This window comes from Leifsonia sp. Root227, assembly GCF_001428745.1.
Classification (GTDB): domain Bacteria; phylum Actinomycetota; class Actinomycetes; order Actinomycetales; family Microbacteriaceae; genus Leifsonia.
Map to the genome: position 1 here is coordinate 502372 of NZ_LMIO01000004.1, position 113252 is coordinate 615623.

Annotated in this window: 114 protein-coding genes, 1 tRNA gene and 1 pseudogene (2 of these 116 only partly in view); 69 read left to right on the plus strand and 47 right to left on the minus strand. The window is 68.6% G+C overall.

The window, feature by feature from the left end; all coding sequences use genetic code 11:
- Positions 1-182 carry the 3' portion of a carbohydrate ABC transporter permease gene (locus ASE16_RS17160; RefSeq protein ID WP_082581544.1) on the plus strand. 742 nt of this gene lie to the left of the window's left edge, so only the last 182 of its 924 coding nucleotides appear in the window; the start codon falls outside the window, past its left edge; it ends in the stop codon at positions 180-182.
- The gene (locus tag ASE16_RS17165; protein WP_055897932.1) at positions 179-1000 is read left to right on the plus strand and encodes a carbohydrate ABC transporter permease; all 822 of its coding nucleotides are present in this window, start codon (positions 179-181) and stop codon (positions 998-1000) included. Before ASE16_RS17160 ends, ASE16_RS17165 begins: the two co-directional genes overlap by 4 nt.
- A 50-nt stretch (positions 1001-1050) precedes the next feature.
- Here the strand turns inward: ASE16_RS17165 and ASE16_RS17170 are convergent, their stop codons facing one another.
- Positions 1051-1707 carry a GntR family transcriptional regulator gene (locus ASE16_RS17170; protein WP_235500562.1) on the minus strand — a complete coding sequence of 219 codons (657 nt, stop codon included), beginning with the start codon at positions 1705-1707 and terminating at the stop codon, positions 1051-1053.
- Positions 1708-1925: 218 nt separating this feature from the next.
- Between ASE16_RS17170 and ASE16_RS17175 the strand changes: the two genes are divergently transcribed.
- Genes ASE16_RS17175 through ASE16_RS17195 form a run of 5 tightly spaced genes read left to right on the plus strand, consistent with a single transcriptional unit; the run spans position 1926 to position 9086 of the window.
- Positions 1926-4034, plus strand: a complete 2109-nt coding sequence (locus ASE16_RS17175) for a beta-galactosidase (RefSeq protein ID WP_235500563.1) — start codon at positions 1926-1928, stop codon at positions 4032-4034.
- Positions 4031-5497, plus strand: a complete 1467-nt coding sequence (gcvPA, locus tag ASE16_RS17180) for an aminomethyl-transferring glycine dehydrogenase subunit GcvPA (RefSeq protein ID WP_235500565.1) — start codon at positions 4031-4033, stop codon at positions 5495-5497. Before ASE16_RS17175 ends, gcvPA begins: the two co-directional genes overlap by 4 nt.
- A complete protein-coding gene (gene gcvPB, locus ASE16_RS17185; RefSeq protein ID WP_082581545.1) occupies positions 5494-7155 on the plus strand; it encodes an aminomethyl-transferring glycine dehydrogenase subunit GcvPB in 1662 nt (553 codons plus the stop codon). Before gcvPA ends, gcvPB begins: the two co-directional genes overlap by 4 nt.
- Entirely contained in the window at positions 7156-8337 is a 1182-nt protein-coding gene (locus ASE16_RS17190) for an ATP-NAD kinase family protein (RefSeq protein ID WP_082581546.1), read from the plus strand.
- A complete protein-coding gene (locus tag ASE16_RS17195) occupies positions 8328-9086 on the plus strand; it encodes an SDR family NAD(P)-dependent oxidoreductase (RefSeq protein ID WP_055897936.1) in 759 nt (252 codons plus the stop codon). Before ASE16_RS17190 ends, ASE16_RS17195 begins: the two co-directional genes overlap by 10 nt.
- Before the next feature lie 44 nt (positions 9087-9130).
- On the opposite strand, the gene ASE16_RS17200 is transcribed toward ASE16_RS17195, so the two are convergent.
- Positions 9131-9364, minus strand: a complete 234-nt coding sequence (locus tag ASE16_RS17200; RefSeq protein WP_414843038.1) for a CDGSH iron-sulfur domain-containing protein — start codon at positions 9362-9364, stop codon at positions 9131-9133.
- Positions 9365-9387: 23 nt separating this feature from the next.
- Positions 9388-10425 carry an iron-containing redox enzyme family protein gene (locus ASE16_RS17205; RefSeq protein WP_157480437.1) on the minus strand — a complete coding sequence of 346 codons (1038 nt, stop codon included), beginning with the start codon at positions 10423-10425 and terminating at the stop codon, positions 9388-9390.
- Positions 10426-10517: 92 nt separating this feature from the next.
- Between ASE16_RS17205 and ASE16_RS17210 the strand changes: the two genes are divergently transcribed.
- Entirely contained in the window at positions 10518-11612 is a 1095-nt protein-coding gene (locus ASE16_RS17210; RefSeq protein WP_162255988.1) for a glutamate--cysteine ligase, read from the plus strand.
- A gap of 100 nt (positions 11613-11712) precedes the next feature.
- On the opposite strand, the gene ASE16_RS17215 is transcribed toward ASE16_RS17210, so the two are convergent.
- Both ASE16_RS17215 and ASE16_RS17220 read right to left on the minus strand, forming a co-directional pair.
- The gene (locus ASE16_RS17215) at positions 11713-12432 is read right to left on the minus strand and encodes an SDR family oxidoreductase (RefSeq protein ID WP_055897945.1); all 720 of its coding nucleotides are present in this window, start codon (positions 12430-12432) and stop codon (positions 11713-11715) included.
- Positions 12422-13276, minus strand: coding sequence for a class II fructose-bisphosphate aldolase (locus ASE16_RS17220; protein ID WP_055897947.1), 855 nt, complete (start codon positions 13274-13276; stop codon positions 12422-12424). The genes ASE16_RS17215 and ASE16_RS17220 overlap by 11 nt, the downstream gene beginning before the upstream one ends.
- A gap of 27 nt (positions 13277-13303) precedes the next feature.
- Between ASE16_RS17220 and ASE16_RS17225 the strand changes: the two genes are divergently transcribed.
- The 13 genes from ASE16_RS17225 to ASE16_RS17285 all read left to right on the plus strand — a co-directional run bounded on the left by ASE16_RS17225 (position 13304) and on the right by ASE16_RS17285 (position 28258).
- Positions 13304-14764: an FGGY-family carbohydrate kinase gene (locus tag ASE16_RS17225; protein WP_235500566.1), complete on the plus strand. Its 1461-nt coding sequence runs from the start codon at positions 13304-13306 to the stop codon at positions 14762-14764.
- Between the two features lie 17 nt (positions 14765-14781).
- The gene (locus ASE16_RS17230) at positions 14782-15552 is read left to right on the plus strand and encodes a DeoR/GlpR family DNA-binding transcription regulator (protein ID WP_055898973.1); all 771 of its coding nucleotides are present in this window, start codon (positions 14782-14784) and stop codon (positions 15550-15552) included.
- Positions 15549-16511 (plus strand): 1-phosphofructokinase family hexose kinase, encoded by a 963-nt coding sequence (locus ASE16_RS17235; RefSeq protein ID WP_055897953.1) that lies wholly within the window; start codon positions 15549-15551, stop codon positions 16509-16511. Before ASE16_RS17230 ends, ASE16_RS17235 begins: the two co-directional genes overlap by 4 nt.
- Positions 16512-16574: 63 nt before the next feature.
- Positions 16575-17648 carry a sugar ABC transporter substrate-binding protein gene (locus ASE16_RS17240; protein WP_055897956.1) on the plus strand — a complete coding sequence of 358 codons (1074 nt, stop codon included), beginning with the start codon at positions 16575-16577 and terminating at the stop codon, positions 17646-17648.
- Positions 17649-17667: 19 nt separating this feature from the next.
- On the plus strand, positions 17668-19218 hold the full coding sequence (locus ASE16_RS17245) for a sugar ABC transporter ATP-binding protein (protein ID WP_055897959.1): 1551 nt from the start codon (positions 17668-17670) through the stop codon (positions 19216-19218).
- 160 nt (positions 19219-19378) lie between these two features.
- On the plus strand, positions 19379-20332 hold the full coding sequence (locus tag ASE16_RS17250; protein ID WP_235500567.1) for an ABC transporter permease: 954 nt from the start codon (positions 19379-19381) through the stop codon (positions 20330-20332).
- Positions 20329-20871, plus strand: a complete 543-nt coding sequence (locus tag ASE16_RS17255) for a gluconate 2-dehydrogenase subunit 3 family protein (RefSeq protein ID WP_055897965.1) — start codon at positions 20329-20331, stop codon at positions 20869-20871. Before ASE16_RS17250 ends, ASE16_RS17255 begins: the two co-directional genes overlap by 4 nt.
- Complete coding sequence (locus tag ASE16_RS17260; protein ID WP_055897967.1) at positions 20864-22561, plus strand: GMC family oxidoreductase; 1698 nt, start codon at positions 20864-20866, stop codon at positions 22559-22561. Before ASE16_RS17255 ends, ASE16_RS17260 begins: the two co-directional genes overlap by 8 nt.
- Before the next feature lie 99 nt (positions 22562-22660).
- Entirely contained in the window at positions 22661-23746 is a 1086-nt protein-coding gene (locus ASE16_RS17265) for a nitrilase-related carbon-nitrogen hydrolase (RefSeq protein WP_055897970.1), read from the plus strand.
- 111 nt (positions 23747-23857) lie between these two features.
- On the plus strand, positions 23858-24961 hold the full coding sequence (locus tag ASE16_RS17270) for a Gfo/Idh/MocA family protein (RefSeq protein WP_162255990.1): 1104 nt from the start codon (positions 23858-23860) through the stop codon (positions 24959-24961).
- 51 nt (positions 24962-25012) lie between these two features.
- Complete coding sequence (locus ASE16_RS17275) at positions 25013-25954, plus strand: aldo/keto reductase (RefSeq protein ID WP_414843042.1); 942 nt, start codon at positions 25013-25015, stop codon at positions 25952-25954.
- A 206-nt stretch (positions 25955-26160) separates the two neighbouring features.
- Positions 26161-27300, plus strand: coding sequence for an alanine racemase (gene alr / locus ASE16_RS17280; RefSeq protein ID WP_082581551.1), 1140 nt, complete (start codon positions 26161-26163; stop codon positions 27298-27300).
- Positions 27293-28258 (plus strand): ATP-grasp domain-containing protein, encoded by a 966-nt coding sequence (locus tag ASE16_RS17285; RefSeq protein WP_235500568.1) that lies wholly within the window; start codon positions 27293-27295, stop codon positions 28256-28258. The genes alr and ASE16_RS17285 overlap by 8 nt, the downstream gene beginning before the upstream one ends.
- Here ASE16_RS17285 and ASE16_RS17290 read toward each other — a convergent pair.
- Positions 28255-28566, minus strand: a complete 312-nt coding sequence (locus tag ASE16_RS17290; RefSeq protein WP_055897980.1) for a MerR family transcriptional regulator — start codon at positions 28564-28566, stop codon at positions 28255-28257. The genes ASE16_RS17285 and ASE16_RS17290 overlap by 4 nt on opposite strands.
- 151 nt (positions 28567-28717) lie before the next feature.
- Between ASE16_RS17290 and ASE16_RS17295 the strand changes: the two genes are divergently transcribed.
- Positions 28718-29146 carry an Hsp20/alpha crystallin family protein gene (locus ASE16_RS17295; RefSeq protein ID WP_055897982.1) on the plus strand — a complete coding sequence of 143 codons (429 nt, stop codon included), beginning with the start codon at positions 28718-28720 and terminating at the stop codon, positions 29144-29146.
- 127 nt (positions 29147-29273) lie between these two features.
- Here the strand turns inward: ASE16_RS17295 and ASE16_RS17300 are convergent, their stop codons facing one another.
- On the minus strand, positions 29274-30449 hold the full coding sequence (locus tag ASE16_RS17300) for an alcohol dehydrogenase catalytic domain-containing protein (RefSeq protein WP_055897984.1): 1176 nt from the start codon (positions 30447-30449) through the stop codon (positions 29274-29276).
- 201 nt (positions 30450-30650) lie between these two features.
- On the opposite strand from ASE16_RS17300, the gene ASE16_RS17305 reads away from it, so the two are divergent.
- Positions 30651-31607: a manganese catalase family protein gene (locus tag ASE16_RS17305; RefSeq protein WP_055897986.1), complete on the plus strand. Its 957-nt coding sequence runs from the start codon at positions 30651-30653 to the stop codon at positions 31605-31607.
- A gap of 348 nt (positions 31608-31955) precedes the next feature.
- Here the strand turns inward: ASE16_RS17305 and ASE16_RS17310 are convergent.
- The 3 genes from ASE16_RS17310 to ASE16_RS17320 all read right to left on the minus strand — a co-directional run bounded on the left by ASE16_RS17310 (position 31956) and on the right by ASE16_RS17320 (position 33160).
- A tRNA-Gly gene (locus ASE16_RS17310) sits at positions 31956-32026 on the minus strand.
- 44 nt (positions 32027-32070) lie between these two features.
- The gene (locus ASE16_RS17315) at positions 32071-32610 is read right to left on the minus strand and encodes a DUF6611 family protein (RefSeq protein WP_055898980.1); all 540 of its coding nucleotides are present in this window, start codon (positions 32608-32610) and stop codon (positions 32071-32073) included.
- Between the two features lie 133 nt (positions 32611-32743).
- Positions 32744-33160: a hypothetical protein gene (locus tag ASE16_RS17320; RefSeq protein ID WP_055897988.1), complete on the minus strand. Its 417-nt coding sequence runs from the start codon at positions 33158-33160 to the stop codon at positions 32744-32746.
- A gap of 102 nt (positions 33161-33262) precedes the next feature.
- On the opposite strand from ASE16_RS17320, the gene dcd reads away from it, so the two are divergent.
- The 3 genes from dcd to ASE16_RS17335 are packed head-to-tail and all read left to right on the plus strand — an operon-like array spanning position 33263 to position 35484.
- Positions 33263-33868, plus strand: a complete 606-nt coding sequence (dcd, locus tag ASE16_RS17325; protein WP_055897992.1) for a dCTP deaminase — start codon at positions 33263-33265, stop codon at positions 33866-33868.
- Between the two features lie 39 nt (positions 33869-33907).
- Entirely contained in the window at positions 33908-34435 is a 528-nt protein-coding gene (locus ASE16_RS17330) for a hypothetical protein (protein WP_055897995.1), read from the plus strand.
- A gap of 5 nt (positions 34436-34440) precedes the next feature.
- The gene (locus ASE16_RS17335) at positions 34441-35484 is read left to right on the plus strand and encodes an alpha/beta hydrolase (protein WP_082581552.1); all 1044 of its coding nucleotides are present in this window, start codon (positions 34441-34443) and stop codon (positions 35482-35484) included.
- Positions 35485-35584: 100 nt separating this feature from the next.
- On the opposite strand, the gene idi is transcribed toward ASE16_RS17335, so the two are convergent.
- Positions 35585-36136 (minus strand): isopentenyl-diphosphate Delta-isomerase, encoded by a 552-nt coding sequence (gene idi, locus ASE16_RS17340; RefSeq protein ID WP_055897999.1) that lies wholly within the window; start codon positions 36134-36136, stop codon positions 35585-35587.
- An 86-nt stretch (positions 36137-36222) separates the two neighbouring features.
- On the opposite strand from idi, the gene ASE16_RS17345 reads away from it, so the two are divergent.
- Positions 36223-36669, plus strand: a complete 447-nt coding sequence (locus ASE16_RS17345) for an SRPBCC family protein (RefSeq protein WP_055898001.1) — start codon at positions 36223-36225, stop codon at positions 36667-36669.
- 67 nt (positions 36670-36736) lie between these two features.
- Here ASE16_RS17345 and ASE16_RS17350 read toward each other — a convergent pair whose 3' ends face one another.
- Positions 36737-37675: a hypothetical protein gene (locus ASE16_RS17350; RefSeq protein ID WP_055898004.1), complete on the minus strand. Its 939-nt coding sequence runs from the start codon at positions 37673-37675 to the stop codon at positions 36737-36739.
- 60 nt (positions 37676-37735) lie between these two features.
- On the opposite strand from ASE16_RS17350, the gene ASE16_RS17355 reads away from it, so the two are divergent.
- The 4 genes from ASE16_RS17355 to ASE16_RS17370 all read left to right on the plus strand — a co-directional run bounded on the left by ASE16_RS17355 (position 37736) and on the right by ASE16_RS17370 (position 40765).
- Positions 37736-38482: a MarR family winged helix-turn-helix transcriptional regulator gene (locus ASE16_RS17355; RefSeq protein ID WP_055898007.1), complete on the plus strand. Its 747-nt coding sequence runs from the start codon at positions 37736-37738 to the stop codon at positions 38480-38482.
- Positions 38483-38624: 142 nt separating this feature from the next.
- Entirely contained in the window at positions 38625-39044 is a 420-nt protein-coding gene (locus ASE16_RS17360; protein WP_055898010.1) for a YciI family protein, read from the plus strand.
- Positions 39045-39108: 64 nt separating this feature from the next.
- A complete protein-coding gene (locus ASE16_RS17365) occupies positions 39109-40317 on the plus strand; it encodes an RNA polymerase sigma factor (RefSeq protein WP_055898986.1) in 1209 nt (402 codons plus the stop codon).
- Between the two features lie 34 nt (positions 40318-40351).
- Complete coding sequence (locus ASE16_RS17370; RefSeq protein WP_055898013.1) at positions 40352-40765, plus strand: NUDIX hydrolase; 414 nt, start codon at positions 40352-40354, stop codon at positions 40763-40765.
- An 87-nt stretch (positions 40766-40852) separates the two neighbouring features.
- Here the strand turns inward: ASE16_RS17370 and ASE16_RS17375 are convergent, their stop codons facing one another.
- A complete protein-coding gene (locus ASE16_RS17375) occupies positions 40853-42355 on the minus strand; it encodes an MFS transporter (RefSeq protein ID WP_082581599.1) in 1503 nt (500 codons plus the stop codon).
- 177 nt (positions 42356-42532) lie between these two features.
- Here ASE16_RS17375 and ASE16_RS17380 point away from each other — a divergent pair, with 177 nt between their 5' ends.
- Positions 42533-43441, plus strand: a complete 909-nt coding sequence (locus ASE16_RS17380; protein WP_055898016.1) for a hypothetical protein — start codon at positions 42533-42535, stop codon at positions 43439-43441.
- A gap of 81 nt (positions 43442-43522) precedes the next feature.
- Here the strand turns inward: ASE16_RS17380 and ASE16_RS17385 are convergent, their stop codons facing one another.
- The 3 genes from ASE16_RS17385 to ASE16_RS17390 form a co-directional block, all read right to left on the minus strand.
- On the minus strand, positions 43523-44359 hold the full coding sequence (locus ASE16_RS17385) for a MerR family transcriptional regulator (protein ID WP_235500569.1): 837 nt from the start codon (positions 44357-44359) through the stop codon (positions 43523-43525).
- 125 nt (positions 44360-44484) lie between these two features.
- A complete protein-coding gene (locus ASE16_RS19830) occupies positions 44485-44628 on the minus strand; it encodes a hypothetical protein (protein ID WP_157480441.1) in 144 nt (47 codons plus the stop codon).
- 106 nt (positions 44629-44734) lie between these two features.
- The gene (locus ASE16_RS17390) at positions 44735-45475 is read right to left on the minus strand and encodes a GTP pyrophosphokinase family protein (RefSeq protein ID WP_055898994.1); all 741 of its coding nucleotides are present in this window, start codon (positions 45473-45475) and stop codon (positions 44735-44737) included.
- A 36-nt stretch (positions 45476-45511) separates the two neighbouring features.
- Between ASE16_RS17390 and ASE16_RS17395 the strand changes: the two genes are divergently transcribed.
- The 7 genes from ASE16_RS17395 (at position 45512) to ASE16_RS17425 (ending at position 52912) form a co-directional block, all read left to right on the plus strand.
- Positions 45512-46144 carry a hypothetical protein gene (locus ASE16_RS17395; RefSeq protein ID WP_055898019.1) on the plus strand — a complete coding sequence of 211 codons (633 nt, stop codon included), beginning with the start codon at positions 45512-45514 and terminating at the stop codon, positions 46142-46144.
- A 234-nt stretch (positions 46145-46378) separates the two neighbouring features.
- Positions 46379-48241, plus strand: a complete 1863-nt coding sequence (gene dnaK, locus ASE16_RS17400; RefSeq protein WP_055898022.1) for a molecular chaperone DnaK — start codon at positions 46379-46381, stop codon at positions 48239-48241.
- A gap of 2 nt (positions 48242-48243) precedes the next feature.
- Complete coding sequence (locus ASE16_RS17405) at positions 48244-48957, plus strand: nucleotide exchange factor GrpE (RefSeq protein ID WP_055898025.1); 714 nt, start codon at positions 48244-48246, stop codon at positions 48955-48957.
- 125 nt (positions 48958-49082) lie between these two features.
- Positions 49083-50072, plus strand: coding sequence for a DnaJ C-terminal domain-containing protein (locus ASE16_RS17410; protein ID WP_055898028.1), 990 nt, complete (start codon positions 49083-49085; stop codon positions 50070-50072).
- A 2-nt stretch (positions 50073-50074) separates the two neighbouring features.
- Positions 50075-50491 (plus strand): heat shock protein transcriptional repressor HspR, encoded by a 417-nt coding sequence (locus ASE16_RS17415; protein WP_055898030.1) that lies wholly within the window; start codon positions 50075-50077, stop codon positions 50489-50491.
- Positions 50492-50684: 193 nt separating this feature from the next.
- Complete coding sequence (gene tdh, locus ASE16_RS17420) at positions 50685-51728, plus strand: L-threonine 3-dehydrogenase (protein ID WP_055898033.1); 1044 nt, start codon at positions 50685-50687, stop codon at positions 51726-51728.
- Positions 51728-52912, plus strand: a complete 1185-nt coding sequence (locus ASE16_RS17425) for a glycine C-acetyltransferase (RefSeq protein WP_055898036.1) — start codon at positions 51728-51730, stop codon at positions 52910-52912. The genes tdh and ASE16_RS17425 overlap by 1 nt, the downstream gene beginning before the upstream one ends.
- A 70-nt stretch (positions 52913-52982) precedes the next feature.
- Here ASE16_RS17425 and ASE16_RS17430 read toward each other — a convergent pair whose 3' ends face one another.
- Both ASE16_RS17430 and ASE16_RS17435 read right to left on the minus strand, forming a co-directional pair.
- Positions 52983-53711 carry a hypothetical protein gene (locus ASE16_RS17430; RefSeq protein WP_055898039.1) on the minus strand — a complete coding sequence of 243 codons (729 nt, stop codon included), beginning with the start codon at positions 53709-53711 and terminating at the stop codon, positions 52983-52985.
- Positions 53712-53836: 125 nt separating this feature from the next.
- On the minus strand, positions 53837-54859 hold the full coding sequence (locus ASE16_RS17435; RefSeq protein WP_055898044.1) for a LacI family DNA-binding transcriptional regulator: 1023 nt from the start codon (positions 54857-54859) through the stop codon (positions 53837-53839).
- Between the two features lie 140 nt (positions 54860-54999).
- Here ASE16_RS17435 and ASE16_RS17440 point away from each other — a divergent pair, with 140 nt between their 5' ends.
- The 6 genes from ASE16_RS17440 (at position 55000) to ASE16_RS20020 (ending at position 62401) form a co-directional block, all read left to right on the plus strand.
- On the plus strand, positions 55000-56403 hold the full coding sequence (locus ASE16_RS17440) for an MFS transporter (RefSeq protein ID WP_157480443.1): 1404 nt from the start codon (positions 55000-55002) through the stop codon (positions 56401-56403).
- A 38-nt stretch (positions 56404-56441) separates the two neighbouring features.
- Complete coding sequence (locus tag ASE16_RS17445) at positions 56442-58934, plus strand: beta-glucosidase H (RefSeq protein WP_055898049.1); 2493 nt, start codon at positions 56442-56444, stop codon at positions 58932-58934.
- A 126-nt stretch (positions 58935-59060) separates the two neighbouring features.
- Positions 59061-60032, plus strand: coding sequence for a magnesium/cobalt transporter CorA (gene corA, locus ASE16_RS17450; protein ID WP_055898052.1), 972 nt, complete (start codon positions 59061-59063; stop codon positions 60030-60032).
- 21 nt (positions 60033-60053) lie between these two features.
- Positions 60054-61184, plus strand: coding sequence for a class I SAM-dependent methyltransferase (locus tag ASE16_RS17455; protein WP_200949684.1), 1131 nt, complete (start codon positions 60054-60056; stop codon positions 61182-61184).
- A gap of 40 nt (positions 61185-61224) precedes the next feature.
- Positions 61225-61530, plus strand: a complete 306-nt coding sequence (locus ASE16_RS17460; protein ID WP_200949685.1) for a hypothetical protein — start codon at positions 61225-61227, stop codon at positions 61528-61530.
- Positions 61531-61558: 28 nt separating this feature from the next.
- Positions 61559-62401, plus strand: coding sequence for an AraC family transcriptional regulator (locus ASE16_RS20020; protein WP_235500570.1), 843 nt, complete (start codon positions 61559-61561; stop codon positions 62399-62401).
- Between the two features lie 12 nt (positions 62402-62413).
- On the opposite strand, the gene ASE16_RS17470 is transcribed toward ASE16_RS20020, so the two are convergent.
- The 4 genes from ASE16_RS17470 to ASE16_RS17485 form a co-directional block, all read right to left on the minus strand.
- Entirely contained in the window at positions 62414-63628 is a 1215-nt protein-coding gene (locus ASE16_RS17470; RefSeq protein ID WP_055898057.1) for an MFS transporter, read from the minus strand.
- Positions 63629-63728: 100 nt separating this feature from the next.
- The gene (locus ASE16_RS17475) at positions 63729-64250 is read right to left on the minus strand and encodes a GNAT family N-acetyltransferase (protein WP_235500571.1); all 522 of its coding nucleotides are present in this window, start codon (positions 64248-64250) and stop codon (positions 63729-63731) included.
- Between the two features lie 37 nt (positions 64251-64287).
- Positions 64288-65004 carry a LysE family translocator gene (locus ASE16_RS17480; RefSeq protein WP_055898060.1) on the minus strand — a complete coding sequence of 239 codons (717 nt, stop codon included), beginning with the start codon at positions 65002-65004 and terminating at the stop codon, positions 64288-64290.
- Between the two features lie 26 nt (positions 65005-65030).
- On the minus strand, positions 65031-65300 hold the full coding sequence (locus ASE16_RS17485; RefSeq protein WP_055898065.1) for a hypothetical protein: 270 nt from the start codon (positions 65298-65300) through the stop codon (positions 65031-65033).
- A 208-nt stretch (positions 65301-65508) separates the two neighbouring features.
- Here ASE16_RS17485 and ASE16_RS17490 point away from each other — a divergent pair, with 208 nt between their 5' ends.
- Positions 65509-65898, plus strand: coding sequence for a tautomerase family protein (locus ASE16_RS17490; RefSeq protein ID WP_055898068.1), 390 nt, complete (start codon positions 65509-65511; stop codon positions 65896-65898).
- Between the two features lie 107 nt (positions 65899-66005).
- Here the strand turns inward: ASE16_RS17490 and ASE16_RS17495 are convergent, their stop codons facing one another.
- The 6 genes from ASE16_RS17495 to ASE16_RS17520 form a co-directional block, all read right to left on the minus strand.
- The gene (locus ASE16_RS17495; RefSeq protein ID WP_321164265.1) at positions 66006-66443 is read right to left on the minus strand and encodes a DUF2834 domain-containing protein; all 438 of its coding nucleotides are present in this window, start codon (positions 66441-66443) and stop codon (positions 66006-66008) included.
- Positions 66440-67390: a hypothetical protein gene (locus ASE16_RS17500; RefSeq protein ID WP_055898071.1), complete on the minus strand. Its 951-nt coding sequence runs from the start codon at positions 67388-67390 to the stop codon at positions 66440-66442. The genes ASE16_RS17495 and ASE16_RS17500 overlap by 4 nt, the downstream gene beginning before the upstream one ends.
- On the minus strand, positions 67387-68013 hold the full coding sequence (locus ASE16_RS17505; protein ID WP_055898074.1) for a MerR family transcriptional regulator: 627 nt from the start codon (positions 68011-68013) through the stop codon (positions 67387-67389). Before ASE16_RS17505 ends, ASE16_RS17500 begins: the two co-directional genes overlap by 4 nt.
- 76 nt (positions 68014-68089) lie before the next feature.
- Positions 68090-68458: a hypothetical protein gene (locus ASE16_RS17510; protein WP_235500573.1), complete on the minus strand. Its 369-nt coding sequence runs from the start codon at positions 68456-68458 to the stop codon at positions 68090-68092.
- 127 nt (positions 68459-68585) lie between these two features.
- Positions 68586-69278 carry an IclR family transcriptional regulator gene (locus ASE16_RS17515; protein ID WP_055898080.1) on the minus strand — a complete coding sequence of 231 codons (693 nt, stop codon included), beginning with the start codon at positions 69276-69278 and terminating at the stop codon, positions 68586-68588.
- Positions 69278-70453, minus strand: a complete 1176-nt coding sequence (locus ASE16_RS17520) for an adenosylhomocysteinase (RefSeq protein WP_082581554.1) — start codon at positions 70451-70453, stop codon at positions 69278-69280. The genes ASE16_RS17515 and ASE16_RS17520 overlap by 1 nt, the downstream gene beginning before the upstream one ends.
- Before the next feature lie 189 nt (positions 70454-70642).
- Here ASE16_RS17520 and glsA point away from each other — a divergent pair, with 189 nt between their 5' ends.
- Positions 70643-71656, plus strand: coding sequence for a glutaminase A (glsA, locus tag ASE16_RS17525; RefSeq protein WP_055898083.1), 1014 nt, complete (start codon positions 70643-70645; stop codon positions 71654-71656).
- On the plus strand, positions 71653-73308 hold the full coding sequence (locus tag ASE16_RS17530; RefSeq protein WP_055898086.1) for an MFS transporter: 1656 nt from the start codon (positions 71653-71655) through the stop codon (positions 73306-73308). The genes glsA and ASE16_RS17530 overlap by 4 nt, the downstream gene beginning before the upstream one ends.
- A 79-nt stretch (positions 73309-73387) precedes the next feature.
- On the opposite strand, the gene ASE16_RS17535 is transcribed toward ASE16_RS17530, so the two are convergent.
- From ASE16_RS17535 to ASE16_RS17550, 4 genes are read right to left on the minus strand one after another with little or no spacing between them, the layout of a single operon-like run.
- Positions 73388-74152, minus strand: a complete 765-nt coding sequence (locus ASE16_RS17535; RefSeq protein WP_055898088.1) for an ABC transporter permease — start codon at positions 74150-74152, stop codon at positions 73388-73390.
- Positions 74149-74976 carry an ABC transporter ATP-binding protein gene (locus ASE16_RS17540; protein WP_200949686.1) on the minus strand — a complete coding sequence of 276 codons (828 nt, stop codon included), beginning with the start codon at positions 74974-74976 and terminating at the stop codon, positions 74149-74151. The genes ASE16_RS17535 and ASE16_RS17540 overlap by 4 nt, the downstream gene beginning before the upstream one ends.
- Entirely contained in the window at positions 74973-75365 is a 393-nt protein-coding gene (locus ASE16_RS17545) for a DUF1048 domain-containing protein (RefSeq protein ID WP_055898090.1), read from the minus strand. Before ASE16_RS17545 ends, ASE16_RS17540 begins: the two co-directional genes overlap by 4 nt.
- A gap of 2 nt (positions 75366-75367) precedes the next feature.
- The gene (locus ASE16_RS17550; RefSeq protein ID WP_055898092.1) at positions 75368-75751 is read right to left on the minus strand and encodes a PadR family transcriptional regulator; all 384 of its coding nucleotides are present in this window, start codon (positions 75749-75751) and stop codon (positions 75368-75370) included.
- Between the two features lie 138 nt (positions 75752-75889).
- Between ASE16_RS17550 and ASE16_RS17555 the strand changes: the two genes are divergently transcribed.
- Positions 75890-76780 carry a hypothetical protein gene (locus ASE16_RS17555; RefSeq protein ID WP_055898094.1) on the plus strand — a complete coding sequence of 297 codons (891 nt, stop codon included), beginning with the start codon at positions 75890-75892 and terminating at the stop codon, positions 76778-76780.
- A 130-nt stretch (positions 76781-76910) separates the two neighbouring features.
- On the plus strand, positions 76911-79070 hold the full coding sequence (locus ASE16_RS17560) for an ATP-dependent Clp protease ATP-binding subunit (protein WP_082581555.1): 2160 nt from the start codon (positions 76911-76913) through the stop codon (positions 79068-79070).
- Between the two features lie 94 nt (positions 79071-79164).
- Here the strand turns inward: ASE16_RS17560 and ASE16_RS17565 are convergent, their stop codons facing one another.
- From ASE16_RS17565 to ASE16_RS17575, 4 genes and pseudogenes are all read right to left on the minus strand, one after another.
- On the minus strand, positions 79165-80841 hold the full coding sequence (locus ASE16_RS17565; RefSeq protein ID WP_055898097.1) for a phospholipase C: 1677 nt from the start codon (positions 80839-80841) through the stop codon (positions 79165-79167).
- 62 nt (positions 80842-80903) lie between these two features.
- Positions 80904-81545: a Dyp-type peroxidase gene (locus ASE16_RS20180; RefSeq protein ID WP_235500575.1), complete on the minus strand. Its 642-nt coding sequence runs from the start codon at positions 81543-81545 to the stop codon at positions 80904-80906.
- A gap of 62 nt (positions 81546-81607) precedes the next feature.
- A pseudogene (locus tag ASE16_RS20185) lies at positions 81608-82144 on the minus strand (Dyp-type peroxidase); the annotation flags it as partial.
- On the minus strand, positions 82141-83358 hold the full coding sequence (locus ASE16_RS17575; RefSeq protein ID WP_055898100.1) for an EfeM/EfeO family lipoprotein: 1218 nt from the start codon (positions 83356-83358) through the stop codon (positions 82141-82143). The pseudogene ASE16_RS20185 and the gene ASE16_RS17575, both read right to left, overlap by 4 nt.
- 192 nt (positions 83359-83550) lie before the next feature.
- On the opposite strand from ASE16_RS17575, the gene ASE16_RS17580 reads away from it, so the two are divergent.
- The gene (locus ASE16_RS17580) at positions 83551-84600 is read left to right on the plus strand and encodes a zinc-dependent alcohol dehydrogenase family protein (RefSeq protein WP_055898103.1); all 1050 of its coding nucleotides are present in this window, start codon (positions 83551-83553) and stop codon (positions 84598-84600) included.
- A 33-nt stretch (positions 84601-84633) separates the two neighbouring features.
- On the opposite strand, the gene arr is transcribed toward ASE16_RS17580, so the two are convergent.
- A complete protein-coding gene (gene arr / locus ASE16_RS17585; protein ID WP_055898106.1) occupies positions 84634-85056 on the minus strand; it encodes an NAD(+)--rifampin ADP-ribosyltransferase in 423 nt (140 codons plus the stop codon).
- 56 nt (positions 85057-85112) lie between these two features.
- On the opposite strand from arr, the gene pip reads away from it, so the two are divergent.
- Positions 85113-86057 carry a prolyl aminopeptidase gene (gene pip, locus ASE16_RS17590; protein WP_055898109.1) on the plus strand — a complete coding sequence of 315 codons (945 nt, stop codon included), beginning with the start codon at positions 85113-85115 and terminating at the stop codon, positions 86055-86057.
- Positions 86058-86204: 147 nt separating this feature from the next.
- Here pip and ASE16_RS17595 read toward each other — a convergent pair whose 3' ends face one another.
- Together ASE16_RS17595 and ASE16_RS17600 are read right to left on the minus strand one after the other, a co-directional pair.
- Positions 86205-87602 carry an APC family permease gene (locus tag ASE16_RS17595; RefSeq protein ID WP_200949688.1) on the minus strand — a complete coding sequence of 466 codons (1398 nt, stop codon included), beginning with the start codon at positions 87600-87602 and terminating at the stop codon, positions 86205-86207.
- Between the two features lie 182 nt (positions 87603-87784).
- Entirely contained in the window at positions 87785-88375 is a 591-nt protein-coding gene (locus ASE16_RS17600; protein ID WP_055898112.1) for a nitroreductase family protein, read from the minus strand.
- 481 nt (positions 88376-88856) lie between these two features.
- On the opposite strand from ASE16_RS17600, the gene ASE16_RS17605 reads away from it, so the two are divergent.
- The 5 genes from ASE16_RS17605 to ASE16_RS17625 all read left to right on the plus strand — a co-directional run bounded on the left by ASE16_RS17605 (position 88857) and on the right by ASE16_RS17625 (position 95830).
- Positions 88857-90431: a glycosyltransferase gene (locus ASE16_RS17605; protein WP_055898115.1), complete on the plus strand. Its 1575-nt coding sequence runs from the start codon at positions 88857-88859 to the stop codon at positions 90429-90431.
- Positions 90424-91941: a glycoside hydrolase family 26 protein gene (locus tag ASE16_RS17610; RefSeq protein ID WP_055898117.1), complete on the plus strand. Its 1518-nt coding sequence runs from the start codon at positions 90424-90426 to the stop codon at positions 91939-91941. Before ASE16_RS17605 ends, ASE16_RS17610 begins: the two co-directional genes overlap by 8 nt.
- Before the next feature lie 35 nt (positions 91942-91976).
- Positions 91977-93377, plus strand: coding sequence for a UDP-glucose dehydrogenase family protein (locus ASE16_RS17615; RefSeq protein ID WP_055898120.1), 1401 nt, complete (start codon positions 91977-91979; stop codon positions 93375-93377).
- Between the two features lie 69 nt (positions 93378-93446).
- A complete protein-coding gene (galU, locus tag ASE16_RS17620; RefSeq protein ID WP_082581557.1) occupies positions 93447-94496 on the plus strand; it encodes a UTP--glucose-1-phosphate uridylyltransferase GalU in 1050 nt (349 codons plus the stop codon).
- A 104-nt stretch (positions 94497-94600) separates the two neighbouring features.
- The gene (locus ASE16_RS17625; RefSeq protein WP_055898123.1) at positions 94601-95830 is read left to right on the plus strand and encodes an Ig-like domain-containing protein; all 1230 of its coding nucleotides are present in this window, start codon (positions 94601-94603) and stop codon (positions 95828-95830) included.
- 5 nt (positions 95831-95835) lie between these two features.
- Here ASE16_RS17625 and ASE16_RS17630 read toward each other — a convergent pair whose 3' ends face one another.
- Positions 95836-96129 carry a hypothetical protein gene (locus tag ASE16_RS17630; RefSeq protein ID WP_235500577.1) on the minus strand — a complete coding sequence of 98 codons (294 nt, stop codon included), beginning with the start codon at positions 96127-96129 and terminating at the stop codon, positions 95836-95838.
- Positions 96130-96477: 348 nt separating this feature from the next.
- Here ASE16_RS17630 and erm point away from each other — a divergent pair, with 348 nt between their 5' ends.
- Positions 96478-97320, plus strand: a complete 843-nt coding sequence (gene erm / locus ASE16_RS17635) for a 23S ribosomal RNA methyltransferase Erm (protein WP_055898129.1) — start codon at positions 96478-96480, stop codon at positions 97318-97320.
- A 10-nt stretch (positions 97321-97330) separates the two neighbouring features.
- Positions 97331-98080: a GNAT family N-acetyltransferase gene (locus ASE16_RS17640; RefSeq protein ID WP_235500586.1), complete on the plus strand. Its 750-nt coding sequence runs from the start codon at positions 97331-97333 to the stop codon at positions 98078-98080.
- Positions 98081-98336: 256 nt separating this feature from the next.
- Here ASE16_RS17640 and ASE16_RS17645 read toward each other — a convergent pair whose 3' ends face one another.
- Genes ASE16_RS17645 through ASE16_RS17655 form a run of 3 tightly spaced genes read right to left on the minus strand, consistent with a single transcriptional unit; the run spans position 98337 to position 101557 of the window.
- The gene (locus ASE16_RS17645; RefSeq protein WP_055898132.1) at positions 98337-99407 is read right to left on the minus strand and encodes a threonine aldolase family protein; all 1071 of its coding nucleotides are present in this window, start codon (positions 99405-99407) and stop codon (positions 98337-98339) included.
- Positions 99408-99434: 27 nt separating this feature from the next.
- On the minus strand, positions 99435-100115 hold the full coding sequence (locus tag ASE16_RS17650) for an SDR family NAD(P)-dependent oxidoreductase (protein ID WP_055898135.1): 681 nt from the start codon (positions 100113-100115) through the stop codon (positions 99435-99437).
- Positions 100112-101557: a DUF6421 family protein gene (locus tag ASE16_RS17655; protein ID WP_055899024.1), complete on the minus strand. Its 1446-nt coding sequence runs from the start codon at positions 101555-101557 to the stop codon at positions 100112-100114. Before ASE16_RS17655 ends, ASE16_RS17650 begins: the two co-directional genes overlap by 4 nt.
- 169 nt (positions 101558-101726) lie before the next feature.
- On the opposite strand from ASE16_RS17655, the gene ASE16_RS17660 reads away from it, so the two are divergent.
- The 3 genes from ASE16_RS17660 to ASE16_RS17670 all read left to right on the plus strand — a co-directional run bounded on the left by ASE16_RS17660 (position 101727) and on the right by ASE16_RS17670 (position 104935).
- Positions 101727-102455, plus strand: a complete 729-nt coding sequence (locus tag ASE16_RS17660) for a DNA alkylation repair protein (protein WP_200949689.1) — start codon at positions 101727-101729, stop codon at positions 102453-102455.
- A gap of 54 nt (positions 102456-102509) precedes the next feature.
- Positions 102510-103409 carry an SDR family NAD(P)-dependent oxidoreductase gene (locus tag ASE16_RS17665; RefSeq protein ID WP_055898141.1) on the plus strand — a complete coding sequence of 300 codons (900 nt, stop codon included), beginning with the start codon at positions 102510-102512 and terminating at the stop codon, positions 103407-103409.
- Between the two features lie 128 nt (positions 103410-103537).
- Positions 103538-104935, plus strand: coding sequence for an APC family permease (locus ASE16_RS17670; RefSeq protein WP_055898144.1), 1398 nt, complete (start codon positions 103538-103540; stop codon positions 104933-104935).
- 18 nt (positions 104936-104953) lie between these two features.
- On the opposite strand, the gene ASE16_RS17675 is transcribed toward ASE16_RS17670, so the two are convergent.
- The 3 genes from ASE16_RS17675 to ASE16_RS17685 form a co-directional block, all read right to left on the minus strand.
- The gene (locus tag ASE16_RS17675) at positions 104954-105856 is read right to left on the minus strand and encodes an ABC transporter permease (RefSeq protein WP_235500588.1); all 903 of its coding nucleotides are present in this window, start codon (positions 105854-105856) and stop codon (positions 104954-104956) included.
- 7 nt (positions 105857-105863) lie between these two features.
- Complete coding sequence (locus ASE16_RS17680) at positions 105864-106904, minus strand: aliphatic sulfonate ABC transporter substrate-binding protein (protein WP_055898147.1); 1041 nt, start codon at positions 106902-106904, stop codon at positions 105864-105866.
- A 127-nt stretch (positions 106905-107031) separates the two neighbouring features.
- A complete protein-coding gene (locus ASE16_RS17685; protein ID WP_055898150.1) occupies positions 107032-107889 on the minus strand; it encodes an ABC transporter ATP-binding protein in 858 nt (285 codons plus the stop codon).
- A 327-nt stretch (positions 107890-108216) separates the two neighbouring features.
- On the opposite strand from ASE16_RS17685, the gene ASE16_RS17690 reads away from it, so the two are divergent.
- The 5 genes from ASE16_RS17690 (at position 108217) to ASE16_RS17705 (ending at position 111177) form a co-directional block, all read left to right on the plus strand.
- Positions 108217-108993, plus strand: a complete 777-nt coding sequence (locus ASE16_RS17690) for a DUF5819 family protein (protein WP_055898153.1) — start codon at positions 108217-108219, stop codon at positions 108991-108993.
- Positions 108990-110186, plus strand: coding sequence for an HTTM domain-containing protein (locus ASE16_RS17695; RefSeq protein ID WP_055898156.1), 1197 nt, complete (start codon positions 108990-108992; stop codon positions 110184-110186). Before ASE16_RS17690 ends, ASE16_RS17695 begins: the two co-directional genes overlap by 4 nt.
- A gap of 40 nt (positions 110187-110226) precedes the next feature.
- The gene (locus tag ASE16_RS17700) at positions 110227-110400 is read left to right on the plus strand and encodes a hypothetical protein (RefSeq protein ID WP_157480446.1); all 174 of its coding nucleotides are present in this window, start codon (positions 110227-110229) and stop codon (positions 110398-110400) included.
- Complete coding sequence (locus tag ASE16_RS19835; protein ID WP_157480448.1) at positions 110400-110558, plus strand: hypothetical protein; 159 nt, start codon at positions 110400-110402, stop codon at positions 110556-110558. The genes ASE16_RS17700 and ASE16_RS19835 overlap by 1 nt, the downstream gene beginning before the upstream one ends.
- A 127-nt stretch (positions 110559-110685) precedes the next feature.
- On the plus strand, positions 110686-111177 hold the full coding sequence (locus ASE16_RS17705; RefSeq protein ID WP_055899029.1) for a DUF1990 family protein: 492 nt from the start codon (positions 110686-110688) through the stop codon (positions 111175-111177).
- 15 nt (positions 111178-111192) lie between these two features.
- On the opposite strand, the gene ASE16_RS17710 is transcribed toward ASE16_RS17705, so the two are convergent.
- Complete coding sequence (locus tag ASE16_RS17710) at positions 111193-112038, minus strand: exodeoxyribonuclease III (protein WP_055898162.1); 846 nt, start codon at positions 112036-112038, stop codon at positions 111193-111195.
- Between the two features lie 122 nt (positions 112039-112160).
- Between ASE16_RS17710 and pyrE the strand changes: the two genes are divergently transcribed.
- Positions 112161-112709 carry an orotate phosphoribosyltransferase gene (gene pyrE / locus ASE16_RS17715; protein WP_055898165.1) on the plus strand — a complete coding sequence of 183 codons (549 nt, stop codon included), beginning with the start codon at positions 112161-112163 and terminating at the stop codon, positions 112707-112709.
- On the plus strand, positions 112709-113252 hold the start of the coding sequence (locus ASE16_RS17720) for a hypothetical protein (protein ID WP_055898168.1). 2078 nt of this gene lie beyond the right edge of the window; only the first 544 of its 2622 coding nucleotides appear in the window; the start codon lies at positions 112709-112711; its stop codon lies off the right edge, out of view. The genes pyrE and ASE16_RS17720 overlap by 1 nt, the downstream gene beginning before the upstream one ends.

The window sequence follows — 113252 nt, forward strand, 5'->3', positions numbered from 1 at the left end:
AGAACGTGATCCTCACCGGCGGCGGACCCAACAACGCCACCCTGACCCCGGTGCTCTACCTCTACAAGGTCGGCTTCCAGCAGTTCGACCCAGGGTATGCGTCGGCCATCGCGTGGCTGCTCGTGCTGCTCACCGGCATCATCTCGATCGTGCAGTTCCGTCTTCTGAGGGAGAAGAAATGATCCGCGCCCTGCGGCACTCACCGGTCTACCTGCTCCTCGCGGCCGGGGCCGTGCTCAGCGTCATCCCGTTCCTGTGGATGGTCGTGGCATCGACCCACACCACGTCGTCGCTGTTCGCCACGCCCCTGCCCGTGCTGCCGGGCGGCGAGCTGCTCGCCAACCTGGCGCGGCTGCAGGCGGAGACGAACTTCGGCCTCGTGCTCGCCAACAGCCTCGGGATCGCCGTGGTCTACACGGTGTTCAGCTCGGCCGTGAGCGTGATGGCGGGCTACGGGCTGGCGAAGTTCCGGTTCCGCGGGCGCGGAGTGCTGATGGGCGTCGTGCTGGTGACCATGATGATCCCGATGCAGGTGCTGCTCGTGCCGCTGTTCCAGATGATGGCGAGCATCGGCTGGATCGACACGTATCAGGCGATCATCGTGCCGTTCCTCGCCAACGCGTTCGGCATCTTCCTGATGCGTCAGGCGTTCCTCGACTTCCCCGACACGATCATCGAGGCGGCGCGCATCGACGGCGCAGGCGAGCTGCGCACGTTCTACCGGGTGGTGCTCCCGATCGCGCGCCCTCAGCTCGCGGCGCTCGTCATCTACACGTTCGTGAGCCAGTGGAACGCGTTCATCTGGCCGCTGCTGATGCTCAACACCGAGGACAAGTACACGGTGCCTGTCGCCCTCAACACGATGATCGGCCTCTCCCGCGTCGACTACTCCGGCCTGATGCTCGGCTCGCTGCTGGCGACCATCCCGCTGCTGATCGTGTTCCTGCTGTTCCAGCGGCAGTTCGTGGCGGGGCTGCTGGGCGGTGCGGTGAAGGGGTGAGCGTCAGAGCGGGGGCGGCGCGGGCGGTGGAACCGGTGGGACCGGCGGGGTCAGCCCAGCCGCTCCCACGAGATGCCGGCGTCGGCGAGCAGGCGGCGCATGCCGTTGGTCCAGTTGGCGGCCAGGGCCTGCTTCGCCGCGTCCAGGTCGCCCTCGACGAGGTGGCGGGCGATGTCGGCGTGCTCGATCGCGCTGCGCTCGACCATCACGTCGTCGGAGACCAGCAGCGACTCGTAGCGGTGGATGGCGCGGCGCACGCCGGCGATCTCGTCGAGGAGGCGCTGGTTGGGGCAGGCGCTCAGCATCAGGTTGTGCCACTCGTCGTCGCGGCGGTTCACCAGGGCGTGCTGGGCGACGTCGTCGTTGAACTCGGCGGCGAGGGCGGCGAGCTGTTCGCCGATCCCAGCCAGCTCGTCCGCCGGGCTGAGGTCGATGGCCAGGCTCTCCAGGGCCACGATGATCGGGCAGAGTTCCTCGAACTCGCGGGCGCTGAGCGGCACGAAGCGGAAGCCCTTGCCGTTCTCCGACTCGATCTGGCCCTCGCTCTCGAGCGCGATCAGCGCTTCGCGGAGCGGGGTGCGGGAGACGCCGAGCTCGGCGGCGAGCTGCACCTCGTTGATGCTCTCGCCCGGGCGCACATTGCCGGCCCGCATCCTCGCGATGAGTTCTTCGCGCACCTGGGATCGCAGGTTCTTGCGCTCGATCACTGTGACCTCCTGGTCGGTTCGTGCGTGGCCTCGCGGCCGGCCGGCGTCGCCAGCTTAGGGCTTGACCCCTCGCGGGAATCGCTTTAGCGTTACTGTATACAGAATACAGTCGACGGTTGCCCGGTGTAAAGCACCGCAGCCGTGAACTGTCCGTTCGACCCCGCACCATCCAGCTCGACCCGCACACCAGCTCGACCCGCACCCTCGCAAGGAGACCAGTGACGACCACCTCGCCGCGGAGCATCCGCCTCGACGCCCTCGCCTATGGCGGCGACTACAACCCCGACCAGTGGCCGGAGAGCGTCTGGGCCGAGGATGCGCGCCTCATGGTCGAGGCCGGCGTCAACCTCGTCACCCTCCCCGTCTTCTCCTGGCCGCTGCTCGAACCGCGTCCGGGCGAGTACGACTTCGCCGGGCTGGACCGCGTCATCGACCTGCTCTGGGAGCACGGCATCCGCATCGACCTGGCCACCGCGACCGCGACCCCTCCCGCGTGGCTGGTGCGCGAGCATCCAGAGGTGCTGCCGTGGAATGCGGACGGCGTGCGGCTGGAGTTCGGGTCGCGGCAGTCGTACTGCCCCAGCTCGCCGATCTTCCGGGAGGCGGCGCTCCGGCTCACCCGCACGCTCGCCGAGCGCTACGGCGCGCATCCCGCCCTGGCGCTCTGGCACGTCTCCAACGAGTACGGCGATCACGTCTCGCGCTGCTGGTGCCCGGAGTCTGCGCGGCATTTCCGCCGCTGGCTGCAGAACAGGTACCAGACGATCGACGGCCTGAACGCGGCGTGGGGCACGAGCTGCTGGGGCCAGCACTACCTCGACTTCGAGCAGATCGAGCCACCGCGCACCGCGACAGGACCGATCAACCCGGCGGAGCTGGTGGATTTCGAGCGGTTCTCCTCGGACGCGCTGCTCGAACTGTTCCAGGCCGAGATCGACGTGCTGCGCGAGGTCACTCCCGACATCGCCGTCACCACCAACTTCATGAGCATGTTCCGCGAGCTCGACTACTGGGACTTCGCCGACGCCGAGGACCTCGTCACCGACGACGCGTACCCCGACCCCTCCGATCAGGATGCGCACATCGCGGCCGCCCTCAACTACGGCCTGATGCGCTCCCTCAAAGACGGCCGCCCGTGGTTGCTGCTCGAACAGGCGCCGAGCGCGGTGAGCTGGCGCGAGGTCAACGTGCCCAAGGCGCCAGGCCAGATGCGCGTCGGCAGCATGCAGGCGCTGGCGCACGGGTCGGACGGCGTGCTGTTCTTCCAGTGGCGGCAGGCGAAGTTCGGCCCGGAGAAGTTCCACTCCGCGATGCTCGGCCACCGCGGGGAGCGCAGCCGCACCTTCCAGGAGACCAAAGCGCTCGGGGCCGAGCTGAAGACGCTCGCGCCGATCACGGGAACCAGGGTGCGCGCATCCGTCGCCCTCGTCGCCGACTGGGACTCCTGGTGGGGCGTCAGCGAACCGGAGTCTCTGCCCTCTGTGCGCCTCGACTGGCTCAGGGAGGCGCGCGCCTGGCACGCCGCGGCGTACGCGCTCGGCCAGCCGGTCGACGTGGCCCGCGCCGCAGGCCCGTACGGCGAGCACCGCGTGCTGCTCGTCCCGAACCTCTACGCCACCACGACGGAGCAGGCGGCTGCGCTGACAGCGTTCGTCGAGGCGGGCGGTCAGCTCGTCGTCGGCCCGTTCTCCGGCGTGGTCGATCACCGCGAGCAGATCCACGACGGCGGCGCCCCCGGCCCGCTGCGCGACTTGCTCGGCGTCGAGGTGGACGAGTGGTGGCCGCTGGCGGACGGGCAGATCCGCAGTGTCGCGTTCGACACGTCGTTCGCCACTCCCGGCGAGACCCACGGCGTGCGCGTCTGGAGCGAGTGGATCGAGGTAGCGCCCCGCACCGAGGTGCTCGCGACGTACGCGGACGGCGACCTCGCGGGGCGTCCGGCCGTCACGCGCCGCGCATCCGGTGCCGGAGCAGCCTGGTACCTCAGCGCCGGCCTCGACAGCGATGGGATGCGCGCGGTGCTCGCCCAGGTGTTCGCCGCGGCAGACGTGCCGGTCGCCGCATCCATCGACACCGACCTCGAGGTCGTCACCCGCACCGACGGGACCACGGACTACACCTTCGTCCTCAACCACGGCAGGGCGGACCGCTCAGCACCGCCCATCCCCGGCGGCCGCGACCTCCTCACCGGCGCCCCCTCCGACTCCGCCATCGCCCTCCCCGCCTTCGGCGTCGCGGTCATCGCCCACCCCGCCCCTGCCGATCCCGCCCCCGCCCGAACAATCGAGTCCGAACTTCTTCAGCCGACACGCCGCGAGCGTCCGTGAACAACTTCGGACTCGATCGCGACGCCGACCATCCCGACCACCCCACCACCGACCGCGAGGCCACCATGACCCAACCTTTCGTCCACCCGTACGTGCCGAACACGGCGCCGGCATCCCGTCAGGCGATGCTCGACGCCGTCGGGGCGGCATCCGTCGAGGAGTTCTACGCCGACGTCCCGGCCGACCTCCGTCTCGGCCGCGCCCTCGACCTGCCGGAGCCGCTCGTCGCCGAGCAGGACCTGGTGCGTCACGTCGGCGGTCTGCTGCGCCGCAACCGCTCCGTCGAGCCCGGCCGCCTCTTCCTCGGCGCAGGCACCTACCAGCACGCCGTCCCCGCCGTCGTGGACGAGGTCATCAACCGCAGCGAGTTCCTCACCGCATACGCCGGCGAGCCGTACGAGGACCACGGCCGCTTCCAGGCGCTGTTCCAGTACCAGTCGCTGATGAGCGAACTGCTCAACCAGGATGTGGTCAACGTCCCCACCTACGACGGCTTCCAGGCCGCCGCCACCTCGCTGGCGATGGCGGGCCGCATCACCGGCCGCCGCACCGTCCTGCTGGTCAGCGACGCGCATCCGGACAAGCTGTCGAAGGTCCGCGACTACATCGCGCCCACCATCGACCTCGTGCTCGTCCCCACGGTCGACGGCACCGCCGACCTCGCCGCCGTGACCGGGATGCTCGACGAGAGCACCGCCGCGATCTGGATCGAGACCCCCAGTTACACCGGAGCGCTGGAGACCGCCGTCGCCGAGCTCTCCGCCGCCGCGCACACTGTCGGAGCCGTCGTCGTCGTCGGCACGGACCCGATCGGGCTCGGCGTGCTCACCCCGCCTGCCGACCTCGGCGCCGACATCGTCCACGGCGACATCCAGTCGCTCGGGCTGCACCCCTGGTTCGGCGGCGCGCACGCCGGGTTCATCGCCGTGCACGACGACACCCGGTTCGTGATGGAGCTCCCGTCGCGGCTGTTCGGCCTCGCCTCCACCGACGTCGAAGGCGAGTACGGCTTCGGCGACGTGGCGTACGACCGCACATCGTTCGCCCTCCGCGAGGAAGGGAAGGAGTGGGTCGGCACCGCAGCGGCCCTCTGGGGCATCGCCGCAGGCGTCTACCTCTCGCTGATGGGGCCGCAGGGCATGGCGGAGGTCGGCGAGACCGTCCTCGCCCGCACCGCGTACGCCTCCCGCGTGCTCGCCGCCCTCCCCGGCGTCGCGCTCGCAGACGGCGCGACGCACTTCCGCGAGTTCGTGATCGACCTGACGGATGCGGCGCTCACCGCACCCGAGCTGGTCGCCGCGGGCCGCGCATCCGGATTCGAGCCTGGCCTCGCCATCGACGACCACCGGCTGCTGGTGTGCGTCACCGAGCAGAACACCCAGACCGACATCGACGACCTCACCGCCGTGCTCGCCGACGCGCTCGGCGCAGCGCGCGCACAGCAGAAGGAGCAGAACGCATGAGCCTCCCCATCGCCCCCAAGCCGGCTCTTCGCCGTTTCCACCAGGCGCGCTGGGACGAGCCCATCGTCTTCGAGCTGCACACGCCGGGAGAGCGCGGCGTGCTCGTCTCCCGCCCGGAGGCCGGGGTGCGCGAGACGGTCGGCGATGTCGTCGCCGATCTGCCCGCATCCCTTCGTCGCAGCGCACCGCCCGCGCTGCCGGAGATCGGGCAGATGCGCGTGCTCAAGCACTACCTGCGACTCAGCCAGGAGAATCTCGGCGCCGACCTCAACGTCGACGTGGGCCAGGGCACCTGCACCATGAAGTACGCGCCCAAGGTCAACGAGGCGATCATCCGCACGCCCGACCTCACCGAGCTGCACCCGTTGCAGGACCAGGCGAGCGCGCAGGGCGTCCTCGAGATCGTCTGGCGCACCGAGCGGATGCTCGCGGAGATCTCCGGCATGAGCAGGGTCTCGCTGCAGACCAGCGGCGGCTCCGAGGCGATCTGGGCCAACATCTCGATGATCCGCGCCTACCACGCCTCCCGCGGCGAGGCGGAGCAGCGGGATGAGGTCATCACCACGATCTTCTCCCACCCGTCCAACGCCGCAGCGGCCAAGGCCGCGGGATACACGGTCATCACCATCCACCCGGATGCGGACGGCTACCCCGACCTCGACGCCCTCCGCGCCGCGCTGTCCTCGCGCACAGCGGCGATCATGGTCACCAACCCGGAGGACACCGGGATCTACAACCCGCGCATCCGCGAGTGGGTGGAGCTGGCGCACGAGGTGGGCGCGCTCGCGTCGTACGACCAGGCCAACGCGAACGGCATCCTCGGCATCACCCGCGCCCGCGACGCAGGGTTCGACGTCTGCCACTTCAACCTGCACAAGACGTTCGGCACGCCGCACGGCTGCGGCGGGCCAGGCTCGGGGGCGAACGCCGTGTCGGAGGCGCTCGCGCCGTTCCTGCCCGGCCCGGTGGTCGAGCGCGACGGCGATCGCTACTACCTGGATGCGAACCGGCCGCAGTCGATCGGCTCCGTCGCCCCGTTCTACGGCGTCATCCCGAACATCGTGCGCACGTACGCGTGGATCAGCGCACTCGGCGCGGACGGCCTGCGCGCCGTGGCGGAGACCGCCGTGCTCAACAACAACTACCTGATGAAGCGCATCCTGGAGATCCCCGGTGCGAGCGCACCGTATGCGACCGGTCGCCGCCGCATCGAGCAGGTGCGCTACTCGTGGCAGGAGCTGTTCGAGGAGACCGGCATCAGCTCGGAGGAGATCGGCGTGCGCGCCGCCGACTTCGGGATGCACTACTGGACCAGCCACCACCCGTACATCGTGCCGCAGCCGTTCACGCTGGAGCCGACCGAGTCGTACTCGATGGCCGAGCTGGACGAGTACGCGAACGTGCTGGCCGAGGTCGCCCGCGAGGCGCGCGAGACGCCGGAGGTGGTGCGCACCGCTCCGCACAACCAGACCGTGCACCACACCCACCACGACGACCTCGACGACCCGGAGCGGTGGGCCGTGACCTGGCGGGCGTACCAGCGGAAGTACTTCGGTGCTGGCGCTGCTGGCGCAGGAACCGACGTCGCGGCCGATAGCGCTGCCGCGTCGGGTGCGTCGGGCGCGTCGGGCGCGTCGGCCGAGGAGGCAGCGGCCTAGATGTCCACCGTCCGTCAGCTCCGTCGCCCGGCGATCGGGGTGGTCGTGAACCCCGTCGCCGGGATCGGGGGACCAGCCGGTCTCGTCGGCAGCGACGGCGACGCCGTGCAGCGCGAGGCCGTCGCGCGCGGTGCGCATGCCCGTGCCGCCGACCGCGCGGCCGTCGCCCTCGCGGTGCTGGCGGACGCGCATCCGGGGCTGGAGGTGCTGACGGCCGGCGGTGCGCTCGGCGAGGACGCTGTCCGTGCAGCGGGGCTGCTGGCGCGCGTCGTCTACACCCCGGATGCGTCGCGCGCGACGGCCGGCGACGACACGATGCGCGCGGTCGCCGCCTGTGCAGCGGACGGCGCTGGGCTGGTGCTGTTCGCCGGAGGAGACGGCACCGCCAGGGATGCGGCGAGCGGCGCCCCTCCGGAGGTCGCACTCCTCGGCATCCCCGCCGGTGTGAAGATGTACTCCGGCTGCTTCGCCGTCTCCCCGGCGGCTGCTGGGGCCATCGCAGCGGACTGGCAGTCGTCGGGCGGGCTGTCGACGCGCGAGGCCGAAGTGCTCGACCTCGACGAGGCGCTCCTGCGTGCAGGTCGCCCGGACCCTCGCCTGTTCGCGCTCGCCCGCGTGCCCGCATCCCGCGAGCGCACCCAGGCGCGCAAAGCGCCGACCCCGACGAGCGAGGCGGACGCCGTTCGCCTCGCAGCGGCGGGAGCCGTGGCGGCCATGCAGCCGGGCGTCCGCTACCTGCTCGGGCCGGGCGGAACGCTCGCCGCCGTGTCCCGTGAGCTCGGCATCCAGGGCACACCGCTCGGCGTCGACATCGTGCAGGATGGCGCGCTCATCGCCCGCGACGTCTCCGAGAAGCAGGCGCTCTCCGCCATCGCCGGGCATCCCGCGAAAGCGGTGGTCACGGTGATCGGCGGCCAGGGCTTCCTGCTCGGCCGGGGCAATCAGCAGCTCTCGCCGGCGGTGGTCGACGCGATCGGCCCCGACCCTCTGCTCGTCGTCGCGACGGAGCAGAAACTCCTCGACCTCTCCGGCCGGCCTCTCCTGGTCGACACCGGCGACCCCCGCATCGACGAACGCCTCGCCGGTCATCTCCGCGTGATCACCGGCCCGTCGTCGTCGAGCATCTACCCTGTCAGTGCCGCCAGTGCGGCCACCACCGAAGGAGCGCACACATGCGTCTAGCCGACAAGTCCGCCATCGTCACCGGAGGAGCGGGCGGCATCGGCCGCGCCACCTCCCTCGCCTTCGCGGCGGAGGGCGCACGCGTCGCCGTCGTCGACGTCGCCCCAGGAGCGGCGGAGAAGGTCGCGGAGGAGATCCGTGCGGCGGGCGGCACCGCCATCGCCCTCACGGCCGATGTGTCGAACGAGGCGGACATCGAGCGCGTCGTCGCCGACACCGTCTCGGAGTTCGGCGGTGTCGACGTGGTCTTCAACAACGCGGGCATCATCCGCAGGACCACAGCCGTCGAGACCACCGCGGACGAGTGGGACCGCGTGTTCGGCGTCAACGTCAAGGGCATCTTCCTGATGTGCAAGCACGTCGTCCCCGTCATGGCGGCGAACGGCGGAGGCTCGATCGTCAACACCGGCTCCGGATGGGGTCTCAAGGGCGGCGCGCAGGCCATCTCGTACTGCGCATCCAAGGGGGCGGTGGTCAACATGACCCGCGCGCTCGCCATCGACCACGGCCCGCAGGGCATCCGCGTCAACTCGGTCAACCCCGGCGACGTCAACACCGGGATGCTCCGCGACGAGGCCCGCCAGCTCGGCCAGGAGGCCGGCTCGTTCCTCGCCGAAGCCGCCGACCGCCCGTTGCAGCGCATGGGCGAGCCGCAGGAGATCGCGGCCGCCGTCGTCTGGCTCGCCTCCGACGAGTCCTCGTACGTCACCGGCTCGGCCCTCGTCGTGGACGGCGGCGGGATCGCCTGACCCCTGCTGTGCGGTGCGGGCCGGGAGCACCGGCCCGCACCCGCTCACACCTCGGGCTGCGGCTGTGGCTGCGGCCGTGACTGCGGCTCCGGCTGCGGGTCCGTCCGGAACCCGACGAGCTTGTGCGTCCCGTCGCAGTACGGCTTGATCGTCGACACCCCGCAGCGGCACAGCGCCACCGTGCGCCGGCTGCGGTGAACGGGCTTCCCCTCCGCGTCCACGATCTGCGCCGGGCCGCGCACGAGCAGCGGCCCGTCGGGGCACGCGACGATGGTCACGGGTGCAGGCGAATCCGACGCACTCACACCGTCACCGTCTCTTCCGCGCGCAGTGAGCTCGCGCCCGCCTGCCAGCGTTCGAGCATGTGCGCTCCGACGAGGCCGTCCGCGTACAGGCAGGCACGCGCACCGAACACGATGTCGGGCAGCAGCTCGGGATGCTCCTCCGCCAGGCCGCCCGCGAGGTCGCGTCCGGCGATCTGCTCGTGGACCGCATCCGCCTCGACGTGCTCGTCGAAGTAGTCGGTGACCTCGCTGTCGTAGCCGAGGCGCCTGAACCCGTTGCCGTACAGGCGGTTCGGGATGGACGACGTCATCTCGAACGCGGCCAGGTGACCGGCGATGGCGCCCCTGAGCCGCCGGTTCAGTCCGAACATCGACATCATGTTGAAGGACGCGAGCGTCACGGCGGGCGCGCGGTCGATGTACGCCCCGTAGCTCGGATCGAGCCCGACGCCGGCCATGGTCTTGGCGAAGATCACCGAGTGCATCCGCGACGGCTGCCCTCCGCCGTACTCGTCCGATTGCACCTCGACGAGCGCGGCCTTCGCCCTGCCGGTCAGGCGCGGGATGGCCCAGGAGTGCGGGTCTGCCTCTTTGAGGGTGTAGATCGACCGGTGGATGATGAACTCGGTCGCCTGCTCGCGCGTCGCCTTCTTCGCCAGGTAGCGGGAGAGGCTCGGGCCGCTGTCCTCCGCGGTCGCGGCGAAGAGGTACGCGGCCACGGACTCCGCATCGGGATGCGGGAGCTCGCCGATCTCCACGCGCTCCCGGAGCTGCTGCTCGAACAGGTCCTCGATGGCGGTGCGGACGGCGACCTGCGCCGGGTGCCACTCCCAGCGGTCGTCGCACTCGACCACCCCTCCGTAGGAGAGGCCGTAGCTGAGGAGCAGGGCGAGCTGGAGGTCGTCGTCGGTGCCGACGTACGGCTGCTGGTCGAGCGCTTCCCGTGCGGCGTCGAGGGTGCGCTGCATGGAGTCGGACGATGGTCGCGCCGGTTCGGAGAGGGCCTGGAGGAGCTGCGCGCTCACGGGTCCGCGCGGCGTGATTCGTGCTGTCATGCTCCGACCGTGAGCCGACTTCCCTGCGCAGTCAAGCCATTGCGTGCATCCCGTGGCCGTGCGTACTGTGTGCGACGGACGAGGGGATGCGCGTGCGGACGACGATCGGCGTTGAGGAGGAGTTCGTGCTGCTCGATCCCGAAACCCTCGTGCCGGTCGAGCGTGCGCGGGAGGCTCAGGATGCGCTGCGACGCACCGGCGACGGCTTCGGCCGGGTGATGGCCGAGTTCTTCCCATCGCAGCTCGAGTTCGCGTCGCCGGTGTGCGAGACCGCCGGGCAGGCGCTGGCCTCCATCACCGGCTTCCGGGAGGAGTTGTCGGCCTGGGCGGCGGAGAACGGCCTGATCGCCTGCGGGGTCGGGCTGCCGTACCGCGTCGCGCAGGAGGCCGAGGTGACGGACGAGCCGCGCTACCGCGAGATCGCGTCGCACTTCGGGCTCATCGTGCGCGACCACCAGCTCAACGGGCTGCATGTGCACGTCGGCGTCGCCGACAGGGACGCCGCGGTCGCGGCCTCGAACGCCCTGAGGCCGTGGCTGCCCGTTCTGCTGGCGCTGTCCGCCAACTCGCCCTACTGGAACGGGGTCGACACGGGGTTCGACTCCTGGCGCGCCATCCACAGCAGGCGCTGGACGACGCACGGCATCCCACCCCGGTTCCTGGATGCGGCGGACTACGACCGCAGGACCGTCGCCCTGCGTGGCGTCGGAGGCACCTCGGATGCCGGGACGCTCAACTGGGTCGTGCGGCCCTCGGAACGCTATCCGACCGTGGAGGTGCGCGTGTTCGACGCCCAGCTCGACCCGGAGACGAGCGTGGCGCTCGCGTCGATCGTGCGCGGGCTGGTCCTCGCGTCGGCGGGGCGGGCCACGGGCACCCAGGCCGCGGAGATCGAGCCCGAGCTCCTGGACTCCGCGCTCTGGCACGCGGCCCGCAACGGTCTCGCGGCCGACCTGCTCGATCCTCGCGACGGCTCGCTCGCCGACGCCCGCGCGGTGGTCCGGGCCCTTCTCGACGCGGCAGCCGGCGGGCTGGCCGAGCACGGCGACACGGCTGCGGTGTCCGCGGTAGTGGACCGCATCCTGCGCGAGGGCAACGGTGCCACCAGGCAGCGGGCGGCGATGACCGAGGGCGGGATGCGCGGGCTCACCGCCGCGATCAGCGCGGACGCCGTCTCCACGTACTGACAGTCACTCCCTCCCGCGCGCGAACCGGCGATGCACTGATCCGTGACGCACAGCAAGCTGTCCGGCTGCCGGAGCGGCACGTCGTCACCTACGCGCTTCCTTACCCCCACGAATCCTCGGAGAGATGCCGGAGAGCTACCTCGAGAATGCGCAGGTGCCGAGGCCGGGTGAGGACGAATTCGACGACGTCAGCGATGTCCTCGGGTGTCAGCATGGATTGCAGCTCTGGCATGCTTTCGTGCCGCAAGCCACGGCCCATGCCGAACTTTGTCGCCACCCCACCTGGACAGATGTTGACGGTTCGGATTCCGGCCTCTCGAAGTTCGTGATCCAGTGAGCGAGTGAATCCGACCTGCGCAAATTTGGATGCGACGTAGACGGCCTCGTCTGGAAGCGCCCTGCGCCCCGCCTCCGAGGCGATCGTCACGAGGTCCGGCGAGCTGCTGAGGCGCAGCGCAGGGAGAGCGGCCCGCACCGTATTGATCAGCCCCTTGACGTTGATGTCGATCATCTCGTCGACCTCCGCTTGCGGGGTAATCTCGACCGGCCCCCACGAGCCGACACCGGCATTGGCGACCACGATGTCGATCCCACCGTAGGTCTGAGCCGCTCTCTCACACGCCGAACTGAGGTCGCGGACACTTCGCACATCCCCCACGAGAGGAAGATAGGACGGCCCGTCTCGGTCCGCTTCGGCGTGCCGGGACAGTGCAGCCACTCGCACACCCGCGTCGTGCAGCCGGTGGGCGACGGCCAGCCCGATACCGCTGCTCGCGCCGGTGACGAGAGCGACACGCCCGGCCAATGGCTCACAGAGCATTCCGGCCACCTCCGTTCTCACCGGTGAGAGAACTCAGGATCTCGACGGTTGTGGCACTGACAGCATCGCGGGCGGCACGCAGGTGGGGCCGAGGATCGGTCGCGGGATTCTGCTCGAACGATCGTCGTAGCGCGTCGCTGTATGTCGTCGCGACGCGGGTCCCGATGTTGACCTTCGTGATCCCCACCGCGACTGCCCGACGGATGCCCGCCGCGCTGACGCCTGATGACCCGTGAAGGACGAGGGGGACGGACACGCGGTCCGCGATAGCGGCGATGAGCTCGTCGTCGAGTGTCGCGTCCGCCGTCGGCATACCGTGGGAGCTGCCGACTGCGACCGCCAGTGCGTCGATGCCTGTCGCCGACACGAAAACAGCGGCTTCGTCGGGATCGGTGCGGACGCCGGACGCATGGGCGCCGCGTTTGCCGCCGATTTCGCCTAGTTCGGCTTCCACATACCAGCCGTCGGCGTGCAACATCTGCGTGAGGTCGGCGACGGTGCGGACGTTCTCGGCGAACGACAACCGGGATGCGTCCACCATGGCGGACGACACGCCCGTGCCTGCGCCGACCCGGAGCCACGATGGCGTCTCGATGTGGTCGAGATGGATGCTCGCCAAGGCACGCCTCTGACGCACAAGCTCAGTTAAGCCGCAGAGGAAGGCGCGTGCTCCGCTGGCGTGGAAGTCAAGGCAATGCTCACTGACCTGGAGGATGACAGGGTGCTCAGCGGCCTCGGCTCCGGCGATGAGGCCATCGGCCTGCTCGAGCGTGACCACATTGAATGCGATGACCCCGTGGCGGCGCGCGTGGCTCATGATGGCGGCGGTTGTCGTCAGCGGCACTTCGGCTCCTTCTTCTTCGATGGATGCTTGACAAGTATCGCAAGATATCGCAAGAATATGCAAGCAATAGCAAGTCAACTGCAACGAAACCAAGATCGGTCACTGATGACTCAACTACTCGCAGGCCTGGATGTGGGCACCTCATCCTGCAAGGCCGTGGTGTACACGATCGAGGGTGACGTCGTTGCTTATGGCCGGACGGCCACTCACTGGGAGCGAACGTCAGGGCGCACCGAGATCTCGGCCGTTGCCTTGTTGGCTGCCGCTGAGGCTGCACTCCGCGAGGCGGTCGCGGCCGCACCGGACGGCGAGATCGTCGGAGTGGGGGTCACGAGCATGGGGGAGTCGAGCGTCCTCCTGGACCGGCGCGACCGTCCCGTGGTCCCTGTCATCGCGTGGCACGACACTCGAGACACTCGCGAGCTCGAAGAACTCGAGGCGTGGGTGAGCCGGTCGGAGTTCGCTAAGCGCACTGGCCTGCCGCTCCGGCAGCAGTGGAGCATCACCAAGATCCGGTGGGCGACGCGGCCGGAGCGGCAGCTCGCGGACGTCGCGCGACGGCTCGACGTGGCTGAGTGGATCGCCTTCAGCCTCGGGGCAGCACCCGTTGCCGAGCAGTCACTCGCCTCGCGGACCGGTCTCTTCGACCTGGCTGCCCGTGACTGGTGGCTCGACGGCGTGCAGTGGGCTGGTGGATCGGCGCGATGGATGCCCGAGATCGTAACAGCAGGAACGTCGCTCGGACGCGCCAGCGTGCGGCCCGGCCTCGAACGACTGGCGGGCGCGACAGTCACGGTCGCAGGCCATGACCATCAGGTTGCAGCAGTCGGCGTCGGAGCGGTGGGCGAAGGCGATGCACTGGACTCTTGCGGCACGGCCGAGGCGATCGTCCGGACGATCCGTCGCGGAATGCCCGCCGAGGCGATCGACACCGTGACCGCTGCGGGTGTGACTGTCGGCTGGTCCCCTCTCGCCGGGCGGTGGACGCTACTAGGCGGAACGCAGGGCGGACGGGCTCTGCAAGTCATACTCGATGTCGTCGGCCTCTCGCCCGAGGAGGCCGCTCACGCCGCCGCGGCGCTGGGGGCCGTCAGCAGTCCGGTCCGCGTCGACGCGGCCGATCCCGAGAAGATCAGTATCACGGGCATTGATTCCTCCACGCGGCCTGGCGCGATCTGGCGGGCGGCAGTGGACGACGTGACCGAGCAGGTTGCGGCCATCGACGCTGCGATGACCAAGGCGGCAGGGCCGCGTGGCGACCTCGTCATCACCGGAGGCTGGTCGGGCGACCGGTCGGTCCAGGAGAGCAAACGTCGTCGGCTCGGCGGTTTCCGCGTCGTCGCCGGCATGGAAGCCGGCTCCCGCGGAGCAGCGCTCTTCGCGGGCCAGGCCGCGGGAGTGTATCGGGGTGTCAGCGATTTTCCCCCGATCAAAGGCGGGCTAGCGCTGCTCAAACGGGGAATGGACGAAGTGGGGGTACCGGCATGAACGCAGGACGAGAGCCGATGCATTCGGTGCAGTATCCGGAGCAGCGTAGGGAGCTGATTCTCACGAAGCTGCGCACCGAGGGTCGCGCGACGGCGAGCAGCATCGCGGCGGAGCTTCACGTCACCACCGAAACGGTGCGCAAAGACTTCCTGGCCCTTGAGCAGATGGGGCTGCTCCGTCGTGTCCATGGCGGCGCCGTCCCCGTCGGTCAGCTGTCATACGAGCCGCCGGTCGCCTCACGCGTCGGCTTCTCGGAGGAGAAAACGCGGATCGCCAAAGCCGCACTTGCACACCTACCGGCGGGTGGCTCTGTGCTCATCGACGCCGGGTCGACCACCGGCCGCCTCGCCGACATCTTCCCGTCGGATCGGGCGCTGACGGTATACACGAACACGCTCAGCATCGCGCTGAGCCTCCTCGACCGGCCACTTCTCACCGTGATGACGCTGGGCGGGAGGGTGCGTCCGCTGACGGTGGCGGAGGTCGACGACTGGGCGGCCCGCTCCCTCTCCGAGATCAACGTGGACGTGGCGTTCCTCGGCGCGAACGCCGTGTCGATCGAGCGTGGTCTGACGACGCCCGATCCTGCGGAAGCCGCGATCAAACGTCTGATGCTGTCGAGTGCGCGGCGGCGCATACTGCTTGCCGACCACAGCAAGTTCGGCCAGGTCAGCACGTGCAAGCATGCCGACCTCAGCGACATCGACCTGGTGATCACGGACTCGGGTATCGACCAACACGAGCTTTCCGCGTTGCGCGGCGTCGGAGTGGAGGTGGAGCAGGCATGATCGTCACTGTCGCGCCCAATCCCAGCCTCGATCGGACCATCGTCGTCGACTTCCTCAAGCGCGGAGCGGTCAACCGCGCCTCCGTGAGCTCGAGCGAGCCGAGCGGCAAAGGTGTCAACGTGGCGGTCGCGTTGAACGCGCACGGCATAGATGTCGTGGCGGTGCTGCCGGTCGGCGGCTTCTCGGGGTTCCAGGTGGTACAGCTGCTCGACGCTCTCGGTGTGCCGCATGTCAGCGTCCCGATCACGGGGGAGGTACGCAGCAACATCAGCCTCATCGAACCGGACGCCATCGTGACGAAGATCAACGAGGTGGGGCCGACGCTCAGCCCCGACGAAGCGTCGCGGCTGGTCAGGGCGGTATTGAACCGGTTGGACGAGGGCGACTGGCTCGTGGCATCCGGAACGCTTCCTGCTGGCGCCGTCGAAGCGATCTATCCGAGTCTGGTTCGAGGCGCCCAGGAGGTCGGCGCACGTGTCGCAATCGACACGTCCGGCGAGCCCCTCGACCGCGCGATCGCTGCCGGGCCCGATCTGATCAAGCCGAACGTCTCAGAGCTGTCGGACGTCACTGGGCGCGACATCGTGTCGCTCGGAGACGTGGTGATGGCTGCGGAGAGCCTGCGTGAGCGCGGCGCAGGGGCAGTGCTCGCCAGCATTGGACCAGACGGCGCTGTACTCGTCGCCGATGGCGGTCGCTGGCATGCCGCGGCCCCCGCAATCGAGGTGGTCAGTGCAGTCGGCGCCGGTGATGCCCTCCTCGCTGGGTTCGTCGCCGCAGGCGGGGCAGGACCGGAGGCTTTGCGGACTGCGATGGGATGGGCGGCCTCAGCCGTGCAACTCCCTGGCACGCTCTCGGCGAGCAGCGCTCCGAGCATTCCGATCGACATCACGGGGGACATCGATTTCGGCAGGAAGCTCACCGCTCCCTGCCGGACCAGCGACGCGCCAGACATCTAGCGCGTCGCACGCACCGAGACAGCCAGGTCAACAGCCAGTTCAGATCACACAAAGGAGTAAGAAATGAACTTGAAGCGCGCCTTATCCGGGACGTTGCTTGCCGGACTTTCGGCCGGCCTGCTCGTCCTCACCACAGCATGCAGCGGAGGAGGGGCCGGTCAGTCCGCTTCCGGTGGCGACAAGCCCCTGATCGGTCTGTCCATGCGATTCATCGCCGGGAACTCCTGGCTGAGCACACTGGCGGATGGTGCGAAAGCGTCCGCGGAATCCAAGGGATACGACCTGGAAGCGGTCGACGCCCAAGGCGACGCCCAAACCCAGATCCAGCAGATGCAGACGTTCATCAACAAGGGAGCGAAGGCGATCATCATCGAGCCTGTCGGTGACCGCAACGTCGCCGCGGGCATCCAGGCCGCAAAGCGTGCCAAGGTGCCTGTGATCGTGGTCAACGATCAGGTGAGCAGCGATCTGGCCAAGCAGGTCGCCTGCAACGTGCACGACGACGGTAAGGCCACGGCAGCACTGGTCGGCGAGATCGCCGCAAAGCGCGCCGTCGCCAAGAAGGGCGAGAGCGCGACGATCAACCTCTACATCCAGGCGCTCTTCCCGCAAGAGCTCGTGACCGAGAGTCGTGAGAACGGCTTCATGGACGGCTGGAACAAGGAGATGAAGAATCACCCCGGCGTCACGACCAAACGCATCCCGAACAACTACGGCGAGGCACTCCCCGATAAGACGCTCACCGCGATGAGGAATGTGCTGGCAGGCAACCCGAACGTCGACGTCATCTTCAATCAGACAGACGTGGTGATGCCCGCGGTAACCGAGGCGCTCAAGGGCTCCGGGCTCATGGACCAGTCCGGCAAGACGGCGGTGACCATCGCCGGTTTCGACGGCGGGATGGACGTGATCAAGGGCATGGCGGACGGCACGAGCTCGGTCGTCGCCGACGGACTGAACCGGCCGGCCCTCCAGGCGGCCTATTCCGTCGACGAGGCAATCGCCTCGATCACGGGCAAGAAGACGGGCGAATGCGAAGGAACGCCGGCCACGCGCATCCTGGCGCCGCTGGCTGTGACGCCCGAGAACGCGTCCAAGTACGTCAACGACAAGATCGCCTTCGCGGGCACCGAGTAGGCGGAAGGAGCCACACGTCATGATCGCGTTCGCTGGGACGGCCCAGGACGTCGCCCGGGTCTCCATCACCGGTGTCAGCAAGTCCTATCCGGGTACGAGAGCCCTGATCGATCTCGACCTCGCCGTGATGCCGGGAGAGGTTCACGGTATCGCCGGACAGAACGGGGCCGGCAAGTCGACCCTTGTTCGCATCCTCTCGGGAGTCGAGAGGCCGGACACCGGGACCATCCGCCTCGATGGCGAGGAGGTCTCGCTGGAGACGCCCCAGGCCGCCCAGCGGGCGCAGATCATGACAGTCCACCAGGAGTTGAGCCTGATCCCGTACCTCTCGGTCGCCGAGAACATCTTCGTGGGAGACATGCCACGCACAAGAGCCGGATCCATCGCCTGGCGCCGGCTTCGGCGGGATGCCAGGCAGCAGCTGCTCGCCCTCGGCTTCGACATCGACGTGCGGAAGCCTGTGTCGGCGCTGCCCATCGCACACCGGCAGGCGGTCGAGATCGCCAAGGCGATCAGCCGCAACGCGAGAGTCCTCATCCTCGACGAGCCGACCGCGACCCTGCCGCGGCACGACGTGGCCAAGCTGTTCGAGCTGCTTCGGCGGCTCCGCACCTCCGGGATCGCCATCATCTTCATCTCGCACCACTTCGATGAGATGTACGAGATCTGCGACACCATCTCGGTCTTCAGAGACGGAAGACGGGTCGCCGGTTTTGTCGCCGAGGAGGAGAACCACGATGCGATTCTGCAGGCAATGCTCGGCAGCATGAACCCGGAGGATTCACAGCGCCTGCAGCTCGGCGCGAGCGACACCCCCAGGCTCGGTCTGGGCAGGGTCGACGGCGAGGTCGCCCTGGAGGTGCAGGGCCTCAGCGACGACTCGAACCTCAGCGATGTCGACCTGGTGCTGCACAGAGGAGAAGTGCTCGGTGTCGCCGGGCTGTCCGGGAGCGGGCAGACCCAGCTGGCGGCTGCGCTGTTCGGTGCTCAGAAGTACGCGGCCCGTTCATTCACCGTTTCAGGCCGGCAGGTAGGTAGGCTGCACAGCCCGGCCAACGCGGTACGTCTCGGGTTGGGGCTGCTGCCGGAAGAGCGCAAATCGCAGGGCCTCATCCTGCCGATGTCGATCACGAGGAATATCACCCTTGCAGCGCTGGGGAAGTTCAGCAGGCTCGCTGTCATCGACAAGCGCAAGGAGGCCGCCACCGGCCAGCGAATGCGCACAGCCCTCTCGATCAAGGCGCCCTCGCTCGGACGGCCCGTCGCGACCTTGTCCGGAGGCAACCAGCAAAAGGTCGCCCTCGCGAAATGGCTCGTCAGTGGCGTGCGCACCCTCATCTTCGTGGAGCCAACCCGCGGAGTCGACGTCGGGGCAAAGCTCGAGATCTACGAGCTGATCCGAGGCTTCGTGGAGGGCGGTGGTAGCGCGATCATCATCACCTCCGAGATCGACGAGGCGCTGATGTGCGACCGCGTTGCCGTACTACGCCGCGGCACCATCGTCGCAACGGTCGATCGACCCACCATCGAACGAGACGGCGAAGTCGCCGTCATGAAGTTCTTCGCCTGAAACAGCACACGAACAACGGAGTCAGATCGTGTCATCCAACACCAACACCCAACAGCGCCTGCCTTCTTCGCCCGCACCCCGCCGCCGTCCCGGCGACGCGGTCAAGGAGTTCGCGGCCTCCCTCGGATCAAAGGGCTACCTCCTCGTCGTAGGAGCCATCGTGCTCATCGTCGGCAGCGCGGTCTCGCCATACTTCTTCACCTCCCGCAACCTCGTCGCGGTGCTGATCACCGCCTCGGTCGTGTCGGTGCTCGCCGTAGGCCAGTATCTTGTCATCGTCACCGGCGGCATCGACCTGTCGGTCGGTGCGGTCGCTGCCCTCTCGTCCGTGGCCGTGGGCCTCACCCTCCAACAGGGAGTCCCGTGGCCCATCGCACTGATCGTCGCGCTTCTTGTCGCCGGCTTCATCGGGGTATTCAACGGCGTGATGATCGTCTACGGGGGCGTGACACCGTTCATCGTGACCCTGGCGATGATGAGCCTGGCACGCGGAGCGGCCTACGTGCTCCAGACCGGTCGCCAGGTACCGATCTCGAATCAGGGATTCCTCGACGCGTTCGTCGGCGATTTCGGGCCGCTTCCCGCGCCGATCGTCATCGCACTCGTCGTCACCGTTCTCGCGGCGCTGATGATGGCGCAGACCCGATACGGCCGGAGGCTCTACGCACTGGGCGGTAACCCGGAGGCCGCGCGCTTGTCGGGTCTGCCGGTCAAGCGCGATGTGATCACTGCCTATTTCCTGTCGTCGCTTCTCGCCGGCCTCGCGGGGGTGATGATCGCCGCGCAGCTGACGGAAGGCAGTGCGATCATCGGCGACGGCTACGAGTTGAACGCCATCGCAGCCGTAGTCGTCGGAGGCGCATCCCTGTTCGGCGGCACCGGCGATCCGGTCAGCGCCGTGATCGGCGGTCTCATCATCGCTGTGATCCTGAACATCATGGACCTGCTCGGCATTCAGGCACAGCCGCAGCTCATCGTGAAAGGCGCAGTCATCCTGCTCGCTGTGCTGTTCACCAGCGGAGCTGGCAGTCGTCTCCCACACGCCATCCGCAAGCTCGTATTCCAACGCCGGTATGCCGCCCTTCCGGCCACGGCGACGAAGGAGGAACGATGAACCAACTCGTGACGCACACGTTCACTCCGTCTCAGGCCGAGACCATCGCCGCCGTCTGCCAGAGGATGTTCCCTCCGACGCAGAACTGGCCGGGTGCCGAAGCGGCGGGAGTCCCCGAGTACGTCGTCGCCGCTGTTGCAGAGGGGGGCGCGGAACTCCACGCCTTCTATGTGAGCGGCCTCGACGCCCTGGACAGAGAGAGTCACGCTTTGTTCGGCGCTCCGTTCACAGCGATCGCGGCGCAGGACCAGGACCGCGTCCTTGAGCAGATCGACGCTGCCCATTCTGCGGACGGGCCAGACGCCGGTGCTCGGCTCGAAGCGTTCTTCGGAGTGATCTGGGAGCACGGCATCCAGGGCATGTTCTGCGATCCGCAGTACGGCGGCAACCGCGACACAGTGGGCTGGAAGCTGGTCGGGTTCCCTGGAGCGCAATGGGGCTACAACGCCGAGCAGATGCGAGAAGGGTTCGACTCCCGCGTGATCGTCATCAAGACCTTGAAAGACCTCAGAGACGAATTGAAGGTGACCAATGGTTGAGCGCGCAGAAGCGATCGTCGTCGGCCTCGGAGCTTCCGGCGGCATCATCGCCGAGCAGTTGACCAAGGCTGGCGTGAGCGTGGTCGCCCTCGACAAGGGCCCTATGCACACGAGTGAGGAGTTCCGACTCAAGCACGACGAGGTCAAGTACTACTCACGCGGGAGCCTGGTCCCCCAGCTCAGCACGGACCCGGTCACCTGGCGAGCGGACGACAACAGCACGGCACGGCTGCTCCCGTGGGCTGCCGGTGTCCGCGGCAACAGTGAGCCCTTGCACCTCCCACCGTCGATCGGTCCGGGCGGCGGCACCCTGCACTGGGGCGGCGCATCATGGCGGCACCGTGACAGCGACTTCAGGATGAAGTCGATCATCGTCGACCGGTTTGGCGAGGACGCGCTCGGTAGTGACTCCACGATGGTGGACTGGCCGATCGGCTACGACGATCTCGAGCCGTACTACGACAAGGCAGAATGGGAGCTCGGCGTCTCTGGGGCCGCAGGCAACATCAATGGCGAGCACGTAGAGGGCGGCAGCCCGTTCGAGTCGCCTCGCACCCGCGGCTTCCCGATGAGGCCGCTCCGCCGCGCGCCGGCCGACGATCGATTCGCTGCCGCGGCCGAACGCCTCGGATACCACCCATTCCAGCAGCCGGCCGCCGTGGCCTCCGAGGACTACAAGTCGCTCAAGGGGTGCGAGTATTGCGGCTTCTGCCACGGATTCCTCTGCCACGTGAACGCAAAGCAGTCCAGCCGCATCACGTCCGTCGAGGCGGCACTGAGCACGGGCAACCTTGAGATCCGCGCGAACTCGCGGGTGTTCCGCATCGAGCGCGATGCCAGCGGACGCCGGGTCCTCGGTGTCTCCTATTTCGACGAGAACGGTCTGGAGCGGCGCATCGACTCCGATCTGGTCGTGATCGCCTGCTATGCACTCGAGAACAGTCGGCTGCTCCTCGCGTCGGATATCAACGCGAACGGTCAGGTCGGACGCAACTTCATGACCCACAGCTTCGGCTGGTGTACGGCCGTGTTGCCTGAGAACTCGAATCCGTTCATGGCACCGCTGGTGGCGGCGAGCGTCATCGACGACTTCAACTGCGACGGAATGCCGGACAACGATGATGGCGTGCTCTGGGGCTCGGTGATCACCAGTATCCCCGGCGACCTGCAGCCGATCGAGGCCGCGCACAACCTGCCGCCAGGCTCCAAGCGCTGGGGCGCCGACTTCATCGAGTGGTTCGGCGCGAACTATCGGCGCCTATTCGGCATCCACAACCAGATCCCGACCTTCCCCTCGGTACGAAACTATGTCGATCTGGACCCGACGGTCACCGACCAGTACGGTCAGCCGGCACTGCGCATCACGCACGACTGGTCGACACACGACCGGGCGGCACTCGGGTACTTCGAGAAGATCAAACGGGACATCGCAGAAGAAATGGGCGCCGTGCAGTTCTGGTCAGAGCCGACGCCTCCGCTCTACCACCTTTCGACGCACGAAGTAGGGACGCATCGGATGGGCCTGGACCCCGCCACCTCCGTCGTCGACGTGTACGGCGAGTCGCACGAGTGCCGCGGACTCTACGTGGTCGGGGGCGGCCAGTTCCCGACCCTCTCCGGTTACAACCCGACGCAGACCATCCAGGCGCTCGCTTACCTCACAGCCGACCACATCCTCGGCAGGCGCTGAGAAGCGCCTCCACGAACGTCGTGTCTCACGGGCACGTCACAAACCAGCCAGAACCGACACCGCTCTCGGGCGAAACCAACAAGAAAGAGGAACCACATCATGGTCGATCCGTACGCGATCGTTGCACTGTCGAACACGGTGCACACCATTAAGAAGCGCTCCGACGCCATCGAGAACACCAAACGGATCTGCGATTTCATGGATCCAGCCGTCATGGTCGCCTCGACCGATGGGGCTCCGGTCAAGCTCGTTGTATTGCCGGAGATGGCCATCCAGGGGATGCTGCCGCACTTCCTGGCCGGCGACAAGGATGCACACGAAGAGTTCGCGATGGAGATCCCCGGTCCGGAGACCGAGATCCTCGGGCAGAAGGCCAAGGAGCTGAACACCTACATCGCCGGCGAGCTCTATCTGGTCCGAGACCCCGACTTCCCTGGCCACTCCTTCAACGTCGCCTTCCTGATCAGCCCTCAAGGAGAAGTGATCTACAAGCGCGCCAAGGCGACGAGCGACGCATACGAGGGTGGGGCTCTCGGAACCACCAACCCCCACGACATCTGGGACGAGTGGATCGAGAAGAAGGGAAACGGCAACGTGCTCGACGCCATTTTCCCGGTGGCGAAGACCGAGATCGGCAACATCGGCTACGTCATCTGCCACGAAGGTGCATACCCGGAGATCACTCGAGGGCTTGCGATGAACGGCGCAGAGATCATCATCCGTGGCACCCTGATCGAGCCCCAGGTCGGAGCAGGCATGTGGGAGCTGCAGAATCGCGCCCACGCGATGTTCAACCAGGTCTACGTGGTGGCGCCGAACCTCGGGCCGCAGCGCAATGACGACGGCACTCTGTTCGACCTCTTCGGCGGCCAGTCGATGATCGTCGACAACAAGGGCCGTGTGGTGGTCAAGCAGAGCGGCAGTGGCGCAGGCGACTCATTCGTGAGCTCCGTCATCGACATCGAGGCGCTTCGCCGGTCGCGCACGTCCAACGGCGTGACGAGCTGGTTCAAGGATCTGCGCACCGAGCAGTACCGGGCCATTTACGACCAGCCCATCTACGAGGCCAACCAGTACCTTGACGCACCTCCGACCACCGGTTGGCTGGCGCGCGAGGCGAAGCGGCGCGGGAGCAACATCGAGAAGCTCATCCAGCGCGGAGTGCTCACGCCGCCGTCCAAGTGACGAAGGCGTGACGAAGGGCGGGTGCGGTGCTCTGGCTGGCCGCACCCGCCCGGGCCACCGACGCGATCACTCGGTGGCCAGATGAGTTGGCGAGAAGAGCGAGGCGAGGACATGCAGGCAGGATCCCTATCACGCGTACCGCCGGCGCCGCGTCGGTTCGGGCTCGTCGGTCACGGCTGGCGCACCGATTTCTATCTCCGCATTGCCGCTGCGCTTCCGGACCGATTCACCTGCGTCGGCATAGTGACCCGCACCGCCGAGGCGGGTCGTCGAGTCGAGGAACGATGGGGGGTGCCCTCCTTTCGCGCGGTGGCCGACCTCGTCAACGGGTCACAGGTGGATGCGATGGTGGTCAGCGTTCCCCCGATCGCAGCGGCGCCGATCATCGCCGACCTCGTGAGGCTTCGAATTCCGGTGCTCACGGAGACACCGCCAGCGCCGACGCTCGATGGGCTTGCGGACCTGTGGAAAGCCGTCGGCGACTCGCCACTCGTGATGGTCGCCGAACAGCATCCGTACCTGCCGGTCTTCGTCGCGCTGCAGCGCCTGATCGACCAGGGGGTGCTCGGGGAGGTGAGTTCGGCTTCGATCTCATGGACGCACGAATACCACGCGGCGGCGCTGCTGCGTCGCCTGGCCGGTGTCGGGGGCGAGGGGTCCAGCGTGACCGCCATTCGTGCATCGGTTCCGTTGGTCGACGGTCCGGACCGGTCGGGCTGGCCTGAGCTGCCTGCCGTGTCGCAGAGAGAGCACGTGACCGCCGTGCTCCGCACCGGCGACCGCAGCGCCCTCTACGACTTCACGGAGACGCAATGGTTCAACCCGCTGCGGCGTCGCCAGGTGTCGGTACGCGGCAGCCACGGCGAAGTCGTCGGGTCGGACGTGACCTGGACGGCGGGCGGTGAGATCATGAGCGCTCCCATCGTGCGTCGTCAGCTCGGTCTTGACGGCAACCTGGAAGGAACGGGGCTCGACCGGTTGACCTGGTGCAGCCAGACGCTGTACCGCAATCCGTTCCCTGGAAGCGGCCTCTCCGACGAGGAGATCGCGATCGCCACCTGCCTCGTCAATATCACCAACCCTGATCATCCGGCAGGCTACTCACTCGCGGACGCCTGTGAGGACCGATATCTCTCCCTCCTCGTCGCAGAGTCGGCCGACCGCGAGACACAACTGATATCCCGAGCCCAACCCTGGTCGGCCGCGTTGGTATAGCGCGTCCGCCCGAGAGATCAAAACACCGCACCACGAAGGAGATCATCAATGTTGACCTATAACGCCCTCGGACGAACCGGCCTGACCGTTTCATCTGTCTGCGTCGGAACGAGTGCGCTCGGAAGCCACCCCGACCAGTACGGCTACGAAGTAGACACCGAGACCGGCGTCGCCACCATCGCACGCGCTCTGAGTGGACCGTTCACGTTCATCGACACGTCGAACGAATATGGTCACGGCGGAGACAGCGAACGACGTATCGGCCAGGCGCTCGCGAACCGCGGGGGAGGCATGCCTGAGGGCGTCGTGGTCGCTACCAAAGTGGATCCGCTCCTCGGCTCCACCGACTTCTCCGGCGACCGTGTGCGCCGCTCCGTCGAGGAGAGTCTGGAACGGCTCGGCCTGGACCGCCTGCAACTGGTGTACTTCCACGACCCGGAGAAGATCACCTTTGACGAGGGGGTAGCCAAGGGGGGGCCACTGGAGGCGCTCATTGAGCTGCGCGATCAGGGTGTCATCGACTACATCGGTGTGGCGGGCGGACCGATCGACCTGGAGCTGCGCTACCTCGCCACGGACGCTTTCGACGCCGTCATCAGTCACAACCGATACACGCTCGTCGACCAGACCGCCGAGTCTCTCATGGATGACGCTGCCGAACGAGGTGTCGCGTTCGTGAATGCCGCTCCATTCGGTGGGGGGATGCTTGCCACGGGGCCAGAGACCACAACCCGCTACCGATACGAGACTGCGGATGAGCAGCTGTTGGCGAGGGTGCGGGCCATGAAACAGCTCTGCGACGATGCCGGCGTCCCGCTCGCCGCGGCTGCCCTCCAGTTCTCTACCCGTGATCCTCGCGTGGCGTCGACCATTGTAGGGATGTCACGACCCTCACGCATCGATCAGACGCTGGAGTTGCTGGAGACGCCTATCGCCGACGAGCTCTGGGGTGCGCTCGAACCACTCGTGAGAGGCGAGCGGGTTCCCGAATGACCTGGCCGGAGGCGATGTCCGCGATCCTGGTGGCGACGCGCGTCTTCGCCGAGTAGCGCCTGCCGGTTGACAGCCCCCCCGATCTCGATCCAGGGGATGATCGGCTTCAACAGTCCGGATGACTCCCCGCGCTCCGAATTGAGCGACGCTGATCGCATGGGAATCGTAAACGAGCGCCGCAGCGTCGCGCAGCCGGTCGCCTGCTGATGGCCTGGACCTCCGAGCTGGTCGTCCACGACGAGGCGATCAGGGCGAACACCGCGTATTTCGTGTCGATCACCGGCCGGCGGGTGATGGCGGTGCTCAAGGCGGATGCGTTCGGGCACGGTGCGATCGCGCGCTCGGTCCTCGAGGCCGGGGCGACGTCGATCGGCGTCACGTCCATCGACGAAGCGATCGCGCTCCGCGTGGACGGGATCAGCGCCCCCATCCTGAGCTGGCTGAACCCCGTCGACGCCGATTTCGAGGCGGCCGTGCTCGCCGACATCGACCTCGCGGTGCCGAGTGCCGCTCTGCTGCAGGCCGTCGCGCGGACGGCCGCGGGGGCCGGGCGGCGAGCCAGAGTTCATCTGCACATCGACGTCGGCATGGCGCGCGACGGCGCGCCGGCCGGCGAGTGGGCGGCGCTGTGCGGGATCGCGCGCGAGTTCGAGCATCTGGGCTGGATCCGCGTCGTCGGTGTGATGGGGCACATGTCCTGCGCCGACCAGCCCGAGCATCCTCAGAACCAGCGCGAACGGCTCGTCTTCGCCAACGCCGTGCGCACCGCTCTGCGGCGAGGTCTGGCCCCCACCGTCACCCATCTCGCCGCGACGGCCGCCACCCTGACAGGCGTCGGCGCGGGCTTCGGGATGCACCGCATCGGCGCCGGGCTGTTCGGCATCGATCCGTCCGGCACCTCGGCGGAGCTGCGGCCGGCGCTGTCCCTGACCACTCACGTCGTCGCCGCGCGCGAGGTCGCGCCCGGCACGGGCATCGGCTACGGCCTGGACCACATCGCCGACCGGCGCACCCACCTCGCGCTGCTCCCGATCGGCTACGGCGACGGGCTCCCGCGAGGAGCGTCCGAGCGGGCGGATGTGTTCGTGCGGGGCCGCCGCCGCCCCCTCGTCGGGCGGTTCTCGATGGACATGGTCGTCGCGGACACGGGCGACGACGCGGTCGCTCCCGGCGAGCCAGTGCTGGTGTTCGGCCCTGGCGGCGACGGTGAGCCGACCGTCGCGGAGTGGGCGCTCTGGTCGGGGACGATCGAACACGAGATCGTGACCAGGATCGGCACGCGGGTGGCGCGCATCCATCGGACGACAGGTGCGTACCGGGGGCAGCGGGGAGCGGTCCGTGCGTGAGGTGCGTGCGCGCCGGGTCGCGGTGATCGGCGGCGGTGCGAACGACGAGCACGAGGTCTCGCTCGCCTCCGCAGCAGCCGTCACCCGCGCGGTGGAGGCCAACGGGATGGATGTGGTCGCGCTGACCATCGACCGCTCAGGTCGATGGCACCACGGCGATGGCGGGCCGCTGCCGTCTGCGGAAGCTGTCGCACTCGTGGTGTCCTGCGATGTCGCGTTCCCCGTGCTGCACGGTGTGAATGGGGAGGACGGCGCCGCGGCCGGTCTGCTGACCATGATCGGCGTGCCCTTCGTCGGCTCGCCCGTGCGGGCAGGAGCCATCGGGATGGACAAGTGGGTGACGAAGCTCGTCGCGCAGGCCGTGCGTGTCCGCACCACTCCCGGGGTTCTGGTGCGCAGCGCGGCGGACGCGTCCTCGATGGATGCGGTCCCGCCGTTTGTCGTGAAGCCGACCTCCGGAGGGTCGAGCAACGGCGTCACCGTGGTGAGGCACCCCGGCGAGCTGGCCGCGGCGATCGAGCTCGCGTGCGGCTCGGGCGACACGGCGCTCGTCGAGTCGTTCGTCACCGGTCGGGAGGTCGACATCGCCCTGTTCCGGGATCGCGCCGGCGTGCTTCGTGCGGGAGCAGCCCTTGAGATCGGTGTGGCCGACGGCGGTGTCTTCGACCGCGAGCAGAAGTACGACGGCACTGCGTCGTTCACGGTCCCGGCGCGACTCTGCCCAGACGAGCACGCGGGCGTCGAGAGCGCGGCGCGCGCGCTCTACGATGCGCTCGGCTGCGCGGGCGTCGCGCGCTTCGACTTCTTCGTCACCGAGACCGGTGTGGTCCTCAACGAGGTGAACACCACCCCCGGTTTCACCGAGCAGTCACAGGTGCCCCTGATGTACGCCGCGACCGGCCTCGGCTACGAGGGCCTGGTTCGTGAACTGATCGATGCGGCGGAGCCGGCCGCCTAGCGGGGCGCGTCGTCTCCGGCACGGTGGCGCTCGCGGTCGGCGGCCTCCTGGCGAAGCTGCGCGTTCTCGCCTTCGAGGGCGAGGACTCTGCCGATGCCGGCCAGGTTGACGCCGTCGTCCTGCAGCTCGGAGACGCGCCGCATCCTCTCGATGTCGTCGGCGCTGTACCGTCTGGTGCCGCCCTCCGTGCGAGCGGGAGTCAGGAGGCCTTTGCGCTCGTAGAGGCGCAGTGTCGCCGCGGGCAGGCCGAGGAGTTCGGCAGCGACCGCCATGCTGTAGACCGGCCGGCTCCCTGGGCTCTGACTCATAGCTGAATTGTGCTGGCACCCTTGCGGGGTGTCAAGTTTTGATGTAGAAAATATGTAGCAAGTGATTCAGATAACTTGCAGCGGCGGACGCGGAGCGGTGCGAGCCGTTCCGATTCCGTCGCGACGCCACAACGGAAAGGAGAATCTCATTATGTCGATGTCATTTGATCCTTTCAGCCAGCTGGATCGGATCGCACAGAGCATCTTCGACACGAGCAGACAGCCGCGGATCATGCCGGTCGACCTGTACCGCGAGGGGCATCAGTACGTGCTGAACGCCGACCTTCCCGGCGTCGACCCCGGCTCCGTCGATGTGGATGTGGACGGTCACCTGCTGACCATCCGCGCGCAGCGTTCGATGGGCAACAGGGACAACGGTCGCTGGTTGGCGCAGGAGCGTCCGTTCGGCTCCTACCTGCGGCAGTTCTCGATCGGCGACGACGTGGATCCTGACGGAATCAGCGCGAGCTACGACAACGGAGTGCTCAGCGTGGTGATTCCAATCGCCGAGCGGGCGAAGCCGCGCAAGATCGCGGTCGCGTCCGCGAACGAGAAGCAGCAGCAGGCCGTCGCGGCCTGACGGCTGTCCGGGCCCTCTCGGAGGTGCATGTCGAACCGCATGGGGCGGGCGACGCGGATGCTTTCCCGAGAGAGTGCGGGGTCGCCGGTGCGGCCGACCGGCGACCCCCGCCCATGCTTCGGCTCGCTCAGGGAGTGAGGACGACCTTGATGCACCCGTCCTGCTTGTCCCTGAACAGGTCGTACATGCGGGGCGCCTCCTCGAGCCCGACGCGGTGCGTCACGAGGTCTTCCGTGCCGAGCGGGTCGGCGGGGTCCTCGACCAGCGGGAGGATCGCATCCCGCCAGGTGTGCACATTGGCCTGGCCCATCCGCAGGGTGAGCTGCTTGTCGAACAGGTTCATGAACGGTACGGGGTCGGCGACGCCGGCGTAGACGCCGCTCAGCGAGACCGTCCCGCCGCGACGGACGGCGTCGAAGGCCAGCATCATCGCCGAGAGACGATCGAGGCCGACCGTCGTCATCAGCTTCTTGGCGACGGTGTCGGGGAGCAGTCCGACGGCGGATTGGGCGACGGCGGCGGCCGTGTTGCCGTGCGCTTCCATCCCCACGGCGTCGATGACGGAGTCCGGCCCGCGCCCGTCCGTTGCTTCTCGCAGCCAGGTGGCGGCGTCGTCGCTCAGGTCGAACGTGTCGACGCCGTGGCGTTCCGCCATCGCCCGGCGCTCGGGAACCGGGTCGACGGCGATCACCGTGAAGCCCCGTTGAACGCCGATACGGCTGGCGAACTGGCCGACAGGGCCGAGCCCGATGACGGCGAGGGTGCCTCCCTCCGGCACGTTCGCGTATTCGACGCCCTGCCACGCTGTGGGCAGGATGTCGCTGAGGAACAGGTAGCGGTCGTCCGGCAGCTCCGTGCCGACGCGGAGGGCATTGAAGTCGGCGAGCGGCACGCGCAGGCGTTCGGCCTGGCCTCCCGGAACGGACCCGTAGAGCTCGGTGTATCCGTAGAGGCTGGCGCCGGTGCCGTGCTGGTGGTTCTGGGTGGTCTCGCACTGCGTCGTCAGACCGCGTTTGCACATGAAACAGTCGCCGCAGGCGATCACGAACGGGATGACGACCCGGTCGCCGACGCTGAGGGAGCGGACCTCCGCGCCGACCTCCTCGACGATGCCCATCGGCTCGTGCCCGAGGATGTCGCCCTGGGAGAGGAACGGCCCGAGCACGTCGTAGAGGTGCAGATCGGAGCCGCAGATGGCGGTCGAGGTGACCCGGATGACGACGTCGGTCGGTTTCTCGATGCGCGGGTCAGGTGCATCCACGACGTCGACACGTTTGTTGGCTTGCCAGGTCAGAGCTCTCATGGCTGCTTGTGTACGCCGACCGCCGAGCGTGCTCTACCGGGTTGCCTGACCGCCCGCATCGTGCAGGCGGCGACGGGTGCGCATCCCCTCTCTGATTGACACCCCCTGCGTCGTCGGTCAATGGGGTGGTGGTGGCGGGATTGCTGAGGACCGTCGACGGGGAGGCGACCGATTCCGGGCCTCGCTACTGGGGAGGTATCCATGTTCTTTCACGTGCAGAGCCTGATCAACGACATCGAGCAGGACGAGCCGGATCCGGCCGCCGCGAACGCGCTGCAGGAGGGGCTCGGCGGTCAGTTCGGCGAGATGCGCACGATGATGCAGTATCTGTTCCAGGCGATGAACTTCCGCGGCCCGGCGGCCAAGCCGTATCGCGACCTCATCCAGGGCATCGGCACGGAGGAGATCAGCCATGTCGAGCTGATCGGAACGACGATCGCGCGACTCCTCGACGGGTCGCCGCAGTATCAGGGCAAGAAGAGCGACCCGCTCGACAAGCCTGGCGCCGGCGGTGCGATCCCGCTGAACATCGCCCTCGCAGAGGGGAACATCCACCACTACCTGGTCGGCGCTCAGGGTGCTCTCCCCGTCGACGCCGTCGGCAACCCATGGTCGGGCAGCTACGTCTACAACTCCGGCAACCTCGTGCTGGATCTGCTCTACAACTTGATGCTGGAGTCGACCGGACGCCTGCAGAAGTGCCGGATCTACGAGATGACGGAGAACAATACGGCGCGCTCGACGATCGCCTACCTCATCGTGCGCGATCAGGCCCACGAGAACGGCTACGCGAAGGCCCTCGAGACGCTCGGCGTCGACTGGAACAAACTGCTGCCGATCCCGAAGACCAACGCCGAGCGCTTCCCCGAGGTGAAGAAGCTGACCGACCTCGGCCTGCAGAGCAAGCAGTACACGTTCGACCTCGCCGGTCAGTCCGAAGCCGGCAAGATCTTCCGGGGACTCTCGCCGTCGAAGGACGGCACGAACCTCGACGCCTCGGAGCAGGCGCCGGAGGGAGTCCCGTCGGTCATCGCGACGGAGCGCTTCGAGGAATTCGCGCCGGGCCTCGACCCGGAGCTGCTGAAACTCATCCAGGCGACTGCCGACCTCGAGCTGGCCGACGTGGAGGCCATCTACGGGAGGGTCGCGGGCGACTGAGGTGGTCGGTCATCCGCGCGGCTCGCGGCGTGAGCGTCGTCGCGACCACGAGACCAACAGGGCGACGACGGTCACTGCTGCGATGACACCGAGGACGCCGAGCCAGACCCAGTCGGGAATCGGCCCCAACGCCACGGTGTCGTTGCAGGGCTGACCCTCAGGCGGCGCCGTCGCGCACGAGGCCAGTATCAGCGGTGTCACGGGATCGCCACCTCCGGGCGCGCACGCCGACGGGTGCGTGGGTCGGTCGACTGCATCCGGATTCGTTGCCGCATGCGCTCACGCTAGCGGGCGAGCGTGCGGGGCGGATAGCGGCTGAGTGCCGTTCGGGCGTGAGACCGGTAAGAGAGCGAGTGACGGGAATCGAACCCGCGCTATCAGCTTGGGAAGCTGAAGTTCTACCATTGAACTACACTCGCACGACCCAGGTTCCCAGTGAATATCTGGAATCCGAGTTGGATCCTCAGCGTACCCGGTCTGTGGTTTTTGGCCAAACCGCGGCCCGCTCGGCGGACGCCGGAAGCGTGTCGTACACCGCCGCCCACTCGGCCTCGTATGCGACGGGGTCGATGCGCCCGGCGCGGCGCTGCGTCTCCAGGTCGACGAGCCGGCGGCCGGCGGTGAGCAGGAGCTGGACGTCGCCGAACTCGCGGAGGCTTCCTCCGACGTACTCGGAGGCGGCGGTGACGACGTGGCAGCGGACGCGCAGGTCGTGGCTGAGCGCGGCCAGCACGAGGAACCCGGCGAGGTACACCGCCAGGGCCGTCGCCAGCGCCAGGACAGGACCCGCGTCGCTGAGCGGGATGAGCGCGAACAGGCAACCGACGGCGCCGACGATCGGCCACGCGTGGAAGGCATGCAGCAGGCGTCGCTCCCCGCGGCTGATGCCTGGCGGGTACACGGTCAGTCGCACGCGCTGCCAGATGCCCCTGCTCAGCGGGGACACGTCGATCGTGCCCCAGAGGGCGCGGCCTTCGGCGATTCGTCTCAGGACCTCGTTCACGCTTTCAGCGTGCGCCGGTTCCTGCATGCCATGGCCGATCCTTGCGATGTCCTTACGGCGACGGAGGGGACGCTAACGGTTCCCCGACGGATGGGTCGACAACCACCACCGACACCCGACCCCCGACCCGGCCTCAGCGCGCGGCGGCGGTCCGCAGGAGCTCGGCGATCCGCGTCCTCTCCGCGTCGCCCATTCCGGTGATCGCGTAGCCGACGGGCCACAGCGTGCCGTCGTCGAGTTTCGCCGCCTGCTGGAACTCCAGGGTGGCGTAGCGGATTTTGAACTTGGCGCCCGGCTTGAACGCCACGACGATCTTGCCGTCCGCGTCGGCGTATGCGGGCATCCCGTACCAGGTTTTCGCGGCGAGCGACGTGTTCTCGGCGACGAGCGCGTGGAACGCCTCGGCGAGGTCCTTGTCGGTGCCCGTCATGGCGGCGATGGCCGCGTCGCACGCTGCCGCGGCGTCTGCGCCCTCCTGTGCTGCCTTCTTCTCGGCGACGGCGGCCTTGATGGCGGCCTTCTCCTCTTTGCTGAACGTCGTGGTGGCCATGATGCCCCTCCCTTTCCGGTCTGCACACAATCTAAGACGGCCGTAGGAGCGAACGCTTCTCCGATCCTGCTCGATCGTCGTCTCCGCCGATAGGCTGATCCCGTGCTTCTCTCAGACCGCGACATCAAGGCCGAGCTCGGCTCCGGACGCATCGCCCTCGAACCGTTCGACGGGGCCATGGTCCAGCCGTCGAGCGTCGACGTGCGGCTCGATAGGTTCTTCCGCCTGTTCGACAACCACAAGTACCCGTTCATCGACCCTGCAGAGGATCAGCCGGAGCTCACCAGGCTGGTCGAAGTGGATGCGGACCAGCCGTTCATCCTGCACCCTGGCGAGTTCGTGCTCGGCTCCACCTTCGAGCTGGTCTCTTTGCCGGATGACGTCGCGGCGCGGCTAGAAGGCAAGAGCTCGCTCGGGCGTCTCGGCCTGCTGACGCACTCCACCGCCGGGTTCATCGACCCCGGCTTCTCCGGTCACGTCACGCTGGAGCTCAGCAACGTCGCCACCCTGCCGATCAAGCTCTGGCCCGGCATGAAGATCGGCCAGATGTGCTTCTTCCGGCTCACCTCGCCGGCCGAGCGGCCGTACGGGTCGAGCGAGTACAGCTCGCGCTACCAGGGCCAGCGCGGCCCGACGGCGTCGCGGTCGTACCTCAACTTCCACCGCACAGACGTGTCGACGACAGAGGCGGGTCGCACCGCAGGCTGATCCCGTCCGTCCGTCCCATTCGTCCTGGAGGGCAGAACCATGAGCGAGTCGACAGACGCAGCGTTCGCGCGGGCACTCGTGGCGTCGGGTCCGACGCCCGTCCGGCCACAACGGATGCAGTTGTTCGGTCAGCTGGTCGGCAGCTGGCGGGCGGAGTGCCGGTTCCTCGACGAGGAGTCGGGCGCGTGGGCGGAGTTCACCACCGACTGGTTGTTCGCGTACACGCTGGGAGGTCGAGCAGTTCAGGATGTGCTGGTCGCCCCGAGCGCGTCCGACCCGACCATGACGGAGGCGAAGGGCACCACCATCCGCGTCTACGACCCCGTCCTCGGGCTCTGGCGGGTGAGCTGGTTCGGCGCGGTCGCCGGTGACTTCTGCACGCTGGTCGCGAGCGCCCACCACCGCGACGGTATCCGGCAGGACGGCACGCAGACCGATGGCCGCCCGATCCGCTGGAACTTCAGCAGCATCACCGACGACTCCTTCTCGTGGGACGGCTGGGTGTCCGACGACGAAGGAAAGACCTGGTGGCTCGAACAGCACATCGACGCCACCCGCAACGGCTGACAGCAGTGGGGAAGCGATCGCGCAAACGCTGGTACGACAGCGTCCCGTCCGTCCTGTTCACCGCGCTCGGCCTCGCGCTCGCCACCCTCGCCGTTGTCGCGTTCGTCAACCCGTGGCCGTCCGCCCTCCTGATCCGGGCGCTGTTCGAGCGCGGTGCGGCGCAGACCGTCGCCGAGATGGAACCGTACGTGCCGCGCAACGGGGTGGATGCGCGCCGCGACATCTCCTACGGCGACGCCGGCTCGGACACCACCCTCGATGTGTTCACACCGGCAGGCGAATCCACCCCGCTCACCACGGTGGTGTGGATCCACGGCGGGGCGTGGATCTCCGGCGACAAGTCCAACGTCGACCCATACCTGCAGCTGCTCGCATCGCACGGCTACGCGGCGGTCGGCCTCAACTACACGATCTCGCCGGAGACCACGTACCCGACCGCGCTGACCCAGCTCAACGACGCCCTCGGATTCCTCGTCGAGCACGCGGCCGAATACGGCATCGACCCGGAGAGCATCGTGCTTGCCGGTGACTCCGCCGGCTCGCAGTACGCGTCCCAGCTCGCCACCATGGTGACCAACCCGGCGTACGCCGAGCGCGTCGGCATCGCCCCGAAACTCACGGCAGACCAGCTCAGGGCGGTCATCCTCAACTGCGGCATCTACGACGTGCGCGGCATCCCGAACGCTCCGGGCATCGGAGGCTGGGGTTTCCGGGTGGCGCTCTGGTCGTACCTGGGCGAGAAAGACTGGTCGGACACCGCAGGAGGCAGGGACATGTCCACCATCGAATACGTCACGGCCGACTTCCCGACCACCTGGATCTCCGGAGGCAACGGCGACCCGCTCACGAACAGCCAATCGAAGCCGCTGGCGAAGAAACTCGCCGGGCTGGGAGTGGAGGTGACGAGCGTCTTCTATCCGGAGGACGAGTCGCCGGCCCTCCCGCACGAGTACCAGTTCCACCTGAACTTCGCGAAGGCGAGGTCGGCGCTCCTGTCGACGGTCGACTTCCTCGACACGGTCAGCGCGCGGACGAAGAACTCCGACTGACCGATGCCGGGGCCGGCATACGGGCGCGGTAGTTATCCACAGTCAATTACACAGGTGGAAATAGTGAGGGCGTTTCACTCTTCAGCGACGGCCGGGATGCTCAGAGCTGATCCGACGCCTCGATGCTGGCGTCCGCATACAGAGCGGGCAGCTGCAGCGTGAGCCACGGGCTGAACGCCCAGGGTGTCGCCTCCACCGCGCCGAGCAGCGTGCGGGGGTCCACCCAGTGCCACTCGGCCACTTCGCTCGGCTCCGGGGCGAGCTCGCCGCTGATCGTGGCCGTGTACACGGGGCAGACCTCGTACTCGACGATGCCGCCCGCATCCACTGCCCGGTAGCGGAAATCGGGGAGCACGACCGCGACGTTCTCGATGGCGACGCCCAGCTCCTCACCCGCCCTGCGTCGGATGGCATCCTCGAACCCCTCGCCGGGGGCGGGGTGCCCGCAGAACGAGTTCGTCCACACGCCGGGCCAGGTCAGCTTGCCCAGCGCGCGGCGGGTGACCAGGATGCGACCGTCGCCGTCGAACAGGTGGCACGAGAACGCCAGGTGCAGCGGCGTGTCCGTGGTGTGGACGGTCGCCTTGTCTGCGACGCCGATCGGGGTGCCGTCGTCGGCGAGCAGGACGACCTCTTCGCGGGATGCGGTCATGGGTCCATTCTCGCTGATCGGCGGGACCGGAGTGCCATCGCGCCCTGCCATTCAGGACGGGTAGGGAACTCCCCTATATTCGAAGCGTGCCGAAGCCGAAAGAGACGATCGTGACCATCGACATCGCCGCGAGCCCCGACCGCGTCTTCGCAGCTCTCGCCGACCTGGACGGCTATCCCGGCTGGCTGCCGCGCACCAGGACGAGCGCGTCCGGCGCCGCTGTCGGGAAGGGGACCGCGTACACCGACGCCAGCCTGATCGGCACGGCGCACGGCACCGTCCTCGAGTACGAACCGGTCCGGCTCCTCGTCTTCCAGCAGAAGGCGGCCCCGAAGCGATCAGGCGGCAGTGCTCTGTCGATCACGATTCGCTACGAACTGACGCCGATCGAGGGCGGCACGCGGGTGGTCCGCACCGGCGCCATGGTGGCGAGCGGCCTCATCCGCGCGGTTGGCCCCCTCGCCGCTTCCGCCATAGCGTCGGAGAACCGACGGACCCTCCGGGTGCTGAAGGAGCACCTGGAACAGCGGTAGAGACGGCGGGAGCGCGGCGAGTGGGACCACGACGGTGGCTGCGCCCGATCGGACGGGCGCACAGCTGTCACTTCTCCTGCGATGGAGAGCTGCCGTCCGGCGCGGAGGTGTCGTCGGCCGGTGCCGGTGCCGGTGCCGGTGCCGGTGCTGCTGCCGCTGGGGCGTCCTCCGGTGCGGACTTCTCGTGCCAGCCGAGGTTGCGCGCCATCGCCTCGAGGGTGGAGATGGTGGTCGCGTAGTCCGCCTCGCTGATCCCGGAGGTCATCGAGGTGCGAAGGCCCTGGATGCGATCACGGGCCGACTCGTGCGCCGCACGTCCGGCGTCGGTCAGCTCGACCACCTCGTTGCGGTCGCCCGACAGGGTGACCCAGCCTCGCTCCACGAAGTCGGCGATGGTCGCCTCGACGCGGGATGCGCGCGATGGGCGACGGGCGGCGCCGTGCGGGTGCTCGTGGCCGTGATGGCCGTGGTGGTCGTGCTGGCTGTGGGTGTCGCGCGTGTGCTCGTCGTCGTGGTGGCGCCGGTGACCGTGGCAGGCTGCGTCGGCGTGCGCGAAGCCTTCCGGGCGGTGGTGCTCGCCAGGGCCGAAGCCGCGCCCCTCGCCAGGGCCGAAGCCGTGCCGCTCGCCTGGGCCGAAGCCGTGCCGCTCACGCAGCTCCTCGAACCGCTGCTGTCGCTGCTCCCAGAACGCTGCGCGTTCCTCGTCGGTCGCGAACCGCGGGTGTCCGAAGCGTCCGCGGCCTGAACCGCCTCGCTCGCCGCCGCGGAACCCGTACTGGCCGCGGGCGAACCCGCCTCGGCCGCGTCCGCCGCGACCGGGCGGAAGTGTGGCTGCGATGTCGTCGACGCTGGTCGCGCCGTCGGCGATCGTGTTGAGGACCCGCCAGCTTCCGCGGCGCAGGTCGTAGCCGGAGAGCTCGTGGCGCATCCGGTGGCGGAGCTCGTGCTCGATGACCCCGAACCAGTAGCCGGGGGGTGTCGTGTGTGTATTCGTATCGGTGTTCATCAGGAACCCTTTCCTATTGCATGTACTGTTACAAGCAGTTGTATGATTACATACATGGAAATGAATGGTCAAGTCCCCGAATCCGATTCGCAGGATGCGGACATCGTGGCGCTCGTCGAGCAGTCCCTGATGGCCGTCCGTCACGATCAGTCGCGCCGCAGGATGCACGGAGGGCCGCCGTCGCACGGAATGCCTGGCCGTCCTCCGTGGCAGGAGGGCGTCGGCCACGGCCATCGCGGTGGCCAGGGCTGGGCGGGTCACGGCGGTCGCCACGGCTTCGATGCGCAGGACGGCGAGGCGGAGGACGCCTCCCGCGGCCGGTTCCCCGGCGGCGCGCCAGGCTCCGCCCCCGGCGATGGCTCCGTTCCCGGCGCGGGCTACGTCCCCGGCGGCTTCCCCGGCTTCGGCGACTCAGGCCGCCAGGCCCCCGGCCGTCGAGGCCGCCCGGACGGCTCCCTCGGCCGCGCCGCGCGCTTCCGGATGCTCGACGTGCTCGAAGCGGCGGAACGCGAGGGCGCGACGTACTCCATCAGCACCCTGGCACCGGCGATCGGCGTCGACCAGCCGCGCGCGAGCAGGCTCGTTCAGGAGGCTGTCGACCGCGGCCTCGTGAGCAGGGTGACCGATCCGGCCGATGCACGACGCACCCTCATCCAGTTGACGGCAGCGGGGCGCAAGCAGATCTCCGAGGTGCGCAACCACCGGCGTTCGGCGGTCGAGCAGGCACTCGAGGCATTCACGCCGGAGGAAGCGCGGACCTTCGCCGACTTGTTCGCACGATTCGTGCGGGCGTGGCCGCGCGACTGAGCACGTATCGCATCGCCAGCAGGCGAGCATCCCTCCACACCACGGCCTCCCGAAGAAACTTTCCACATCCTGTCGATCGGGGGTCGCGCCGTTCGACCTCTGGATGAAAAGGTCGAAAGGACCTCGAACCAAGGAGAAGACAATGCCCAAGTACATGCTCATCCTGCGACCGACCGAGGCGTCGATGGCTGCCTTCGCGAACGTCGATTTCGAAGAGATCCTCAACGCAATGGGGCAGTTCAACGACGAACTCATCCGGGCGGGCGTCCTGCTCGCAGCCGAGGGGCTCGCCGACCCGAGTGAGGGTGTCGTCGTCGACTTCACGGGTGAGACTCCCGTGGTCACCGACGGCCCGTATGGGGAGACCCGCGAACTGTTCAACGGCTACTACATCCTCGACGTCGCGTCGGCGCAGGAGGCCGTCGAGTGGGCCAAGCGCGCACCGATGATGTCCGGCAGCATCTGCGAGATCCGCCGGGTGCCGACGATCGACGAGTTCCCGCAGGACAACGTATGGATCCAGAAGGAACGCGCCTGGCGCGAGCAGACCGGCCAGCTCTGAGGCACCCCGGCACCCTGTGACCACCAGCACAGCAGCGCGCGCGGCCGTCGAGGCCGTGTGGCGGATGGAGTCGGCGAGGATCGTCGGCGCCCTCGCCCGCTACGCCGGCGACTTCGCGCTCGCTGAAGACCTGGCCCAGGAGGCGCTCGCCGAGGCGCTCGTCTCCTGGGCGGTCGACGGCGTGCCTGCTCAACCCACCGGCTGGCTGCTCACCGTCGGCCGCCGCCGCGCGATCGACTCGTTCCGCAGGAGGGCGGCGCGCGACGACCGGTATGCGCTGCTCGCGCGCGACCTGGAGGAGACGCAACCCGGCGTCGATGCCCTGTTCGACCCAGGGGCCATCGACGACGACGTGCTCGCCCTGATGTTCGTGAGCTGCCACCCCGTCCTGTCCAGGGAGGCGCGCATCGCGCTCACGCTGCGCGTGGTCGGCGGTCTCACCAGCGACGAGATCGCGCGGGCGTTCCTGGTGCCGGTGCCGACCATCCAGGCCAGGATCACCCGCGCCAAGAAGACGCTTTCGGCCGCGAGGGTCCCGTTCGCGGTGCCGGAGCCCGCCGAGCGAGGCGAACGCCTGGGATCGGTGCTGCAGGTGGTCTACCTGATCTTCTCGGAAGGGTCGTTCGCCTCCACGGGCGACACCTGGATGCGCACCGACCTCGCCGACGAGGCCCTCCGCCTCGCCAGGGTGCTCGTGCGTCTGGCGCCGGAGCCGGAGGCGTTCGGGCTGCTGGCGCTGATGGAGCTGACGGCGGCGCGCTTCCCCGCCAGAATGGATGCGGACGGCGAGCCTGTATTGCTGGAGGACCAGGACAGACGGCTCTGGGACACGGCAGCCATCCGGCGGGGACGGGCCGCGCTCGCGCACGCGGCGTCGGCAGGCAGAGGGCTCGGCGCATACGGCCTGCAGGCCTCGATCGCCGAGTGTCACGCTGTGGCGTCGTCGGTGGCGGAGACGGACTGGAATCGCATCGTCCTCCTCTACGACGCGCTCGCTCAGCTCGCGCCGTCTCCGGTGGTCGAGCTGAATCGCGCGGTCGCCGTCGCCATGGCGGACGGCCCGGCCGCCGGTGTCGCGCTCGTGGACGCGATGATCGAACGGGGGGAGCTCGCCGGCTCCTCCCTGCTCCCTGCGACGCGTGGCGAGCTGCTCGCCCGCCTGGGGCGACGGGATGCGGCGGCCGCGGCCCTCGAGGAGGCGCTCGCCCTCAGCCCGTCCCCATCGGAACGGACGGCCATCGTCGCCAAGCTCGACAGGCTGCGCTCCGGGTGACGCGCGTGGCTGGGCGGCTCGCTACGCTCGTTCCATGTCTCACCCCGTCATCACCGTCTCCGCGGTCGCGTTCGTCCGGGGGGACGGCGACGTCCTCACTGTCCGCAAGAAGGGCACGTCGCGGTTCATGCTGCCGGGTGGCAAGCCGGAACCGGGCGAGTCAGCGGCGGAGGCCGCCGTGCGCGAGGTGCGGGAGGAGGTCGGCATCGTCCTCGCCCATAGTGAGCTGCGGCTGCTCGGCGCTTGGGAGGCCGACGCGGCGAACGAGCCGGGCCACATCCTCGACGCGACGGTGTTCACGGCCGACCTCACGGGCATCCCCGTTGCGGCCGCCGAGATCGCAGAGCTGCGCTGGTCGAGCCAGGCCGACCCGCTCGGCGACCTCGCCCCGCTCCTCCGCGACCGCGTCATCCCCGCCCTCGCCCAGCTCCCCGATCGTCGAGTCTGAACTTCTTCAGGCGACACGCCGACCCCGGGTGTGAACAACTCCGGGCTCGATGATGGCGCGAAGGGGGCCGGGCAGGGCGCCGGGCGGTCAGCGCGTGGCGCGCACCGGGATGAGCAGCGCGAGGCCCGCGGCGAGCACGAGGACGATGCCGAGGATGCCCCAGTACTGGGCGCCGCCGACCGCGACGAACGTCGCGAACAGCAGCGGCGCCAGGAATGAGACGGCGCGTCCGGTCGTGGCGTATAGCCCGAACACCTCGCCCTCCCTGCCGGCGGGCGTGACCCTGGCGAGGAAGGTGCGGCTCGCCGACTGCGCAGGCCCGACGAACAGGCAGAGCACGAGTCCGCCGATCCAGAACGCGGTCGCGCCGAGGTCGTGCGCGAAGAAGACGGCGAGCCCGGCGATCACCAGGCCGACCAGGGAGGTGACGATCACCGGCTTCGCCCCGAACCGGTCGTCGAAGCGGCCGGAAACGAACGTGCTGATACCGGCGACGACGTTCGCGGCGATGGCGAAGATGATGACGTCGCCGCTGCTGAACCCGAACGTGCCCTGCGCGAGGATACCGCCGAACGTGAACACGCCCACCAGGCCGTCACGGAACAGGGCTGATGCGATGAGGAACAGGACCGTGTTGCGGCTCTCCTTCCACAACCGTCCGATGTCGCGCACGAGCACGCCGTACGACTGGAAGAACCCCACCCGCGGTCGCCGGGAGCCGATTGGCATCTCCGGCACGGCGATCAGCACAGGGAGGGAGAAGATCAGCGTCCAGGCTGCCGCGATCAGGGCGATGATCCGGATGTTGAGGCCGGCGTCCTCGGTGACGTGGAACATCCCGCCCGTGCCGTCGTCGTTGCCGGTGACGAGGCCGAAGTAGACGATGAGGAGCAGGACGATGCCGCCGAGGTATCCGGCGCCCCAGCCGAATCCGCTGACCCTGCCGACCGTTTTCGGCGTCGACACCTGCACGAGCATCGCGTTGTAGTTGACGGTCGCGATCTCGTAGAAGATCGTGCCGATGGCGACAAGGATCACGCCGAACAGGAAGTAGCCAGGCGCGCCGACGACGAAGAACATCAGCGCCGTCATCACCACCACCACGCCCGTGTTGATGCCGAGCCACAGCTTGCGGCGGCCCGATCCGTCCGTGCGCTGGCCGAGCACCGGGGCGATCAGGGCGACGACGATGCCCGCGATGGCGAGTCCCCAGCCGAGCCCGCTCGACAGCGGCGCCTCGGCGGCGGTGACGGCGGCGTGGGCCGGTCCGCTGAGGTCGGTCTCCGCATCCCGTGCCGCGACGAGCGCCGGGTCGACGAACAGGCTGCCCGTCAGGTAGACGGTGAACACGAAGGTCGTGATGACGGCGTTGAACGCGGCCCCTCCCCAGTCCCAGAGCGCCCACGACACCACCTGACGACGAGGGATGCGGCGCTCGGCCGAGCTGTCGACGAACAGCGGAGACGCGGAGGTGACCAGGGCATCGGTGTTCGCGGGCGGGGGCCCGGCCGGCGTCGGGGTGCCTGGCGCTGACGGAGGCTGGGTGCCGCGGTCGGCGTCGTTGCCGTTCGCGCTCGGGGGAGTGCTCATGAGCACAGCGTATGGCGTCGGGGTTGCCGGTGGGTGAACCGCGCGCTCGTGGCGTGCCCCGTCCCGATGATCCGTGCGGACACGGTTATCGCCGCACCGCCGCCGCGGATAGGCTCGCGCCGAAGGTGCTCCGGACGTGCATATGTCCGGAGCGGCATACACGGCACGGAGGCTCACATGACGACGACGGCGAACCAGGTCCGACAGTACGGATGGGTGCGGCATCTGCTGCCCCGCATCGTGATCGGAGCGCTCATCGCTGCCGCGCTGGTGGGCGTCTACGCGGTGGTGATCGGCCGGTTCGACGAGACCTGCTGGCGGCTGATCGGCACGATCGCGCTGCTGGTCTTCTTCTCCCTGGTGTCCTGGTACGACGCCGACGTGTCCGCCAGGCGAGCGGCCTGGTTCGGCGTGGTGAGCGTGATCACGTCCGCGTACCTGCTGATGGCGGGGCTGGCGAAGATCTGGGTGCCCGTCGCGGTCAACCCGGACGACCCGTTCGCGCACGGGCCGTGGTGGGAGCCGTTCGCGTGGATCGCCCTGGTGATCGTGACGCGGCTCGGGCTCCTGCACATCCACCTGGTCCTGAACACGCAGCGGCGCTTCACCGGCCCGGTGATGAGCAAGGTCACCGTGGCGACACTGCTCCTCGTCGCGCTGCTCACCCTCGGGCTGTCCGTTCCGCTCGCGCTGCCGAGCGTCGACTTCGGCGAGACGTATTGGCGCCTGATGGCGGTGGTGGCGATCCTGGATGCCCTCGGCACCATCCTGATCCCGCTCACGTACACACTCTTCGGGCCGAAGCGGGAGAGGCCGCAGCCGTGGCCGCCCCAGCAGCCGGGCGCGTTCGCGCAGCCGACGGCCCCTCAGCCCGCGCCCCCCACCGCGACGCAGGCGCCCCAAACCGCGTTCGCAGCGGTTCCCGCCGCATCCCAGGTCCCCACCGCAACCCCGCCGACCGCCGCGTACCCCCGGCTCGACGTGGCCGGCGGCCTCCGGCTGGAGTGGCCGCGCTACATCAGCGGCCAGCCGCTCCCAGTGACGTCGGACGGCTCTCCCGACTTCACGGGCGTCGTCGGCTACTGACGCTCACGAGCAGCGCGGGCCGACGGAGGTTCGGGGGCCGAACGAGAACGAGAAGGGGCGGCAGCGTCGAACGATCCTCGATCAGGAGGCCCGTTCGACGGGCGCTTGGAGCTCGGTCAGCCAGTCGGGGCCCGGGACGTGGCCGGTGGCACGCATGTAAACCTCGCGGGTGGGGCCGATGACGCGGTATCCGTCGGCGACGAGACTCTCGATGAGCGCCATCCAGGAATCGCCGATGCCGGACATGTCGCCGTGGTGCATCAGTGTCGCGGCCAGGGGCACAGCAGGCAGCTCGACGACGTCATAGCCCTCGCCTGGCTGGGGAGGTGTCTCCGCCGGATAGGAGATGTTCACCTCGAGCCGTTCATCGTCCCGGGGTTCGTACCAGAACGTCGAAGGCGCGAGGATCGGACGCCCCGCGGCCTCCAGAGCCTGGTCCAGTGAGCCGATGAGCGGCCCGACGACCGGCCCCACGAGTTCTGGCCCCATCCCGGGCGCGGTGCCGCTGACGGCGTAGACGGTGAGCGCCTCGAGGGGGCGGTACTCGACGAGTGTGGACATGATTTCCGTTCCTTCCAAAATGTTGAGGCGCCGCTCGAGCCGATCGAGCCGTTCGCGGTCCTGGGCGATTCCCGCCACCAGCTCCGTCCGGCGTTGCCGCAGCGTGGCCGTCAGGGCGGGCCGCGGGTCGGCGGAGGCGAGCACGGCGGCGATGGCGTCCAGGCCGATCCCGAGCTGTCGCAGCTCGACGATCAGGAGCAGGCTCGCAAGCTGCACGTCCGAATAGAAGCGGTACCCGTTGTTCTCGTCGACATGTGCAGGCGGCAGCAGGCCGATCGCGTCGTAGTGCCGCAGCATCCGCACGCTGATTCTCCCGATCGCCGCGAATTCCCCGATTGTGTACATGATGGAGGCCACGCTCCAGCCTGACACGGTGTGAGGGTCAAGTCCCATAGCCGCTCGACCTCACAGCGGTCCATGGAATGCAAGCTCGTTTCGTCGCTGGCGTCCGGCCGCGCCGTACTGTCGTGGAGCATGAGCGGCTACGTCACCGGTCCAGCAACGGACTTCTCCCTGCGCATCCGTGCCGTCGCCCCGCTGCGCGTCCACGGACAGGACGTGCACGACGGTGGCAGGTCGGTCACCGGATGCCCGAACATGCGCGAGGCGATGATCTGCTGCTTCACTTCTTCTCGTTCAGGTCGATCGGCCCGCGGGGGAGAGCTCACATGTTCGATGAGTCTGCGTGTGGACTGGGTCCAGGGACGAGCAGGGCAGGTCCCGCCTTGGCGGCTAGATCGCGATCGGCAGCGTGTACTGGGTGCCGCCCTTGCCGCGCACCTGCCGGTGCAGGCTCTCCATCGTGATGTCGAGCTGGTTGGCCTTCACCGCGGCGTCGGTGAGGTCGCGGAGCAGTTCCTCCGGCACCTCGCCGTCGTACTTGTAGTAGATCTTGTGCTCCAGGCTGGCCCAGAAGTCCATCGCGACGGTGCGGATCTGGATCTCGACAGGAACAGCGATCGGTCCGTCAGACAGGAAGACCGGCACCTCCACGATCGCGTGCAGGCTCTTGTACCCGTTGGCCTTGGGATGCCCGATGTAGTCCTTCACGCGCAGCACGTTGACGTCCGCCTGCGCCGAAAGCAGCTCGAACACGTGGTACACGTCGGAGACGAAGCTGCAGACGATGCGGATGCCCGCGATGTCGGTGATCGACTCGCGGATCGCGTCGAACGACGGGTCGCACTGCTTGCGGATGATCTTCTGCTCGATGCTCTCCGCCGACTTGAGGCGGCTGGTGATGTGCTCGATCGGGTTGTAGTCGTGGAGCTCGGCGAATTCCTCGCGGAGGATCGACACCTTGGTCGAGATCTCGTCGATGCCGAACTTGTAGGGCATGATGAACCGCGCGAAGTCCGTGCGGAACGCCTGCACCTCGTCGAGCGTCGCCGCGTCGATGTTCTGCAGCGCCTCGATGGCGCGCGACGACAGCAGCGGTCCGTTGTGATCGACGGGAAGGGACTCCGAATCCATGAACAGCACGCTATCGACGGTCCTTGTGGAGGCGGTGTGAATTCGGGGGACACCGGCTTCCCGTACGAATCCCAGTGGGGCGATCCGCGCTGCAACGAGGCGCTGATCGTGCGCGGTGAGGACCCGGCAGCGCTGCACGACTGGGCGCGGGATGGGTACGCGTCCGCCGACGAGTACCGGTACTGGGCGCGTAATGTGTGCGGGCTGGCCTGCCTGCGCTCCGTGATGCGCGTCTGGCGTCCGGAGGCTGCGGATGCGACGATGCGCGACCTGATCGACGGCGCGACGGCGGCGGGCGCGCTGATCCCGGAGGCCGACACCGTCCGCGGGCTCTACTACCGCCCGTTCCTGTCCTGGATCGCCGCCGCGTTCGAGCTGGACGGCGAGGTGGTGGAGGGGTCGACAGCGCGCGAGCACTTCGAGCCCATCAGGCAGGCATCCACGAGGCGGGGCGTCGTCGCCATCGCGTCTGTCACGCCCGAGATCCGCTATCCGGAGCGGCAGAACGACCGGGTCGGCGGCCATCTCGTTCTCGTGCACGGCTTCGACGGCGAAACGGTCTCGTTCCACAACCCGTCGGGGATCGGCGCGACGGCAGCGGATGCGTCCCTCCCGGTCGACGACTTCCAGCGCTTCTACGCCGGGCGGGGGATGCTCGTCCGACGCTGAGCGCTCACGGCGCACCACCGCGCCCGGATCGTACTTCCCTGTCTCCAGCGCTTGTCATCTCTCGCAGTTTTCGGGAATGAACGACCGTCGTTCAAAGTTGAGTCAAGTGCGCTCAAGTTTTGGATCCTCGGCTTGACAGGTCCAGCAGTGGATGCAACACTTGAGTCGTCGGGACTCAACTCTTGACCCCAGATTTTTCAGCCACACAGTCAGCAACAAAAGGAGAAAGCACATATGTCACGTGCAGTAGGAATCGACCTCGGAACCACGAACTCCGTCGTCTCCGTCCTCGAGGGTGGCGAGCCCACCGTCATCGCCAACGCGGAGGGCTTCCGCACCACCCCGTCGGTCGTCGCGTTCACCAAGGACGGCGAGGTGCTCGTCGGCGAGACCGCCAAGCGCCAGGCCGTCACCAACGTCGACCGCACTATCGCGTCCGTCAAGCGCCACATGGGCACCGACTGGACCGTCGACATCGACGGCAAGAAGTACACGCCGCAGGAGATCTCGGCGCGCATCCTCGCCAAGCTCAAGAGGGACGCGGAGCAGTACCTCGGCGACACCGTCACGGATGCGGTCATCACCGTTCCCGCGTACTTCAACGACGCAGAGCGCCAGGCCACCAAGGAGGCCGGTGAGATCGCGGGCCTCAACGTGCTCCGGATCATCAACGAGCCCACCGCGGCCGCGCTCGCATACGGCCTCGACAAGGGCAAGGAAGACGAGCTCATCCTGGTCTTCGACCTCGGTGGCGGAACGTTCGACGTCTCCCTCCTCGAGGTGGGCAAGGACGACGACTTCTCGACCATCCAGGTCCGCGCCACCGCCGGCGACAACCGCCTCGGTGGAGACGACTGGGACCAGCGCATCGTCGAGTGGCTCATCAAGCGCTTCAAGGACTCGACCGGTGTCGACGTCTCCAAGGACAAGATCGCGCTGCAGCGCCTCAAGGAAGCTGCAGAGCAGGCCAAGAAGGAGCTGTCGTCGAGCATGTCGACGAGCATCCAGCTGCCGTACCTCTCGCTCACCGAGAACGGCCCGGCCAACCTCGACGAGACGCTCACCCGCGCCCAGTTCGAGCAGATGACCAGCGACCTCCTCGACCGCACCAAGAAGCCGTTCCAGGACGTCATCCGCGAGGCGGGCATCAAGGTGTCCGACATCGCGCACGTCGTGCTCGTCGGCGGTTCCACCCGCATGCCGGCCGTGAGCGAGCTGGTGAAGCAGGAGACCGGTGGACAGGAGCCCAACAAGGGCGTCAACCCTGACGAGGTCGTCGCCGTCGGCGCCGCCCTCCAGGCCGGTGTCCTCAAGGGAGAGCGCAAGGACGTCCTCCTCATCGACGTCACCCCGCTGAGCCTCGGTATCGAGACCAAGGGCGGCATCATGACGAAGCTGATCGACCGCAACACCGCGATCCCGACCAAGCGCAGCGAGACCTTCACGACCGCGGACGACAACCAGCCGTCCGTCGCCATCCAGGTCTTCCAGGGCGAGCGCGAGTTCACCCGCGACAACAAGCCGCTCGGCACGTTCGAGCTCACCGGTATCGCCCCGGCTCCCCGTGGCATCCCGCAGGTCGAGGTCACCTTCGACATCGATGCGAACGGCATCGTGCACGTGTCCGCCAAGGACAAGGGCACGGGCAAGGAGCAGTCGATGACGATCACCGGCGGCTCGTCGCTGCCGAAGGACGACATCGAGCGCATGGTGCGCGAGGCGGAGGAGCACGCCGCCGAGGACAAGAAGCGTCGTGAGACCGCCGAGACCCGCAACACGGCCGAGCAGCTCGCATACTCGATCGAGAAGCTGATCAAGGACAACGAGGACAAGCTCCCCGAGGACGTCAAGAACGAGGTCCAGGGCGACGTCGACGCGCTGAAGACCGCGCTCGCCGGAGATGACGAGGACGCAGTCAAGACCGCGTACGACAAGCTCAACGCGAGCCAGCAGAAGCTCGGAGAGGCGATCTACTCGTCCGCTCAGGCCGACGCGACCGCCGGTGAGCAGGCTCCTGCCGGTGACCAGCCCGCCGAGGAGAACTCGGACGAGGACGTCATCGACGCAGAGGTCGTCGAAGACGAGGAGAAGAAGTAACGATGTCGGACCAGAACCCCAACGGGCAGGGCGAAGACCCTGAGCGCGAGGAGCCGATCATCCGCGACAAGCGGAAGATCGACCCCGAGACCGGCAAGGTTCGGCAGCCGCAGGCCGGGCAGGATGGCCAGGACGGCGACGGTCAGGACGCCGGCGCAGCTTCCGGAGACGGAAGCGGCGCCGGCCCCGACCTCGCCCACGAGGAGCTCGTCGACGTCGGCCCGGCCGACGGGGACGACCTCGGGTCCCTCCTCTCCGACGACGACCTGGATCTGCTCAGCGGCCAGTCGACGGCGGACCAGCTCGCGGCGGAGCGACTCGCCGATCTCCAGCGCGTCACCGCGGAGTACGCGAACTATCGCAAGCGCACAGAGTCCAACCGCGAGCTCGAGCGGGAACGTGCGGTCGGCGACACGGTGAAGGGACTCCTTCCCGTGCTCGACGACCTCGACCGTGCTGAGAAGCACGGCGACCTCGAAGAGGGCAGCGCGTTCGCCACGATCGCGGCCAAACTGCGCACCACGGTGGAACGTCTCGGCCTCACGCCGTACGGCGAGAAGGGCGAGCCGTTCGATCCGCAGATCCACGAGGCGATCTTCCAGCAGCCGACCCCCGGCGTGACGGTGGACACCATCGCCGACGTGGTCGAGACGGGCTACCGGCTCGGCTCCACCACGGTGCGGGTGGCGAAGGTCGTCGTCGCGGTTCCGGCCTGACCCCCGACGGCCGGATGCACGTGACACGCGAAGCGGCGGGATACGCATCCCGCCGCTTCCGTGACGTGCGCCACGAATACATGCAGACTTCATACACACGACAACAGGCTTAGAAAGGAGGCGCCATGGCAAGCCAGGACTGGTTCGACAAGGACTTCTACAAGGTTCTCGGCGTCTCCAAAGACGTCACCCCAGCGGAGCTGAAGAAGGTCTACCGCAAGCTCGCGCGCAAGTACCACCCCGACTCCAATCCCGGCGACCCGGCCGCGGAGGCCAAGTTCAAGGAGATCAGCGAAGCGCATTCGGTGCTCGGCGATCCCGAGCAGCGCAAGGAGTACGACCAGATCCGCGCGATGGGCTCCGGTGCCCGCTTCACCGCGCCTGGCTCCGCAGGTCAGGGCGGCTTCGACGACGTCTTCGGCGGGATGTTCGGCCAGGGAGGAAGCCGAGGCTACAGCTACCAGCAGGGCGGCAACTTCGACGACGTGTTCGGGGGACTGTTCGGCCAGGGTGGAGGCGGCTTCGGCTCGTCAAGCGGAGGGTTCCGCGGCTACGGCGGACCGACGCGCGGCCGCGACGTGACCGCGCACACCACCATCGACTTCGTCACGGCCACCAAGGGCGAGACCATCACGCTGCAGGCCTCGGACGGCAAGCCGATCAAGGTCAAGATCCCTGCCGGCGTCGCAGACGGCCAGAAGATCAAGCTCCGCGGCAAGGGCCAGCCGAGCCCGGACGGCGGCGAGGCGGGCGACATCGTGCTCACCGTCACCGTGCGCAAGCACCCGGTGTTCGAGCGCGATGGCCTCAACCTGCGTGTGACCGTCCCCGTGACGTTCGCGGAGGCGGCCCTCGGGGCGACCATCGAGGTGCCGACCCTGGGCGGCGACCCCGTCAAGCTTCGCGTGGCGCCGGGAACGCCGAGCGGCCGCGTGCTGCGCGTCAAGGGCCGCGGTGTGCAGACGGCGAAGGGCACGGGCGACCTCCTCGCGGTGGTGCAGGTGGCGGTTCCTTCGCACCTCTCCCCGGAGGCTCAGGAGGCGCTGAAGGAGTTCGCTGCGAAGCTTCCAGACGAGAATCCCCGCGAAGATCTGCTCGCTAAGGCCCGCACCTGATCATGGATGAGAACAGCCAGGTCTTCGTGATCTCGATCGCGGCCGAACTGGCGGGGATGCATCCACAGACCCTCCGCCAGTACGACAGGCTCGGGCTGGTCAGCCCGAGCAGGACGGCAGGCAAGTCGCGCCGCTATTCGATGCGCGACGTCGCGAAGCTGCAGGAGATCGCGCGGCTCGGGGCGGAAGGTGTGAGCCTCGAGGGCATCCGGCGCATCCTGGACCTGGAGGATCAGGTCGGCGCGCTCACGAAACGGGTGCGCGAGCTCGAGACGGCGCTGGCGGACGAGCTGCTGAACCGGCCCGGCCACCGCGTCTTCGCGGCAGGCTCAGCGGGCGAGGTCATCTCGCTGCGCGCGGGCACGCGCGTCCGTCGCAGCAACCAGGTCGTCGTCTGGCGTCCCCTGGACCGCGACTGACGGCACCCATCACTCGTGCAGAAGGCGCGGTCGGCAGCACGCCGGCCGCGCCTTCCGCACGCGTGGACGGCCTCAGCCGATGGACGTCGGAGCGTCTAGGCTGTCAGCGGCGAGACGCGCCGCCCCACGAGGGCCGCGCATCCCGAACTGCTTCACGAACCCCCACGAGGGGCTGTCCACAAGGAAGGTGGCGATGAAGGCTCTCTTCAAGAGCGAGGCCGGACCCGGTCTGGAACTGGTCGACGTACCCGAGCCGGAGATCGGGCAGGCGGACGTCAAGATCCGCGTGCTGCGGACCGGCATCTGCGGAACAGATCTGCACATCCAGCGCTGGGACGACTGGGCGGCGTCCGCCGTCGTCGCCCCGCTCATCCCCGGGCACGAGTTCTTCGGCGAGGTGGTCGAGGTCGGCCCGCTGGTGCACGATGTGGCCGTCGGCGACCTCGTCTCCGGCGAAGGGCACATCGTCTGCGGGACCTGCCGCAACTGCCGCGCGGGACGCCGCCAGATGTGCATCCGCACCCAGGGCCTCGGCGTGCAGCGCAACGGCGCGTTCGCCGAATACCTCACCCTGCCGGCCACCAACGTGTGGGTGCACCACAGCACCATCGAGCCGGAGGTCGGCGCCCTGTTCGACCCGCTCGGCAACGCTGTGCACACCGCGCTCGCGTTCCCGGTCGTCGGCGAGGACGTGCTGGTCACGGGGTGCGGCCCCATCGGCCTCATGGCCATCGCGGTCGCCAGGCACGTCGGAGCGCGCTTCATCGTCGGAACGGACATCAGCGCGGCCAGGCTCGCGCTCGCAGAGGGCATGGGCGCCGACTACACCGTCGACGTCTCGCAGGCGCCCATTCGGTCGGCGCAGCAGGCGCTCGGGATGCGCGAAGGCTTCGACGTCGGGTTCGAGATGAGCGGTGCACCGAGCGCGCTGCCGGGGATGATCGAGAACATGAACCACGGCGGCCGCATCGCGATGCTCGGACTGCCGTCCGCTCCGATCGCGATCGACTGGGGCAACGTGGTCACCCACATGCTCACCCTCAAGGGCATCTACGGCCGCGAGATGTTCGAGACCTGGAACGCGATGGGCGCGATGCTGCAGACCTCCGCAACGCTGCGCGACGCCATCGCCTCCGTCGTCTCCGACCGGTTCGCAGCGCGGGACTGGGAGAAGGGGTTCGCCGCGGCCGCGGCGGCCGACGGCGGCAAGGTCATCCTGGATTGGACGGAGCTCTGATGTACGGAACGTTTCGGGAGACGGTGGCGACGCAGCTGACGGAGATCGAAGATGCGGGGCTCACCAAGCGCGAGCGCAGCATCCACGGTCCGCAGTCGGCGCTGATCACGGCGGACGGCGCCGAGGTACTCAACTTCTGCGCCAACAACTACCTCGGCCTCGCCGACCACCCCGCCCTCGTGGATGCGGCCAAACAGGCCCTCGACGACTGGGGATACGGGCTGGCGAGCGTGCGGTTCATCTGCGGCACGCAGGAGCAGCACCTCGAGCTGGAGCGTCGCGTGTCGCAGTTCCTCGGCACGGAGGCGACCATCCTGTTCTCGTCGTGCTTCGACGCGAACGGCGGGGTCTTCGAGACGCTGTTCACCGCAGACGACGCCATCGTCTCCGACGAGCTGAACCACGCATCCATCATCGACGGCATCCGGCTCTCCAAGGCGCAGCGCTACCGCTACAAGAACCGCGACCTGGCCGACCTGCGCGCCCAGCTGGCCGCAGCACGGGATGCGGGCGCCCGCCACACCGTGATCGTGACAGACGGCGTGTTCTCGATGGACGGCTACATCGCCCCGCTGCGCGAGATCTGCGATCTGGCCGACGAGTTCGGCGCGCTGGTGTTCGTCGACGACTCGCACGCCGTCGGGTTCGTCGGGGAGCACGGGCGAGGGACGCCGGAGTTCTGCGGGGTCGCCGACCGGGTGGACATCTACACCGGCACGTTCGGGAAGGCGCTGGGCGGCGCATCAGGCGGCTACGTGTCGTCGCACAGCGAGATCGTGGACCTGCTGCGTCAGCGCGCACGGCCGTATCTGTTCTCGAACACGCTCGCGCCGTCGATCGTCGCCGGGACCATCGCGGCGCTCGACCTGCTGGAGCAGTCCGACCACCTGCGCGCGCAGCTCGTCGCCAACGCTGCGCTGTTCCGAGCGCTGATGACCGAGGCGGGCTTCGACCTGCTGCCGGGCGAGCATCCGATCGTGCCGGTGATGTTCGGCGACGCGGCGCTCACCGCACGCATCGCCGACGAGATGCAGCGGCTGGGGGTCTACGTGACGGCGTTCTCGTTCCCCGTGGTGCCGCGCGGCAAGGCGCGCATCCGCGTGCAGCTCTCCGCTGCGCACACCGACGAGGAGATCCGTCGCTGCGTGGCCGCGTTCGTCGCCGCTCGGGATGCGGTCGCGTAAGCGCTGCGCCTGACGGTGGCCGTCTGAGCGCCGCGCGTGACCGCCGCCCGCGAGTCTTCGGCTGCGTCGGTTAGTACCCCGCAGGCCAGCTGAATGGGGCGGGCGGTGTGGCGGATGTGCCGGATGCGGTGACGACGATGTCGATGTCCTCGTGGTCGGCCAGGGTGATCGCGGCGGGGTCTCCGGTGGCCGGCTTGCCGTCGACGAACGTCGTGACGGTGTCGCCGGACGCCGCCGAGTACGAGCCGATCCGGCCGGACGCGAGCGCCACATCCCACTCGGTGAACACCTGACCGAGGGTGAACGTGGTCTTCACGGGCGATTCGACGTGCACGATGCCCGAGGTGTCGTGCGTGTGCAGCGGAGAGATGGATGCGGCCTTCTCGTCGATCCCGAGCAGTGCGGGCACCTGGACGTTCGCGCCGTCGACGGTGACACTGAGGTGGGAGTGGATGTGCTCCACCGTGCCCTCGCTGCTCAGCATGGTGAGACCGGCAGCCTTGGCGCGAGCGGCCGGGTCGGACGGGGCGTTCCACGGCGGAGCGGACTCGGCTCCGGCCGCGACGGTCGGCGCCACGGACGGAACCGCCGCAGCGTCCGCCGCCTTGGAACCGGCGTTCGCCACGATCACCGACGTCACGATCGCGCCGACGAGCACGACCGCCACGCCTCCGCCGCCCCAGACCAGCGTGCGGCGACGCCGGTCGCGCAGCTTCTGCTGGCGGATCAGCTCCGCCGACCTGGCGCGCGCGGCCGCCTTCGCCTCGCGGGAGCGCTCGTTCTTGGAGTTCGTGGACATGTCATCCTCCCAGTACCGGGCTACATCGTCGCTCGCGTCGCAGGGAATCGCCTGAGCGCGGTTCGCGCCGGGCGCGGCTCGCGCCGAGGGCGGCTCGCGCGGAGGGCGGCTCGCGCCGAGCGTGCCTAGCGCTGCGCGGTCGACTCGCGCGGGATGGCGCGCACCGGCGGAGCGTCGACGCGCTCGACCCGCTCGCCGGCGCGCATCCTGCTGTACGCATCGTGCAGGGTGGCGGCGAGGGCGTCCGCATCGAACGCGACCGTGCTCAGGCGCGGGACGAACTCCGCCCCAGCTGGATGGTCGTCGGCCCCGATCACCGAGACGTCGTCCGGCACGCGGATGCGCGCGTCGGCGAGAGCGCGGATGGCCGCCATCGCGAGGCGGTCGTCGTACGCCGCGACGGCGGTCGGTCGCGTGGCGTCGTAGCGCCAGCTGCGGGCCCAGTCGCGGAGAGACGCTGCAGACGTTCCCGCGTGCGCCACCGTGAGCGTCACCCCGGAGCGTTCGGCCGCCGCCTGCGCTCCGGCGAGCCTGGCACGCGCGGTCGCGGCCGCTGGAGGGGCAGTCGGTGCGAGGAAGACGATCCTGTCGTGGCCGAGCGAGGTGAGGTGGCTCACCGCGGCGTCGCCGAACGGCTCCTGCGGCACGACGAGGGTCGGGGCGTACCCGACCGGTTCCTGGCCGTGCACGATCAGCGCGCGGACCCCGGCGAGACGCAGCAGCTCGGTGGCCTCCGCGTCGCAGCGCGCAGCCTCGGCGAGCACGGCCTCCGGGCGGAGCCGCGCCCAGAGCTGGCCCGCCTCGGCGCCGACGAGGTCGGTCTCGGCGTGGCTGAGTGCATCCACGCCGTCGTCGATGGTGCGGGTGAGGAGGGAGGCGAACGTGCGTTCCAGGGTGGCGCCGCTGTCGTGGCTGGATGCGGCGAACAGCAAACCGGAAACGGCCTCTCCGCTGGCGAGCGACCTGGCCGCCGTGTTGGGCGTGTAGCCGAGCAGTCTGGCGGCTTCGAGGACGCGGTGCCTCGTGTCGTCGGAGACCCGCGAGTTCGGTTTGTCGTTGAGTACGAAGGAGACCGTCGCGCGCGAGACGCCGGCCGCGAGGGCGACGTCGGCGCTCGTCGGGGCTTTGACGACGTGAGGGGTGAACATCCTGGTCTCAGTCTAGGCCGGAGAGGCGTCGTTGGTTACACGGGTAAGCAAAAACCGAGCAATGGCTTGTATTAAAGAATCCGGTGCCCTATGGTTACGCGTGTTAGCACGCAACGTCGCCTGCTCGAAAGGACATCCAAGTGACAACGCCGTCGGAAGACACCACCGGTCCCACCCCCGCACGACCGGTCCAGCCCACGATCCCCTCCAACCTCTCCGGAGTACCGGAGAGCGCATCCCTCGCCTCCACCATCACCACAGCAGGCAGCCCGTTCAGCGCCGCTCCGACCTCCGCCGTCTCGGCGCAGAGCCCCGTCAAGGTCAAGGTGCGCGGCAAGCTGCTCAAGCTGATGCTGTCGATGATGGTCGGGAACATCGCGATCTTCGCGATCTGGGGCGCCGTGCCTGGCGTGCTGCTGCCACTCCAGGTGCAGGGCATCGTCGGAGACGCTGACAAGGGACCGATCTACGGTCTCGTCGCCACCATCGGCGCGTTCGCCGCGATGATCGCACAGCCCATCGCCGGCCTGGTCTCCGACCGCACCCGCAGCCGCTTCGGCCGCCGCGCGCCGTGGATGGTCATCGGCGTGCTGCTCGGCGGGCTCTCCCTCCTCTTCATGGGAGCGGCCAACGGCATCGTGCAGCTCACCGTCGCCTGGGTGATGGTGCAGGTCACGTTCAACTTCGCGCAAGGACCGCTGAGCGCGATCCTCCCCGACCGCGTCCCGAGCGGCGCGCGGGGAACCTTCTCTTCGCTGTCCGGCCTCGGCCTGATGCTCGGCTCGCTCGGCGGCTCGATCGCCGGCGCGCAGTTCGCGAAGTCGATCCCCGCCGGCTACCTGACCTTCGCCGGTATCGCGCTCATCGTGATCGTGCTGTTCGTGATCTTCAACCCGGATGCGTCCAACAAGGGAGAGCCGAAGCCGCCGTTCAACTTCGTCACGTTCCTGCAGACCTTCTGGGTCAGTCCGCGCAAGCACCCCGACTTCTTCTGGGGCTTCACCGGCCGCCTGCTCCTCTACGCCGGTTACTTCATGGTCACCGGCTTCCAGCTCTACATCCTCCAGGACTACATCGGCCTCAAGGGCGACGCGGTGACGATGGTTCCGGTGCTCAGCCTGATCAGCCTCGTCGGCATCATCATCACCACGCTCATCGGCGGACCCGTGTCGGACAGGATCGGGCGCCGCAAGATCGTCGTCATCGTCGCCGGAGCGGTCATGGCGATTTCCCTGGTCTTCCCGCTGATCATCCCGAGCATCACCGGCATGATGCTGTTCGCCTTCGTGTCCGGGCTCGGCTTCGGCGCGTACCAGGCCGTCGACACCGCGCTGATGAGCGAGGTGCTGCCGTCCAAGAACGACTTCGCGAAGGACCTCGGCGTGCTCAACATCGCCGCGACGCTGCCGCAGACACTCGCGCCCGGTCTTGCCGGGCTGATCGTCTTCATCGCGGGCAACTCGTACACCCCGCTGTTCCCGATCGGCATCGTGCTCGCCCTCCTCGGCGCCTTCGCGGTCATGCCGATCAAATCCGTCCGCTGACCCCGCCCATCCGGCCGAAACGACTGAAAGACTGCACGATGACCGACACCACCACCACCGACACCGACACCGACGCCTTCATCGCCGGCCTCGTCTCCAGCCTCACCATCGAGCAGAAGGTGCGCCTGCTCACCGGCGCCTCGTTCTGGACGCTGCACAGCGAACCGCAGATCGGCCTCGACACGATCGTCGTCTCCGACGGCCCTGCCGGGGTGCGCGGGCAGCTCTGGGACGAGCGGGACAGCTCGGCGAACCTTCCGTCGCCGACCGCGCTCGCTGCATCCTGGGATGTGGACCGCGTCCACGCACTCGGGCAGCTCATCGCGGCGGAGGCGCGCCGCAAGGGCGTCGGCGTCGCTCTCGGCCCGACCGTGAACATCCAGCGGTCGCCGCGCGGCGGACGCCACTTCGAGGCGTACAGCGAGGACCCGTGGCTCTCCGGCGTCGTGGGCACGGCGTTCGTGAAGGGCGTGCAGTCCTGCGGCGTCGGCGCGACACCCAAGCACTTCGTCGCCAACGACAGCGAGACCGACCGCATGACGGTCAACGTCAACGTGGATGAGCGCACCCTCCGCGAGGTCTACCTCGCGCCGTTCGAGCGCATGGTCACCGAGGGCGGGGCGTGGCTCGTGATGTCGTCGTACAACTCGGTCAACGGCGTGACGATGAGCGAGAACGACCTCCTGCGCTCGCCGCTCAAAGACGAGTGGGGCTTCGACGGCGTCGTCGTCTCGGACTGGATGGGCGTGCGCGACACGGTCGCAGCCGGTGCGTCCGCGCAGGACCTGGCGATGCCTGGCCCCGATGGCGTCTGGGGGGATGCGCTGGTCGAGGCCGTGCGCTCCGGCCAGGTCTCCGAGACGGACATCGACGAGAAGGTGCTGCGCATCCTGCGCCTCGCCGGACGCCTCGGCGCCCTCGACGGCGTTGCCGCCGCGACCCCGCTCGCCGAGCCGTGGCCGGCCGAGAGGGTGGATGCGCTGCTGCGCGAAGCCGCCGCGGACGGCATGGTGCTGGTGAAGAACGGCGGAGGAGACGCATCCACCGCCGTGCTGCCCCTCGGCACAACGCCTGGCTCGATCGCCGTGATCGGTCAGCACGCGCGCATCGCCAGGAGCCAGGGCGGAGGATCCGCGACGGTCTTCCCCGACCACGTCGTGAGCCCGCTGGACGGCATCGTCGAGGCGTTCGGCGATGACCTCGTCTCGTTCGCGCCAGGGGTGCGAGCCTCCGACTCGCTGCTGCCGGTGGATGCGACGGTCGCCGTCGACCCCGCGACGGGCGAGACGGGCGTGCACGTTCGCTTCCTCGACGCCGACGGCGGCGTCGTGCTGGATGAGCACCGCGGCAGCGGTCGGCTGACCTGGCTGGGCGACCCCGTGCTCGCGGACACCGCGGTCGTCGAGGCGACCACCACGTTCACCGCTCCGGCGGACGGCGAGTACGCGGTCGGCTTCGCCGGACTCGGACTGTTCCGGTTCGAGGTGGACGGCGAGCTGAAGAGCGACGGCCTGTTCTTCCCGGACGGCACCGACCCGTTCATGGCCTTCCTGAACCCGCCCAAGCAGTCGTTCCCGCTCCAGCTCACGGCCGGGCAGTCGTTGTCGCTGCGGCTGGAACACCGTCCGCAGCAGCAGCTCGGCCTGGCCGCCGTGATGTTCACCCTCGGCTACGAGGAGCCGTTCGGCGCGGCGGAAGACGAACTGGAGCGCGCGGTCGAACTGGCCGCGGCAGCGGACGTCGCCGTCGTGGTCGTCGGCACGACGGAGCAGCTCGAGTCGGAAGGGTTCGACAGGAGTGGCCTTCGGTTGCCGGATGGCCAGGACGAACTGGTGCGCCGCGTGGTCGCAGCGAATCCGCGGACCGTCGTCGTCGTGAACTCCGGCGGACCCGTCATCCTGCCCTGGCTCGACGATGCGCCTGCTGTGCTCCTCACCTGGTTCCCCGGTCAGGAGATGGGTCACGCCATCGCCGACGTTCTCAGCGGCGCCGTCGAGCCCGGCGGACGCATCCCGACCACCTGGGCGGCGACGGAGGACGACGTTCCGGTGTGGCAGGTCGAGCCGGTGGACGGGCAGCTCTACTACGACGAGAAGCTGAACGTCGGCTACCGCGAGTGGCTGCGGCGCCAGGCGGCGGGCGGTCCGGCGCCGGCGATCCCGTTCGGCCACGGCCTCGGCTACACCGCCTGGGAGCTCGGCACGCCGAGCATCGACGAGGCGTCCGGTGAGCTCTCGGTGAGCGTGCCGGTGACGAACGTCGGCGACCGCGCGGGCAAGCAGGTGGTGCAGGTCTACCTGTCCCGCGTCTCCGACTCGGAGGTGGAGCGCCCCGTGCTCTGGCTGGCCGGGTACGCAGTTGTGCGCGCTGACGCGGGGGAGGCGACGGCCGCATCCATCGTCATCGAGCCGCGCTCGCTGCAGTACTGGTCTGTGGAGGACCACGCCTGGCGAACCGAGGCAGGCACGTACGCGGTGCGGGTCGGCGTCTCGGTGGCCGAGCTGTCGGACGCCGTGGAGTTCACGGTCTGACCGCCGCCTGATCCCCGACGAGTGGTTCCGGACCGCCAGTCAGGCGAGCGCCTGCGGCAGTTCGGAACCACTCCTCGCCGTTCGAGCGGGTAACGTTGCGGCAGCCCATCGGAAGGATCCCCCGCCATGATCGTCGACAACGCCGTGTACGTGGACGGCCGGCGCACCGCGGACCCGAGTTCGCTGGAGCAGACCTTCGAGACCGTGCAGGAGCGAAACGGCTTCGCCTGGATCGGCCTCTACCGGCCGACGGAGACCGAGCTGGGGGAGGTCGCCACCGAGTTCGAGCTGCCCGACCTTGCCGTCGAGGATGCCCTGAGCGGACACCAGAGGGCGAAGCTGGAGAAGTACGGGGCGACGACGTTCGTCGCGCTGCGGCCGGCGCACTACATCGACGAGACGGAGAAGGTCGAGTTCGGCGAGGTGCACGTGTTCCTCGGCGAGCAGTTCATCATCACCGTCCGCCACTTCGAGTGGCCGGACCTCTCCGAGGTGCGGCACAGGATGGAGCGCGAGCAGCGCCTGCTGGAGCTCGGCCCGATCGCGGTGCTGTACGGCATCCTGGACCAGATCGTCGACGACTACGCGCCGGTGATCGCAGGTCTCGAGAACGACATCGACGAGATCGAGGACCAGCTCTTCAACGGCGACCGCACCGTCTCCCGCCGCATCTACGAGCTGTCCACCGAAGTCATGACATTCCAGAGGGCCGTCAACCCGCTCGGCGACGTGCTGCAGGGCCTGCGGGATGCGCTTGCCGCGTCCGGAGCGGACGACACGCTTCGCGACCGGTTCCGGGATGTGCACGACCACGTCATCCGCATCGTGGAGCGGGCGGACGGATTCCGGCAGATCCTGCAGAACGCGCTGCTCGTGCACACGACGCTCGTCGGACAGGCGCAGAACGACGAGGTCAAGAAGATCTCATCGTGGGCGGCGATCCTGTTCACCCCGACGCTGGTGGGGACGATCTACGGGATGAACTTCGATCACATGCCGGAACTGCACTGGGTGCTCGGCTATCCGTTCGCGCTCGCGCTCATGCTCGCCACCGGCGTGGGCCTGTACTGGGCGTTCCGGCGCAACAACTGGCTCTGACCGGCTGCGAGAATTGACCGCGTGTTCGAGTATGCGGGGTTGCGGCGGTGGCCGGACGTGGAAGGCGAGAACCTGTTCGCGTCGGATGCGGCCGACCGGCTGATCGCGGAGGTGGCGCGGGATGCGGTCGCCGCGCTGGGCGACAGCGCAGGCGGGCTCGTGATCGTCGGCGACGCCTATGGCGCTCTCACTCTCGCGGCGGCGGCCGGTGGTGCGCGCGGCATCCGCGTGCACCAGGACCCGCTGACCGGCGAGCAGGCGCTCGCCGCCAACGCGGCAGCGCTCGGCCTGGCCGACGCGTACACGCAGCACCCGCTCGACGCCGATCTCGTCCGCGGGGCCAGGGTCGTGCTGCTGCGGCTGCCGCGGAGCCTGGATGCGCTCGACGAGATCGCGACCCTGGTGGCAGAGCATGCGCATCCGGAGGTCGTCGTCTACGCCGGGGGGATGCTGAAGCACATGAGCATGGCGATGAACGACGTGCTCGGCGCGGCGTTCGACTCCGTCACCGCGTCGCTGGCCAGGCAGAAGGCGCGGGTCCTGACTGCGGAGCGACCGCATCCCGTGGCCGACCTGCGCACGGGTCGGTGGCCGGAGCGCGCGTACGACGACGAGCTCGGCGTCTGGGTGTGCGCGCACGGCGCAGCGTTCGCCGGCACGGCGATCGACATCGGCACCCGGTTCCTGCTGAGCGTCGTCGACGACGCTGCACCGGATGCGCGCACCGCCATCGACCTCGGCTGCGGCACCGGCGTGCTCGCCACGACGCTCGCCATCCGCAGGCCCGAACTGCGGGTGATCGCCACCGACCAGTCGGCCGCGGCCGTCGCCTCCGCCACGGCGACCGCCGCCGCCAATGGCGTCGCCGACCGGGTCGCGGTCGTCCGCGACGACGGGCTCTCCGCGCAGCCGGACGCGAGCGCCGACCTGATCGTGCTGAACCCGCCGTTCCACATCGGGAGCGCCGTGCACACCGGCGTCGCACACCGGATGTTCGCGGACGCCGCGCGCGTGCTCGCCCCCGGCGGCGAACTGTGGACCGTGTGGAACTCGCACCTCGGCTACCGGGCAGCGCTGGAGCGCACGGTGGGGCCGACCAGGCAGATCGCGCGCAACGCGAAGTTCACGGTGACCGCCTCCCGCCGCCGCTGACCGGTTGCCTTCCGCGCGGGAAGCCGCGAAGCTCGTGTCCATGAGCCACGACGATGCGCCGGATGCGCCGGATGCGCCGGATGCGCCGGATGCGCCGGATGGGCAGGATGCGCAGGACGAACCGGATGCGCAGATCGCCGCCGTCCGGGCGGCCGTAGCGGCCGGCGACCCAGCCTCCGCGCGGCTGAGTCTGCACCCGTACCTGCACTGGACGTTCCCGGACGGCACGACACTGCGGGGGCGCATCCACGTGCTGGCGGCGCTGTCCGCACTGGCCGAGGTGCCGGAGCCCGCGTCGGTCGAACTCCGCGACGGCCAGCTCTACCGCTGGGTGTCTGCGGAATAGGGACGTCCGCGCCGCTGTTTTCGCGAGAGTGACGATCACCGCGCTGACCTCTCCCGCCACCCTCGACGAGCTTCTCTCGACGCTCGAATGGCACGTGGACGAGTCGCGGCGTGACGCGCTCGCCGCCGGCGCGACCCTCCGCTTCGCCAAGCCGACGTTCCTGTACGTCATCGGCGGGTCCGTGCGGGTGCGTTCGACAGGCCCGCAGGCCGTCTCGCTCTCGTTCGCGACCGGCGACGTGGTCTTCACGCCCGGCCGCCACCCCGTCGACCTGTCGGCCGATTCGGCGGCGGAGGTCGTGGTCTCCGAGCTGCGACCCGTCGGCGGGTCGCGCGCTCTCGACCTGCTGCCGGAGCTGATCGGCGTGAACAGACTGGCGGAACTCGACCCAGCGATAGCCCTCCTCGCCTCCCGCATGGGTTGCCCTGCGCAGCCGGGACGGGCGGGTGACAACGTGATCTGCGGGCGAATGGCGACGACCATCGTCTCCGTGGCGATCCGCGCGTGGGCGGAAGGAGACTGCGCTCCGGCGAACTGGCCCGCGCCTGTCGAGGACCCGTTCGTCGCCCGCGTTCTCGATGCGATGCACGGCGACCCAGGGCATCCATGGACGGTGGGAGACCTCGCCGCTGTCGGTGCGATGTCTCGGACGATCTTCGCCGAGCGCTTCCGCCGGCAGGTGGGCCAGTCACCGGCGAGCTACCTCGCTCAGGTGCGGATGGACGCGGCGATGTCCTACCTGTCCAGGGACGGCCTGACCGTGAGCGAGACAGCCAGGATGCTCGGCTACGAGTCGGACGCCGGCTTCAGCCGCGCCTTCCGGAGGCACACCGGCTCCGCGCCGTCTGTGTGGCGGCAGCGGGCGAGCTGAGCCGCAGCGTCGTCAGCTCAGCCGGGCCCGGCGTCGCCCGGCGCTGCCGAACAGCACCACGCCCACCGCGACCACGACGACCGCCACCAGGTATGTGGTGCGCACATCCACGCTGTCGACCAGGATCCCGCCGATCCCGGCGCCCAGCGTGATCGCGAGCTGGAACCCGGCGACCACCAGACCGCCCGCCGCCTCCAGCCGGTCCGGGATGTACCGGCCTGCCCAGGTGTTGATGACCGCCGGCCACGCGCCGAAGCCGAACCCCCACACCGCGACCGCGATCGCGACGACCACGACGGAGCCCTGCCCGACCACGGAGAGCAGGATAGCGCCGGCGATGAGCGAGGGCTGCAGGTAGCGCAGCAGCCCGAGAAACCGGTCGGCGAGCGCGCCGACCACGAGGTTGCCGATCACGCCTCCGATGCCGAACAGCACCAGCAGTCCGGCGGCGAATGCCGTGTCGAGTCCAGGCACCTGGTCGAGGGCGAGCCGGATGAAGGTGTACGCCATGAAGTGCCCGAACACGATCAGGATGTGTCCGGCGAGCCCCTGCCGCACGCCGGGCCGCCGCAGGGTGTCGCCGAGGATCCGCAGGCTCGACGCCGCCGCCGGAGCGATGGGCGGGAGCGACAGGCGCAGGGCGACGGCGACGACGGCGGTCAGGGCGGCGGCGCCGAAGAAGACGCCGCGCCAGTCGATGATCTCGGTGAGGAAGACGCCCACAGGCACGCCCGCGACGACGGCGAGCGTCATCCCCGCGCTCACGATGGTCATCGCGCGGCCGAGCCTGTCCGGGCTGGCGAGCTGCGCAGCGACGGTCAGCGACATCGACCAGAACCCGCTGATCGCCACGCCGATGAGCAGACGCGCCACCAGCAGCACCCACAGCGACGGTGCGACGGCGACCGCCAGGTTGGAGACCGCGGCGAGCACGGCGACGAGCACGAGCAGCGTGCGCCGGTCCATCCGCGGGATGAGGATGCCGATGGTGGGCGCGGCGAGGAACCCGACGAACGCGGTGACGGTCACGGTCTGCCCGGCCTGCCCCGGCGTCACCCCGAGCTCGGCGGCCATCGCGGTGAGCACACCGGACGGGAGGAATTCGGCGGTGACGAGCACGAAGCTGGTCAGCAGCATGACGATGAGCGCCAGCCAGTGCGTGCGGGTGTGCGCGGCGCCGGTCGGTGCGGGGGAGGTGGCCCGGATGGGAGAGGTGTCTGTCGTCACTGTTCCACTCTGACGGACGCGGACGGCGCGCGCCTGACTCTGCGTCCGTGATGGGCGACCATCCGTCCGGGGTCGCCGACGCCGGCGGAGGACGCGCGGCTCAGGGAGCGGACGCCCCGCGGGCCATCACTACGCGCGGCCATTCCGCGAGCCCGAGTCCGTGCGCTTCCTCCTCGCGCACCCGCTCGCGCAGGGCGGCGTCGACGGCGTCGTCCGGCAGCACCGCGAAGCCGAGCCGCGCGTAGTACGGCGCGTTCCACGGCACGTCGGCGAAGGTGGTGAGCGTGAGTCCGGCGAGTCCATGGGCGTCCGCCCACGCGTCGGCGACCTCGATCAGGCGCGCGCCGAGCCCTCGGCGTGCGTGCGACGGATGCACGGACACCTGCTCGATGTGGGCGCGCCCGCCGAGCGCTTCGACCAGCAGGTAGGCGACCGGCGTGTCCGTCCCGTCGACCGCGACCAGCGCGCCGCCGTTCCGGATGTGCGCCGTCAGTTCGGCGGCGGAAGGCGGGTCGTCGTCGGCGACGTCGGCGAGCCCGATGCTGCGGAACGTCTCGCCCGCCGCCAGCTCGATGCCCTGGATGGCCGGGATGTCCGCTGTCCGTGCCGCTCGAATCGTCACCGTTCGAGCGTATAAGACGGGCACGGGAGCTGCGGGGTCAGCCCTCGGCGCCCGCGACGACCGTCCCGATTCCGAGCGCGGCGAGGATGGCGGCGGACACCCGTTCGAGCACGCGGGTGACCCGCGGCCGCTTGAGCCAGGCGACCATCCGGGACGCCAGCAGCACCACGACGCCCAGATACGCCACGGAGACGAGTGCGTCGACGGCGCCGAGCAGCATCGTCTCGCCGAGGCCGGCGTGCGCTGGGACGAACTGCGGCACGACCGCGAGGAAGAACAGGCCGACCTTCGGGTTCAGCAGGGTGGAGAGCATCCCGGCCAGCAGGCTGCGGACCGACCAGCCGCCCCTGGCTCGTCCGGTCAGGGTCGTGGAACCCGCGTCGCCTGCGGTGCCCGAGGTCGATGCGGTCTCTGCCGCTGCCGCCGCTGTCTCTGCCGCTGCCTTCTCCGCTGCAGCGGCCCTGGCGCTCCTGCGGGTCGCGACGAACGCCATGACGCCCAGGTAGATCAGATACAGGCCTCCCACGATCTTCACGACGCGGAACACCTCGGCGGACTGTTCGAGCAGGGTCGCGAGCCCGATGGCGACGAGCGCCGCCCACACCAGCGACCCGAGAGAGCACCCGACCGCTGCGGCGAACCCGTCGCGAGCGCGGCCCATGCTGTAGCGGAGCACCAGGAACGTGTCCGGCCCCGGCGTGAGCGCGAGCACCGCGCACAGCCCGGCGAACGCGAGGATCGTGAGCAGCGACATGCGACGATCCTAGACGGTGCCCACGATCAGACGAAGGTGCGTACCAGTTCCCAGCGGCCATCGCCTGTCGGGCGGACCTCGAACATCCGCACATCGCCGTCCGCGACAGAGCAGCCCTGGAACCGCCAGCCCGCGAGCTTCCCGGCCGGATGCGTGAGCGCGTCATGCCAGGCGACCTCCCGCAGCGGCGTCGGCTGATCGGTGACGACATAGCGGGTGCCGCGCCAGACCAGGCGGGTGGGTCGGCCGTTGTCGGTCCAGACAGAGACGATGTCGGTCGCGTGCGTCATGCTCATGACAGCCTCCAAGGGGTTCAGGGATGACTCCATTGAACCATTAACTTTCGAACATGTGTTCGAGTAAATCGACTCATGGTAGCGGCCCAGGTGTCGCTGCGGCGGAGAGGGTGCTCGGCACGTCATGGTCCCCCAACGCATCTCGACGCATCCGGCCGGCTGCCCCGCAGAGCCAACGTTCGTCACCGGTGTGGCATAGCCTGCGGAGATGGCTCAAGTACTGGTGTACGGCCGGCGGGAATCCCTTGCTCGGCACAGAACGGCTCTCGCGGACGCGATTCACGCGGCGATCATGGTCTCGCTGACCTATCCGGCCGAGAAACGATTCCAGCGATTCATCCCGCTCGACTCCGGCGACTTCATATATCCCGAGGACCGGGGACCGGATTACACGATCATCGAGATCTCCATGTTCGAGGGTCGATCCGAAGAAGCCAAGCGGGTTCTCATCACCGAGCTCTTCGCTCGCATCAGGGCGGAGGCGGGGATCGATCCGCACAGCGTAGAGATCACGATCACCGAGACCCCCAAGGCGAACTGGGGGATCCGCGGCCAGGTCGCGACCGACCTGGCGCTGGGTTACAGCGTTGAGGTGTAGCGCGCAGGGCGCGTGAACCACGCGCGCCGATTATCCGGTGGCGCCTGTGGCGCGGGTCCGCCGGGACGTCGTCAGAGCGCGACGCTGGCGAACTTCGTCCGCCGCGATCACGCGGCGCCGCCCGTATTCGCGTCGCCCGCGGTGGTGCCCCCTGCAGTCGCCCCGCCCGCGCCACCTGTGCCCCCACCCCGTCGCGCCACCAGCGCCCGCTCCCGCATCGCCAGGAACAGCGGCAGCGCGAAGGCCAGCGCCACCAGCGGGATGAGCACCACGTACACCCACACCCGCCGCATCCCGAGCCTTCGGCTCTCGAACAGCATGAACGCGACCACCGCGACGGCGGCGATGAGCACATCCACCGTCAGCGACAGCACGGCAGGGCCGCTCTGCAGCCAGTCGCCCACGTAGTTGCGCCGACCGACGATGGCGGCGATGTTGAACGTCCACGTGCCGACCAGCCCCACGATCGCGACCACCAGGAAGAACACCGCCCTCCCGTTCCAGCCGCCGCGGCTCATGCCGCCGTTCACGCCGCCGCCGGTCACGCCGTCGCTCCGGCGTGCAGCGTCGGCCTGGCGGCCGCCCGCATCCCGAGCGCCAGCACCACGGCGGCGGCGAGCACTCCGCCCACCAGGATCGCCCAGCCTGCGGCGAGGAAGACCCCGTCCGGGTGCACGATCGACTGCCCGGCCAGCGCCTGGAACGTCACGAGCGTCACGACCGCTGCGTAGACCACCGTCGCCACCACCACGAGGCGCAGCCGCACCCTGTCGTCGGCGACGGCGCGCCAGCGGCGTCCGAGCCAGCCGAGCGCGATGGCGAACAGCGGCAGGAGCTGCAGCGCGTGCATCCCGACGAAGTGCGGGATGCGGAGGTCGCCGCCGACCGTGCTCCAGCCGAGCAGGGGGAGGCCGGGCCCACCGTCCGCCAGGCCGACAGTGTGGGCGCCGGCGATGCCCTGGAAGTCGTGCAGCTGGGCGGCCGTCGGGCCCGTCATCAGGTAGGCGAGGCCCATGCCGACGATGGCGATCGCCGCGCCGGCCCGCACGGCAAGCGTGGTGGATGCGGTGGGCAGGCGCAGGAAGAACACCGCGATCGTCGTGAGGAAGGTGCCGACGTAGAGCACGGTGATCGACACCGCCATGATGCCCCACACCGCGGCGGAGACGCCGTTGGACACGTTGAAGTGGCTGGTCGTGCCGACCGCGGCGGCGCCGACGATCGCCACCTGTTCCACGATCAGGGAGACGGCGATGACCGTGCCCGCACTGTGCGCGAGGCGGCGGAAGCGGGGGAGATGGGCGATCAGCCACGCCCAGGTCACGCTGTAGAGCAGGATCGACAGCGAGAACTTGAGCGGCTTGAGCCAGGTGTCGACGCCGAGGACCTGCCTCTGGTCGACGAGCAGGCCGACGACGCACACGATGGTGCTGACGACCATGAGGGCGGCGACCGTCATGAGCGGATGGTGCCAGGCGAAGACGGACTTCATGAGAGCCTTCTCTCCGAGGTTGCTGCGGCCTGGGCGATGCGCCGCAGGCCGAGGGCGAGGGAATCGCCGAGCACCGTGCCGATGACCATGAGCTCGGCCATCCGCGACGGGTCCGGCAGGGCGGCGACCGCGGCGAGGTCGGCGTCGGCTGCCAGGCGGGCGGCCGACGCGTACGCGTCGAGATAGCTGTCGGGGAGGGGGTAGCCGGCGTGCACGAACGCGTCGAGCACGCGGGCGGCGATCTCCGTGCCGATGTTGTCCTCGCATCCGGTCCACTCCGCGCGCCCGATCAGGGCGTCGATGCGGGCGATGGATGCGGAGGTCGGCTCCGAGACGTCGGGCACGGCAGCGCGGGAGAGCGCCTGCTGCGCGACGTCGAAGGTGTGCGCGATGGGCGCATCCGGGTCGTCGAGGGCGGCGAGCACCTGCGCGACCGAGCTGACCGACAGGTGACCGACCTCGAGCATGGAGCGGATGAGGCGCAGCCTGTGGATGTGCGCATCGCCGTACTCCGTACGATTTCCGTTGAGGCGCTCCCCGGCCGGCAGGAGTCCTTCGCGCACGTAGTACTTGATCGTGGCGGAGGGGGTGCCGGTGGTCTCGGCGAGTTCGGTGATGAGCATGTGGTGATAGTAGCACTACCGGTAGCGTGACTACCAGTGTGGGATGCGTTCTCGCGCTCGGTCGCGCACGCACGGATCAGAGAGTGTCGTCGCGGGAGCGCTTCGATCGTGAAGGCGACTCCTGCAGTGACAGCCAGAACAGGATCGCCAGCAGCCCGAAGATCGCCAGCGACGCCAGAAGATCGCCCCACTGGAACGGCACGAGCGCGCCGTCGATCGACAGCACCAGTGCGCACTCGATGAAGCCGAAGACGAGGAAGAACAGGCCGAGCAGCACGCGCGTCAGCCGGATCGACTTCCCGCGTCTGTGCAGCTCCAGCCTCCGCAGCTCCACCATGAGCGTCAGCAGCAGCAGGGGCAGGATCTGCGCGAGCGCAGCCGCCGACGCGCTGTCCATCAGCACGATATGCACATCCATCGGGTCGACCACGTCTCTATCGTGCACCCGGGCGCCCGTTCCGGTCGACCGCCCGATCCGTTCCGACGGAGAAACGCCTCCGCCCGGCTCCGATCTCCGTCCGAACGGGGATCCCGGCGGCGTGGCGTTGCAGTTCTCCGTCCGGACGGAGCGGTCAGCGCCCCTGCACCCGCCCCGAGATCACGGCGGCCGTCTCGCGAGCGGCAGCGACGACGACGGCCAGGGGATGCGCGCTGTACGAGGTGCCGATGTACGGCACGGTCAGCGTCGCGACCGTCGCTCCCGTCGCATCCCGGATCGCGGCGACCACGTCGGTCACCGCGTCCTGCACGGGGTCCGGCCGGGTCATCACGTCACCTTCGCCGTCACCGTCGCCGCGCCCGCCCGCACCGGTGAGCACGAGCCCCGCCGCCGTGTCGAGCGGGAACAGCGCGCCGACCCGCACCGCATAACCGAAGTTCGCCGGCGACTCCGCCTGGGCGATCACCCGGACGGCGTCTCCGTCGCGCACGCCGAGGTTGCAGGACTGCGACACGGCGTCCGCGAGGTCGCGCATCGGGCCCATCGCCAGCCGGATCAGCCCGCGCAGGGGCGGCTGCCGGTGCGCGAGGTCGAACAGGGCGAGCGAGACCCCGTAGAGACCGGATGCACGGTCGCGGTAGAGATAGCCGCGCCGTTCGAGAGTGGTGAGCACCCGGAAGATCTGGCTCACGCTGCGCCCGACAGCGTCAGCGATCTCGGTCTGCGATCGCTCCCCAGGCTCGCCCGCCAGATACTCCAGGATGTCGAGGGCCTTGTCGAGGGCGGGAACCGAATAGTCGGGCTGCGGAGAAGGAGACGGAGCCATCATCGATCCGCCCCGATCGCCGTCAGGAACCGCCGGGCGATCGTGCGCTCGATGTCGTCAGGCACCGGCTGCGCGCCCGCATCCAGCGTCGAGGCCGCCGTCGCGACGCGCTCCAGCGACAGCGACTGCAGCAGGAACCCGAGATCCATCGCCTCCAGCGAGTTGCCCTTCGGCTCGCGGCCGGCGAGGTTCACCATGCGACCCTCCGCCAGCAGGACGATGGACCGGCCGTCCGGCAGGTCCACCTGCTCGATCGCCGCATCCAGGGTCGTCACCGCGCTCGCCGAGGCGTAGAGGGCTGCGGTGTCGATCTCCCAGGGGAAGTGCCCGGCGTTCGCGAGCACGGCGCCGCCCGGGAGGCGGTCGATGATGTCGGGCGTCACGATGTCGGGGAAGCCTGTCGCCGTGACGAACACCTCTCCCCAGTCGGCGAGGTCCGCGAGCGGCGCCACCCGGTAGCCGTCGAGCGCCGCCTCGAACATCTTCAGCTCGTCGATCTCCGCGACGGCCACCTTGCCGCCGAATGCTCGCAGGTACTGCGCGATCCCGCGCCCGCACCAGCCGTATCCCGCCACCACGAAGCGGCGGCCAGGGATCATCAGGTTCGTGATCCTCATGATGCTCTCCACGACCGACTGACCGACGCCGTGCCGGTTCTCGCCGACCGCCTTGAGCATGCTGTCGTTGATCACAATGATCGGGAACGGCACGGAGCCGGCCAGCTCGCGCCGCAGCCGGACGCCGCCGCTCGTGGTCTCCTCCGTGCCGCCGACGACCGTCTCCGCCAGGCCGGCCTCAACGATGCCGGCGGCGAGGTCTGCGCCGTTGTCGAGCAGGATGGTGGGCCGCGCCGCGATCACGGCGGCGACGTTGGCGTGATGCTCGTCGATCGTGTCGTCTCTGCGGCCGTGCACGGTCATCCCCTGCTCGCGGAGGAATGCGACGATGTCGTCCTGCGTCGAGCCGTGATTGCCCGTCGCGACGATCTCGGCCCCGCCCGCGGCGAGGACCTCGAGCAGGACGGCGGTCTTGGGCTCCAGGTGCAGCGACATCCCGATGCGGTGGCCCGCGAACGGCTGCGATGCGGCGAATTCCGTCTTGGCTGCGGCGAGGAGCGGCATCCGGGAGCGGATCCAGGCGGTGCGGGATGCTCCGCGAGCGGCGAGTTCGGACACGGGCTCAACTTTCGTAGGTGAACATGACTTTCATATAGGTTATCTCTCAATGACCGCCGGCGCGAGCGCATCCCCGCCGCAACCCGTCGCCATGTGTGTTGCGCGCACCACCGAATGGCGAAAGGATGAGCGCGACAGACCGATGCCGCTGCACCGACCGTGCGTGGCATCGCGGGGAGGGGAACCCACGTGGAACTGGATGTGGACGGAGTCGCCGAACGGGTCTCCACCGGCACTCTTCCCGGGTGGGACGATGTCGAAGCCCTGGTGCAGAAGGCTCACGAGCGCAACGCCGGTGTCACCTCGGGAACGGTCGCCGACTACATCCCGGCGCTGGCTGCCGCCGACCCTGCGCTCTTCGGCGTCTGCGTCGCCGAGGTCGACGGCGCAACGCACGGAGCGGGTGACGTCGACCACGCGTTCTCCATCCAGTCCATCTCGAAAGCGTTCGTGTACGCGCTGGTCTGCGACGAGCTGGGGCACGAGCTGGCGCTCGAACGCGTCGGAGTGAACAACACCGGACTCGCCTTCAACTCGGTGATGGCCATCGAGCTCAACGACGGGCATCCGATGAACCCGATGGTCAACGCCGGTGCGCTCGCCACGACCGCCCTCGTCCCAGGGCAGACGTCGGAAGCGCGCTGGGCGTTCATCCAGGACGGCCTGTCGCGCTTCGCCGGGCGCAGGCTGGAGCTGGACGCAGCGGTCTACGAATCGGAGACGGAGACCAACCAGCGCAACCAGGCCATCGCGCGCCTGCTCCAGAGCTACGGCAGGATCACCGCCGACCCGGCCGAGGTGGTCGACGTCTATACGCGCCAGTGCTCGCTGCTCGTGACGGCTCGCGACCTCGCAGTGATGGGCGCCACCCTCGCGGACGGCGGCGTCAATCCCGTCACGGGCGAGCGCGTGGTCTCGGCTCACGTCTGCCGCGACACGCTCTCGGTGATGGCCGCGAGCGGATTGTACGAGCGGTCGGGGGAGTGGTTGTTCGAGATCGGGATGCCCGGCAAGTCCGGCGTCGCGGGCGGCCTGGTCGCCATCGCGCCCGGCAAGGCGGGCATCGGCACATTCTCTCCCCCGTTGGATGCGGCGGGCAACAGCGTCAGGGGTCAGCGCGCGACGGCGTTCCTCTCGCGCAGCCTCGGGCTGAACCTCTTCTCGTCGGACGTGCACCACCCAGCAGAAGGACAGGACAGATGACCACAGCAGAGACGAACGCTCCGGCGATCGAGAAGGCGTCCTGGCGGCCGATGATCGCGCTGTTCTGCGCGCAGATCCTGATGTCGTTCAACGTCGCTGCGCTGCCCGTGTCGCTCGGCGGCATGGTGGACGACTTCGGCGTGCCTCCGACTACGGTCAGCACCGCGATCGTCATGTACGGCATCGCGGTCGCCGCGCTGGTGATGGTCGGTGCCAAGCTCGGGCAGCGGGTCGGCTGGGTGCTGATCTTCCGCATCGTGATCGGCCTGTTCGCCCTCGCGGAGGTGCTGATGATCTTCGCGCCGACCGTCGGCTGGGTGATCGGTGCCCAGGCGCTCGCCGGTGCGTCCGCCGCGATCATCGTGCCGGCGCTCGTCGCCCTGATCGCCGAGAACTACCGCGGAACGCAGCAGGCGACGGCCATCGGCTCGCTCGGATCGGCCAGGGCGATCTCCGGCTTCAGCGCCTTCTTCATCGGCGGCGCGCTCGGAACGCTGGTGGGCTGGCGTCCGGTGTTCGCCATCCTGGTGGTGCTGGCCGTCGTGGTGTTCATCCTCAGCTTCTCGCTGCGGTCGGATCGCGGAGACAGCAGCATCAAGATCGACATCGTCGGCGCCGTGCTGATCGGTCTCGGCATCGTGCTGCTCACGCTGGGCTTCAACAACCTGAACGCCTGGGGCATCCTCGAGGCGCGACCGGATGCGCCGTTCGACATCCTCGGGCTGTCCCCCGCCATCGTCTTCATCGTCGTCGGCATCGTGCTCGGCCAGGCGTTCTTCCTGTGGACCCGCCGCCGCACCAAGACGGGGAAGGTCCCGCTGATCGCGCTGAGTGTCCTGCGCTCGTCTCGGGAGCGCTCCGCGGTGTACGCGATGTTCATCATCGTGCTGCTCGAGGCCGCCATCAACTTCACCATCCCGCTCTACACGCAGATCGTGCAGGGGCGGACACCGTTCGACACCTCGCTGGCGATGATCCCGTTCAACCTGACGGTGTTCGTCACCGCGACACTCGTCGTGCGGTTCTACCGCAGGTACAGCCCGCGGACCATCGGCATCTTCTCCTTCGTGCTGACGACGGCGGCCCTGGTCTGGCTGTCGTTCGTCGTGACGAACAACTGGGAGACGTTCCCGACCATCCTCGGTCTGATCGTGTTCGGCGTCGGGCAGGGTGCGCTGGTCACGCTGGTGTTCAATGTGCTGGTCACCGCGTCTCCGAAGGAGCTGGCCGGCGATGTCGGCTCCGTGCGCGGTACGACGCAGAACCTCGCGTCGGCGGTCGGCACGGCCTTCGCGGGCGCCCTGCTCGTCACCATCCTCGGGCTGAACGTCGGGCAGGCCGTGATCGCGCATCCAGACCTGCCGAAGTCGCTCACGTCGCAGGTGGACCTCGACAGCGTCAACTTCGTCAGCAACGACCGTCTCCGGGAGGTCCTCTCGAAGACCGACGCCACCCCCGCCCAAGTGGATGCGGCTGTGCAGATCAACGAGGACTCCCGTCTCAACGCCCTCCGGCTCGGGCTCCTGCTGCTCGCCGGTGTGAGCGCGGTCGCGATCATCCCGGCGGTGCGCCTCCCGCGCTACCGCCCGCACGAGCTCCCCGACCCGTCTCCGACCGCATCCCCGTCTCCGTCCGCCCCCGCCGCCGACTGACAATCGAGTCCGGACTTGTGCACGCGACACCCTGGAGTGTCGCGTGCACAAGTCCGGACTCGACTGCCGATCGACGCGATCAGCTGATCTTGCGTCGGTAGATCACGATGGCGAAGCCGTAGGCGACGACGAGGATGCCGACGAGCCAGGCCAGTGCGACCCAGATGTCCGCCCCCACCGGCTGCTGTGCGAACAGTGCCCGGATGGTGTTGACGATGGAGGTCACCGGCTGGTTCTCCGCGAACCAGGCGACGGGGGCCGGCATCGTCTCCGTCGGGACGAACGCCGAGCTGATGAACGGCAGGAAGATCAGCGGGTAGCTGAAGCCGCTCGCCCCGTCCACCGTCTTCGCCGAGAGGCCGGCGATCACGGCGATCCAGGTCAGCGCGAGGGTGAACAGGATCAGGATGCCCGCGACCGCGAGCCACGCGCCGACCGACGCCCCGGTGCGGAAGCCCATGATCAGGGCGACGCCGATGACGACGGCGACGGAGACCAGGTTGGCGGCGAGCGAGGTGAGCACGTGCCCCCAGAGCACGCTCGACCGTGAGATCGGCATGGACTGGAACCGCTCGAAGATGCCGCCCTGCAGGTCGAGGAACAGCCGGTACGCGGTGTACGCGACCCCGGAGGCGATCGTGATCAGCAGGATCCCGGGGAGCATGTAGTTGACGTACGACTCGTCGGAGCCGGTGTGGATGGCGCCGCCGAGCACGTAGACGAAGAGCAGCATCAGCGCGATCGGCGTGATCACGGTGGTGATGATCGTGTCTGGGCTGCGGAGGATGTGGCGCAGCGAACGACCGGTCAGAACGCCGGTGTCGCCGAGGACGTGGGTGGTCATCGGTTTTCCTTTCCTGCGGTTTCGGTGGTGGTTTCTGTCTCGGTCTCGCCCGTCTCGCCCGTCTCGCCGACGAGCGCGAGGAACACGTCCTCGAGCGACGGCTGCTTCTCCACGTACTCGACCTTCGCGGCCGGGAGGAGCTGCTTGAGCTCGGCAAGCGTTCCGTTCTGGATGATCGTGCCCTTGTGCAGGATCGCGATGCGGTCGGCGAGCTGTTCCGCTTCGTCGAGGTACTGCGTGGTGAGCAGCACCGTGGTGCCCTGTCCTGCGAGCTGCTTGACCGTCTGCCACACCTCGATGCGCGCCTGCGGGTCGAGCCCGGTCGTCGGCTCGTCGAGGAAGATGACGGGCGGGTTGCCGATCAGGCTCATCGCGATGTCCAGGCGACGGCGCATCCCTCCGGAGTATGTCGCCGCCTTGCGGTTGCCGGCGTCGGTGAGCGAGAAGCGGGCGAGCAGGTCGTCTGCGATGCCCCCCGGGTTCTTCAGGTGGCGCAACCGGGCGACCAGGATGAGGTTCTCCCGTCCGGTGAGGACCTCATCGACTGCAGCGAACTGTCCGGTGAGGCTGATGGACTCGCGCACGTCTCCCGGCTTGGTGGCCACGTCGAAGCCGGAGACCGTCGCGCTGCCGCCATCGGCCTTCAACAGGGTCGACAGGATGCGCACCAGGGTCGTCTTGCCTGCGCCGTTCGAGCCGAGCAGGGCGAAGATGCTCCCCGCTGCCACGTCGAAGTCGACGCCGCGCAGCACGCTCAGATCTTTGAAGGACTTCTCGATGCCCTGCACCCGGATGGCCGGGGCGGGGATGGTCGTCGTGCTCATTCGTCTGTCTCCTTGTCGTCTGGAACTGCCGTGCCGCTGATCGCCGCGTCGATCGCTTTGGTGAGGCGGGCGCGCTCCTTGTCGATCCACTGGGTGCCGGAGTACGACGCCGCGAACGTCTCGGCGAACTCCACCGGGTCGTCGCCGACGATGTCGCGGACAGGCGTTCCGTCGATGGCCGCGCGTTCCCAGAGGTCGGTGTGGTCGCTGATCATCGTGACCAGCGTGTCTCCGTCTGTGATGCCGCCGTAGTACATGAAGTACCGGTTGACCGCCTTCGCCGAGCTGCGGTACGGCTCGGGGAGGGCGTCGACGCGGGCGACGGCCTGCTTGTACTGCTTCTTCTGTTCGAGCGAGCCTGTGAGGGCTTCGATCCACTTCGCAACCATTGCTACTGTCCTTCTGTCTCGGTCTGTTCGTGTGTCTGTTCGTGCGTCTGCTCGTCGGTCCGGCCCGTGCTCCTCAGCCGCTCCAGTCGTTCGGCCAGGAAGCTCCAGGTGGTCCAGAACTCCTCGAGGTACTCCCTGCCCTGGCTGTTGAGGGAGTACACCTTGCGGGGCGGGCCCTTCTCGGACGGCACCTTCTCCACATCCACGAGGCCGCGCTGCTCGATGCGGACGAGCAGGGCGTAGATGGTGCCCTCGGCGATGTCGGAGAAGCCCTGGTCCCTCAGCCACGCGGTGATCTCGTAGCCGTATGCCGACCGCCCGGCCAGGATGGCCAGGACGATGCCCTCGAGTGTTCCCTTGAGCATCTCTGTCGCTTGTTTGCCCATGGCACTCCTCCTTGCTACTCAGTGGTGCTTGGTACTGGTAGATAGTAACGCCGAGTACCGGTAGTTAGCAAGACTGAATAGCAAAGAGATTTTCGCGGCGGTGCGACGCGGAACTCGATGGCGTGGCAGTGTCGAGGCATGAGCATCGACCTGACCAGCGCCGCATCGTTCATGGCCGCGCACGCCCGCGTCCTCGACCGCCGCCGTTTCGAGGCGGCGACAGGAGGTGGAGACGCCGCCAAGCGCGCGCTCGTCGCCGCCCTCGATGGATACCGCAACGCCGACGGGGGATACGGATGGGGGCTCGAGCCCGATCTGCGGGCGACCGAGAGTCAGCCGGGAGGCGCGCAGCACGCACTCGAGGTGATCGCGGACGCCGCGCCCGTCGCGACTCCCCACCTCGGCGGCCTGCTCGACTGGCTGGATGCGGCGACGCTCCCGGACGGCGGCCTCCCGTTCGCCCTGCCGATCGCCGACATCACCGCCTGCGCGCCGTTCTGGGCGCAGGCGGACCCCACGGAGTCCTCGCTGCAGATCACCGCAGCGATCGCAGCGCGAGCGCATCGGGTGGCCAGACAGGACGCCACCGTGCTCGACCACCCCTGGCTTCAGGCCGCGACGCGTTACTGCTTCGATGCGATCGGTCGCATCGACACGGCGCCGTTCGCGTACGTGCTCTCGTTCTCGCTGCAGCTCCTGGATGCGGCAGCGGACTCCCAGCCGGAGGCGCGCGACCTGCTCGCCCACCTGGGCAGGTACGTTCCTGGCGATGGCGCCGTGCCCGTCGACGGCGGGTCGGAGGGCGAGACGCTGCACCTGCTCGACTACGCGCCGGAGCCCGGCCGTCCGGTCCGCGAGCTGCTCGACCCCGCCGCGGTCGCCCGCGACCTCGACCGGCTGGAGGGCGGTCAGCTGGCGGACGGCGGGTGGGACGTCGACTACGCCAGCTACTCGCCGGCCGCGGCGCTCGACTGGCGCGGCTATGTCACGGCGAACGCGGTGGCGGTGCTGCGGATGAACGGGCGGTAGGCCGCGCATCCGCTGGCCGTGCTCGCTCGCGCGGCCTCCTCGAAAATCGTGCTTTTTCCTGGAATACAGGGGTGCGAAACAAAGTTGAGCCTAGTAGACTCAAGTTTGCCCGACCGAGGAAAGGACACGAATGGCGAACATGCAAGGCGCGCCCTCCACTCAGGAGGAGCAGAAGAGCGCGCTCGAACAGTACGGCGTCAACCTCACGGAGATCGCCAAGAGCGGGAAGCTCGACCCGGTCATCGGCCGGGATGCGGAAATCCGTCGCGTCAGCCAGGTGCTCACGCGACGCACCAAGAACAACCCGGTGCTCATCGGCGAGCCCGGCGTCGGCAAGACGGCCGTGGTCGAAGGGCTGGCCCAGCGCATCGTCGCCGGCGACGTCGCCGACTCGCTCAAGGGGAAGCAGCTCGTCTCGCTCGACCTCTCCGCGCTCGTGGCAGGGGCCATGTATCGCGGACAGTTCGAGGAACGGCTGAAGGCCGTGCTCAAGGAGATCAACGACGCGGAGGGCGAGATCATCACCTTCGTCGACGAGCTGCACATCCTGATGGGCGCAGGCGGCGGAGAGGGCTCTGTCGCCGCCTCCAACATGCTCAAGCCGATGCTCGCCCGCGGTGAGCTGCGCCTGATCGGCGCGACGACCCTCAACGAGTACCGCGAGTTCATCGAGAAGGACGCGGCCCTGGAGCGCCGCTTCCAGCAGGTCTACGTCGGCGAGCCGAGCGTCGAGGACACCATCGCGATCCTTCGCGGGCTCAAGGGGCGCTACGAGGCGCACCACGGGGTCACGATCGAGGACTCCGCCCTGGTCGCTGCCGCCTCCCTGTCGAACAGGTACATCACCGCCAGGCAGCTGCCGGACAAGGCGATCGACCTCATCGACGAGGCCGCGAGCAGGCTCAAGATGGAGATCGACTCCGCTCCCGTCGAGATCGACACCCTCCAGCGCGTGGTCGAGCGGATGAAGCTCGAAGAGTTCGCGCTGAAGAAAGAGAAGGACGAGGCGAGCAAGGAGCGGCTGGAGCAGTTGCGCGAGCGGCTGCGTCAGCAGGAGTCCGAGCTGGCGGAGCTGCAGGAGCGGTGGCGCGCGGAGAAGGCGTCGCTGAACCGCGTCGGCGAACTGCGCTCGCAGCTGGAGGAGGCCAAGACCAAGCGCGACCTCGCGCTGCGGGACGGCCGATACCAGGAGGCGTCGCGCATCGAGTACGAGACCATCCCCGGCATCGAGCGGGAGCTCGCGGAGGCGGAGAGCGCCGAGCAGCACCCCGACCAGCCGCGCATGGTCAACGAGCAGGTCACGGCCGATGACATCGCCGCCGTGGTGGCCGCGTGGACGGGCATCCCCGTCGACAGGCTCACCCAGGGCGAGACGGAGAAGCTGCTGCACCTCGAAGGGGAGCTCGGCCGCCGCATCATCGGCCAGAAGAAGGCCGTCGCTGCTGTGGCGGATGCTGTTCGTCGCACAAGGGCCGGCATCTCCGACCCCGACCGGCCCACGGGCTCGTTCCTGTTCCTCGGGCCGACCGGCGTCGGCAAGACGGAGCTGGCGAAGGCACTCGCGGCGTTCCTGTTCGACGACGAGAAGTCGATGGTGCGCATCGACATGAGCGAGTACGGGGAGAAGTTCTCCGTGTCCAGGCTCGTCGGCGCTCCTCCCGGCTATGTCGGTTACGAGCAGGGAGGTCAGCTGACCGAGGCCGTGCGCCGTCGCCCGTACTCGGTGATCCTGCTGGACGAGGTGGAGAAGGCGCATCCCGAGGTCTTCGATGTGCTGCTGCAGGTGCTCGACGACGGTCGCCTCACCGACGGCCAGGGCCGCACGGTCGACTTCCGCAACGCCATCCTGATCCTCACCTCCAACCTCGGCAGCCAGTTCCTGGTCGACCCGACCCTGAACGACACCGAGAAGGAGGAGGCGGTGCTGCAGATGGTCCGCCAGGCCTTCAAGCCGGAGTTCGTGAACCGCCTCGACGACATCGTGGTGTTCTCGGCGCTCGACAAGGAGGAGCTCGGTGAGATCGTGGAGCTCAACATCGACCGGCTGATGCGCAGGCTGCAGGAGCGCCGCCTGGAACTGGCGGTGACCCCGGATGCTCGCCGCTGGCTCGCCGAGCGCGGCTACGACCCGATCTACGGCGCAAGGCCGCTGCGTCGCCTGATGCAGCGCGAGATCGACGACCGCCTGGCCACCGAGCTGCTGTCCGGCGAGATCCGCGACGGCGACCTCGTTCGCGTCGACCTCGCCGAAACGGGCGATCACCTCACGGTCGCACCTGTGCGGGAGTAGCGGCAACCCGCGACCATCGAGCCCAGGCTCTCACCGCACGCTCCGGCGTGACGGGTGAGGGAGCCTGGGCTCGATTGCTGCGCTCAGCCGCTGCCTATGGCTGCGTCGACCACCCGTTCCGCGGCGGCGTGGGCCAGTGCCCGCGCGTCGGCACGACGGCGGTCACGGCTCCGGTCGTCGGCGAGAGCAGCACCTCGCGCTGCTGCGGCCGGAACCAGTCGAACAGGCCGCCGAGCGATCCGGCGCGTGCGTCGAATGACGCGTCGCCGATCCGGCCGGTGAGCCAGTTGTTCTCGATGAAGCGCAGCACGGAGGTCTGATCCGTCGGCGTGTGGTCGACCTTGTTCTGCGCCGCGTACGGCGAGATCACGACGAGCGGAAGGCGCTGGCTCGGCCCGCAGCGGTCGGCGTATCCACCGGCCGTGTGCGAGACCGAGGTGCACACGGCGGAGTCGACAGCCGCATCCGCAGAGCCGTTGGTGACCTTCGGGGCGACGTGGTCGTACCAGCCGTCGGAGTCGTCATAGGCGAGCACGACCGCCGTGCTCGACCAGGAGCTCGACTTCTGGATGGCGTTGATCTCGTTGACGAGGAACCTCTGCTCGTCGATCGGATCGGAGTACGACGCGTGCCCGTCCTGCGCCTCCGGCGCCTTCAGGAACGACACCGACGGCAGGTTGTTCGACTTCAGCGCCGCGTCGAACGACGTGAGGTCGTACTGGTGGTTGGCCTGGTCGGTGTGCCCGATCGCCTTCGTCGAGGTCGGCGGAAGGTGGTGCGGGTTGGACGTGGACTTGTAGTACTGGAACGGCGAGTGGTGCGGCGAGTAGTCCTTCGGCGTCGCCCCCGCGATATTCGCCGTCACGGCGTCGCACTTCGCGTAGTGGCCTGCCGTGCCGTCCCAGGACGTGGTCGGCGTGAAGCCGCCCTGGAACCAGCCCCAGGTCACCCCGCGGTTGTTGAGCAGGTCGCCGATGTTCTTGCCCGCCATCCCGACCACGGCCGACGTCGACGTGTGGTCGTTGTCCGAGCAGTCGTCGTATGCGGGGTCGGGGTCGCCGATCACCGTGCCGACTCCGGATGCGCTGGGCGACTGAACTGCGGTGGATGCGGTCAGCGTCGCCCCTGTCTTCGGGTCGTACGCGGTGCCTCCGTGGGTCTGGCCGGAGATGAGGTTGAGCGCGCCGGGGGTCGACGGGCCGAACGTGGTGTCCCAGCTGTTGTCGCTCATGGCGTAGTTCTGGGCGTAGTTCCACAGACCGGTGACGGTGTTGCCGTCGTAGTAGTCCATGGCGAGACCTGGTGCTCCGAACTGGCCGGTGCAGGTGTCCGTCGACGTCTTCTGAACGAAGAGGTCCATCTTGCCCGCGTCGACCGCCTGCTGCTCGGCCGCGTAGCTATGGTTCTGGTCGCAGGTCACGGCCTGGGTGGATGCGAGTCGCTTCGGCGGGTACAGGTTGGGGTTGCTGGCGAGCGTGCCGGAGGTGACGAGGTTGTTCACCTTCGGTGTTCCCTTGGCGGCGGTGAAGGATGTTCCGTCCGTGTTGGCCGCGGAGGGGTACGTGCCGAAGTAGTGGTCGAACGACACGTTCTCGTCGAAGATGACGACAAGGTGCTTGATCGGCGTGAGCGTGAACGACGAGTGCGAGGTGTCCGCGGTCGCTGGCGCGACCGTCAGGAGCCCGGCGCCGACGAGAGCGACGGCGCCGACGACGGCGAGACCGGCGCGGCCCACCGTCCTGGAGCGGTGCAGACGTGATGGTCTGAACACGATTCCTTCTTCCTTTGTGTGTTGGTCGTCGGCACGGGATGCGCCGAGCTCTGTCACCGGTGTCAGGCGAGCATTCCGCTGCCCAGCCAGTCGCCGGAGTTCCGCGCGCCGGGTAACGCGAAGTAGTAGCCGCCGCCGAACGGCGAGATGTAGTCCGTCAGCGGCTCGTCGGCGAGCCGCTTCTGCACTGTCACGAACTGGCGTTCGAGGTCCTGGTTGAACGCCGTGAAGATGAGTCCCATGTCGAGGTCGCCGTTGGCGTCGAGCCCGGCGTCGTAGTTGTATGCCCGCCGGAGCATGCGCTGGTTCGCGGTGGCCGTCGTGTGCGGATTGGCGAGGCGGATGTGCGCATCCAGCTGGATGACGTCGCCCGTCGGGTCGAGCTCGTAGTGCGGGTCGTCGTGTTCGTACGAGCCGGTGAGCGGCGCCCCGGTGTCGCGGCGCCGGCCGATCATGTTCTCCTGCTCGTGCAGGTTGACTCTGTCCCAGAACTCGACGAGCATCCGGATGAGCCGCACCACGTGATAGCTCCCGCCGGCGACCCAGCCGGGCTCTGCTCCGCCTGCGCGCGCCCAGACGAGGTCGGCCATGCTCTTCGCGTCCGTGGTGGCCGGGTTGCTCGTGCCGTCCTTGAACCCCATGAGGTTGCGCGGCGTCCCGGACGGACGCGGCGGGGAGATGAAGCCGTCCTGCCGCCAGCGCACCTGCATCCCCCCCTGGTGGCGCGCGTGATCTCGCGCACAGCGTGGGTGACGGCGTCCCGGTCGTCAGCGCAGACCTGGAGCAGCAGGTCGCCGTCGCAGACCTCGCGGCGGAGCGCGTCGTTGGCGAAGTCCTCCATTGTGCGCAGGCGCGCCGGCTTGGCGCTCGCCAGCCCGAACCGCTCGTCGAACAGCGAGGCGCCGACCGAGAGGGTCACGGTGAGACTGTCGGGAACGACGGTCGGGCCGAGGATGCCGGAGTCGCGCGGCGGCGCGGTGAGCCCCGGGTCGGGCGGGGTGCCTCCCGTGGTGAGAAAAGCGGCGCGCTCGGTGACCGTCTTGAGCAGGTCCGCGAGTTCGGCCCTGTTCGCGGTCGTCGCGTCGAGTGCCACGAACGCCGCGGCCCGCTGGGGAGGAGTGAGGATGCCCTGCTGGTGCGTGCCGTGGAACGGGTAGCCGGTGCGGGCCGTCCCCGCCGCATCAGCTTGCGCGCCCGCGACTGCACCGACCCCCGCGACTGCACCGACCCCCGCGACCGCACCGGCGCCCACCGCCGCGCCCGCTGCTGCCTGCAGGAAGTCCCGCCGTCCGATCCCGCTCATGCTTCCCTCCGGATGTCGCAGATCGCCGCAACGGGAGCGAGCAGCTCCAGCGTCCCGTCCACCGCGCCGTCGACCCGCTCTCGTTCCGCGCGGCTGAGCGACGAGAGCGGACGCCAGCTGCCGTCGGCGGCCCGAAACGACTCGATCAGCTTCTGCGTCGCAGCGATCGACGCCGTGGTCGCGGTCAGCCCGTCGTAGCGGCTGCTCAGGATGCTCGTGAGCGGCGCCAGGGCGGCAGACGCGCCGCTGAGGTTGGCGTCGACCGTGGCCAGCTCTGTCCCAGATGCGGCGTCGGCGTCGCCCGTCAGCTCGAACTGCAGGGCGTTCTCGACGATCTCGTGCGCCCGCAGGCCGATGGCGCCAGGGTCGATCTCGGCGTCGGCGATCGTGGAGGCGAGCGTGGCGACCGACGCGGACAGTGCGGAGACCGCATCCGTGGCCTGCGTGGCAGGAGCACCGGACCACAGCAGGGCCTCGATGCGGTGGAACCCGGTGAGGCCGGGGTCGGTGAGCGCGGTGGTGCCCGGCGCGGGCAGGCCGTCGATGGCATCGCCGGTGTTCCCGAACGCGTCGTACGCTGCACCGAGGGTCTCATAAGTGAGGTGGGCGCTGAGCCAGTCGCGGCGTGCCGCCGCTAAGTCGCCCTCCGCGGTGTCGGCGCCGAGCTCGGCCACCTGTCGTTGCAGCACGGGGATGCGCGACGCCACCCAGGTCGTGTACGTCTTGGCCACCGGGATGAGGTCGTTCCTGGTCACAGGCACGACCCCCGGCGTGAGCTGAGCGGACGGCGGAGCCGGCCCGACCGAGACGGTTGGTCCGTGCACGGGGTCGGCGTCGGCAGGAAGACAGACGAACCGGTAGCGTCCTGCGCCGATCGTCACCCGCGCTGTGGCGTGCGCGCCTGCGCCGAGGCCCTCCAGGTCGAGGAAGACCTTCTTCGAATCGACGGCCTGCAGGTACACCTCGATCCCGGCGACCGTGTGGTTCGTCACCGTGAAGGTCTGCTCGCCGCCAGGGACGGACGCGTTCGTCGGCGCATCCTGACCACCCCAGCCTGCGCCGCAGGCGTCGGAGTCGGCCGCCACCGCGTACGACGCAGGATGCTCGCCGGCCTGCGCGCTCTGCGACCTCACCGCGACCGTGACCACCACCGCGATGACCACCAGCGCTCCGAGCGCAGCGAAGAACACTGCGAGTCTGGAGCGCTTCGACATGGACTCACGGCCTCCTGGCGGATGGGCGGGCGGGGACGGCTGAGCCGGACCGAACCGGCAGGAGCGATGTTAGGAGGGTCGCGCATCCCCTGGTCGGCGCTTCACGCGTTGTTCACCAGGCCGTCACCGTCCGTGCCCCGAACGGGGGACGGGTGTGCTCGGCGCCCCTGGGCGCGGCGTAGGCTTTCTCCCATGCTTGCAACAGTCATCCACGGTGAAAAGGACATCCGCGTCGAAGAGGTCCCCGACCCCGTGCTGTCGACCGGCGGCGACGCCATCGTGCGCGTCGTCGCTGCCTGCGTCTGCGGGTCCGACCTGTGGCCGTACCGCGGCGTCACGCCGACGCACGAGGCGCACCGCATCGGGCACGAGTTCGTCGGTGTCGTCGAGGAGGTCGGGCCGGAGGTCACGACGATCGCGCCTGGCGACTTCGTCATCGCGCCGTTCTACGACTGCGACATGACCTGCGTCAACTGCAAGAACGGTGTCAGCACCTCCTGCCTGCACGGTGGATGGTGGGGCTCCGACGACAAGCTCGGCGGGTTCGCGGACGGCGGCCAGGGCCAGAAGGTGCGCGTGCCGCACGCCGACGGTTCGCTCGTCGCGACGCCGGAGTACCCGCGCGACGAGCTGATCCCGAGCCTGCTGACGCTGTCGGATGTGATGGGCACCGGTCACCACGCCGCCGTCTCGGCCGGCGTGACGAAGGGCAGCACGGTCGTCGTCGTCGGAGACGGCGCGGTCGGGCTGTGCGCTGTGCTCGCGTCCGCTCGCCTCGGGGCATCGCGCATCGTCGCCATGTCGAGGCACGAGTCCCGCCAGGAGCTGGCGCGTGCGTTCGGCGCGACCGACATCATCGCCGAGCGCGGCGACGCCGGAGTCACGGCCGTGAAGGAACTGCTCGACGGGATCGGCGCAGACTGCGTGCTCGAGGCGGTCGGCACCAAGGAGTCGATGGACCAGGCGATCCGCTCTGCCCGCCCTGGCGGAATGGTCGGCTACGTCGGCGTGCCCAACGGCGGCCCCGAGCTGCCCGTCCGTCCGCTGTTCAACAACAACGTCGGCGTCAACGGGGGCGTCGCTCCCGTGCGCAACTACGTGGAGGAGCTGCTCCAGGACGTCTGGTCCGGCGCCATCGACCCCGGCCGCGTCTTCGACCTGGAGCTCCCGCTGTCCGAGGCGGCAGAGGCGTACGCGGCGATGGATGAGCGCCGCGCTATCAAGGTGCTCCTGCGGCCGTAAGGAGCAGACCGGTGTCGACCTACGGTTCGTTGGTCAGTTGACGATCTCGCCGCGCGATTCCGGTGGGAGTCCGGTGAGCCGGTCGCGCCACTGTTGCAGCGCTTCGGAGGTGAGCCTGGTCCAGTCGGTGACCTCGGCGATGACCCGGATGGGTTCGGCGCTGCGATACGAGCGCGTCGGGTTGCCAGGGAACTTCTTGTCTGTGACGTTCGGGTCGTCCTCGAAGCCGCCCGTCGGCTCGACGAGGTAGACCCGTGGCTCGCGATGGTCTGGCGCGAGCTCTGCGGCGAGTTCTGCCGCGAGGCCGGCGCCGTCTCGCAGCGCGGTGAAGTAGATGTGGTTCATGATGACATCGGGCCGGTAGTTGGACGGGAACCCTGGCGAGAGGAGATCCCCGGCCAGGAGATCGGCCGTGGTGCCGTGGTAGAACGGCCCTGATTCCTGCGCTGCGCTCACAGCGCCATGATACGAGGGCCGGGGCGGACCGGTAGACGATGCGGTAGCGTGCGGACATGTTCCCTGTGATCGATCCTGACGCACACGGCTGGGTGGAGAACCCGGACGGAGACAGCATCTACTGGGAGACCAGTGGCAACCCGGACGGTGTGCCCGTCGTCTGGCTGCACGGTGGTCCTGGTTCAGGGCTCGGGCAGGGCAACTACCGCAAACGATACGACCCCACGAAGTTCCGCCTCATCGGCATCGACCAGCGCGGATGCGGTCGGAGCACTCCGTCTATCGTGGATGCGCTCGACCGCCTTCCATCGAACACCACAGACGGACTCATCGCCGACCTCGAACTGGTCCGCACCGAGCTGGGCATCGACCGCTGGCTCGTGACGGGTGGTTCGTGGGGTTCCACGCTCGCGCTGGCGTACGCTCTGGCGCATCCAGAGCGGGTGATAGGGATCGTGCTCGGCGCCGTGACCACCACGGGCCGGGATGAGGTCGACTGGATCACGGAGACGATGGGACGCATCTTCCCGGAGGCGTGGGATGCGCTGGAGCGGTCGTCGAACCGCCGCCCGGGTGAGCGCGTGGTCGACGCGTACGCGCGCGTGCTCGCGACCGGCACGGTCGAGGAGCGGATCGCTGCGGCCGACGCGTGGGACGACTGGGAGTCGACCCACGTCTCACTCGACCCCAACTTCGTGCCGGGTCCGCTCCACACCGATCCGATGCAGCGGCTGGTCTTCGCGACTCTCGTCACCCACTACTGGGCGAACGACGCATTCCTGCCAGGCGACCGCGCCATCCTGAACCGTGTGGTCGAGCTCGCGCACATCCCTGCCGTATTCATCCACGGCCGCCACGACGTCAGCGGCCCGGTCATCACGCCCTGGCTGCTGCACAGGCAGTGGCCGGCCAGCCGACTGATCGTGGTCGAAGGCGAGGGGCACGGCGGCCCGGAATCGGCAGAGCGCATGGCGGAGGCGTTCAGCGGGTTCGCTCGCTGACCGCGGCGCTCGTCTCTCACGCGTCCGCACGTCCCGACGGTGAGTCCGGGGCGCCGTCGCGCTCGGCTTGCACGTCGATCGCCTGGATGATCAACTCGAAGGCTACGAGCGCGGCGATGGCGGCCAGTCCGGCCAGCAGTCCCGCCGCTACTTCACGGCCTTGTTGAACCCGGTCACCGGCTGGCCTTCGTCGAAGCCGGGGACGCTACGGCGGAACCCGCGGGTGAGTACCAGCAGGTAGACGACGCCGAGGCCCATCCAGATGCTGCCGCCGATCAGCGCATCCACGTGGAGGTTTGCCCAGAGCACGCCGGTCAGCAGCATTCCGATGGCGGGGAGCACGATGAAGGTCACGATGTCGCGTGGCGTGCGACGGCGGCCCTTGCGGATGGCGAACCAGGCGATCACCGAGATGTTCACGAAGGTGAACGCGATGAGCGCGCCGAAGTTGATGAATGCTGCGATCGTCTCCAGGGTGAATGCCGCGGCCAGCAGGCTGATGACGCCGACCAGCACGATGTTGAACGTCGGGGTGTGCGTCTTCGCGTTGATGTGACCGAAGAACCGGTTGGGCAGCACGTTGTTGCGGCCCATCACCAGGAGCATCCTGGACACGGAGGCGTGCGAGGCGAGGCCGGAGGCCAGCGTCGCGCAGAACCCGGCAGCGGTCAGCACGGCCTGCAGGGTCTGGCCGCCGACCTGGAGACCGATCTCCGGCAGCGTGCTGTCCTGGATCGCCTCTTCCGGGAACACGTGGGACGACGGGAAGCGGAGCTGCGTGAAGTAGGAGGTGATGAGGAAGATCGCGCCGCCGATGATCACCGTGAACAGGATCGCCTTCGGCATGATCTTGGGGGTCTTGGCCTCTTCGGCGTACATCGTGACCGCGTCGAATCCGATGAACGAGAAGCAGACGATCGTGGCGCCGGTCAGCACAGCGCCGAGCGTCACGCCGTCGTGCAGGAACGGCTGGACGGACGCGATGGTCCCGGCGCCCTGACCCTGGGAGAGCTGCGCGATCACCATGATCACGAACACCACCATGACCACGATCGAGAACACCAGCAGCAGCATGTTGATGTTGGAGGTGCCGCGCATCGTCAGGTAGATGATAGAGGTGACGGCCGCGCAGTAGATGACCACCCAGATCCAGCCTGGCACGCCGGGGAACAGTGCTTCGAGGTAGCTGCGGATGATGAGGCAGTTCACCATCGGCAGCAGCACGTAGTCGATCAGCGACGTCCAGCCGACCAGGAAGCCGACGTTCGGGTGGATGGACTCGCGCACGTAGGTGTATGCCGACCCGGCGCTCGGAATGGCGCCGGCCATCTTGCCGTAGCTGATGGCCGTGAACATCATCACGACGAGCGCAACCAGGTAAGCCGACGGGACGACGTTGTTCGTGTCCTTCGCGACCATGCCGAACGTGTCGAACACGACGGTCGGCGTCATGTAGCCGAGGCCGAGACCGACGATCGCCCACAGGCCGAGGTTCCGTTTGAGCTTGCCGCTCGATGCGATCGCTGGCGCGATGGGAGTCGTCATTGTCTCTCCTTCGGCGGGCGACGCTGCGACTCTGCAACGACCCGCGACACTGCTATGGCCGTCTGAGTTCGGCCATATTCCCACAGATCCGGCGCGCGTCAAACTCCGGGACAGGGCGCGGCCGATCCTGTGCGGGGTCGACCACGCCCCTCTCGTAGGGAGTCGCCGTCAGGCGTTATCCGTTACGCGTTGACGACGACGATGTCGTCCAGCGCGGCACGGGTGCGTGGTGCGAGCTCGCGCTCGCGAAGTGGGTCGGGAAGGGCGTCAGGGTCGCCGAGCACGCCGATGGCGCTGACGGAGGTGGGCACGAAGCGGTCTTCGATGCCGAAGGCGGTGCGGAGCGCCTCCCCGTCGAAGCCGCCCATCTGGTGCACGTGCAGGCCGTCGTGGTGCGCCTGGACGCTGAGGTGGGCGACGGCCTGACCGAGGTCGTACGTGGCCCAGCGGCGGTCGTTGCCCTCGGCATCCTTCACCTCGGCGAATGCGACGATGAGTGCGCTCGCCGATCCTGCCCACGCCTGGTTGAACCCCATCAGGGTCGCGGCGATGGTGTCGAACTCGGTGGTTCCGCGGCGGGCGACGACGAAACGCCACGGCTGCGTGTTGCTCGCGGACGGCGACCAGCGGGCGGCCTCCAGCGCGGCGGTCAGCGCGGTTTCGGGGACGACGGCGCTCGGGTCGAAGGCGCGGGGGCTCCAGCGCTCTGCGAGGGCGGGGATGATGGGTGCCGCGGTGACGGCGGCGCGCGAGTTCAGCTCGGCGATGGACATGGCTCTCCTGGTGGTTCGAACGACATGGAAGCGCGTGGCTCCATTGCCAAGCTATAACCATGCAAACACATTCAGCGTGGGAGTATTCCGACCCCCGGAAAATGAACCGTTTGTTACAGGTGTGTTAATTCTCCCCGGCTTGCGCCCGTCCGTTTTCTACCCGCATCCGGGGTACAAATCACATCGCCATCCCTGCGCACCGCGGTCGACGGGATGCGCAGCATCACTCTGAACGATTTCTCAGTTGACCGGCCTTTCCGCCTCCCCCGAACGGGGGTGTGTCCGTCATTCTGCCGACAGCCGGATCGTGTCCGCGTGTCGGCGGACAGGGGCGGGACGGGGCACACCGTCCCCCGTCGCCCGCTGCCCGGAAACGTCACTTGCGGCGCGCGAAACGTCCCGGCTAGAACTTGATCAACCCGACCGCCCAGATCCCCAGTGACGTGGATGACACCCCCTGTATCTCTGCGAGGTCCCGTCCATGTTCATCTTCATTCTGCAAATCCGGCACATGCTGGAGGGGCATCCCGAGTTCTATCTGTTCGCCGTCTACTCGGCCTTCATCTGGGTCATCTGGCTCATCAAGGTGGCCGTCTCCCGCCGCTACCGCCCGTACACCGAGGACTTCGAGGTATCGACCAGCGTCGTCGTCCCCGTGGTGGACGAACCGCTCGATCTGTTCCGCGACGTCATCGGCCGCATGGTCGAGCAGAAGCCGGGCGAGATCATCGTCGTCATCAACGGCGCCCCGAACCCCGGCCTCGTCGAGGTCTGCGAGGAGTTCGCGCCGCTGGTGCGCTGGGTGCACACCCCCATCCCCGGCAAGCGCAACGCCGTGATGATCGGCACCAGGATGTCCACGGGCGACATCACCGTGCTGGTCGACTCCGACACCGTCTGGACGGAGAACACGCTCTCCGAGCTGGTGAAGCCGTTCAAGGACGAGCGCGTCGGCGGCGTCACCACCAAGCAGCGCATCCTGGAGCCGGAGCGGAGCTGGATCACCCGGTGGGCGGACTGGCTGGAGAACTCACGCGCCCTGTACTCGATGCCGGCGCAGAGCGTCGTCGGGCAGATCGGCTGCCTTCCCGGCCGCACCATCGCGTTCCGGCGGTCGATCCTGATGCGCGTCATGGACAAGTTCATGAACGAGAAGTTCCTCGGCGTCTTTCTCGAGGTCTCGGACGACCGGACGCTCACGAACCTCACCCTCAAGGAGGGCTACCGCACCGTGTACCAGCACACCAGCCTGGTCTACACGGATGCGCCGCTCAAGGTGAAGAAGCTGTTCAAGCAGCAGCTCCGCTGGGCTCGCGGCAGCCAGTACAACACGCTCAGGATGCTGCCCTGGATGCTCGGCCACGCCCCGCTGCTGGCGTTCTTCTTCATCACCGACATCATCCTGCCGTTCGTGCTCGCCGGGGTCCTCGGCGGCTGGGTCTACCGCTCGATCACGGGTGAGGGCTACAACTTCTACGCCGGCTTCCTCAAGGCGTACGGCGTGCAGGGCGGAGTGCTCACGGTCGTCGCGCTGATGGTCGCCTCCTCCGTCATCAGCATGTCGATCCGTCAGATCCGGCACCTTTCAGAGAAGCCGTCCGACTTCTTCCGCCTTCCGGTGTTCATCATCGTCTCCACGTTCTTCCTCATGCCGATCCGCCTGCTCGGGTTCTTCCGCATGGCGCACGCCAGTGGCTGGGGCACCCGCTCCGGCGCATACTCCGGCGGACCGAACGAGATCAGCAGCGACGACGAGATCGCCCTGGCCCAGGCGCGGGATGCGCAGCAACTGGATGCGCAGGCACTGGATGCGCCTACCCGGGCCGAGCAGCTCCCCGACGCGGTCGGCGGCTTGACAACCACGACCGCCCTGAGCACCACGACCGCATTGGCCACCCGCGCAGAGACCCGCGCGGCCACCAAGACCACCACCAAGATCACCAAGACCCAGACCAAGACCGCTCGCGCCGAGCGGCGTCGGCTCAACCCGTACGCCGCCATCCCGTACCTGATCGGTATCGCGATCCTGACCATGGAGGCCCTGTTCCTTGTCTAGCCAAGCAGCCCACTGGTGGGCGCAGACCAAGTCGCGCTCCCTCATGACCACCGCCGCCTTCGTCGTGCTGAGCCTCGTGCTCGGCGGCATCTCCTACTACGTCTGGTCGTCCCCGACGAGCACGGTCCGCACCGTGGTCGACGCCGCGGCCACCGCCGTCAACCCGCTCGCGGCGCAGAACGCGAGCCTGCAGAAGAACCTGAGCACCGCGAAGAAGACCATCGCGACGCAGAACGGCAAACTCTCCTCCCTGCAGCAGCAGGCGCTCGCCGCGCAGGCGTCGACCGCGAAGCAGCTCGCCTCCGCGCAGCAGCGCGCCGTCACGGCGGAGAAGGCGCTCGCCCAGGCGAAGGCCCAGCTCGCCAGCGCGAACGGCGCCCTCTCGGCCAACGCAGCAGCCAAGAGCGGCGCGTCCGGTGGCAAGGCAGGAACCGGGGGAGGCACCAGCACCGGAGGCAACGGAAACGGCGGTAACGGCAACGGAGGCGACGGCGGAAACATCGCGCCGGAGCCCACCCCGATCACCGCGCCGAGCAAGGCGGAGCTGCTGCAGCCGGCCAGCCGCTACTACGGGATGTACACCGAGCAGGCCCCGTTCAACTGGGCGACGTTCGACGCGACCAGCGCGAAGGTCGGCGTGCAGCCCAACCTCGTCGGCTACTTCAGCGGCTGGGACGAGACGTTCCGCGCCAGCGCCGTCACCCGCGCCTGGCAGCAGGGCAGGCTGCCGATGATGACCTGGGAGTCCAGGCCCATCTCGGCGGGCAACGACTCGGTGGATGCGCCGGAGTACTCGCTCCCGAAGATCATCGGAGGCGACTTCGACGCCTACCTGCACCAGTACGCCAAGGACATCGTGGCGACCGGCCTGCCGCTGGCCATCCGTCTCGACCACGAGATGAACGGCGTCTGGTACCCGTGGGCGGAGACCGACGGCAAGGGCAACTCGATCAACGGCAACAGCCCCGGCGACTACGTGAAGATGTGGAAGCACGTCCACGACGTCTTCCAGGAGGAGGGCGCGAACGACCTGGTGATCTGGGTGTGGGCGCCGAACATCGTCAACAATCTCCCAGCGCAGCACAAGGTCGACGGCTACCTTCCCTCGCTCTACCCCGGCGACGACTACGTCGACTGGGTCGGACTGTCCGGCTACCTGCGGCCGCCGTACAAGGCGGACCAGAGCTTCACGTTCGATTACACCTTCACTCCGAGCTTGAACCAGCTCAGGGCCATCACGAAGAAGCCGATCGTCCTCGCGGAGGTGGGGGCGTCGGAGACGCAGGGCCATAAGACGGCCTGGGTCACCGACTTCTTCAACGCCTTCTCCAAGCCGGAGAACGACGACATCATCGGGTTCTCCTGGTTCAACCTCGCCGTGACGAGCTACGTCGAGGGGGTCAGAGCGACGAACGACTGGCGCATCGACTCCCGCGCAGACACGCTCTCCGCGTTCATCTCCGGGATCACGCGCCCGGAGGACCACTTCACGCTCACCCCGGCGCAATGACCTCAGCGAACATCCCAGCGAAAGGACCACGCGACATGACCACCAAGAAGACCACCAAGGAACAGCCGGCCCCGCGCATCAGCGTGATCGGCACCGGATACCTCGGAGCCACCCACGCCGCAGCGATGGCCGAGCTCGGGTTCGACGTGATCGGCGTCGACACCGACCAGAGCAAGGTCGACGCCCTCCGCGACGGCCGCGTGCCGTTCTTCGAGCCAGGCCTGCCGGAGCTCATCACCCAGCACGTCGCATCCGGTCGGCTCAGCTTCACCACCGACATCGCTGAGGCGACAGCGCTCGCCGACGTGCATTTCATCTGCGTCGGCACGCCGCAGCAGTCGGGCAGCTTCGCCGCCAACCTCAGCTACGTGGAGGCTGCGGCGCGGTCGATCGCGCAGAACATGACGCACGACGGCGTCATCGTCGGCAAGTCGACCGTCCCGGTCGGCACGGCCGCCAGGCTGCGCGCCATCGTGGCCGCCGAGCTGCCGGACGGCATCTCGGCCGAGCTGGTCTGGAACCCCGAGTTCCTCCGCGAGGGCAAGGCCGTGGACGACACGCTCTCTCCCGACCGTCTCGTCTTCGGCGGAACGTCCGAGCGTTCCGAGGCCGTGCTGCGCCGCATCTACGCGACCCCGATCGCGGCGGGCACGCCGGTCCTCGTGGCCGACCTGCCGACCGCCGAGCTGGTGAAGGTGAGCGCCAACGCGTTCCTCGCCACCAAGATCTCGTTCATCAACGCCATCTCCGAGGTGTGCGACGCCGCAGGCGCCGATGTGTCCCTGCTGGCGGATGCGCTCGGTCACGACGTTCGGATCGGTCGCCAGTTCCTGAACGCCGGCCTCGGCTTCGGCGGCGGCTGCCTGCCCAAGGACATCCGCGCCCTGATGCACCGGTCGAGCGAGCTCGGTGCGCACGCGGCGGTCGGCCTGCTGCAGCAGGTGGACGAGATCAACATGGGCCGCCGCCAGCGGGTCATCGACCTCGCCATCGCGGCCTGCGGCGGCTCGGTGCTCAACCGCAGGATCGGCGTGCTCGGGGCCGCGTTCAAGCCGCACACGGACGACGTGCGCGACTCGCCGGCTCTCAACGTCGCCGCCGCCCTTCACCTCCGCGGAGCGCAGGTCGTCGTGTACGACCCGGAGGCGCGCTCCACCGCCCAGCGCATGTTCCCGACCCTCGGCTACGCCGACTCGGTCGAGGAAGCGGTGAACGGCGCTGACGTGACGGTCGTGCTCACCGAGTGGCCCGAGTTCGTCGAGGCCGACCCTGCCGCCCTCGCGGCGATCGTGCACGGTAAAACGGTGATCGACGCCCGCAACTGCCTCGACGCCGGCGCGTGGTCGGCCGCAGGCTGGGCGGTGCACGTCATGGGCAGGGTGCCGGAGGGCGCCCCGCTGGCCGACGACCTCGCCGCGCTCGCCGGCGTGCGCTGAGCGCATCCACCGCATCCACCGCATCCCCCCTTTTCGGCTGTTCCCCGCTTCCTTCGAGAGGAAACCATCATGACCAGTTACGTCACCAAGGCTGTCATTCCGGCCGCAGGGCTCGGCACGCGCTTCCTGCCGGCCACCAAGGCCATGCCCAAAGAGATGCTCCCCGTCGTCGACAAGCCCGCCATCCAGTACGTGGTCGAGGAGGCGGTCGGCGCAGGCCTGAACGATGTCCTGCTCGTGACGGGCCGCAACAAGAACGCGCTGGAGAACCACTTCGACCGCAACACAGAGCTCGAGGACACCCTCGCCAGGAAGGGCGACCTCGACCGGCTGGAGAAGGTCAACCAGTCCACGTCGCTCGCCGACATGCACTACGTACGCCAGGGCGACCCGAAGGGTCTCGGCCACGCCGTGCTCCGCGCCAAGATGCACATCGGCCACGAGCCGTTCGCCGTCCTCCTCGGCGACGACATCATCGACGCCCGCGACCCGCTGCTGTCCAGGATGCTCGAGGTGCAGCGGCAGCTCAACACCACGGTCGTCGCTCTCCTCGAGGTCGACCCGAGCCAGATCCACCTCTACGGTGCCGCCGCAGTGGTCGAGACGGACGAGGACGACGTCGTGCGGATCACCGGCCTGGTCGAGAAGCCGGACCGCGAGAGCGCTCCGTCGAACTATGCGGTGATCGGGCGTTACGTGCTGCGGCCGGAGATCTTCGACATCCTGGAGAAGACGGAGCCCGGCAAGGGCGGCGAGATCCAGCTGACGGATGCGCTGCAGGGCCTCGCTACCGCGCCATCGTGGACGGGCGGCGTGCACGGCGTCGTCTTCTCCGGGCGTCGCTACGACACCGGCGACCGCCTGGACTACATCAAGGCGATCGTGCAGCTCGCCGCCGCCCGCGACGACCTCGGCAAGGACCTCGTGCCGTGGCTGCGCGAGTTCACCGCGACGGACGGCGTGGATGCGGTCGAGGCGGCCGCTCCCGTCGCTCCCGCACCGGCCCAGCCGGCCAAGCCCGCCAAGCCGGCGAAGCCGACCGTCGCGACCATCCCGGCCGAGCCGGCGGCAGAGCCCGTGCCGCGCAAGCGCGACCTGGTGCCGGTGGCAGGAGCCTGACCACTCGCTGAATCTCACGGCCCTCGCGTCATGAACGCGAGGGCCGTGCATCTCTTCGGGTGCCGCTGTCGTCGGCGGCCATCTACCCGAATGGATGTGCACCCGTGTCCCGAAAACTGCTCGCTATCGTCCTCTCCGCCGTCGGCCTCCTCGGCCTGAGCGGGCTGAGCCTCCTCGCCGCCCCGACGGCGGAGGCTGCCGTCATCCCCAACGCCATCACCGGCGTCTCCCTCACCTCCACGCCCTCGGTCGGCAGATACGCCACGTCGACCTTCGACTGCACCTGGGCGGTTCCGGACGGCTCGTCCGCCGGCGACACGTTCACCCTCCAGCTCCCGCAACAGCTCTCCTGGTTCGGCACGGCCGACTTCGACCTGAAGGACACGGCGGGGGATGTGGTCGCCACGGCCCACGCCGACGCCTCCGGTCTGGTCACCTTCATCCTCACGAGCTTCGTGTCGACGCATCCCCACTCGGTGAACGGCACCTGCGCCTTCACGACGCTGTTCACCGCCGAGCAGACCCAGGCGGGTCCGACCACTCTGCAGTTCATGGTCGGATCGACCGTCTATCCGATCGATGTCGTCGAGGCTGGACCGTGCACCAGCTCGTGCGAGACCGCCGCTCCGACGACGGCGTCGAAGAACGGATACTGGGCGGACACCGCGCAGACCCGAATCCACTCGTTCATCGAGGATCCGGCGACCACCGACACCGTGAACACGGTCACGATCACGGACACCCCGGCGGGCGGAACGTCGATCGACTGCACGAGCGTCGCCCCGACGATCGGCATGTGGGACCCGGCGACGGGAGCCATCGCGCAGCCGGACCGGAGCGCCGACTATCCCGCCGCTGTCGACTGCACGCCGGCCGGCGTGACGGTCACCTGGGCGGATGTGCCAGCGGGCCAATACACCAGGCTCGACCTCGACACCGTGGTGACGGATGCGGCGCTCGGCGCATACAAGAACACGGGAACCGTGGTGATGAACGGTGAATCGACGCCCGTGCAGTCGACCGTGGAGACGACGGCGGCCGCCGGGACGGGAACCGGGCAGGCACCCGCGTCCAGGCCGACGCCGACGCCGACGCCCACGGCGACTCTGACGCCCACCCCGACGCCGACCTCCACGCTGACACCCGCACCCGCTGGAGCCACGTCGACTCCCGCGCCGTCGGCCACCGGCCCGGCGACGCCGTCAGCGAGGGAACACCTCGCCGAGACCGGCTCCGACCTCACCGCGCCGCTCTCCGCCGCGCTCGCCCTCACCGCCGCAGGGGTCGGAATCGCGATCGCCAGGACCTACCGCCGCAGGCACGCTACGCGCTGACCCGGTCAGTCGAGCCCGAGGCGCTTGAGCGTGTGGTGCTCGCTGTGCCCGGCGTCCGTCTCGATCTCGTCCACCGCGATCGGGATGCCTGGACCGATGGCGAGCCACACGAAACCGTCCCTGTGGACGAGGGGAACCAGGTCGGTGGTGCCGTCCTTGAGGAGGGTGCGCACGCGCTTCAGCAGTGCGTACCCTTCTGACGGCCTTGTCACGTACGTCTTGCGCCGATAATGGACGACGTGCGCGACGGTCTTCGCGCCGAGTCCTTCCACCTGGGCGTCGGTCAGTGCCTCGGTCATCTGCGGTCCTTTCGGGTCGTGCTCTCGGGCGTTCATTGACGGTACTCGCGTCCCAGGCCGAGTCAACCGAGCCGAACGTGCAGAGCCGGCCGGTGTCGCGCATCCAGAGCCCGCCGCCCTGGACGCGCGGGTGGCAGATGGCCTACCGTGCTGTGTATGGGAACACTGAACAGCGTCGCCTGCGGGCGACGCGTGATCGCGCGGGAGCGTCGCGCCTGACGGCGCGCTTCCACCGATTCACTGATCGCGCCGTACCTCCGGAGACCTTCGCGCCCCGGATACGGAAGCCGTTCGTGCTGCCTCCGACCTGTTCCGCGGGCGCTCCATCCTTCGTTGCTGGAGTCCCACGTGCGTACCCATTCCTCTCGTCCATCCCATCCATCCCGTCCCTCCCGCGCATCCCGACCGGTCGCCCCGGTCGGCGGCAGGCATGAGCTCGGCCAGAACTTCCTCGTCCACCAGGCCACCATCGACAGGGTCGTCGCCCTCACCCGGGCGACGCGCGGGCCGATCCTCGAGATCGGCGCGGGCGACGGCGCCATCACCAGGCACCTGGCCAGGCTCGGCCGCGACCTGCTGGCGATCGACCTCGACGGCGCCAGCGTGCGCCGTCTGGCCGAGCGGCTGCCGTCCGCCGACATCCGCCAGGCGGACGCGCTGCGCTTCCCGCTGGACAGGCCGGTCGTCGTCGGCAATCTTCCGTTCCACCTGACCACTCCCATCCTGCGCCGCCTGCTCGGCTCCGGCCGGTGGCGCAGCGCCATCGTGATCACCCAGTGGGAGGTGGCACGCAAGCGCGCGGGCGTCGGCGGACGCACCATGATGACGGCACAGGCCGCCCCCTGGTTCGACTTCGCGCTGCACGCCCGAGTGCCATCCGACGGCTTCCGTCCACGACCGTCCGTCGACGGCGGCCTCCTCACCGTCGAGCGACGACGCGACCCCCTGATCCGCTCGACCGAGCGCCGGGCATACGAGCGCTTCGTGGCAGCCGTCTTCACCGGCCACGGCAGGGGCATGGATGCGATCCTCGCCAACGCGGTCGGCGTCCCCACTGCGGCGCGCAGGTCGGCGCTGGCCGCGGCAGAGGTGGCGCCGTCCGCACTGCCGCGCGACCTGACCGCGGAGGCGTGGGTGCAGGTGTGGGCGCACTGTGCAACGTTCGCAGGCGGCGCGCGGGGGAGGAGGTAGCGTTGCCGTCGTGCTGCCTCTCCCGTCTCCCGCCGAGCTGGACGACCTCGCCGACCGCGGCTGGCCGGCGCTCGAGCGCGAAGCGCTCGGCCCGTGGACGCTCCGCTTCGCGGACGGCGTCACCAACCGCGCCAACTCGGTCCTCCCCTCCGGACGGGCGGATGCGGCCGCCGTGCCCGACCTCGTCGCCGTCGCCGAGCAGGCATACCGTCGTCGCGGCCTGCCCACGGTCTTCCAGGTCAGCCCGGCCACCGACGCTGCCCTCCCCGCCGAGCTCGCGGCCCGCGGCTATCGTGAGCACTCGGCCACGCGCATCCTGGTCGCCGACCGCGCGACGATCGCGGCGGCTTCCGTTGCCGTCGACATCGCCTCCCTCCCGTCCGAGCCGTGGATGGAGCTCTGGTGGTCGGTCGACGGCCGCGGCGACCGGGCAGCGCAGGCCGTCGCCGAGCGCATCCTCGCCGGGGTCCAGGCGCTCTACGCCGCCTCAGGCCCGGCGGAACGCCCGGATGCAGTGGCCCGTCTCGCCGTCGTCGACGGCTGGGGCGGCCTGTTCTCCGTCGCAACGCGGCCGGAGGCACGCCGCCGCGGCCACGCCGCCACCCTCATCCGTGCGGTCGCCGACGCCGCAGCGGTCCGCGGTGTCGAGCGCCTCTGGCTGCAGGTCATGGCGGACAACACCGCCGCCGTCGCCCTCTACGAGAGGCTCGGCTTCGTCCAGGCGTCGGGCTACAGCTACTGGACCGGATCCGCCCTTTGACATTCGCCCGTTAACGCCGCGATGCCGGGTGCGTGGACCTAGGGAATCCACGCAGCCCGGCATACGTTCGGGGTTACCTTCGGAGGATATTCGGGTTCCTCCGCCGGCTATCCCAGACTAGCGAAGATCGTGCCAATGTGGGTCAAATGGAGGACACGATTTGTACCCCAGTAGGAGTGTCATTCTGGCCCTCGCTTGGGGTGTCCCTGGCTCTTGACGTCAAAAAGCCGACGCTGTAGTGCAAGAAACGAACTGTCTACGCCGAAAGCTCCTGCTTGAGAGCTGCGACGAAGGCGTCGATGTCGTGCTCTGTGGTGTCGAATGAGCACATCCAGCGCACCTCGTGGCGTGCGGCGTCCCAGTCGTAGAAGCGGAAGTGCTCGCGCAGCCTGTCGGCGACACCGGCGGGCAGCGTGGCGAACACGCCGTTCGACTGGGTCGCCTGGCTGAATCCGACACCAACGATGCTGCCGTCCGCGATGCCGGCCTCGAGGGACGTGCGCAGCCGATTCGCCATCGCGTTCGCGTGCGACGCCGACCGCAGGTAGAGATCGTCGGTGAGCAGCGCGATGAGCTGGGCGGAGATGAACCGCATCTTCGACGCGAGCTGCATGTTCAGCTTGCGCAGGTAGAGCAGCCCGTCGGACGCCTCCGGGTTGAGCACGACGATCGCCTCGCCGTAGAGCATCCCGTTCTTGGTGCCTCCGAAGCTGAGCACGTCCACTCCTGCGTCGGTGGTGAACGCGCGCAGCGGCACCCCGAGCGACGCGGCGGCGTTCGCGATGCGTGCGCCGTCCATGTGCAGCTTCATGCCGAGCGAGTGAACGTGGTCTGCGATGGCCTTCACCTCGTCGACGCTGTACGCCGTGCCGAGCTCTGTGGTCTGCGTGATCGACACGACGAGCGGCTGAGCGCGGTGCTCGTCGCCCCAGCCCCAGGCCTCTTTGTCGATGAGCTCCGGGGTGAGCTTGCCGTCCGGCGTCTCGACCTGGAGCAGCTTGATCCCGGCGACGCGCTCGGGCGCGCCCGCCTCGTCCGTGTTGATGTGCGCCGTCTTCGCGCACACCACAGCGCCCCAGCGCGGGATCATCGACTGCAGCCCGACCACGTTGGCGCCGGTGCCGTTGAACACGGGGAACACCTGCACGCCGTCGCCGAAGTGCTCCGCGAACACATCGTGCAGTCGCGCCGTGTACACGTCTTCGCCGTAGGCGATCTGGTGGCCCTCGTTGGCCGCGGCGATGGCGTCGAGGATCTCGGGGTGGACTCCCGCGTAGTTGTCTGAGGCGAAACCGCGCAGGTTGAGGTCATGGAGTTGTAGCGTCACGTATCCATCCTTGCAGGAGTGTGAGAGTCAGTTCGCGGCGTCCGCGGAAGTTGTGAGCAACTCCCGCGTGCCATTGATTGTGGAGGGATCGGACTCCCACAGGCGCACGACAGCGGCGCCGAGCCGCTCCTCCAGCCCGGCCAGGGTCTTCACGACGAAGACCACGGCGGCGGCGTTCGGCGCCGCCTTGGCGAAGCCCTGCGCGACGGCGCGCGTCCAGGCGTCCGCCGCCGCCTTCGCCGCCGCGTAGTTCGCCCCTCCCGCGTACGGCGCATCCACTGCCGTGGACGACACGATCGCGAGCCGCCCCGCCGGTGATGCGACGAGGTCGTCGTAGAACACCCGCGTCGTGTTCCGTAGCGTGCGGAACCCGCGCTCCAGGAAGTCCCAGTCCTCGTCGGACTGCCCGGCGATGCCCCCTCCGCCCCGCCAGCCGCCCACCAGGTGGATCAGCCCGTCGATCGCTCCGAACTTCAGGTGGATGCGCATGGCCAGCTCGGCCACCGCATCCCGGTCGGAGAGATCGCAGACCCTGGTGTCGACGCCCGGCACGGCAGCGGCAAGGGCGTCGAGCGCCTCCGGCCGCGTGCCGACGGCGAGGACCGTCGCGCCCGCCGTCACCAGCGAACGCGAAACGGCCTCGCCGCTGGCGCTGGTCGCACCAGCGACCAGCACCAGCCGACCGTCGAGCGGCAGACCTTCCGTCACTTCTCGTCCGAGTGGCCGGTGATCCCGGCCGTCGACTCGATGACTCCGGCCATCTTCTTGTTCAGCGCCTCGTAGAACATCGACAGCGGGAACTCGTCGTCCAGCACCTGGTCGGTGTATCCCTTCGGGACGCCGGCGAGGATCTCGTCGGGAAGCCCGCGCGCCCAGTGGGATGCCGGGTTCGGCGTGAGCGTCTCCGTGAGCATCTCGTACGCCGCCAGCCAGTGCGACACCTTCGGTCGGTCGATGGACCGCCAGTAGAGGTCGTTGATCCTGTCGCTCAGCGCCACGACGACCTCCGGCACGCCCTCCCAGTCGATGGTGAGCTGGGTGTCCGTCCAGTGCAGCACGTCGTGCTGGTGCATCCACGCGAACAGCAGCTGCCCGCCGAGCCCGTCGTAGTTGCGGACGCGCGAACCGGTGATCGCGAACCGGAAGATCCGGTCGAAGATCACCGCGTACTGCACCAGCTTCGCGTGGTCGCGGATCTGGCGCTGCGCCTCGGACAGCTCGGCGTCCGGCAGTGCCTTCAGCTCGCGCTCCTGACGCACCGACTCGCGGAACGCGGTCAGGTCGCAGCGCAGCTCCTCCAGCGAGTAGAGGAAGAACGGCATCCGCTGCTTGATCATGAACGGGTCGAACGGCAGGTCGCCGCGCATGTGGCTGCGATCGTGGATCAGGTCCCACATCACGAAGGTCTCCTCCGCGAGCTTCTGGTCGTCCAGCATCGCGGCTGCATCGTCCGGCAGCTCCAGCTTGGTGATCTCCGATGCCGCCCTGACCACCCGCCGGTAGCGTGCGGCTTCGCGGTCCTGGAAGATCGCTCCCCAGGTGAAGGAGGGGATCTCCCGCATGGCGACGGTCTCGGGGAACAGCACGGCCGAATTGGTGTCGTAACCGGGCGTGAAGTCCACGAAGCGCAGCGGCACGAACAGCTTGTTGCCGTAGTCGCCCGCCTCCAGCTCCGCGATGAACTCCGGCCAGATCACCTCGACCAGCACGGCCTCCACGAGGCGGTTGGTCGAGCCGTTCTGCGTGTACATCGGGAACACGACCAGGTGGCCGAGCCCGTCGACGCGATGCTGCTGCGGCTGGAATGCGTTGAGCGCGTCCAGGAAGTCGGGGACGCCGAGGCCGTCGTCCGCCCAGCGGCGGAAGTCGGCGCGGAGCGCATCCAGGTACGCTGCGTCGTGCGGGAAGTGCGGCGCGAGCTCGGAGATCGACGCGATGATCGCATCCACCTGCTGCGCAGCACCGGCCTTGTCGGCCTCCTCCGGCACGGAGCCGTCCTTGACCTGCACCTGCTGCAGGGCGACCGCTGCCTCTTTGAGGGCCAGCCACGCGGGATGCGTCGCCAGCGACCGCACGGAACGGGCGTCCTCGACGACCTCGGGCTCTCCGACAATGGCGTTTGCGCTGAACTGGGAAACGAATTGTGACATGACGAACCTCCCGTCGTTGGTCGTCCGCGGCTGCGGCACTGGTCCGGGTGCCGGATTGCACCCGGATTCGAGCCTATCCACTCGCTATCGACGTTTTCTTGCCCATCCGGTGTCTTCCCTTGCGCCCGACGCCTCGGCCACGCACTTTTCCGCCGGTATGCTCGGGCTCGTGACGGCAGCAGAGGTTCGGGATGCGCTCGCGGAGGTCGCCGATCCGGAGGACGCGGTCTTCCTGCAGCGCTTCTTCAAGACCGGTCACGGCCAGTACGGAGAGGGCGACGTGTTCATCGGCGTGCGCGTTCCGCAGACCCGCGCCGTCGCCAAGCGATTCGGCGGAATGCCGCTGGACCAGCTCCGTGAACTGCTCGACAGCGAGGTGCACGAGCACCGCCTGGCCGCTCTGATCATTCTGAACAGGGACTTCGAGCTGGCCAGTCGCCCGCGCGCTCTGGACGAGGCGCGCAGGGAGGAGATCGCCTCCTTCTATCTGGATGCCGTGCGCCGCGGCAGGGTGAACAACTGGGACCTGGTCGACGCGTCCGCCGAGTTCGTCCTCGGCGAATACCTCGTCGACCGTCCGCGAGACCTGCTCTTCGAGCTCGCGGCGAGCGAGGTGCTCTGGGAGCGTCGTGTCGCCGTGCTGTCCTCGTTCGCGTTCATCAAGCACGGCGACGCGTCCACCACCCTCGAGCTCGCCGCCCTCCTCCTGGAGGACAGGGAGGACCTGATGCACAAGGCCGTCGGCTGGATGCTCCGCGAGGTGGGCAAGCGCGTCGACAGGGATGCGCTGCTCGCCTTCCTGGACGAGCACGCGGCCGAGATGCCGCGCACCATGCTGAGCTACGCCACCGAGCACCTCGGCGCGGAGCAGCGGGCGGACTACCGCGCGCGGCGCTGACCCGTTCCGCCTCTCGCGCTGACGCGCACGCCCGCGACTTGGGATGATAGACCTATGACGAGAACGGTTCGGGGCGCCCGCGTGCTGATCACGGGGGCAGCTTCGGGGATGGGGAAGCTGTACGCCGAGCGCGCCGTGCGCGAGGGGGCTTCCGCCGTCGTCCTCTGGGATCGCGACGAGGCGGCGCTCGCCGTGGTGACGGCCGAGCTGCGCGCCGAGGTGATGGACCAGCGTTCCGCGTCGCCGTGGGGCGGGCCTGGAGGGTCGCCGAGCTCGTCGGCCGGCCGGCCGGCGACCACCGTGCATCCGTTCGTGCTCGACATCGGCGAGCTCGGCGCCATCGCGCAGACCGCGCAGGTCGTCCGCAAGGAGCTGGACGGCATCGACGTGCTCATCAACAACGCCGGGATCGTGCGTGGCAAGTACTTCTGGGAGCACGACAACGGCGAGGACACCCGCCAGACCATGCAGGTCAACGCTCTCGCCCCGATGTACATCACCCGCGAATTCCTCCCGGCGATGATCTCCAGTTCCAGGGAGGCGCGCATCGTCAACATCGCGTCGGCGGCGGGAACGGTGTCGAACCCGCGGATGAGCGTCTACGCCGCATCCAAATCGGCCGTGATCGGCTGGAGCGACAGCCTCCGGCTGGAACTGCTGCAACAGGGCTTCGGGCACGTCAAGGTGACGACGGTCGCCCCGAGTTACATCTCGACCGGGATGTTCGAGGGAGCGCGCGGCCCGCTGCTCACGCCGATCCTCACCCCGGAGTACGTGGTCGACAGGGTCTGGAAGGCGATGCTCGCCGGGCGGCCGATGCTGCTGCTCCCCTGGTCGGTCGGCCTCGCGCGCACCCTCAGGGGGCTGCTGCCGCTGCGGGCCTGGGATGCGGTGGCCGGCAACCTGTTCGGCGTCTACTCCTCGATGGAGCACTTCACCGGCCGCAAGCGCTGAGGGCAGGCTCGGCGGCCGCCCGGAGGCGTCGTTGCGGGGTATACCAGCATGTCGCGCCCCGTTCGGGTGACAATTCTGAGAACTTTCACATAAAGTAGCTCCCACCGTCGATCGACAACGGAGCGAACGTGAGCAATCCTTCCTGGACCCAGGTCATCAAGACCGCGGACGGCGAGCAGCCGGAGCTGAAGCGGGCACTCGGCCCTGGTCTTCTGCTGCTCTTCATCGTCGGAGACATCCTCGGCACGGGCGTCTATGCGCTCACCGGCCAGGTGGCGGCGGAGGTGGGTGGCGCCGCCTGGCTGCCGTTCCTGCTGGCGTTCGCCGTCGCGACCGTGACCGCGTTCTCCTACCTCGAACTCGTGACCAAGTACCCGCAGGCCGCCGGAGCTGCGTTGTACACCCACAAGGCGTTCGGCGTGCACTTCTTCACCTTCATCGTCTGCTTCATCGTGATGACGTCCGGCATCACGTCGGCGGCCACCGCATCCCGGGCGTTCGCGGTCAACCTCTCCGTCGGCTTCGGCCTGCCGGACGACAACGGGTTGACCCTGCTGGTGGCGCTCGCGTTCATCGTGCTGATCATGCTCGTCAACCTGCGCGGCGTGACGGAGAGCGTCTGGCTGAACGTGGTGCTGACGATCGTCGAGCTGTCCGGCCTGCTGCTCGTCATCATGATCGGACTGTGGGCGATCGGGGGAGGCAACGCCGACTTCTCCCGCGTGGTGGCGTTCGAGACGCCGGAGGACAAGAGCATCCTGCTGGCGGTGAGCACGGCGACGTCGCTGGCGTTCTTCGCGATGGTGGGCTTCGAGGACTCGGTCAACATGGCGGAGGAGACCAAGAATCCGAGCAAGATCTTCCCGAAGATGATGCTGACCGGACTCGGCATCACCGCCGTGATCTACGTGCTGGTCTCGATCACGGTGGTGGCGCTCGTCCCGATCGGCGAGCTGGCGGGCAGCGAGACCCCGCTGGTGACCGCGGTGCAGACGGCGGCGCCGGACTTCCCGATCGCCGACCTGCTCCCGTTCATCTCGATGTTCGCGGTGGCGAACACGGCGCTGATCAACATGATGATGGCGAGCCGTCTGCTCTACGGCATGAGCAAGCAGGGCGTGCTCCCCGGCTTCCTCTCCAAGGTGCAGCCCAAGCGCCGCACGCCGTGGGCGGCGATCCTGTTCACCAGCGCCCTGGCGCTCGGCCTGATCGTCTACGTCTCGCTCGACCCGAAGGGCTCGATCGTCGCGCTCCTCGGAGGCACAACGTCGCTGCTGCTCCTCGCGGTGTTCGCCGTGGTGAACGTCGCCGTGCTCGTGCTGCGCCGCCAGCCGGTCGACCACAAGCACTTCCGCACGCCGCGGGTGCTGCCCATCGTCGGCGCGATCACCTGTCTCTACCTGGTGTTCCCGTGGACCTCCGGACGCCCGGCCGGTCAGTACGGCATCGCGCTCGCGCTCCTCGCCATCGGCGTGGTGCTGTGGGCCGTCGCCCGCGCATTCACATACGCCGCATCCCGCCGCTGAGCGACGACTGCTGCGAGGTCAGCCCCAGCGGCGGGCTGTCCAGCGTTCGAGGAGGCCGATCAGGGAGTCGCTGAGCTTGCCGAGGATGGCCAGCAGGATGATCGCCAGGAACAGGCGGTCGGTGCGTCCGTTGTTCGCGGAGTCGTTCAGCAGGAAGCCGAGGCCCATCGAGGAAGCGATGAGTTCCGCGGCCACGAGGAAGAGCCACGACTGGGCGAGCGCGAGTCGCAGGCCGGAGATCACCGTCGGCAGCACGAACGGCAGCTGCACCGTGGTGAACAGCCGCACCCCGCTCAGGCCGAACGCGCGTCCGGCCTCCACGAGGTGGCGGTCGACGTGCTTCAGCGCGGCGGCGACCGTCGTGTATACGGGGAAGAACGCGCCGATCGCGATCAGGATGACCTTCGACTCCTCGCCGATCTTGAACCACAGGATGAGCAGTGGCACCCACGCAAGCGACGGGACGGCACGGATGGCGCTGAGCGTCGAGCTGAAGAAGATGTCCCAGAGCCGCGACAGCCCCACGAGGGCGCCGAACACCAGCCCGAGGAGGGCTCCGCAGGCGAAACCGATCAGCACGCGCTGCGTCGAGATGGCGACGTAGAGGCCGAGCAGCCCCCGCTGCGCGAGGTCGACCGCCGCCTCCCACACCATCGCGGGCGATGGGAGCTGGGAGGAGTTGAACGCACCGGAGGTCGAGGCGAGTTGCCACGCCGCGAGCAGGATCAGCGGGAGCACGAAGCCGCCGACGATCCTGGTCGAGCGCCGCGACAGGAACGGGATGCGCGCATCCGCATGGCTGCCGCGTCGGCGGTCGCCTGGCTCCTCTTCGCGCGGATCGCCGTCGCGTGCGACGGCGGTGCCGTACATCGACACGGCGACCATCGCGCCGTCGCCCTCCGGTGCGTTCTGATAGCTCATGCGGAGACTAGCCTCCGATGGCGCTCGGGTCGGCCTTCTTGGCGAAGGTCGGGTCGAGCAGCGTGTCGAGAGCCTTGTCGATGTCGGACTGGCTGCGCACGTCTCCGGTCGAGACGAAGATCGGGCCGACCTTCTTCAGGACCTTGAGCTGCGCGGCGCCTGGGATGTTCGACACGTCGAGGTTGGTGCGCTCCGTGATGACGGTGGTGGCGACCGACGGGTCGATCGACGCGACCTCGGAGAGGATGCTCGCCGTCTCGTCAGGGTGCTTGAGTGCCCAGGCGCGGGCGTACTCATACGTGTTCACGACGGTCTGCGCCACATCCGGCTTGTCCTTGACGAACGACTCCGTGGCGTTGAGGAAGCCGTAGGTGTTGAACGCGACGTTGCGGTAGATCAGCTTCGCGCCCGACTTCTCGGCGTTCGCCATGATCGGGTCGAGTCCGGCCCACGCATCGACGGAGCCGTTCTGCAGGGCGGACCAGCCGTCGGCGTGCTGCAGGTTCTGGATGGTGACGTCGCTCGCGGAGAGCCCGTTGGCTTCCAGCGCCTGGAGAAGGAAGAAGTACGGGTCGGTGCCCTTGGTGGCGGCGACCTGCTTGCCCTTGAGGTCCTTGACCGAGGTGATGGTGGAGTCCTTGCCGACCACGATGGCCGACCACTCCGGCTGGGAGAAGATGTCGATGGTCTTGATCGCCGAGCCGTTCGAGCGCGCGAGCAGCGCGGCGGAGCCTGCGGTCGATCCGACGTCGATCGCGCCGGAGCGGAGCGCCTCGTTGGCCTTGTTGGAGCCGGCGGACTGCACCCAGTTGACGGTGATGTCCTGCTTCTTCAGTGCCTTCTCGAGCCAGCCCTCCTTCTTGATGACCAGGCTGAGCGGGTTGTACGTCGCGAAGTCGATGTTCAGCGTCCCGCCCTTCGTGACCCCGGCGGAGCTCTGGGGGTCGGCGGCTGCCTGGCCTTCGCCGGCGACGCAGCCGGTGAGCATCAGGCTGGCGGCGGCCGCGATCGCGGCGACGGCGGTGACGATGGTGGATGTGCGGCGCATGGTGCCTCTCAGGTAGTCAGTCGGGGTGCTGCTGTGCTGTGGATCGAGCAGGTGCTGTGGATCGCTGCTGTGCTGTGGATTGCTACTGTGTCGAGCTGGTGCCCAGGTGCGGCGGAGCGACCGTGGATCAGTACGGGAACGCGGGGATCGTGTTCGTGGACGGGATGCCGCGGGCGTGACCGTGGCGGTCGATGCCGAGCCCATCGAGCAGTTCCGCGCGGAGTTCGGCGAGTTCAGCTGAGCCTCTGTCGCGCGGCCGGCTGCCCGGCACGGTGACGACGCGACGGATGGTCGCGCCCTGTCGTCCTTCCTCGGCGCCCAGCAGGATGATGCGGTCGGCGAGCTGGAGGGCCTCGTCGACGTCGTGCGTGACGAGGAGGATCGTGGTGGGCGCTGCTCCGTGCACGTCGAGGAGCAGGTCCTGCATCTTGAGCCTGGTGAGCGCATCGAGTGCCCCGAACGGCTCGTCGAGGAGCAGCACGCCCGGGTTGCGCGCGAGCGCCCTGGCCAGGGATGCACGCTGTGCCATGCCGCCGGACACCTCGCGCGGCCGCAGTCCGGCGGAAGCGGAGAGCCCGACGAGGTCGAGGAGCTGGGCGACGCGGTCGCGTCCCGCTGTCCTGTCGAGCCCGCGGGGGAGGCCGAGGGCGACGTTGTCGGCGATCGAGCGCCAGGGGAGCAGGCGGGGCTCCTGGAAGCCGACGGCGCAGCGCGCGTCGATTCCGGCGACGGCCGTTCCGTCGATGAGTGCGGCCCCTGCGCTCGGGCTGTCGAGTCCTCCTGCGATGCGCAGGAGCGTCGACTTTCCGCATCCACTCGCCCCGAGGATCGCGACGACCTCGCCGGCCTCGACGGTGAGCGACACGTCGCGCAGCACAGGTCGCGGCGTCGTGCGGGTGGCCCGCTCGCCCTTCACCCGCGGCGGGACGAACGCGCGCCCCACGTCGACGAACTCGACGGAGTATGCGGACGGCGTGGGTGGCATGGTCTTTCGACGCTAGCGGTCGACCCGCATCCACGCAGTGCCAGGCGAAACGTGGCGTAACGAAACCGTGCGCTCGGCACGAATCGGCGATATGCGCGTCCGTCCGCGGCCGAAAGACCGCGCGCGGCGTTATCTGCGGCGCGCTGCGCGCTCTTAATGCATGGAACGTTTCGCAGATCGACCGGAGAAGACAGAGACATGAGCGTGCTTTCACCTGAACGGGACGGGGATGCTCGTCTCGATGAGCCCCTCGCCGCTCCACCGAACCAGAAGCCCGACCAGAAGCCCGGCCAGAAGCGGAACAGGAAGCCGGCTCGGAGCCAGGCAGTGTCCACGACGCCGAAGCGCCGCACCAGGGGTGCGCGAGTCGCCGTCGTCATCGTCGGTCTTTTCACGGCCTGGCACATCTTCGCCAGCTTCCTCTGGATCGGTCCGGTGACGCCGCTGCGTCAGGTGGTCCCCGGCAACCTGCTCACGCAGTACATGATCCCGTGGCTCGGGCAGAGCTGGAGCGTCTTCGCCCCTGAGCCCATCAACGGCAATTACGACTTGCGCATCCGCGCTGTGCTCGCCGGCGATGACGGCACGGAGATCGCGACGAAGTGGATCTCCGCGGTGGATGCCGAGCAGAAGATGCTCGTGCACAACCTGTTCCCGCCGCGCGCCTCCAACCTCGCCACCAAGCAGGCGTCATCTCTCAAGGGTGCGTGGGATGCCCTGACCCCGGAACAGCAGAAGATCGCCGCGCTCAACTATTTCAAGGGCGACAGCTGGCTCGGCCGGATGCAGGTCGCGATGAACGAGGTGAACAAGCAGAAGAACACGATGGCCGTCGCCACCTACATCGTGCAGGAGCGCTACACCGACGCGTACGCCGTGCAGGTCGCTCGTGCGGTCTGGGGCAAGAGCGTCGTGCGCGTGCAGTACCAGACCAGCCGCCAGAACATCATCCCGTTCGAGCAGCGCAACAACCCGGACGCGAAGCTGCCGCCCCTGCAGTATGCGAACACCGGCTGGCGCGGACTCATCGTCATGCCAGGGCAGAACGAACAGCAGTTCGCCGAGATATTCGCACCCCTCAACGCGAAAGTGACCCAGAAGTGACGACACCCAACCTCTTCTCCAGGGTCGGCAGGCTCATCGCCGACCTGGTCCACCGTGGCGTGCGCGGGGCCCGCGCGCTCGTGACGTCCCTGTACCTGCAGGGCGAGACCTGGATACTGGACGGCAAGCGCGCGTCGTACGGAATCGCTGTCACCCGCATCCTGCTCGGCACAATGATGCTCGGGCTGATGCTCACGAACTTCTCCACGCGCTTTTACACCTGGGGCGCAGGGATGGCCTGGAGCGGCCAGTTCGCGTTTCCCGCCAACGACTTCATGAAGCTGTGGCCGTTCACGATGTTCCACGACCAGGCCCAGAACCCGTTCCTGTTCACGGTGCTGTACCTGATCGCCATCGCGCTGGCGGTGAGCTTCGCGATCGGCTACCGCACGCGGCTCTCGCAGTTCTTCCTCTTCTTCTTCTGGGTCGCCTTGGTCGAGTCCAACTCGAACGTGAACGATCAGAGCGACAACCTCACCCGCATCGCCCTGATGGTGATGTTCTTCACCGCACCGGGCGACCGCTGGTCGCTCGACGCCCGTCGTCGCAGACGCGCGGACGAGAAGTCGGAGAGGGAGGGCACGCGCGCCGGGTTCCTCGTGCGCTGGTGGCGTTTCCAGCGGGTGATCCCTGAGCACTACACGAACGTCCTGCACAACTTCGCGATCATCGCCCTCGCCTGCCAGGTCTCGTTCATCTACGTCTCCGGCGGCCTGTACAAGGCGGGCGGGGCACCCTGGTCCGGCGGAACGGCCATCTACGACCCGATCCATGTCACGCAGTTCGGGCCGTGGCCGGAGCTGAGCGATTTCGTCACCACCTGGGGTCCCGGCGTCGCGTTCGCGACCCTGCTCACCCTGATGGTGCAGGTGAGCTTCCCGCTCCTCCTCATGCGCAGGGGAACGCGCATCTTCGCGCTGATCGTGATGCTCAGCTTCCACATCGGCATCGCCGTGCTGATGGGGCTGCCGTGGTTCTCGCTGGCGATGATCGCGATCGACGCGATCTTCATCCGCGACGCGACCTACCGGGAGCTGAGCGGCGGCCTCGCGAAGGCGTGGAAGCGGTCGCGCGCAACGCCGGTCGCCGGCTCGACCGCGAAACGAACTGCGAAACCGGCTGCGAAACCGGCCGCGAAACCGGTCGAGGAACCGGCTGAGGTCCCTGTGCTCGCCCAGTCGTCCGCCCCGTGATGGTCGGCCACCACACCTCCGCCGGAGACGAATGAAGATTATGACCGACAAGCCCTCCGACAGCCAGCCGCAGCTCGGGGCGATCGCCCCGCATTTCGAGAGATTCACCAGCCTCGTGACCGGCGAACTGATCCTCATCGAATGCGAATGCCCGATCGGCGAGGACCATACCTACGCTGACTGGGTCGCGCGCTTCACCAGGGCGGCCTTGTGATGCAGCGCTTCGAAGCGGTCGTGGAGACCGCACAGCAGCGCCGGTTCGTGGTCGAGGTCGAAGGACACGACGCGGTGGCCGTCACCGCCAAGCTCCGCCGCGCGTTCGGCAACGACGTGGTCGTCCTCTCTCTGAGGGCGTCGCGTCGTCGCGACTAGCGCTCGGCGAGGGCGTCGCAGCGTCTAGCGCTCGGGCCGTCGCGGTCGGTGTGGTCGACGATTGCTACTCTCGCCTAGAGGGCCGGTGCGTCGATGGGGGTACGCGGGTGTGGGCGAGCGGATGCACATGACGGCGCCTGAACTCCCCACCTGGCCTCCCAGCGAGCCAGGCTACCGCCGCTCGGAATCAACAGCCCTGCTCGGCTCCGGCGACGACGTGTGGATGCGCGTGCGCGCGGACGTGCTGCGCTGGCGAGTCAAGACGGCCAGCGGGTTCCTCGTGGCCGGCCGCGTCGATCCTGGGCGGGTCTCGCCGGGGGAGCGGCTGATCGTAACGGCGCGCGTGCTCGGGGCGACGGTGAGGGAGCCAGTGGAGGTGGTGAGCATCGTCGAGGACACCGACCGTGTCGGTTTCGCGTACCGCACGCTCCCCGGACATCCCGTGGCCGGTGAGGAGGCGTTCATCGTCGAGCGCGACGGCGACGACGTGCGGATCGTCGTGCGGTCGTTGACGCGCGCGGCACCGCAGCAACCGTGGCGAGCGTTGTATCCGCTCCTCCTGGTGGCGCAGCGCGTCGCCAGGAGACGCTACCTGCGGGCCCTGCTCCCTCAGCGCTGACGGTGCCGCGACACGCTAGCCGAAGATCATCGGCCGGTCGTCGTCGTCCTCGTCCACTTCGAGGTCGAGCTCGACCAGCACCGGCACGTGGTCGCTCGGGGCTTCGCCCTTGCGCTCGTTGCGGTGGATGCTGGCGGAGGTCACCAGGTCGGCGAACGGCTTGGAACCGAGGATGAAGTCGATGCGCAGCCCCTCGTTGCGCGGGAACCGCAGCTGCTTGTAGTCCCAGTACGTGTAGCCCTCCGGCACCAGCGGGCGGACCACGTCCGTGAGACCGATCGCCTCGAACGCGCTGAAGGCGCTGCGCTCCGGCGGCGAGATGTGGGTGGAGACGCCGGGGATGAGGCTGGGGTCTCCGACGTCCGAGTCGAGCGGTGCGACGTTCCAGTCGCCCATCAGCGCGAGCGGGAGGTCCGGCTGCTCGGCGAGCCAGCGCTGCGTGTCGGCCGCGAGGGTGGCCAGCCAGTCGAGCTTGTAGTGGAAGTGGGGGTCGTCGAGCGCTCGGCCGTTCGGGACGTACAGGCTCCACACCCGGATGCCACCGATGGTCGCGCCGATCGCGCGCGCCTCCTTGGGGAGGTCTGGACCGTCGTGCCCCTTGAGGAAGCCCGGCATGTCCGGGAAGCCGATCTCGACGTCCTCGATCGGCAGGCGGCTCGCGATGGCGACGCCGTTCCACTGGTTGAGACCGTGCAGCACGACCTCGTATCCTGCGTCTTCGAACTGCTGCAGGGGGAACTGCTCCGGCTTGCACTTGATCTCTTGCATGGCCAGCACATCCACGTCTTCGCGGACCATCCAGTCGACGGTACGGCCCACTCGGGTGCGGATCGAGTTCACATTCCAGGTCGCAACACGCATGCGTCGATCGTATCGGCCGGTGCCGACAGCGGTCGTTCGCGGGCGGAACCTGTGCACAGCGCGCTCGGCGGCCGGGCTGTGGAAGAGGCGATTTCGCGGGGTTCCCCTCTAGAATCGGGGACGTGACCGACGTCAGACAGCAGCTCATCGACTTCATCTCGGCCGACGCCGTGTTCCACGGGGACTTCACCCTCACGAGCGGCAAGAAGGCGACTTACTACGTCGACCTGCGCAAAGTCAGCCTCGACCACCGGGTCGCGCCCCTCATCGGCCAGGTGATGATCGACCTGATCGCGGAGGTCCCCGATGTCGTCGCGGTCGGAGGAATGACGATGGGCGCCGACCCTGTCGCCGCAGCGATCCTGCACCAGGGCGCCGCCCGCGGCCTCTCGTACGACGCGTTCGTCGTGCGGAAGGAGCCGAAGGACCACGGCAGGGGCAAGCAGGTCGAGGGCCCCGACCTCGAAGGCAAGCGCGTCATCGTGCTCGAGGACACCTCCACGACAGGCGGATCGCCGCTCAAGGCCATCGAGGCGCTCACGAAGGTCGGCGCGGAGATCGCCGGCGTCGCGGTCGTTGTCGACCGCAACACCGGAGCGCGCGAGGTCATCGAAGAAGCCGGATATCCCTACTTCGCCGCGATCGGCCTGAAGGACCTGGGGCTCGAGTAGTGACCGACGAACGCCACCCTGGCACAGGCGACGACGCCGAGGGCGACGAGCGCCCCGACGCGCCTGAGCCTGAGTTCGGCAGTTCGGAATGGCTGCTGCAGCAGCTCACCGGGGGCAGGCGCATCGCGTCGTCGCCGTCGGAGCAGGAGGCGCCGGAGCAGCAAGACGCCGCGGAGCAGCAGGAGACCACGGATGCGGGTGCCGCGGATGCCAGTGCCGCGCCGCGCCAGGACGCCTCGGAAGCGGCCGCGCCCACGGTCGCGCTTCCTGTCGTGCCGGAGACCGCTCCGGTCTGGGAGCCTCGGCCGGAACCGGTTGAGTCGCGGTCCATCGAGCAGGAGCCCGTCGAGCAGGAGCCCGGGCAGCAGCCCACCCCGGCTCTGCCGGTCGCCAACGACCAGGACACGTTCGAACTTTTCCTCAACCCGCAGGCTGCGGATGCGCGGGAGCCGGAGCCTGTCGCTCCGGCGAGCGAGCAGGAAGAGGATGCGGAACCGGTCCAGGGCTTCAGCTGGAACCTCACCCCCGGGGTCGGAATCGACC

Bases quoted from the DNA above. Each gene is read 5' to 3' on its own strand.
- ASE16_RS17165 (WP_055897932.1), top strand. From the start codon at position 179: ATGATCCGCGCCCTGCGGCACTCACCGGTCTACCTGCTCCTCGCGGCC.
- gcvPB (WP_082581545.1), top strand. From the start codon at position 5,494: ATGAGCCTCCCCATCGCCCCCAAGCCGGCTCTTCGCCGTTTCCACCAG.
- ASE16_RS17190 (WP_082581546.1), top strand. From the start codon at position 7,156: ATGTCCACCGTCCGTCAGCTCCGTCGCCCGGCGATCGGGGTGGTCGTG.
- ASE16_RS17195 (WP_055897936.1), top strand. From the start codon at position 8,328: ATGCGTCTAGCCGACAAGTCCGCCATCGTCACCGGAGGAGCGGGCGGC.
- ASE16_RS17205 (WP_157480437.1), bottom strand. From the start codon at position 10,425: ATGACAGCACGAATCACGCCGCGCGGACCCGTGAGCGCGCAGCTCCTC.
- ASE16_RS17215 (WP_055897945.1), bottom strand. From the start codon at position 12,432: ATGCTCTGTGAGCCATTGGCCGGGCGTGTCGCTCTCGTCACCGGCGCG.
- ASE16_RS17230 (WP_055898973.1), top strand. From the start codon at position 14,782: ATGCATTCGGTGCAGTATCCGGAGCAGCGTAGGGAGCTGATTCTCACG.
- ASE16_RS17235 (WP_055897953.1), top strand. From the start codon at position 15,549: ATGATCGTCACTGTCGCGCCCAATCCCAGCCTCGATCGGACCATCGTC.
- ASE16_RS17240 (WP_055897956.1), top strand. From the start codon at position 16,575: ATGAACTTGAAGCGCGCCTTATCCGGGACGTTGCTTGCCGGACTTTCG.
- ASE16_RS17245 (WP_055897959.1), top strand. From the start codon at position 17,668: ATGATCGCGTTCGCTGGGACGGCCCAGGACGTCGCCCGGGTCTCCATC.
- ASE16_RS17255 (WP_055897965.1), top strand. From the start codon at position 20,329: ATGAACCAACTCGTGACGCACACGTTCACTCCGTCTCAGGCCGAGACC.
- ASE16_RS17260 (WP_055897967.1), top strand. From the start codon at position 20,864: ATGGTTGAGCGCGCAGAAGCGATCGTCGTCGGCCTCGGAGCTTCCGGC.
- ASE16_RS17265 (WP_055897970.1), top strand. From the start codon at position 22,661: ATGGTCGATCCGTACGCGATCGTTGCACTGTCGAACACGGTGCACACC.
- ASE16_RS17270 (WP_162255990.1), top strand. From the start codon at position 23,858: ATGCAGGCAGGATCCCTATCACGCGTACCGCCGGCGCCGCGTCGGTTC.
- alr (WP_082581551.1), top strand. From the start codon at position 26,161: ATGGCCTGGACCTCCGAGCTGGTCGTCCACGACGAGGCGATCAGGGCG.
- ASE16_RS17290 (WP_055897980.1), bottom strand. From the start codon at position 28,566: ATGAGTCAGAGCCCAGGGAGCCGGCCGGTCTACAGCATGGCGGTCGCT.
- ASE16_RS17295 (WP_055897982.1), top strand. From the start codon at position 28,718: ATGTCGATGTCATTTGATCCTTTCAGCCAGCTGGATCGGATCGCACAG.
- ASE16_RS17300 (WP_055897984.1), bottom strand. From the start codon at position 30,449: ATGAGAGCTCTGACCTGGCAAGCCAACAAACGTGTCGACGTCGTGGAT.
- ASE16_RS17305 (WP_055897986.1), top strand. From the start codon at position 30,651: ATGTTCTTTCACGTGCAGAGCCTGATCAACGACATCGAGCAGGACGAG.
- ASE16_RS17320 (WP_055897988.1), bottom strand. From the start codon at position 33,160: ATGGCCACCACGACGTTCAGCAAAGAGGAGAAGGCCGCCATCAAGGCC.
- ASE16_RS17330 (WP_055897995.1), top strand. From the start codon at position 33,908: ATGAGCGAGTCGACAGACGCAGCGTTCGCGCGGGCACTCGTGGCGTCG.
- idi (WP_055897999.1), bottom strand. From the start codon at position 36,136: ATGACCGCATCCCGCGAAGAGGTCGTCCTGCTCGCCGACGACGGCACC.
- ASE16_RS17350 (WP_055898004.1), bottom strand. From the start codon at position 37,675: ATGAACACCGATACGAATACACACACGACACCCCCCGGCTACTGGTTC.
- ASE16_RS17355 (WP_055898007.1), top strand. From the start codon at position 37,736: ATGAATGGTCAAGTCCCCGAATCCGATTCGCAGGATGCGGACATCGTG.
- ASE16_RS17360 (WP_055898010.1), top strand. From the start codon at position 38,625: ATGCCCAAGTACATGCTCATCCTGCGACCGACCGAGGCGTCGATGGCT.
- ASE16_RS17365 (WP_055898986.1), top strand. From the start codon at position 39,109: ATGGAGTCGGCGAGGATCGTCGGCGCCCTCGCCCGCTACGCCGGCGAC.
- ASE16_RS17370 (WP_055898013.1), top strand. From the start codon at position 40,352: ATGTCTCACCCCGTCATCACCGTCTCCGCGGTCGCGTTCGTCCGGGGG.
- ASE16_RS17375 (WP_082581599.1), bottom strand. From the start codon at position 42,355: ATGAGCACTCCCCCGAGCGCGAACGGCAACGACGCCGACCGCGGCACC.
- ASE16_RS17380 (WP_055898016.1), top strand. From the start codon at position 42,533: ATGACGACGACGGCGAACCAGGTCCGACAGTACGGATGGGTGCGGCAT.
- ASE16_RS17390 (WP_055898994.1), bottom strand. From the start codon at position 45,475: ATGGATTCGGAGTCCCTTCCCGTCGATCACAACGGACCGCTGCTGTCG.
- dnaK (WP_055898022.1), top strand. From the start codon at position 46,379: ATGTCACGTGCAGTAGGAATCGACCTCGGAACCACGAACTCCGTCGTC.
- ASE16_RS17405 (WP_055898025.1), top strand. From the start codon at position 48,244: ATGTCGGACCAGAACCCCAACGGGCAGGGCGAAGACCCTGAGCGCGAG.
- ASE16_RS17410 (WP_055898028.1), top strand. From the start codon at position 49,083: ATGGCAAGCCAGGACTGGTTCGACAAGGACTTCTACAAGGTTCTCGGC.
- ASE16_RS17415 (WP_055898030.1), top strand. From the start codon at position 50,075: ATGGATGAGAACAGCCAGGTCTTCGTGATCTCGATCGCGGCCGAACTG.
- tdh (WP_055898033.1), top strand. From the start codon at position 50,685: ATGAAGGCTCTCTTCAAGAGCGAGGCCGGACCCGGTCTGGAACTGGTC.
- ASE16_RS17425 (WP_055898036.1), top strand. From the start codon at position 51,728: ATGTACGGAACGTTTCGGGAGACGGTGGCGACGCAGCTGACGGAGATC.
- ASE16_RS17430 (WP_055898039.1), bottom strand. From the start codon at position 53,711: ATGTCCACGAACTCCAAGAACGAGCGCTCCCGCGAGGCGAAGGCGGCC.
- ASE16_RS17435 (WP_055898044.1), bottom strand. From the start codon at position 54,859: ATGTTCACCCCTCACGTCGTCAAAGCCCCGACGAGCGCCGACGTCGCC.
- ASE16_RS17445 (WP_055898049.1), top strand. From the start codon at position 56,442: ATGACCGACACCACCACCACCGACACCGACACCGACGCCTTCATCGCC.
- corA (WP_055898052.1), top strand. From the start codon at position 59,061: ATGATCGTCGACAACGCCGTGTACGTGGACGGCCGGCGCACCGCGGAC.
- ASE16_RS17460 (WP_200949685.1), top strand. From the start codon at position 61,225: ATGAGCCACGACGATGCGCCGGATGCGCCGGATGCGCCGGATGCGCCG.
- ASE16_RS17480 (WP_055898060.1), bottom strand. From the start codon at position 65,004: ATGTCGCTGCTCACGATCCTCGCGTTCGCCGGGCTGTGCGCGGTGCTC.
- ASE16_RS17485 (WP_055898065.1), bottom strand. From the start codon at position 65,300: ATGAGCATGACGCACGCGACCGACATCGTCTCTGTCTGGACCGACAAC.
- ASE16_RS17490 (WP_055898068.1), top strand. From the start codon at position 65,509: ATGGCTCAAGTACTGGTGTACGGCCGGCGGGAATCCCTTGCTCGGCAC.
- ASE16_RS17500 (WP_055898071.1), bottom strand. From the start codon at position 67,390: ATGAAGTCCGTCTTCGCCTGGCACCATCCGCTCATGACGGTCGCCGCC.
- ASE16_RS17505 (WP_055898074.1), bottom strand. From the start codon at position 68,013: ATGCTCATCACCGAACTCGCCGAGACCACCGGCACCCCCTCCGCCACG.
- ASE16_RS17515 (WP_055898080.1), bottom strand. From the start codon at position 69,278: ATGGCTCCGTCTCCTTCTCCGCAGCCCGACTATTCGGTTCCCGCCCTC.
- ASE16_RS17530 (WP_055898086.1), top strand. From the start codon at position 71,653: ATGACCACAGCAGAGACGAACGCTCCGGCGATCGAGAAGGCGTCCTGG.
- ASE16_RS17535 (WP_055898088.1), bottom strand. From the start codon at position 74,152: ATGACCACCCACGTCCTCGGCGACACCGGCGTTCTGACCGGTCGTTCG.
- ASE16_RS17540 (WP_200949686.1), bottom strand. From the start codon at position 74,976: ATGAGCACGACGACCATCCCCGCCCCGGCCATCCGGGTGCAGGGCATC.
- ASE16_RS17545 (WP_055898090.1), bottom strand. From the start codon at position 75,365: ATGGTTGCGAAGTGGATCGAAGCCCTCACAGGCTCGCTCGAACAGAAG.
- ASE16_RS17550 (WP_055898092.1), bottom strand. From the start codon at position 75,751: ATGGGCAAACAAGCGACAGAGATGCTCAAGGGAACACTCGAGGGCATC.
- ASE16_RS17555 (WP_055898094.1), top strand. From the start codon at position 75,890: ATGAGCATCGACCTGACCAGCGCCGCATCGTTCATGGCCGCGCACGCC.
- ASE16_RS17560 (WP_082581555.1), top strand. From the start codon at position 76,911: ATGGCGAACATGCAAGGCGCGCCCTCCACTCAGGAGGAGCAGAAGAGC.
- ASE16_RS17575 (WP_055898100.1), bottom strand. From the start codon at position 83,358: ATGTCGAAGCGCTCCAGACTCGCAGTGTTCTTCGCTGCGCTCGGAGCG.
- ASE16_RS17580 (WP_055898103.1), top strand. From the start codon at position 83,551: ATGCTTGCAACAGTCATCCACGGTGAAAAGGACATCCGCGTCGAAGAG.
- pip (WP_055898109.1), top strand. From the start codon at position 85,113: ATGTTCCCTGTGATCGATCCTGACGCACACGGCTGGGTGGAGAACCCG.
- ASE16_RS17595 (WP_200949688.1), bottom strand. From the start codon at position 87,602: ATGACGACTCCCATCGCGCCAGCGATCGCATCGAGCGGCAAGCTCAAA.
- ASE16_RS17600 (WP_055898112.1), bottom strand. From the start codon at position 88,375: ATGTCCATCGCCGAGCTGAACTCGCGCGCCGCCGTCACCGCGGCACCC.
- ASE16_RS17605 (WP_055898115.1), top strand. From the start codon at position 88,857: ATGTTCATCTTCATTCTGCAAATCCGGCACATGCTGGAGGGGCATCCC.
- ASE16_RS17615 (WP_055898120.1), top strand. From the start codon at position 91,977: ATGACCACCAAGAAGACCACCAAGGAACAGCCGGCCCCGCGCATCAGC.
- galU (WP_082581557.1), top strand. From the start codon at position 93,447: ATGACCAGTTACGTCACCAAGGCTGTCATTCCGGCCGCAGGGCTCGGC.
- ASE16_RS17630 (WP_235500577.1), bottom strand. From the start codon at position 96,129: ATGACCGAGGCACTGACCGACGCCCAGGTGGAAGGACTCGGCGCGAAG.
- ASE16_RS17655 (WP_055899024.1), bottom strand. From the start codon at position 101,557: ATGTCACAATTCGTTTCCCAGTTCAGCGCAAACGCCATTGTCGGAGAG.
- ASE16_RS17665 (WP_055898141.1), top strand. From the start codon at position 102,510: ATGACGAGAACGGTTCGGGGCGCCCGCGTGCTGATCACGGGGGCAGCT.
- ASE16_RS17675 (WP_235500588.1), bottom strand. From the start codon at position 105,856: ATGAGCTATCAGAACGCACCGGAGGGCGACGGCGCGATGGTCGCCGTG.
- ASE16_RS17680 (WP_055898147.1), bottom strand. From the start codon at position 106,904: ATGCGCCGCACATCCACCATCGTCACCGCCGTCGCCGCGATCGCGGCC.
- ASE16_RS17685 (WP_055898150.1), bottom strand. From the start codon at position 107,889: ATGCCACCCACGCCGTCCGCATACTCCGTCGAGTTCGTCGACGTGGGG.
- ASE16_RS17700 (WP_157480446.1), top strand. From the start codon at position 110,227: ATGACCGACAAGCCCTCCGACAGCCAGCCGCAGCTCGGGGCGATCGCC.
- ASE16_RS19835 (WP_157480448.1), top strand. From the start codon at position 110,400: ATGCAGCGCTTCGAAGCGGTCGTGGAGACCGCACAGCAGCGCCGGTTC.
- ASE16_RS17705 (WP_055899029.1), top strand. From the start codon at position 110,686: ATGACGGCGCCTGAACTCCCCACCTGGCCTCCCAGCGAGCCAGGCTAC.
- ASE16_RS17710 (WP_055898162.1), bottom strand. From the start codon at position 112,038: ATGCGTGTTGCGACCTGGAATGTGAACTCGATCCGCACCCGAGTGGGC.